The organism is Streptomyces sp. NPDC004838, from assembly GCF_053600955.1.
Genome location: NZ_JBSGAW010000008.1, coordinates 1 through 115343, shown reverse-complemented (window position 1 = coordinate 115343; position 115343 = coordinate 1). Strand labels below are relative to the sequence as shown.

Here is a 115343-nt window from a genome sequence, read left to right as displayed (position 1 = left end):
GAACTGGCGTACCACCAGAACGCGATGGGCGCGGTGGCGGGCCCGTTCGACTCGTGGCTGGTGCTGCGCGGGATCAAGACCCTGCCCGTACGGATGGACCGGCACAGCGAGAACGCGGTGCGGGTCGCCGACATGCTCTCCCGCCACCCCAAGGTGACCCGCGTGCTCTATCCGGGACTGCCGGACCACCCCGGTCATGACATCGCGGCGAAGCAGATGAAGTCCTTCGGCGGCATGGTCTCGTTCCGCGTGGCGGGCGGCGAGGAGGCGGCGGTCGAGGTCTGCAACCGGGCGAAGCTGTTCACGCTCGGAGAGTCCCTCGGCGGTGTCGAGTCGCTGATCGAGCATCCGGGGCGGATGACGCACGCGTCGGTGGCGGGGTCCGCGCTGGAGGTGCCCGCGGATCTGGTCCGGCTGTCGGTCGGCATCGAGGCGGCCGACGATCTGCTCGCCGATCTTCAGCAGGCGCTGGCGTAGCCGTACGGACCCCGGGGCGCGGCGGGATCGCGGGCGGGCTTCCGGCCGCTGCCCGGCCGGGGAAACGGGCCCCGGTACGGCCTGGCGGTTCGGGGGCGCACCCGACCCGGCAGCCCGACAGCCGATAGCCCGGCAGCCCGGCAGCACGTCGGCCCGTCCTCCCCGCAACTCCTCCGCGTCCAGCCCCGCCCGCCCGTCCCGCCCGCACCGCCCGCACCGCCTCGCTAATACCCCTCCACCGGCGGTGTCGTCGTCGACGGTTCCGCCGCCCAGGGTTCCCGTACCGCCAGCCACACCGTGAGCGCGATCACCAGCGCCAGCAGCAGCGCCCAGGCCGCCAGCCGGGCTCTCCGACGGCGGCGGAGCAGCCGGGTGCCGCGTTCCACCGCGCGGGCCGCCAGGTCCGCAGGGGCCGGGGGACGGCCGGCGGCCAGCATCCGGCGGACGTCCTGCTGCTTGCGGGTCTGGCCGCTCATCACACCGGCCCTCCGTCGAACCGTCTCCTCATCACACCGCTTCGGCCGGGGCGCCGCGTGGCGCGGGTCTCGGGGACGTGTGCTCCGGGCGGTGCACTGCGGCGACCGCGCGGCGACAGATCGCGCGGGTCCGTTCCACCGGGAGTCCCAGCAGGGCCGCCGTCTGTTCCTCGGCCACCCCTTCGTACAGCCGCAGCACCAGAACCAGCCGTTCGCGCGGGGTGAGCCGGTCGAGTGCGCCGCCGTGCGCCCGGTGATAGCGCCAAGCGCCTCGGGCGAAGCCGACGGCGAGATCCCGCCGGGTGCGGTTGTACGGGTCCTCGCCGCGCAGCCGGTCCCACTGCGCGTAGGTCCGCGCCAGTGCGGCGGTCAGCAGTGCTCGCGCGTGCGGATTGTCGTCGGGGGGCTCCGCGGTGAGCAGGGTGGCGGCGTGGAGGAGCCGGCCGCCCGCGCCCGCGACGAACGCCTCGAACTCCCGGGTGCGGCGACGCGTCCGTGCGGCCTGTCGCTCGCTCACGTCCTCATATAGAGGCAGGCGTGCGGCTCGGGTCAAGACGTCGGCACGGCATCTACGGACGGAAGTACGGGCCGGTGTGTACCCGGGGGCTACGGCTCCGGCCGAAGGAAGCCCGGCTCGGGTCCGGCGGAGGCGCGTACCCGCGTGGGGCGCGCGGCCGGGCCGGAACTCCGGTGGACCCAGGTGGTCGGCGTACCAGGGTCGTAGTACCGGTGCGAGAGGCTCGGCCCGCGCGGTCCCCGTTGTCGGGTGAACGGATGAACAGTGGCCGGGATGGTCTGTCGGCTGGGTCGGTGGTCGGTCGATGGTCAGTCGGCGGTCGGTCTGTGGTCGTTGATCAGTCGGGAACCAGCCGGTGAATCGGTCGGTGATCAGCCGGCGTCAGTCGGTGGTCGGGTGGCTGCCGGGCCTCGGCCGGATCCGGTACCGGACGGCCTCGGTTGCGGCTGCCGGGCTATGACGTGGCCGGCGGCCCCTCCGTGCCGGCCTGGCGGGCCGACAACGCTGTGTTGAAGCGTGTGAGCAAGGAGGTGAACGACTCCCGCTCGTGCTCCGTCCAGCCGTCCGTCACCCGCTCCATCAACGCTCGCCGTGAGGAGCGGACCTCCTCCAGGCGGGCCTGCCCGCGCGGGGAGAGCTGAAGGACGACGGCGCGACCGTCCTCGGGGTGCGAGGTGCGCTTGACCAAGCCGGTGTCGACCAGGGGGGCGACCTGGCGGGTGACGGTCGACGAGTCGATCCCCATCCCCGCCGCGAGCGCCTTCACGCCCATCGGTCCTTCCCGGTCGAGCCGGTTGAGCAGCAAATACGCGGCGCGGTCCATCGAATTGCGAACCTGCCCGACCCCACCGAGCCGGGTCTGTTCCGCACGGCGCGCGAACAGGGCGACCTGGTGCTGGAGAGCATCGAGGAGGCCGGGGTCTAGACGGGTCGTCATGTCCTGAGAAGTGGGCATGGCAAAGGGCTCTCTCGTGCGGGGGCGGTCGATTGGTGGGGGACAGAGTACGCGGCCCCGGGGCAGTCCGTACGGGACCTGAGGAAACCGGCAAAGAAGCGGTACGGAAGCGCGCGGAGGCGCGAAATGAGGGCGAACGCGCCCTGCTTGAGCTGCGAGACTGGGTGGCATGAGCTTCAGCCCGTCCCGCACCTTCCGTCCCGTCATTCTCGATGACATCCGGGGGGCGCAGAAGATGCTCTCCGGGATCGCGCGGACCACCGCGATGGAGAGCAGCAGGCATCTCTCCCAGCTGGTGGGGGCTCCTGTGCACCTCAAGTGCGAGAACCTCCAGCGCACCGGCTCCTTCAAGCTGCGCGGCGCGTATGTGCGCATCTCGGGGCTCCGCCCGGAGGAGCGGGCGGCGGGCGTGGTCGCCGCCTCGGCCGGAAATCACGCGCAGGGGGTAGCGCTCGCCTCGTCGCTGCTCGGAGTGCGCTCGACCGTGTTCATGCCGGTGGGAGCCCCGCTGCCGAAGGTGGCGGCGACACGGGAGTACGGCGCGGAGGTGCGGCTGCGCGGGCAGGTGATCGAAGAGACCCTTCAGGCCGCCGAGGAGTACGCGCGGGAGGCGGGCGCGGTCCTCATCCACCCGTTCGACCACCCCGACGTCATCGCCGGACAGGGCACCGTCGGTCTGGAGATCCTTGAGCAGTGCCCCGAGGTGCGCACGATCGTCGTCGGCATCGGGGGCGGCGGTCTGGCGGCGGGCATCGCGGTCGCGGTGAAGGCGGTACGGCCCGATGTGCGGGTGGTCGGGGTGCAGGCGGAGGGCGCGGCGGCGTATCCGCCCTCGCTGGTGGCGGGGCGTCCGGTCTCCATCGACGCGCCGGTCACGATGGCGGACGGCATCAAGGTGGGCCGCCCCGGAGACCTGCCCTTCAAAATCATTGGCGACTTGGTCGACGAGGTCCGTACGGTGAGCGAGGACGCGCTCTCCAGCGCGCTGCTGCTCTGTCTGGAGCGGGCCAAGCTCGTGGTCGAACCGGCCGGGGCGAGCCCGGTGGCGGCGCTGCTGAGTGAGCCGGGGGCGTTCAAGGGGCCCGTCGTCGCCGTGCTGTCGGGCGGCAATGTGGATCCGCTGCTGATGCAGCGGATTCTGAGGCACGGGATGGCCGCGGCAGGGCGCTATCTCTCGCTGCGGCTCCGGCTGACGGACCGGCCGGGGGCCCTCGCCGCACTGTTGGCGGCACTGTCAGTGCTCGACGCTAACGTGCTCGACGTGAGTCATGTGCGGACCGATCCGCGGCTCGGGCTCACCGAGGTGGAGGTGGAACTACAGCTGGAGACCAAGGGCCCGGAGCACTGCGACGAGGTCGCGGCGGCGCTGCGCGAGGCGGGGTACACGGTCCTGTCCGAGGACTGACGGCCGACGGCTGTGCGTCAGCCGCCGGGTGCGGGGATCCGGGCGGCAGCCGCCGGCTGTCAGGAGTCGGTGCGGGCTGTCAGGAGTCGGCGCGGGGTGCCGGGGGACACCGCGCCGGAGGTGCGGTGGTCGGGGGCGAGGGTCTTTCACTCCTTGGCGGTTGCGCGATGTGTGACGGCTGCACGATGTATCGCGTTGCACCAACCTCTTGAGTGACGCGATACATCGCGATACGGTGTGACTCGCCGTGCCCCTGTCAGGCGGCCCCATGACGCTCCGGGCATATGAAAAATTGCCAAGAAAAACTACAAACCTGTACATCTGATGGGTCCTGTACGGGATGCGCGACTGTGGCCGCACCGGCACAGCACCCGGCGCCGTCCGGCCGCTCAACCGATTTCGGCGCCCTGGTGGGACCGCCACCGCGGCCACTCCGCGCTCCCCCGCACGTACGACACGCACCACCCCGCACGACAAGCACGACCCCGCACGACAAGCACCACCCCGCACCACCCGCACCACAGACCGCATGCACCGCGCAGACCGCATGCGGCGAAGTCGACGTAAGTTACCTGCCACCACCCTGGGAGACCCCTATGCCAGGTGCCATTTACGCCGAAGGTCTCGTGAAGACGTTCGGCGACGTAAAGGCTCTGGACGGCGTCGATCTCGACGTCCCCGAAGGCACGGTTCTGGGGCTTCTCGGCCCGAACGGCGCCGGCAAGACCACCACCGTCCGTGTTCTGACCACCCTGCTCAAGCCCGACAGCGGCAGGGCCGTCGTCGGCGGACTCGACGTCCTCAAGCAGCCGAACGAGGTCCGCCGCTCCATCGGCCTCTCCGGCCAGTTCGCGGCGGTCGACGAGTATCTGACCGGCCGCGAGAACCTCCATATGGTCGGCCAGCTCTACCAGATGAGCTCCCGTGACGCGAAGGCCCGTGCCGTCGAGCTGCTGGAGCGCTTCAACCTCGCGGACGCCGCCGACCGGCCCGCCAAGACCTACTCCGGCGGCATGCGCCGCCGCCTCGACCTCGCCGCGGCCCTGGTCGTCTCCCCGCCCGTGATGTTCATGGACGAGCCGACCACCGGACTCGACCCGCGCAACCGGCAGCAGCTGTGGTCGGTCATCCAGGAACTGGTCCACAGCGGTACGACCCTGCTGCTGACCACCCAGTACCTCGAAGAGGCCGACCACCTCGCCGACACCATCTGCGTCGTCGACCACGGCAGGGTCATCGCCCGCGGCACCGCCGACCAGCTCAAGGACCAGACCGGCGGCGAGCGCGTCGAGGTCATCGTGCACGAGAGGGACCAGATCGCCCCCGCGCGCGAGGTGCTGCTGACCCTCGGCAAGGGCGAGGTCTCCATCGCCGAGCACACCCGCAAGCTCACCGTCCCCGTCACGGGCGGCGCCAAGCTCCTCGCCGAGGTCATCCGCGATCTGGACACCCGAGGCGTGGAGATCGACGACATCGGCCTGCGCCGCCCCACCCTCGACGACGTCTTCATCTCGCTCACCGGCCACGCCGCGGAGATCGAGCGGGAGGAGTCCGATGCCGTTCCCGAGGACGCCCAGGGCCGCAAGGGCCGCAAGTCCCGTAAGGAGACCGCGAAGTGACCACCACTACGGAAGCCGTCAAGCTCGTGGCTCCCAAGCCCCGCGGCGGCATCGTGCAGTCGGTCAACGACTCGCTCGTGGTCGCCCGGCGCAATCTGATCAGGATGACCCGCATCCCGGAGATGATCATCTTCGGGTTGATCCAGCCGATCATGTTCGTCGTGCTGTTCACCTACGTCTTCGGCGGCTCCATCCGGGTCGGCGGCTCCGACTCCGTCCAGGCGTACCGCGAGTTCCTGATGGCGGGCATCTTCGCCCAGACCGTGACCTTCGCCACCGCCGGCGCGGGCGCGGGCATCGCCGACGATATGCAGAAGGGCCTCATCGACCGCTTCAGGTCACTTCCCATGGCCCGTGGAGCGGTCCTCACCGGCCGTACGCTCGCCGACCTCGTACAGACCGCGCTCACCCTCGCCGTCCTCGCCGTCGTCGCGCTGATCGTCGGCTGGCGCGTCCACGAGAACGTGGGCAAGGTCCTCCTCGGCTTCCTCCTGCTGCTGTTCCTCGGATACGCGTTCTCCTGGATCGGCGCCCTGATCGGACTCAGCGTGCGGACCCCCGAGGCCGCCACCTCCGGCGGACTGATCTGGCTGTTCCCGTTGACGTTCATCTCGAACGCCTTCGTGGACGCCAACCAGATGCCGACCTTCCTGCGCACCATCGCGGAATGGAACCCGTTCAGCGCCACCGTCCAGGCGTGCCGGGAGCTGTTCGGCAATCTGCCGCCGGGATTCGAGACGTCGGACGCCTGGCCCATGCAGCACCCGATCCTGGCGTCGCTGCTCTGGTCCGCGCTGATTCTGCTGGTTTTCCGCACCCTGGCGGTGCGCAAGTACCGCTCGGCCGCCTCCTGACGGATCCGGACGCCTGGCTCTCCGGGACGTCCGGCTCTCCGGGGGGACGTCCGGGCACGCCGAAGGGCCGGACCGCGTCATGCGGTCCGGCCCCCTTCGTGCTACCGGCCCCTTCGTGCTACCGGCCCCTTCGTGCTACCAGCCCGTCGCTCGCCCCGGCCCTTCCTGCGGGAGGGCTCTCGGCGCGGGCGGGGCCGGGCGGTCCGGCGTCAGCCGGTGTACGGCTTGGCCGCGAGGATCTTCACGGAGGCCGTCCTGCCGTTCGGCAGCTCGTACTCGGCGATGTCGCCGACCTTCTTGCCGTTCACTCCGGTGCCGAGGGGCGACTGCGGGGAGTACGTCTCGACGGTGGCGCTCGCGTACTCACGGGACGCCATCAGGAACGTCAGCGTGTCGTCCTCGTCGCCGTCGAAGGCGATCGTCACGACCATGCCGGGCTCCACGATGCCGTCGTCCGGCGGGGCCTCACCGACCTTCGCGGTGTCCAGGAGCTGGGTCAGCTGGCGCACACGGAGCTCCTGCTTGCCCTGCTCCTCCTTGGCCGCGTGGTACCCGCCGTTCTCCCGCAGGTCGCCCTCTTCGCGAGCCGCCTCGATCTTCTTGGCGATCTCGGTGCGCGCGGGACCAGACAGATACGCCAGCTCGGCCTTGAGCTGGTTGTACGCCTCCTGGGTAAGCCAGGTGACGTTTTCACTGGTCTGGGTCACAGGTGCTCCTCGTAGGTACTGGGATACAAAGCAACGCCCTACCCAGAAGGATGTGCCTTCATGGAAGGGCGAAACCACGACCCTAACAATTTCGTGGGGAAAGGGGGAGAACAAATGCCGTGAGAATCGCGTCAGAGCAGGTCAGACAATGATCCGCTGCCGAACCGCGGTGATTTTTCCCGATGGCCCGATCGACGGCCGGTCCCTCGGCCCCCGCGGACAGCCGCTCAGACGGCTATGTGGAGGTGCACTGCACCAGCTCCGCGGTGGTGGCCCGGCCAGTCGTCCGGATTTTGACCACCTGGTCGATCCGGGACTCGCCCCGCTGATCGACGGCGACTTCCAGCCGCCCCACTTCCGCGCCGTCCTCGGCACGGGAACGCACCGTGCAGGTGCCGGTGGAATCCGCGTTCTTCCGGATCTCCAGATGCACCTGGACCTCGGAGTCCGATGCGACCGAGAATTTGATCATTTCGGCGCTGATCCGCTGCCCGGCCACATAGTCGTAACCGAACCAGCCGACCATGCCGATCAGACCCACGCCCAGGACGGCGCCCACGATCTTCAGCCGTCGGTCGGAGCGCTGGTCGGCCGAGCGGCCGTACCGGCCCTCGGGAAGCTGCTCTCGCACGCCGACCATGGTCATTCCTCTCGGACTGGATCCCCGGTGGGACCCACGGAATTTTCCGTCCCCCGATTCGGTCACTATAGAGACGCCCTCCCGGCACCACGCCACCGCCCCTCATCGATGTTTCCACCCTGTCCCTACGGGACCACACCGACATTTTGCGACGAATCACTGAGGATCCAGTCTTGACTGAGCAGCTGCGACTGATGGCCGTTCACGCCCACCCCGACGACGAGTCGAGCAAGGGCGCGGCCACGATGGCCAAGTATGTGTCCGAGGGGGTGGACGTGCTGGTCGTGACCTGCACGGGAGGCGAGCGCGGCTCCATCCTCAACCCGAAACTCCAGGGCGACGCCTATATCGAGGAGAACATCCACGAGGTCCGCAAGAAGGAGATGGACGAGGCCCGCGAGATCCTCGGCGTCGGTCAGGAGTGGCTCGGCTTCGTCGACTCCGGGCTGCCCGAGGGCGACCCGCTGCCGCCGCTGCCCGAGGGCTGCTTCGCGCTGGAGGACGTGGAGAGCGCGGCGGGCCGGCTGGTCCGGTCGATCCGCTCGTTCCGCCCGCAGGTGATCACGACGTACGACGAGAACGGCGGCTATCCGCACCCCGACCACATCATGACCCACAAGATCACGATGGCGGCCTTCGAGGGCGCCGCGGATCCGGAGCGCTTTCCCGAGTCCGTGTTCGGCCCGGTCTGGCAGCCGCGGAAGCTGTACTACAACCAGGGCTTCAACCGGCCGCGTACGGTCGCGCTCCACGAGGCGCTCCTGGAGCGCGGCCTGGACTCGCCGTACGGGGAGTGGCTGGAGCGCTGGAAGGAGTTCGAGCGCGCCGAGCGCACGCTGACCACGTACGTCCCCTGCGCCGACTTCTTCGAGATCCGTGACAAAGCCCTCATCGCGCATGCGACGCAGATCGATCCGGACGGGGGGTGGTTCCATGTGCCGATGGAGATCCAGAAGGAGATCTGGCCGACGGAGGAGTACGAGCTGGTGACGTCTCTGGTCGATACCTCCCTCCCCGAGGACGACCTCTTCGCGGGCATCCGCGACAATGCCTGATATGAGCGCAAGCGCAGATCTCGCAATGACGCACGCGGTGACCCTGGCCAAGGAGATCGACCCGAACAAGGTCACTCCGGGTGTCCTCGGCTTCCTCGTCTTCGCGGCGATGGCCGTGGGCGTGTGGCTCCTCATGAAGTCGATGTCCCGGCACATGGGCCGGGTCGACTTCGAGGAGGCCCCGGCCTCGGACCGCAGCCCGCGGACGACCCTGCCAGAGGCGAAGACGAAGGCATAGACGGCGGAGCCGGGCACAGGCCCGGCGCAGGACCCGGCGGCGGATGCCCCTGGCAGCGCGTCTCCGGGCCCCCGACGTCAGACTCAGGGCTCCGGGCCGCGGGGCAGGGCGTACGGGCGTACGTTCACGGGTCGCCGCCGCCGGTTCGGCCCCGGCACGTCCACCGCTGGCGGCCCCCGGTGCGAACCCCGGCCTTCCGGTGCTCGCGTGACACGGGGGAGTGACGTCGGCGACCCGGGGGTCCCCGTCCTGGACCGGGACGGACGTCCGGCGTACGCGGGGCCGGGCCGGAGCTCCGCCCCGGCCACCAGCCCCGCCCCGGCCTGTCGGCCCCGCACCCGCCACGGCCCAGCGACCACGCACCTGCCACGGCCCAGCGACCACGCACCTGCCCCGGCTCACCCGCCCCGGCTTACGTCGGCGTCGCCACCGGAACGCCCATCACCTCCCGCGCGTGCCGGTTCGGCACGAGGCCCAGCGTCCACGCCTGCCAGCCGTCCTCCAGCCGCACACCTCGGGCCAGCATCACGGAGAACGCCTCCGCGCAGTCCTCCAGCTTGCCGTCGCGAGTGGCGTGACGGTCGCCGATCAGCCGGGACAGCTCCTCCTGGGCGACGATCGTGCCCACCTCCGTACCGCCGGGAGAGGCGTACGGAAGCAGGGTGCAGCGCAGAAAGCGGGCCCAGTCGGCCCCGCGGTCGTCGTGGTACGAAGTGAACAGTTCCAGCGCCTCGTCGCACAGCGTCAGCGCCTGTGCCGGACGGCTGTTGCCCGCGTCGATCAGGGCGAGTTCCAGACACGTCCACGCCTCGCCGTGCTCCACCCCGATGCGGCGGAAGTCGGCGCGGGCGTCCACCAGGAGCTGACGGGCGAAGCCGGAGTTGCGGAGGTTGCCCGTCTGGGCCGCGCGCTGGTCGCGGGTGACGCGCCCCGAGTGATGGCGGGCGCAGGCCAGCCCGTACACGTCCCGCATCCGCGAGAACATCGTCCGGGCCCGCTCCAGCTCCCGTACCGCCTGGTCGCGGTCGCCGGACTCCTCCAGCGCCTGTCCCAGGTAGTACAGCGTCCACGCCTCACCGCGCGCGTCCTCGTTGTCCCGGTGCCGGGAGAGCGCCTCCCGCAGCCGGTCCACCGCCGAGTTCGGCTCGCCGTCCACCAGCCGGGCGCGCGCCAGCTGCGTCAGCGCCCACGCCTCACCGCGCTCGTCCCGCGTACGCCCGTACTGCTCCAGCGCCGTCCGCAGCTCCGACTCCGCGCGCGGCACATCGCCCATCCGCAGACAGACCTGCCCCAGCTGGAAGTGCGTCCACGCCTCGCCGTGGAGCGACTCGCCCTCCCGGTGCAGCTCCAGCGCCGTCGCCAGCAGCGTCAGCGCCTCCGCGAGATTGGCCTGATCCCGTCGTACGGCGGCGAGCGCGTGCAGCGACCACGCCCGGTCCTCCGCCTGCTCCGGCGACGACTGCGCCTCGATCGCCTCGTTCAGCTTCGCCGCCGCCTCGGTGAGATTGCCCTGATGGTGCAGGGTGATCCCGAGCGAGCAGAGCGCGAGCGCGGCCCCGGCCTCGTTCTGCGCCTCCCGGTAGAGGCCGACGACCGACGAGAGGGTCGTGCGCGCCTTGTCCAGCTCACCGAGCTGACGGGCGGCGATGCCCGTACGCAGCTGTACGGCACGCTCCAGCAGCCCCTTGTCGACCGCCTGGGACAGCTCGCTGATCTCCCCGAGCCGGTAGAGGTCGCCCCGCAGCAGGCAGTAGTCGGCGAGCGCGCCGAGGAGTCCCAGTACGGTCTGCTGATCGACCCCCTCCGCGTACCGCAGCGCGGAGGTGATGAAGCTGGACTCGTCGTCGAGCCAGCGCAGCGCGGATTCCAGCGAGGAGAAGCCGTGTGCCCCGAACTTCCCGGCCCGCGTGGAGAGTTTGCCGTCGACCATCCGGATCACGGCCCCCGCGAGGTCCGCGTAGTTCTGTATCAGCCGCTCCTGCGCGGCCGTACGCTCCGACGCCTCCTCCTCGTCGAGGAGCCGGGCCCTGGCGAAGGCCCGTACGACATCGTGGAGCCGGTAGCGGCTGGACCGCACCCTGTCGATCAGCCCCGCGTCCGCCAGCTCCCGCAGCAGCCGCTCCGACTCCTGCTCGTCCGTCCCCAGCAGCGCTGCCGCCGCCGCCGCGCCCAGCGACGCCCGCCCGGCCAGCGCGAGCCGGCGCAGCAGCCGCCGCGCCTGGTCGGGCTGGTCGGTGTAGCGCAGCCACAGCGCCCGCTCGGCCGGTTCGACCGGCCCGTACGCGTCGAGATCGGCGATCAGCCGCTCCGCCGTACGCGACCCGAGCGAGGAGCCCGCGATCCGCAGCGCGAGAGGCAGCCCGCCGCACAACTCCCGTATCCGGTCGGCTGCCTGGGCGTCGTACGGCCCCTCGGCCGGAGCCGCCGCGACCGCCCGCAGCAACTCCTCCGCGCCCGCCTCGTCCAGCGCGTCCACGGGCAGCCGGTGCACCCAGGCCGGAATGTCGTCCGGCAGTTCGAGGGGAGTGCGGGCGGTCACCAGCACCAGGCTGTCCGAACGCTCCGGCACCAGCGTGCGCACCTGCGCCGGATCGCTCGCGTCGTCGAGGACGACGGTGACCGGCAGCCCGGTCAGATGCTGGTGGTACAACTCGCCCAGCCGGCGCACCTGCTGCTCCGCCGAAGCCCGCTCGCGGAACAGCAGCTGCTCACGCGGCGCGCCCAGCCGGTTCAGCAGATGCAGCAGCGCGTCCCGCGTCGACAGGGGGTGCTCGCTGTCGCCGCGCAGATCGACGACGCACGCCCCCCTGAACTGGTCCTTCAGATGGTGCGCCGCACGGACGGCGAGGGTGGTGCGGCCCGCGCCCCGAGGCCCGTGCAGCACGACGATCGTCGGCTTCGTCTCCGTCGACGCGCGGGCCGCGTGCACCCACTGCGCGATCTGATTCATGGCGTCCCGGCGGCCCGCGAACGCGCCCTCCGGCAGCGGCAGATGCCCGAACGACTGCTCGAGCACCGTCCGTCTGCGGGCCGCCGCGCTCCGGTCGCCGCCCCTGAGCCGCGGTGCGGCGGCCTTCTGCGCCGGCCGGACCGGCCGTTTGGCCGCCGTCAGCATCCGCTGCTGATCGAGGAACGGCCGGATACCCCGTACGTCCAGAGCGGTCAGCCACTGCAGCCTCAACTGCTCGGCCCCGCCCGGCTGCCCGAGTGCCCCGGCCGTGCGGTGCGCCGCCGGCCAGTGGGACGCGGTCACCTTCAGCACGGTCGCCGCCGCTCCGGCCACCGCGACGATCGCCCCCGCGCCGAGCGCCGTGCCGGGCCCGGTGCCAAGCGCGAAGTCCGCCCCCGTCGCGGCGACGGCCGCGACGGCCGTCACCAGCAGGGGAGCCGACAGATTCGCCCGCCCGAACTGCGCCGCCAGCGGCTGCCGGGACGCCTCCGCCTCGGCCTCCGCCCTTTCGTACACCGCGTACTCCTCGGCCGCGTTCGCGGCCATAGCGTCGAGAGCGGCCCTCCCTCGGGCGAGCAGTGTGCTCGCGTCCGCCTGTCCGCCCGTACGCCGAGTCTCTTCCTCCACGGCGCGTACCAACAGCCGCTCGGCTTCGGCCCGATGGCTGTCCCGCATAGGAGCCCCCTCCATGGTCCGGTTCCGTTTCCGGACACAAGTGTCCTGCGTGTCGGCCGTGAGCGCGAGGGAGTCTCGGGATCAACCACCGTGAACCGCCAGAGGAATCCATCCAGCTGAGGCGGGGTCACGACCCGTCGGCGTGACGGGGAGTGGCCGCCGACAGGGCGCGTACGGCCGGTCGGGTGTACCGCCCCCGTGGCTCGTTACCCCCCTCGCCCCACGCCGTACGCGAGAACGCGCGCATGCCGAACCGCCTCGGAGCCGAGCACCAGGGATCGGGCGGGCCGCTCCTTCACACGGCGCCCCGCCCGGCGCCCTGAGAGTTCCCCTCCCCGAACAGCGCGCGGCGCGCGGCTTCGACCTCCCGCTCTGCGAGCGCGCCGTGTTCCTCTTCATGTGAGGCGACGATCTCTGTGTGGCCGTCCATGGCGAGCTGGTGTCGGACCGCCTCGGTGGTGCAGCCGGACACCCCGCGCCGTCCGGCTCGTGCGCGCAGCTCACTGACCAGGTCGGCGGGCATGGACACGGAAATGCTCTCGGTGATCCCGGCGCGGGTCGGTTTCATGCCGGCAGTGTGCGACAAGATTCATTACAGTGTCGGCGGCTTGTGGGCGCTGCATTACCGGATCGCCGACCGGATCAGTCAGCCGCTGTACCTCCACAGTGACGCGATCAGGCACGGCACTGTCAGATGACTCTCAGATCGGCGACGACCGGGAAGGGCACGGCAGCCCTGATCACGCCGGTGATCATCTCGCCGTCCCTGTAGGTCTTGGTGGCGGGGTCGAGGACGTAGGCGTAGATGATCGGCACCCCGGGGGCGGCCTGTTCGACCCGCCAGTAGAAGGGGATGCCGGCCTTGGCGTACTGGTCCGCCTTCACGATCCGGTCGGTGGTCTCCGAGCCGGGCGACACCACCTCGGCGACCAGGAGCACGTGTTCGGGGCGCGTGGGCGTGAGATCGATGGTCTCCGCCCGGTAGACCACGACGTCCGGACGGCGGTTGGTGAGGGGAACGTCTTGCAGGCGGACGTCAAAGTCCGTGTCGGCGTTCCAGTCCGAGCCCGCTGCCGCGTTCAGGGCGTTGGCCAGGATGCGGGCGAGCCGGTTGTGCCGTTTGGACGCGCTCGGGCTTACAACGACCATTCCGTCCACGATCTCGATGCCGGCACACTGCTCCTCGGACCAGGAGTCGTACTGCTCCGCGCTGATCGGAGTATGCATCCACTCGGGCACCACCATCTCGGCGGTCATGGTGTACCTCCTTCGAGGAGCCCTGACAGGTCCGGCGCTGCCGAGCTCAACCTACTGTCCTGTGATGTCGAGGCGCTCGAATCGTAAGAGCGCCAGGACGTGTTCGACGCCGACCCGTCCTGCTTGCCACGGCTACCGCCAGAGGAGGCCGCGTCTCCGAACCAGATGTCCGCAGTCCCGTACGCAAGCTCCCTCAGCGATGCGAAAGGCGAGCGCAGGCAAGCCTGTGCGGGCATCACTGGCCGGGCCGGGCGTTGTGAGAGGCTGGGCCCTATGAACCGGTTGGCTGGTGTGACCTCGCCTTATCTGCTTCAGCACGCTGACAATCCGGTCGACTGGTGGCCCTGGACGCCGGAGGCTTTCGAGGAAGCGCGACGGCGCGATGTACCCGTTCTGCTTTCCGTCGGGTACTCGGCGTGCCACTGGTGCCAGTGCATTCAGAGACCCCGTAGTCGGTGGTGCTCACACCTCTCTGATGATCACGCGGCTCCCGCAGAGCTTCGACCAGTCGTCGCGGTCGGAGGTGAGGACGATCACGGGGGCCGGAACGCGGAGCGCGAGCGCGGCGACGAGGGCGTCGATCGCGTATCTGTGCCCATGTAGTCCGCTGGCCTCCCGGAGCAGCGTCACTGCAGTGAGGGAGTCCTCCTGGCTGACCGGTTCCACCCGCAATCTGGAGAGCACCCACGTCAAGCGCGGCAGATCGGTCTTCTCCTGCACAGCTTCGACGATGGTTGGCGCGGACACCAGGACGGGGACCCCGACCTGTCGGGATGCCTCGTACGCGCCGCCATCCTGCGGTCGTTACGCAGGAGCAGGGAGAGCGCCTCGGAGTCGAGCACCAGGGAGCGGGCCGGCTGCTCCTTCATGGAGCGCCCTGTTCCACGGCACCGGCATTCTCTTCTCCGAACAGCTCACGACGAGCGGATCAGCAAGCGCGGAAGGTATGTTCGCGATTCGGGTCGGGCTGCACCCGGCCTGCAGTTTCGGGATGCCGAGCGGTCCGACCGAGCGGGAGGCCGTTCGACTCGTGCCGTTCTCGCAGGTCGCATCTGCCGCTGTGAGAGGCTGGGCCGACTGCCCATGCGGAGGCGGTCTGGGTGGTTGGAAGAGCGATAGAGGGTGGCAGTGAGCGCGGTCGAGCAGGTGTTTCTGGAGTGCGAGCGCGCTCGGGCGAACGGTGACTTGATCAAGCGGGTCTCCGCTAGTGACAAGGAGTACCACTTCCAGAACTGGGTACAGGCGCGTATCGAGGCATGCGATCTGTCGTACGACGAGCCTGGCCGGAACACCTATCCGGACTTCAGGCTGGTTCATCACCCGGAGGGGTACGAGGTTAAGGGGTTGGAGTTCCCGGGGCGTGAAGCCGATTACGACTCCAACTCCCAGGTCCCCACCGGCAACCACGGCGGGCGCGAGGTTTTCTATGCGTTTGGTCGCTACCCTAAGTCAGAGCGTGGTATCGATGAGTACCCGGTCGTGGATCTAGTGGTGTGCCACGGGAGCTTCCTCAACGCCGATAGTGAGTATGTCCACAAAAACAAGTCATTCCGTGGCTTCGGCTCATATGGCGACATCCTGGTTCGAGATCGCAAGATGTACGTCGTACCAACACCGTTCGCACTGGTTTCTGGCACTGCCGGGCTCGCGACTTTGATCGTTCCTGCCAGCTTCCAGCCACAGTCGGGCGCCCTTGTCCAGGTGGGCGAGCTCGACCGGATCGAGGTTGACGAGGTCGTCGTGTCATACGAGTTCAACCTTCAGACCAATGAGATGGTGACGCACAAGGCACCCAACCCCAATGCCGGCAAGGTTCACAGTTTTCGTGCATATCGCTCGCGCGGCGCTGGCGACGCCAAGACGGTCTCTCTCGCAGGGGCGCGATCGTGGTGACATCTGCAGTGCCAGTGCGCACCAGCCTGGAGTCCACATTTCCGGCTGCGATGCTTAGCAGGGTTGGCACACAGGAGTCGTGGCGCAAGGAGGTGCACCGCCCTGCCACCAGTACCCACAAATGGTGGGCTAAGCGCCTGGGCACCGTCTTTCGGGGCATTCTCACATCGGCGACGACGCCTGATGGAGGCGATGCCGCGGCGGCTTACGGATCGTCGCTCGACCTAGCGGGTGCCGTTGTCCTCGACCCGTTCTCTGGCTCCGGCGTGACTGGTGTGGAAGCCCTCAAACTCGGAGCTAAAGCTGTTTGTTTTGACATCAACCCTGTGGCAACGCTAGTCCAGCGCCAAGCTGTTCAGCCTTGGGACCGGAGGGCGCTGGAAGCGGCCTACAAGGCGGTTGAGTTGGCCTGTCGATCAGAGGTCGATCGGCTCCATCGAACAGAGGACGGAAGGACCGTTCTCTACTACTTTTGGGTTGCGACCGCCGAATGTCCCGACTGCTCCGACGTTGTGCGCTTGTTTGATTCGCCAGTTTTCTCCAAGAACGCGTACCCGAAGCGAGTGCCCAAGGCGCAGATTGTCTGTCCCGAGTGCCTTGCTGTTCAGGAGAGTCGGTACGATTTCGATACTGAAATGTGTCCGAATGGTCACGTGATTAGTCGGCGCGGCGCGGTGCAGCGTCAGTCAGCGACGTGTCGTCAGGGCCACAGCTTTAGAATCCTCAGCGCCCTCAGCGGTGCACGACCGGGATACGAGATGTACGCCAAAATGGTGGCCAACTCGGATAAGTCAAAGAGTTATGAATCCATCACTGAGTGGGATCGGAAGCTCTATGACGAGTGCATTGAGAAGCTCGCTGGCCTGCCGGAGTCTGCCGTGCTTCCACGTGGAGAGCTCGCCCCTGGTAACAACACTGGCCAGGCCCTGAAGTGGAATTTTCGCGAATGGCGCGACTTCTTCAATGCCCGTCAGTTGGTTTCGCTGTCACTCATCGCGACGGCGATTCGCGACTTGGGTGGGCCAATGGCAGAACGCGAAGCTCTTTGCACTCTTTTTTCCGGAACGCTGGAGTTTAATAACCTATTCACGTCGTTCAAGGGTGAGGGTACAGGTGCCGTCAGGCATATGTTCAGCCATCACATCCTGAAGCCGGAACGGACTCCGTTGGAAGCGCACCCCTGGGGCACATCACAGTCCTCGGGTGCGTTCTCTACGCTTTACAAGAGTCGCTTGCATCGCGCCCACGAGTACAAGATGAAACCCGTTGACCTGGTTGACCACGGAACAGGTATCGAGCGCGTCACCGGAGTGTCCAAGTCGCTGGGTGCGAGTATCTGCGACTCGTGGGAGTCCTTTGTTTCGGCAAAGAGTCAATCGGTATATGTTGCCACCAGAAACTCGGCGGATACGGACATCCCGAATGGATCGGTCGACCTCATCGTTACTGATCCGCCCTATATGGACAACGTCCACTACGCCGAGCTCGCGGACTTCTTCCACGCTTGGCTCCAGCGTATGCAGCCGTATGCTGAGTATTCCGACGAGGTGACAACCCGTCGATCCGGCGAGGTGCAGCATGCCGACCCGGTGGAGTTCGGGAAGGCAATCGAGGCTGTGTGGAATGAGTGTGCGCGGGTCTTGAAGCCGGGTGGCCTATTGGCCTTCACTTTCCACCAAGCCCGGATCAGCGGATGGATTCAGGTAGTGGAGTCGCTACGTCGCGCCGGTTGGGTCATGACAGCTGTCCAGCCGGTGAAGGGGGAGATGGCTACCAGTATCGTCAAATCCGGAGCTCGGGAGCCCTCTAACCTCGATAGCGTGGTGGTGTGTCGCCGGGCTGCGGATGGGGCGAGAAATCCGAATCTTTCGGTGGAGGAAGCTCTAGCTACCGCCGCGAAGGGGCTGATGAGCCTTCGAGATGCCGGAATTGACGTCGGAGCGGGCGACATCAGGTCAGTTGTTCGGGGGTCACTCCTGGCGTACCTTGCTTCTACAGGAGTAGACCTCGACGAGTCAGTGGCTATGCGAGTGGACTCACTTGCGACAGAGAGCATCGCGACGCTTCTCGGTTAGAGCCTGTAAATCGGCCAAGCGAACGAGGGTGCGTGAGTTTCGCCGTCGGGGGTGAGGCGCTGTGAGAGGCTGGCTCGTATGAACCGGTTGGCTGGTGTGACCTCGCCTTATCTGCTTCAGCACGCTGACAATCCGGTCGACTGGTGGCCCTGGACGCCGGAGGCTTTCGAGGAAGCGCGACGGCGCGATGTACCCGTTCTGCTGTCCGTCGGCTACTCGGCGTGCCACTGGTGCCATGTGATGGCGCACGAGTCGTTCGAGGACGACGAGACCGCCGCGTATCTCAACGAGCACTTCGTCCCGGTCAAGGTCGACCGCGAGGAGCGGCCGGACGTCGACGCCGTCTACATGGAGGCCGTACAGGCGGCGACGGGGCAGGGCGGCTGGCCGATGACCGTGTTCCTGACCGGGGACGGGGAGCCGTTCTACTTCGGCACGTACTTTCCGCCGGAGCCCCGGCACGGCATGGCGTCCTTCCGGCAGGTGCTGGAAGGGGTCGCGCGGGCATGGGCCGAACGCCGCGACGAGGTCGCCGAGGTGGCGACGAGGATCACGCGGGAGCTGGCCGGCCGCTCCCTCGCGCACGGCGGCGAGGGCACGCCCGGTGAAGCGGAACTCGCGCAGGCGCTCCTCGGGCTCACCCGGACGTACGACCAACAGCACGGCGGATTCGGGGGCGCTCCCAAGTTCCCGCCGTCGATGATGGTGGAGTTCCTGCTGCGGCACCACGCGCGGACGGGGGCCGAGGGGGCGCTGCAGATGGCCGCCGAGACCTGTGAGGCGATGGCGCGGGGCGGGATCTACGACCAGCTCGGCGGCGGCTTCGCGCGGTACTCGGTCGACCGCGAGTGGGTGGTGCCGCACTTCGAGAAGATGCTCTATGACAACGCGCTGCTCTGCCGCGTGTATGCGCACCTCTGGCGGGCCACGGGATCCGCTCTGGCCCGTCGCGTCGCCCTGGAGACCGCGGACTTCCTGGTACGGGAGCTGCGGACCGTCGAAGGCGGCTTCGCCTCCGCGCTGGACGCCGACAGCCATGACCCGGCGGGCGTACAGGCCGAGGGAGCCTTCTACGTATGGACGCCCGACCAGCTGCGCGAGGTGCTCGGGGACGAGGACGGCCGACGGGCGGCCGAGGTGTACGGGGTGACCGAGGGCGGGACGTTCGAGCACGGGACCTCGGTCCTCCGGCTGCCCGGCGCGGACGCCGACCCCTCCGTGCGGGAGAGGCTCTTCGCCGCCCGTGAGCTGCGGCCGCGCCCCGAGCGGGACGACAAGATCGTCGCCGCGTGGAACGGGCTCGCCATCGCCGCGCTCGCCGAGACCGGCGCGTACTTCGACCGGCCCGATCTCGTCGAGCGGGCCGCCGAGGCCGCCGATCTGCTGGTGCGGCTGCACATGGAGAGCGGCGCGCGGCTCGCCCGTACCTCCCGCGACGGCGCCGTCGGTGCGAACGCCGGCGTCCTGGAGGACTACGCCGATGTCGCGGAGGGCTTCATCGCGCTCGCGGGCGTCACGGGCGAAGGGGTGTGGCTGGATTTCGCCGGTCTCCTGCTGGGCGTCGTCCTCGAACAGTTCACCGGCGAGAACGGGACGTTCTTCGACACCGCGCACGACGCGGAGCCCCTGATCCGCCGACCGCAGGACCCGACCGACAACGCCACCCCCTCCGGCTGGACCGCCGCGGCCGGAGCACTGTTGTCCTATGCCGCGCACACCGGGTCCGAGGCCCATCGCACCGCCGCCGAGAAGGCGTTGGGCGTGGTGAAGGCGCTCGGCCCGCGTGAGCCGAGGTTCATCGGATGGGGACTCGCCGTCGCCGAAGCGCTGCTCGACGGGCCGCGCGAGGTGGCCGTCGTGGGGCTCGAAGACGACCCGGCGGTACGGGAGTTGCACCGTACGGCACTGCTGGGCACGGCGCCCGGCGCGGTCGTCGCCGCCGGAGCGCCCGACGGCGACGAGTTCCCGCTGCTGCGGGACAGGCCGCTCGTGGACGGTCGGGCCGCCGCGTACGTCTGCCGGGGGTTCACCTGCCGGACGCCGGTGACCCGGCCGGCCGAACTGGAGGAGCAGCTGGGCGGTTAGGGCCTCACCAGGGCGCGGGCCCGCTTTCCTACAGCCTCAGCCCGCCCCTCAGCACCCCCAGCGCCTCGTCCGCCATCCCCGGCAGATCTCCCTCGTGGTCCTGCTCGGCCCAGCAGACCATCGCCTCCCGCAGCGCGGCCAGGACCGCCGCCGCCGCGACCCGCACCTGGAGGTCGTCGCGCTCCCGGCCGGTGCGGTCGGCCAGCGCGTGTACGAGGACCTGGGACGTCGTGGACATGGACTCGGTCACGCGCGCCCGGACCGCGGGGACCTCCACCAGCAGCTTCGTCCGCTGGACGACCTCGTCGCGCTCCGCCTCGATGAACGTCGACAGGCTCTCCCGGATCACGTGCGCGATCGAGTCGAGTGGGTCCTCGTCCAGCGGCCGGGCGCGTAGCCGCGCCTCCAGGACGGTGTCGTACTCATCGGAGAGGACGATGTCCTCTTTCGTGGGGAAGTAGCGGAAGACCGTGGAGGGGGAGACGTCCGCCGCGTCCGCGATCTGCTCGATCGTGGTCGCCTCGTACCCCTGCGCCGCGATCAGCCGGTACATGGCCCGCCGGATGGCGATCCGGGTCTTGATCTTCTTGCGCTCACGCAGTCCCGGCCGCGGCAGCGCCTCGGTGCCGTCGTCGCGCGCCGGACCATACGGCGAGAGGTGCGACGGGTTGCCGGTGGGGGGACGTGAGGTGGCGGCCATGGGGTCATTGTCGGGCATGGGCGCGGACGGTAACCATGCCCGCCGTATCGCGCCCGCCCGCAGGAGGCGTACGGCACCGGCCCACCCGGCGGCGCGCCCATCGGCACCGGCCCACCGGCGCTACGGCCACCGGCGGGGCGCGAAGTGGTCAGCTCTCGTACGCCACCAGCGAGATGCCGACGTAGTGGACGACGAACGCCGCCAGCGTCAGCGAGTGGAAGACCTCGTGGAAGCCGAACCACCTCGGCGACGGGTTCGGCCGCTTGATTCCGTACACGACGCCGCCCGCGCTGTAGAGCAGCCCGCCGACGATCACACAGACGAGCACCGCGATTCCGCCGGTCCGCATGAAGTCGGGGAGGAAGAAGACGGCGGCCCAGCCCATGGCGATGTAGCAGGGTGTGTAGAGCCAGCGGGGCGCGCCGACCCAGAGTACGCGGAACGCGATCCCCGCCGCGGCTGCCGCCCAGACCGCCCACAGGAGGGTCCGGGCGGTGGAATCGGGGAGGAGGAGCACGGTCAGCGGGGTATAGGTGCCCGCGATGATCAGGAAGATGTTCGCGTGATCGAGCCGCCGCAGGATGGCCTCACCGCGCGGGCCCCAGTTGCCGCGGTGGTAGATCGCGCTGACGCCGAAGAGCAGGCACGCGGTCAGGACGTAGATTCCACAGGCCACCCGTGCCCGCGTCGAACCGGCGAACGCGGTGAGGACCAGACCGGCGATCAGGACGGCCGGGAACATCCCGGCGTGCAGCCAGCCGCGCAACCTCGGCTTCGCCGGGGGTGGCTCTGTCTCGGTCACTTCGGGCACGGCGGAGGTCATACGGGGATGGTACCTACGCAACCGTAGGTAGCGGGACGTCGGCACCGGAATCCGGCCGGGGCGGGCCCCCGCGCACCGCCCCGAGCGAGTCCGTCCCAGCGGGCCTCAAACGGGCTGCGGACGGCCCCGAGCGGACCCGAGCAGACCCCGTACGGGCCGGACGCAGACCCCGAGCAGGCCGGACGCCGACCCCATACGGGTCCTTTTCCGGCCACGTCACATGCCGCATCCGCGGCATAGCGGCCCGTACCACCCTCGCATCGGACGCGATTCACCTCGGCAGACCGCCCTGACCAGCGGCGATCCACTCTCCCCTGCCGCCCGGCATGATCGCTGCGCGAGTGGGGATGCTCACGTGAGGCTCCCTCTGGACATATGGGCGATCCCCACGGATGATCAGATGAGTGCGGTCGGCACCGGATGAGCGGCTACGAAGCATCCGGGTCGCGGCCCCCACGGGGCAGACAACAACTGGGCAACCAGAGCAACAACCCTCAAACCCTCATTTAGGAGCAATCGTGGCGCGCGACAACGCGGCTCCCAGCACCGTCCCCACCAAACACCAGGAGCTGATCTCCTGGGTCGACGAGATCGCAGCGATCACGCAGCCGGACAGCGTCGTCTGGTGTGATGGATCCGAGGCCGAGTACGAGCGCCTGTGCGAGGAGCTCGTCGCGAAGGGAACGTTCAAGAAGCTGGACCCGGTCAAGCGCCCGAACTCGTACTACGCCGCCTCCGACCCGACCGACGTCGCGCGCGTCGAGGACCGTACCTTCATCTGCTCCGAGAAGGAGGAGGACGCGGGCCCGACGAACCACTGGATGGCGCCGGCGGAGATGAGGGAGATCTTCGCGGGGGAGAAGGGCATCCTCCGCGGCTCGATGCGCGGCCGGACGATGTACGTCGTTCCCTTCTGCATGGGCCCCGTCGGCTCACCGCTCTCCGCCATCGGCGTCGAGATCACCGACTCGGCTTATGTCGCCGTCTCCATGCGCACCATGACCCGGATGGGACAGTCCGTCCTCGACGAACTGGGCTCCGACGGCTTCTTCGTGAAGGCCGTTCACACGCTGGGCGCGCCCCTCGCCGAGGGCGAGCAGGACGTTCCGTGGCCGTGCAACGCCACCAAGTACATCTCGCACTTCCCCGAGACCCGTGAGATCTGGTCGTACGGATCGGGATACGGCGGCAACGCGCTGCTCGGCAAGAAGTGCTACGCCCTGCGTATCGCGTCCGTGATGGCCCGCGACGAGGGCTGGCTCGCCGAGCACATGCTCATCCTCAAGCTCACCCCGCCGCCTTCCACCTCCGGCCGGGTCGAGCCGAAGTACGTCGCGGCGGCCTTCCCGTCCGCGTGCGGGAAGACGAACCTCGCCATGCTGGAGCCCACCGTCGCCGGCTGGACCGTGGAGACCATCGGCGACGACATCGCGTGGATGCGGTTCGGCGAGGACGGCCGTCTGTACGCGATCAACCCCGAGGCCGGATTCTTCGGCGTCGCGCCCGGCACCGGCGAGCACACGAACGCCAACGCCATGAAGACGATGTGGGGCAACTCCGTCTTCACCAACGTCGCGCTCACCGACGACGGCGACGTGTGGTGGGAGGGGATGACCGAGACCGCCCCGGCCCACCTCACGGACTGGAAGGGCAACGACTGGACGCCCGCGTCCGACACCCCGGCCGCCCACCCCAACGCCCGCTTCACCGTGCCCGCAGGGCAGTGCCCGATCATCGCGTCGGAGTGGGAGGACCCGAAGGGCGTGCCGATCTCGGCGATCCTCTTCGGCGGCCGGCGCGCCACCGCCGTCCCCCTGGTCACCGAGTCCTTCGACTGGAACCACGGTGTCTTCCTCGGTGCGAACGTCGCCTCCGAGAAGACCGCCGCCGCCGAGGGCAAGGTCGGCGAACTGCGCCGCGACCCGTTCGCGATGCTGCCGTTCTGCGGCTACAACATGGGCGACTACATGGCCCACTGGATCAAGCTCGGCAAGGACGCCGACCAGTCCAAGCTGCCGAAGATCTACTACGTGAACTGGTTCCGCAAGAACGACGCGGGCAAGTTCGTCTGGCCCGGCTTCGGCGAGAACAGCCGCGTCCTGAAGTGGATCGTGGGACGTCTGGAGGGCGAGGCCGAGGGCGTCGAGACCCCGATCGGCATCCTGCCGACGGCCGAGGCGATCGACACGAACGGCCTGGACCTGCCCGCGGAGGACCTCGAATTCCTGCTCAAGGTCGACAAGGAGATCTGGCGCGAGGAGGCCGCCCTGGTCCCCGACCACCTCAACACCTTCGGCGACCACACCCCGAAGGAACTGTGGGACGAGTACCGCGCGCTGGTCGCCCGACTCGGCTGAGGCCCCCGAGTGTGGCGCCCGGTCCACGTGCCTCGGGGCCCGTGGACCGGGGCCGTCAGGGGGCGCCGACCAGACGGAAGGCGTCGAGGGCGGCGGTGTGGGCGTCCATCCGCTCGGCGGCGAGGATCGCCACCGCGGTGTCCGCGCGCGAGGCGGCGACCACGAGGACCCGGCCGGCCAGCGCGTGGGCACGGCGGTGCAGGGCCTCGGGCTCAGCATCGCTCGGACCCGCGTGCCGGGCGGGCGGCGCGCCCCGGAGCCGGGTGATCTGGGACGCGATGTGCTCGGCGGGCTCGCCGAGCGCCAGTTCATCGGTGACGGCCAGCAGCGCGGAGAGATGACCGGCCAGCTGAATGTCCAGTTCCTCTTCCCTCGAGCGGTGGGGGTACTGGGCGTCGTCAGCCATCGAGTGGACAGACCTGGTGCGGATCGGCTCGTACATGGGGGATGGCCTCCTGCTCACTGTCAGGAGGCCATCTTACCTTGGAATCAGTCTAAAGTTTTCTGAAGTCGGAAATCACCTGGCGCGGTCGCGGCCCCGTCGCATCGCCCCCGGCCGGTGTCGTCCGGGGGCGAGAAGCCGTCCGCTGTCACGGGTGCGCGGTCGTCTGTCACGGGTGCGGGGCCGTCCGCGGCGGTGCGCTCAGTGCTGCCCGTAACCGTCCAGGAACGAGCCGATCCGCGTCACCGCGTCCGCCAGGTCCTTGGCCGCGGGCAGGGTCACGATCCGGAAGTGATCGGGTTCCGGCCAGTTGAACCCCGTACCGTGCACCACCATGATCTTCTCGGCCCGGAGCAGATCGAGCACCATCTGCCGGTCGTCCTTGATCTTGAAGACCTTGGGATCGAGCCGGGGGAAGAGATAGAGCGCCCCCTTGGGCTTCACACAGGTGACTCCGGGAATCTGCGTCAGCAGGTCGTACGCGATGTCCCGCTGCTCCACGATCCGTCCGCCCGGCAGTACGAGCTCCTCGATCGACTGCCGTCCGCCGAGCGCGGTGGCCACCGCGTGCTGCGAGGGCATGTTCGCGCAGAGTCGCATATTGGCCAGGATGGTCAGGCCCTCGATATAGGAGGAGGCATGGGCCTTGGGCCCGCAGACCGCCATCCATCCGGAGCGGTATCCGGCCACTCGGTAGTTCTTGGAGAGCCCGTTGAAGGTGAGGACCATCAGATCCGGGGCGAGGGTGGCGGTAGGGGTGTGGGTGGCGCCGTCGTAGAGGATCCGGTCGTAGATCTCGTCGGAGCAGACGATCAGCCTGTGGCGGCGGGCGATCTCGGTGAGCCCCCGCAGCATCTCGTCGTCGTAGACCGCGCCGGTCGGGTTGTTCGGATTGATGATCACGATCGCCTTGGTGCGGTCGGTGATCTTCCGCTCCACATCGGCGAGGTCCGGCATCCAGTCGGACTGCTCGTCGCAGCGGTAGTGCACGGCCGTACCGCCGGCGAGCGATACCGAGGCGGTCCACAGTGGGTAGTCCGGAGCCGGTACGAGGACCTCGTCCCCGTCGTCGAGCAGGGCCTGCATCGACATCTGGATCAGCTCGGAGACCCCGTTGCCGAGGTAGACGTCCTCGACGTCCAGCTCGATGCCCTTGGTCTGGTAGTGCTGCATCACCGCGCGCCGTGCGGAGAGCAGCCCCTTCGCGTCGCCGTAGCCGTGCGCGTCGCCGAGATTGCGGAGAATGTCCTCCAGAATCTCGGGCGGGCACTCGAACCCGAAGGCCGCCGGGTTGCCGGTGTTGAGCTTGAGGATGCGGTGACCGGCTGCCTCCAGCCGCATCGCCTCCTCAAGCACCGGACCACGGATCTCGTAACAGACATTCGCGAGCTTCGTCGACTGGATCACCTGCATGACCGCGAGCTTACGGGCGCGCAACTCGGGCCGCCGCGTGTTTTCGCCAACGGAAGCGCTTACGGGAATGTCCCCTTTAGCGCTTCAATCGGTGAAAAGGGTGAGCCTCCTTCGAATGCGATGCCGTTGGGCACCCGTGGCCTGCGGAATCCGCAACAGAAGGGGGAAAGCGATGAACGGGTGTTGCCCTCGTCACCTACTCCGTAAGGCGTGACGTGAGGTGGCGTGAGGTGACACCGGGGCGCGTGTGACGCCGCGAGGAACGGAACGCCATGGGGAACGGAACGCCGTGAGGAACGGAAGCCCGTGAGGAACGGAACGCCGTCCCCGCCGCCGAGGGGGCGGCGGGGACGGCGCGATCAGTCATACCCGCTCAGAGAGCTGCTGTCAGGGGCACTGCCTCCAGGCCAGGTGGTAGATGGTGTTGATGGCTCCGTCGGTGGAGTCCATCGTCATGAAGCTGGTCGTCTTCTTCGGGTCCGAGGTGCCGGCGTTCACCCGAAGCTCGGTGTTGATGTTGAAGTTGCGGCGCGCCCCACAGGGAGACCAGACCAGCTGACCCCACTCGTTCCGGTTGGTGACCTGCCAGTTGTCGGCGAGCGGCCCATTGAAGTTGTGGGTCCTCGACGCGGTGTCCGGCGAGCCCTGGAAGTAGTAGGACGCCTTCTGGGTGCCGACCGCGCCGTTCTCCAGGCTGGCGAAGCCCCGGTAGTCGGTGCTGGTGACGGCGTACGTGAAGCCCTGGGGCACATGCACGATCAGGCTGAGCTGGCAGTTCTTGCGGAAGTCGGTCGGCGTGGTGCCGACGCCCACCTTGGCGAGGTACTCGCTGTAGGTGACGGTGAACGCCGTGTTGTCCTCGGCCACCGCCACGGCGGCCGACCCCGGCCGACAGCCCGACCCGTTGATCGTCGCGACCTCGATCGTGATCTTCGTGGGCGCGGGAACCGTGTTGGGCGTGGCCGCTGAGGCGGTCTGGGCGCTGAGCAACGATCCGAGCATCGCCGCGGCCGCGCCGCCTACGAGAAGTGCGCGAGACATTTTTCTCCTCATCGGGGAAAGAGGGGGCCTATCCGGAAAGACATGCCGAATGATCATGGGCATGTCACCTCTTCAACCATTTCGCTGCGCTTATCAAAGGCCCGGACTGCTCGAATGGTAGGGACCAATGAAGAGGGTGGCTAGTGCAGCTACCAACCCGTTCCCGCGCGTGGCGTGAACACATGCAAAGGTGGCCCCGTTACGTACTATTCGCACGCATCGGGGCCACCGAACACTGACTAGATGTCAGTTGTTCTCATTTTCTCATACTGACTTAATGCCAGTCGGATCCTGACTGACTAATGGTCAGTGGTGTGCGCAGTAGTTGCCGAAGGTCGGGTTCAGCAGACCGATGAGGGCGACCGTGTTGCCGCAGGCGTTGACGGGAATGTAAATGGGGGCCTGGACCACATTGCCGGACAGTACGCCGGGCGATCCGACGGCGGCACCGTGGGCACCCGCGTCGGCCATGGCCGGGGCGGCGGAGCCCAGCGCCATGAAAATACCCGCAGCGACGGCGGCAGCCTTCTTGTGCTTCATTTCATTGATCCTTTCAGCGGCGGTGCTGTACGCAGGAGCGACCTTCGCGTGCTGCGCCGACAGTTTCCTGTTCATGTGCACCCCCGCAGATCTAGTAACGACTCGGTTCCCGTCAGGAAACTTGCATAAAGCGCCGGTTCAAAAAGTCACTCGTATGCACCTTTCCCCATTCGCGGAGAAATAAGGTGAGGGTGAATATGTCGCGAAAGGGGTGTACCCCCGGACGCATCGCGCCCGGGGGTATTCATCGCTCGCTCGGTGCTCAGCTGTTGCCGGCGCCGTTGCCCGAGAGGACCGGGATGTTGCTGAGGATGTGGGACAGCGGCTCGTCGCCCTTGGCCTGGGTCGAGTTCTCGGTGCACTGCTGGTTCTGCGGCGCCGAGAGGATCGGGACGTCCTGGACGCCGACCGGGACGACGCCGGCGAGGGCACCGGCGTTGACCTTGGCGGGCAGGCCGACGCAGGGCTTGTTCAGGGAGCCCTGGATGAGTCCCATCTGCGGGCTCATGTCGCCGTGGGTGGCGGAGTTGCCGTACGTCTGGGTGGCGCCGTTGCCGCTGAAGGAGGTGGTGCCTTGGTCGTTGCCGATGGCCATGGCCGGAGCGGCCACCGCGGCGCCGGCGCCCACCATCGAAGCGGTGACCGCGGCGGTGGCCAGAATCTTCTTGATCACTTGATTGTTCCCTTTTCCCTATGAACGATCGACCGTCGAGCAGACTGATCAACTGCTCTCGTACGGTTTGGTTCCGCCCGTTCACTCGAAAGTTGCAAGGCGTCGGAGTGACGGCGGACAGATTATCGGTGGAGAGCCTGCGAATAGGCCCTCCACCGAATGAGCAGATCGCCGCGCGTACCCGGCGCGCCATGCCAACAGGAAGCACGACTGCCCCACGACGCAATGCGCCGCCGGCTGGAGGCATACGCCGGGAACAGATCCCGTGGACGATCTGCCCGGTCATTGAAACATCACTGTGCGGCCGAATGGCGTCAGAATTCACCCGTCTGCGGAATGAATTTCAAAGGAGTGAATGAATTCGAATGGATGGGTCAAGTGAACGGTTATTTTTCGATTCTCCTTCAGGTCTGCGGCCCTGCGACGACGGAGCGGCCGGAGCGCGCGAGGACCCCGGCACCAGACGGGGTGCCGGGGTCCTCGCGCGGTACGGGCGGGCAGTCGGTGACGATCAGCCGCCGGGGGTGGCGGTTCAGCTGTTGCCGAGGCCGTTGCCCGAGAGAACCGGGATGTTGCTGAGGATGTGCGACAGCGGCTCGTCACCCTTGGCCTGCGTGGAGTTCTCGGTGCACTGCTGGTTCTGCGGGGCGGACAGGATCGGGACGTCATGGACCGAGACCGGGACGGCGCCGAGGAGGGCGCCGCCGTTGCCCTTGACCGGCAGGCTGATGCAGGGCTTGTTCAGGGAGCCCTGGATGAGTCCCATCTGCGGGCTCATGTTGCCGTAGGTCTCGGAGTTGCCGTACGACTGGGTGGCGCCGTTGCCGCTGAACGACGTCGTGCCCTCGTGGTCCCCGATGGCCATAGCCTGCGGTGCCATCGTCGCGCCCGCGCCCACCACGGAGAGGGTGACCGCCGCAGTCGCCATAACCTTCTTGAACATGTTTCGTCCTTCTGTCTCGAGGATGCCCACTACTGGAGCGCTCTGACAACAACGGCCCCGCCGGTTTGGTTCTCCCGGTTCACCCCAATGGCTCCGCGCGGCGAACTCGTAGCCCCATTTGGGCCGAATTTGAGCCGAGCAGGCGTGAAATCGCTGGGCCGCCCGTGTGCGCTTCAGGGGTATTCCGTTTCGGTCGGTGTGAGCCCGCACGCAGGGCGGAACTTCGAACAGCAGGTGCTTCTTTCACAAGAACACTGTCAAATGGGCTGTCATAAGAGTCCGGGCATACGGGGAGTCCGGGCATACGGGAAGGGGTGCGGCCGCCGACCTCCGCACCCCTGTCCGGGATCGGCCCCGCCGGGCGGCGGGCGGCCGGTTCAGCCGCCCAGCTGGACACCGCCCAGCATGGGGGTCAGCGCGGCGGCCGTCTTGAGGGCCTGCTGAGGGGCGTCGCCCCTGACGCTGTTGACTTCGGTCGCGGTGGTGGCGACGTCGTTCACCACGTTCCCGCTGCCGCCGTTGAGCAGCGGCGTCGAACTGAGGGCGTGGTCAAGGCCGCCGTTCAGGCTCATGGGGGGCATGGCCGGCGGCGTCGCCGCCATCGCGGGCGACGCCGCGCCGATCGCGGCCACCGAGCCGGCGATGATCGCGGCAACCCTCAAGTGCTTCATCTCGTCGAATCCTCTCCTCCGGCGCCGATCGTCGCCGCCGTCGCCTTGGGTAACGAGTGCCGACCCCGGTGGGAAACCCCTACTGAGATTCTCGTATGAACCGCTCGTGGGTTCAGAAGGTCACCCGGTCGTGGGTATTTCTCGCTCGTCGAACAAGGTGAACGCGAATAACGAGCGCTCTGTGGAATAGGTGTGCCAGATCACTCGAAGGGCTATTCATCTTAAAGCTCCCCGATGTCAGACGGGGGTTACGAGCGAGTCCGGCGTGATTCCCCGCCGGGTTTCTGTCAAGGTGCACTCCTGTTTTTGTCATGCTGATCGGTTGTGGGAGAGGCGCGTCATGTCCAAGTCGGCGGGCTTCGCTGCCAGAGGTGTCCTGGGCGCGGTGTTCCTGCTCGCGTTCAGTGCCGTTCCGCCCACGGCCGCCGGCGCCCCGGAAACCGGGGAATCGCCCAGAGTTCCGTTTACCCAGCGCTATCAGGCCGTACAGCACGGCGGTATCGTCCGGGCGGCCAACTCGGCGATCACCTGCAGTGCGCCCAGCTCCCCCTCGGCCGGCTCGTGCGCCTCGGTCACCAGGGGCGGGGCGGGCGCCAACGGCGACTTCGAGATGTACTACATCGACGAGGACGACGACCCCGACACCTACAACGCGAGCCGTGCCGAACTGACGTTGCCGAAGAACTCGCGGGTGACCTACGCACGGCTGTACTGGGGCGGGAACCTGCGGGTCGGCGAGCAGAAGCCGCCCGAGGACAACGGCCGGGTCCTGATCGCCGAGCCCGGCGGCGCGTACAAGGAGGTCCTCGCCGACACCCGTATCGCCCACCGGGACACCGACGACAGCGACGCCTTCCAGGCGTCCGCGGATGTCACACCGCTGGTGCGCGAGAGCGGCTCCGGCCTCTACACGGTGGCCCAGATCAATGTGGCGATGGGGCATTCCGAGGTCGGCGCCTGGGGCGGCTGGACGCTCGTCGTGGCCTACGAGAACAGCGCCGAACCACTGCGCCGGCTCTCTGTCTGGGACGGGTTCGAGACGCTGGACGCGGAACGGAAGAGCGAGGAGATCACGCTCACCGGACTGAGAATTCCCGAACACGCGGGCGGTCGCGCCGGAATGGTCGCGTACGACGGGGACCGAGGCCGGCGAGGCGATGCGGTGAGCGTCCGCATGGGAAGCGGGAAATCGTTCCGGCTCACCGACTCCGGTAACCCGGTCACGGATGTCATGAACTCCACCATCAGCGGCCCCGGCAGCACGGTCAAGCGGAAACCCGCCCATATGAACACCCTTGGCTATGACTCCGACGTTTTCGATATCGGTCCCGCACTGATGTCCGGGGGCGACAGTTTGAGTTTCCGCTTCGATGCCGAAAACCTCGGATACTTCCTCGGCGTTCTCTTCGTGCAGGCAGACACCCGCCGCTGAAACCTTCTATCCGCGGCACCGCCGGCCCCGAGCCTGATCCATCCACGTAACAAGAGAGCCGCCCGTGCCGCACAGAAGCCGGACCGAGCCGAGTCAACTGACGATCTTCCATCTGGTGCAGCCGGTGGAGGGGGGAGTCGCACGCGTCGTCACCGACCTGGTCCGGGCGCAGGTCGCCGAGGGGCTGAAGGCCGTGGTGGCCTGCCCGCCCGGCGGGGAACTGGCCGACCGCGCGGCGGACGCCGGCGCGGTCGTACACACCTGGCGCGCGGGGCGCGCTCCCGGACCCCGGCTCGTACGGGAGGTGGTCACCGCCTCCCGGCTGATCCGCCGCAGTAGCCCCCACCTGGTGCACGCCCACAGCGCCAAGGCCGGACTCGTCGCACGGCTCGCCGTGCGCGGCCGGGTGCCGACCGTGTTCCAGCCGCACGCCTGGTCCTTCGACGCCGTGGACGGGCGCGCGGCGGTCCTGGCGCTCAAGTGGGAGCGGTACGGCGCCCGTTGGTCGGCGCGGACGCTGTGCGTCAGCGAGAGTGAGCGGCAGGCGGGCGAGCGGGCCGGAATCGCCGCCCGCTGGGCCGTGATCCGCAACGGCGTCGACATCGGCCACTACGCGCCCGTCGCCGCACCCGGCGACGGCTCCGTACAGCAGCAGGGGCAAGAGCGGGAGCGGGCACGTGCCGAACTGCCGAGGCTGCGGGACGTACCGGCCGACGCGCCCCTCGTCCTGTGCGTGGGACGGCTGTGCCGGCAGAAGGGACAGGACCTCCTCCTGGACGCCTGGCCCCGCGTGTCGGCCGCCGTACCCGAGGCCCGGCTGGCACTCGTCGGCGACGGCCCCGACCGGGAACGGCTGACCCGGTCGGCGCCCCCCGCGGTGCTGTTCGCCGGGGCGACTCCCGACATCCGGCCCTGGCTCCGCGCCGCGGACCTGGTCGTCCTCCCGTCCCGCTGGGAGGGCATGGCCCTCGCGCCCCTGGAGGCCATGGCCTGCGGCCGGCCCGTGGTGGTGACCGATGTCAGCGGGGCACGGGAGAGTCTGCCGCCCGGCCACGCGGACCACGGCCTCGTACCACCGGACGATCCGGACGCGCTCGCCGGCGCGCTCACCGCACTGCTGGCGGACCCCGGACTCCGCGCCCGGCTGGGCCGCGAGGCGCGGACCCATATGCGGGCGGCCTGCGATGTACGGGAGACGGCCGCCGCCGTCTCCGGGCTCTACCAGGACCTGATCGGCTCCCCCCACACCATGACGAGAAAGCGCACCGAGCGATGACGACGGAGAGTGTCCCCGCGCCTCACCACCCCCACCACGCCCCCGCCCACCCCCACCGCCGCGCACACCCCGGCCCGCACGCCCTCCGTACGCTGTCCGCCCGCACCGGCGTGAAGACGTTCCCCCGCCCGGTGCGGCGGACCGCCCGCGGGGGGCCGACGGCCGTCGTCGGCCGCGACACCGCCCGTCTCCGGTACGTCGCCGGGCTGTGCGCAGCCGATCTGTGCGCCCCGGCGGTCGCGGCGGCCCTGCTGCCGCCGCTGCCGTGGCCCGCCGCCGTGCTCGTCCTGCTCGCCGTCGCACAGCCCTTCGTCCACGCGGGCCGGGGGCTGTACCGGCCGAGCCTGTCACCGTCGGCGCTCGCCGAAGTGCCCGCCCTGTTCGCTCTCGCGCTGGTGCAGTGGCTCGCAGTCGCCGCGATCCTCTCCGCGTACGACCCCCGGTACGGCGTCGGCTGGACCGAACAGGCCCTCGCGGTCGGCGCGCAGACCGTGTTCTGCTGCGGGGCCCGCGCGCTCGTCCACGCCGTCCACCGCTGGTCGGCCGCCCGTAGCCCGCAGTCGGCGCTCGTCGTCGGCCGTGGGCCCATCGCCGGGCAGGTGACGGCCGCGCTGGCCGACCACGCGGAGTACGGGATGCGGCCGGTCGGCCAAGTCGACGACGGCCGCCCCGACCCGTCGGGGCAGGGGGCCACCGGGAAGCTGCCGGTGCTCGCCACCCCGCAGGACACCACCCGCGCCATCATCCAGAACACGGTCCGGCACGCCGTCTTCACCCAGCCGCCCGGCTCCGACGCCGAATCGGCCGCGCTCATCAGCCTGTTCACCGAGCACGGCTGCCGCCTGTGGCTGATCGACGGCGGCCCGGCCGACGGGAACAGCTGGCGGCGGGCCGTGGGCCACGACCATCTGTGGGGATTCTCCGTGACTCCCCTTCACGGTGGACTGCACCGGCCCGTCGCCCGTGCCGTCAAACGCGCCATCGACACGGTCCTCGCCACGGTCGTCCTGCTCGCCGTCGCTCCCGTGATGGCGGTGTGCGCACTCGCCGTACGCCTCGCGGACGGGCCCGGCGTCATCTTCCGGCAGGAGCGCGTCGGGCTGGACGGACGGCCGTTCACGCTGCTGAAGTTCCGCACACTCGCCCCGGCCGACGAGCACGAGTCCGCCACCCTCTGGAACGTCGCCCTCGACCGCCGCCTGAGCCCGACCGGCAGCGTGCTGCGCCGCACCTCCCTCGACGAACTGCCGCAGCTGTGGAACGTACTGCGCGGGGACATGAGCCTGGTGGGGCCGCGGCCCGAACGTCCCTACTACGTCGCCAAGTTCAGCCACGCGCACCCCGGATACCAGGCCCGCCACCGGATGCCCGTCGGCATCACCGGGCTCGCGCAGGTCAACGGATTGCGCGGCGACACCTCCATCGAGGAGCGCGCCCGCTTCGACAACCACTACATCGCGACCTGGTCGCCCTGGCGGGACTTGTGCATCATGGCCCGCACCGCCGCCTCCCTGCTCCGGCTCGGAGGCAGCTGAGCATGGCCGTACTCGTGGCGGCGCGCTCACAGGACGCCGCCTCCCGGCCCGCCGGGACACCTCCGGCGGGCGGCGCCCTCCGAGCGGTCGGGCGGCTGTCGCCGCTGCTGCCGCTGATCGGGACCGTACTGCTGCTCGCGGCACCCCTGCCGGCCGGGAGCGAGGCGGGCTCGGGCGGGATCACCCCCGCCGATCTCGCCTCCGGCGTCCTGGTGCTGTTCTGCCTCGCGCGGGTGCTCAGAACGCGGGCCAGGCCGCTGACGGCGGTCGCCGTCGTCGTGCTCGCCCTGCCCGCCGCCGGAGCGGCCGTCGCGACCGTCACCGCCGCCGATCCGGCGGCCGGACTGCCCGGATTCATCCGCTATCTCCAGGTCTTCGTCCTCGTACCGGCCGCCGTACTGCTCCTCGTCCGGGACGCGCGCGACTTCCGGATCGTCGCCGGGTCGCTCGCGGTCCTCGCCGCCGTTCAGGGCACGATCGGGATCCATCAGTACGTCACCGGGACCGGCGCCTCGTACATGGGCGCGGACATCCGGGCCGTCGGCACCTTCGGCCCCACCGACGTCATGGGCATGGCCACGGTCGTCGCGTACGGACTCCTCGCCGCCGCCGCACTCGCGCTCCGTACGCCGCCGGGCTCACCCCGCTGGCTGCGGCCCGCCGCGATCGGCACGGCCGGCTTCCTCGTCGTACCGCTCGCGCTGTCCTTCAGCCGGGGCGCGTGGATCGCCACCGCGATCGCAGCGCTCGCGACGCTCATGCTCGCCGGGCTCCGCCGCGCCGCACAGGCGCTGGCCGTGCTGACGGCCGTGACGGTGATCCTCGTCGGCGGCTTCGGCGTCGGCTCCGAGATGATCGCGCAGCGGCTCGACAGCATCACACGGGTGACGGACGCCCCCGACCGTTCCGTCACCGACCGGTACTCGATGTGGGCCGCCGCCGCGAGCATGTGGCGCGAGGAACCCCTCACCGGAGTCGGCCTCAAGGGATTCCCCACACACCGCGACGGACACGCCTCCATCGGACTGTCCTCCGGCAGCGACACGGCGGGCGCGGGACAGACCTTCCGGAAACAGCCACTGCTCTCACCGCACAACATGTATCTGCTGATCCTGAGCGAGCAGGGGCTGATCGGCGTCACCGCGTTCGTCGGCAGCTGGGCCGCCCTGCTCGTCGGCGGGGTCCGACGGCTGTTGCGTCGCCGTGGCGCCGCCGACTGCGGGCTCGCGGCGGTCGGGCTGATGGTCTGGCAGACCGTGGACTTCCTGTACGCCGACATCGGCGGGCCGTCGACCGTGCTGACCGGGGTGGTGCTCGGGCTCGCCGCCTGGTGGGCACTGGCTCCGGCGGGCGGTGGTGAGCGGGGCGGCGGTGAGGCGGCCGGTGGTGAGCCGGTTCCCGGTGAGCCGGTCCTCGGCGGGGCGGTACGCGGTGGGGCGGTGGCGCGCCGTGACGAGGTCCGTGCGGACGAGGTCCGTGCCGATGGGGTCGGCGGTGACGTGGTCCGCCATGACGTGGTCTGCGGTGACGCGGTACGCGGTGAGGCGGTACGCGGTGGGGCCGGCCCTGGTGACGCGTCGGGGCGTGGTGGGGCGACGGGCGGATGAGCGACACCAGCGTGCACACCGGCACCGAGACCGGCGCCGGGGTCTCCCGAGGGACGGACCCGCCCCGGCTCGGCAACGTCCTCGCCCGCGCCGCGGCCGTCACCGCCGTGCTCACCGTCGCCGGGGCGCTCCTCGGTCTCGTCCGCGACCAGGCCCTGGCCGAGATCTACGGAGCGAGCGTCGACAGCGACGCCTTCCTCATCGCGTGGACCGTGCCCGAGATGGCGGCCACCCTCCTCATCGAGGACGCGATGGCGCTGCTGCTGGTGCCCGCGTTCAGCCACGCGCTCGCCCGGCGCGCGGCCGAGACGTCGCGCGGCGCGGACGGGTCGTACGACGTCGATCCTTCACGTCGCGCCGACCGTTCACGCGACGCGGTACGGGTACTGGTCCGGGCCACCTTCCCCCGGCTGTTCGCCGTACTGGCCTGCGCGACCGCGCTGCTGATCGCCTTCACACCGCAGTTCGTCCGCGTCCTGGCCCCCGGATTCGACGATCCGCAGCTCGCCGTCGACTGCACCCGGCTGACCGCCCTGACCGTCCTGACCTTCGGCGTCGCCGGATACTTCAGCGCGGCACTGCGCGCGCACGGCTGCTTTCTGCCGCCCGCCGCGGTCTATGTCGCGTACAACGCAGGCATCATCGCCACCACCCTCGTGCTGCACTCCCTGTGGGGCGTACGCGCGGCGGCGGCCGGAGTCGCGGTCGGCGGGCTGCTCATGATCCTGGCCCAACTGCCCGCCTTCGTCAGCCGGGTGACGGGACTGCCGTCCACCGGGCGGATCGCGCCCGCCGAGCGGGTGCCACGACAGGGCGAACACCAGCAGAGCCCTCCGAGCACCCCGAGCACGCCGGGTACGCCGGGTACGCCGGGTACGCCGAGCATCCCCCGCCGGCCCGGCGCCCCGAGCGCCTCCGGCCCCCTCGCCCGCCCTGACTCCTCACTCCTCAAAGTGGCCGTCCTCGCCCCCATCGCCCTCTTCGCCCTCAGCCGCCAGTCCCAGGTCCTCGTCGAGCGCCATCTCGCGTCCTCCCTCCCCAGCGGCGCGATCTCCCACCTCAACTACGCGCAGAAGGTGGCGCAGATGCCGATGGTCCTGTCGCTGATGTTCTGCACGGTCACCTTCCCGGTGGTCGCCAAGCTGATCGCCGAGGGCGACCGGGAGCGGGCCAGACGGCGCGTCGAGAACGACCTCGCGCTCGCGGGCATGGTCGTCCTCCTCGGCACCGCGCTCATCCTCGGCTACGCGCCCCAGATCGTCGAAGTCCTCTTCGAGCGCGGCGCGTTCGACGCGCGGGACACCGAGGCCACGGCCACCGTGATGCGCGTGTACGCGGCCGGGCTGCTCGGCCACACCCTGGTCGGCGCGCTGGGACGGCCGTTCTTCTCCTCGGGCCGGCCCACCTGGTATCCGGCCGCGGCGATGGCCGTGGGCCTCGTCGTCACCGTCGCCGCCGGGTCCGCCGCCGTCGGCGCGTGGGGAGTGTACGGAATCGCCGCCGCCAACGCGGCCGGCATCAGCACGACCGCGCTCCTCCTCCTCTTCGGTCTCGGCTCACGGACCGTCGCCATCCGGGTGCGCTCCATCAGCGTGTCGATCGGCCGCCTCGCCGTCGCCGCCGCCGTCGCCGCCGCCGTGGGACGGCTGGCGGGCCCGCTGACCGGCGACCCGCTCCTCGGCCTCGGCCTCGGGGCTCTGCTCATTCCCGCCGTCTTCATCGTCACCGGGCTCGCCGTCAGAGCGCCCGAAGTCGTCCATCTGCTGGCCCTCACCCGACAGAGGATCACCCGTCATGTCCGCTGACACCGCCGGTACGGCGACGACCCGCGCGCCGTCCACCCCCACCGCCCGGCCGTGGATCCTGATGTACCACTCCGTGGCCGACCCCGCCGACGACCCCTACGGCATCACCGTCGCCCGCGACCGCCTCGACCTCCAACTCCGCTGGCTGCGCCGCCACGGCCTCACCGGAGTCGGGGTGGGCGCGCTGCTGCGCGCCCTCGCGGACGGCACGGCCCGCGGCCTCGTCGGCCTGACCTTCGACGACGGATACGCGGACTTCACCGCCGAGGCGCTGCCGGTGCTGCGGAGCCACGGCTGTACGGCCACCCTGTTCGTCCTGCCCGGACGGCTCGGCGGCGACAACGAGTGGGATCCCGAGGGCCCGCGCAGACCGCTCGTCGACGAGAAGGGCATCCGGACCGCCGCCGAGGCCGGGACGGAGATCGCCTCGCACGGCCTATACCACGTCGATCTGACAGCCGTCGACGACGAAGTGCTCCGCAACGAGAGCCGGCGCAGCCGGGAATGGCTGCGCGAGCTGACCGGCCAGGCCCCGGAGGGCTTCTGCTATCCGTACGGCACCGTCGACGAACGGGTCGTCGCCGCCGTCCGCGACGCCGGATACGCGTACGGCTGCGCGATCCGCCCGCCCGGCGGGCTCTCCTTCCCGTACGCCCTCCCGCGTACGCACATCAGCCAGGCCGACCGGGCCGGACGGCTCTGGGTGAAGCGACTGCGCCATCTGGTGGAGCACCGGTGAGAGCCCTGCACATCATCACCGGCCTCGGGGTGGGCGGCGCCGAGCAGCAACTGCGGCTGCTGCTACGTCACTTGCCGATGCCCTGCGATGTGGTGACGCTGACCAATCCGGGTGCCGTCGCCGACGGTCTGCGCGCGGACGACGTCCGGGTCTTCGACCTCGGGATGCGCGGCAACCGGGACCTCACGGCCGTGCCCCGGCTGGCCCGGCTGATCCGGCGCGGACGGTACGACCTCGTCCACACCCACCTCTACCGGGCCTGTGTGTACGGCCGGATCGCGTCCCGCCTCGCCGGGGTCCGTGCCACGGTCGCCACCGAACACTCCCTGGGCGACGCCGAGATCGAGGGCCGCCCGCTCACCCGTGGCGCCCGCGCGCTCTATCTCGCCACCGAACGGCTCGGCGCGGCGACGGTCGCCGTGTCGGAGACGGTGGCCGAGCGGCTCCGCCGCTGGGGAGTGCCGGGCGACCGGGTCCATGTCGTCCCCAACGGGATCGACGCGGCCCGGTTCCGCTTCGATCCGGTCGGCCGTTCGGCCGTCCGCGCCCGGCTGGGGATCGCCCCGGACGGCTTCGTGGTCGGCGGCGTCGGCCGCCTCGTGCCGGGCAAACGCTTCGACGTCCTGGTGCGGGCGGTCGCCGCGCTGCCGCGGGCCGTGCTCGTGGTGGCCGGTGACGGCCCGGAACGCGCCGCGCTGGAGCGGCTCGCCGCGGACATGGGGATCACGGCCAGGGTGCGGTTCCTGGGCGAGTGCGGCCCGGACCGTTCCCCAGGCCGCTCCCCGGACCGCTCCCCGGGCCTCGCACCAGACCCCGGACCGGACCTCGCCCGGGTCTCCGGTACGGACGCGACGTACGGCAACGGGCCCGCGCCGCGCGGTGGAACCGGGGTTCCGGCGGGCGGTGGCAGCGCGGACGCCGGGCCGGGCGCGCCGCCCGGCATCCCCTCCCTCCTCTCCGCCCTCGACGTCTTCGTGTCCGCGTCCCGCGACGAAGCCTTCGGGCTCGCCGCCGTCGAAGCCCTCGCGGCCGGGCTCCCCGTACTGCACACCGCCTGTCCCGCCATCGACGATCTGCCACCGGATCAATCGCCGGGCGCGGAGCGCTTCGGCGGTACGGCCCCGGAGTTGACGGCCGCTCTGCGCGGGCGGTCCGCGGCCGGGGCGCCACGGCTCCCGCCCGCGCCGGCCGTCCGGCACTACGACATCGCCCGCGCCGGCCTCCGCCTGATGGACGTCTACGCCCAGGCCCTCGCCGGGCCTTCCGCCTCCAACACCTCCACCCAAACGACCGAGAGAGCACGCCGATGACCGAGTCGCCCCAGCTGGAGCCCGCCGCGCGTCGGCGCAAAAGCCGCTCGTCCACAAGGCCCCGACCGCGGGCCCGCTGGTGGCCGCTGCCCGTCTTCTGTCTGTTGGGAGCGGGGTGCGGCGCGGCGTACGGGGTGCTGGCGACGCCCCAGTACGCGGCCACCAGCTATGTCGTCGCCGTCCCCGCGAAGGACGCCCAGCCGGGCGCGGCCCTCGGGTTCGCCCAGGCGTACGGCCGGATCGCGACCAGCGACTCCACGATCGCGTACGCGCGGGTGGCGGCCGGAATGTCCGCGGAACGGCTGCGCGGACAGGTGCGTACGGAGACGTCGCCCGACTCGCCGATGATCGCGATCACGGGGACTTCGAACCGGCCGAGCGAGGCCGCCGACATCGCCAACGCGGTGGCCGACGCGGTCTTCGTGAGCAGTAATCAGGTCGCCAAGAGCACGGGCGTACGACTGCTGAGCTTCTCCCAGGCCATCACGCCGCGCAGGCCCGTATCGCCGTCGGCTCCCATCAGCGCGGCGGTCGGCGCGTCCGCGGGCGGGCTGATCGGCGGGCTGGTCCTGATGGTGCGGCCACGGCGGGCCCGTGGGACGGGTGAGGCCGCCGTGCCGTCGCCGACCGTGTCGACCGACGTGGTGACCACCGCTGAACGGGAGCGCGTGTGATGACGTCCACGGAAGCGACCGCACACGCTGAACGCCCCGAACACGCCGCGCACGTCGAACGGGCTGGGCATGTCGTGCAGCCCGCGCGGCGGACCGGGCGCTCCGACCGGCACGCGGGCATCGTCGTCACGCTCTGCCGGGACCAGCGCGAGTTCTCCCGGCTGCGGCCGGAATGGGACGACCTCCAGCGCCGCTGCTCCACCGCGACCCCCTTCCAGAGCCACGCCTGGCTGGACTCCTGGTGGCTGTCGTACGGGGTCGGCGGACGGCTGCGGATCGTTCTCGTACGCCGTGACGGACGGCTGATCGCCGCCGCGCCGCTGATGCTCGTCCACCGGCCGATGCCGCTGCTCGTCTCACTCGGCGGCGGAATCTCCGACTACAGCGACATCCTCGTCGACGACGAGAACGCCGCCACCACGACCGCCGCCGTCATCGCGCTGGAACGGGGGCTTCAGCGGGCCGCACGGCACGCGGTGATCGATCTGCGTGAGGTCCGGCCCGGGGCCGCCGCCGAGCGGCTGTACGAGCGGTGGACCGGTGGACGGCAGCGGCTGCCCGACTCGGTCTGTCTGGAGCTGCCGGCCGCCCCGATGGAAGAGCTGGTCAAGCGGCTGCCGACCCATCCTGCCCAGCGTGTACGTGCCAAGCTGCGCAAGATCGACGCGCTGAAGATCGAGGGCGTCCCGGTGACGGACCACGGGGTCCCCGACGCCATGGGGCATCTGCTGCGGCTGCACGAACTCCAGTGGCGCGGCCGAGGGGTCACCGTCGAGCATCTGCGTCCGAGGTTCGCGGAGCACCTGGTGCGGGCGACCCGGCGGATGGTGCGCGACGGCAGTGCGACGCTCACCGAGTACCGGATGGACGGCCGGGTCGTCGCGGCCGGGGTCGCGCTGCTGTCGGGGCTGCTGACCGGCGGCTATCTCTACGGCGCCCACCCGGAGCTGCGGGAGAGGAAGGTGGACGTCGCGACCATGCTGCTGCGCCATGACGCCGACCACGCGGCCGGCACGGGCCGCCGGGTGGTGAGCCTGCTGAGGGGCAGGGAGCCGTACAAGACCCACTGGCGTCCCGAAGCGGTCGCCAACCAACGGCTGTTGATGGCTCCGTACGCGCTCGAACCGGTGCTGCGGCTGCACGCGGCGCGGGCCGACTGGCGTGACCGCACGGCGGGCGCCGTCGACGAGCGGTTCCCCGTCGTGCGCGAGTGGCGGGGCCGCCTGAACGACTGGCGGGCGCTGGCCCGGAGGCGCTAGGCCGCTTCTGATGGATCTTGCTGGGCTCGCGTGCCCTGGCACCGCACTCCCCCTGGGCCTGGCGGCCCGGGAGGTACCCCCACGCTGCGTTGTCGTCGGTCACCTATGGCCCCCTGGGCCTTGCGGCCCGGGAGGTACCCCCACCGCATGGACTTCCTCCTCCGCCTTGCGATGCACGGCACCAGACCCCGCTCCCTGATCCAGCCTGATCCATCAGAAACGACCTAGTCGGCTGCCGGTTCGGGCCGGGCCGCCCGGCGACGGGCGGCCCGACTCGGCGGACTACAGGGACGGCCAGCCGGCCGGCCACGGGACCTTCACGCAGAACGCCTCTTTCGGCACCCACCGGCTGACCCAATCGCCCAGGTCCATCGGAGGACACCACTTTGTGGAGTTCAGCTGCACCCCGCCCACCGGTCCGACGGTCGTGGGCGTGGGCGTCGGGGTCGCGGTCGGAGTGGGCGTCGGAGTGGGCTCGGGAGTCGGTGTCGGCTCCATGGGCGTGGTGGTCGGTGTCGGTGTGGGCGTCGGCTCGACCGGCGGGTTCGTGGGAGTGGGTGTCGGTGTCGGAGTCGGTGTCGGTGTCGGTTCTTCCGGAGTCGGCGTCGGAACGGGCGTCGTCTCGGTCGGAGTGGGTGTCGGTGTCGGGGTCGGCGTAGGAGCCGGAGTCAGAGTGGGAGTCGGAGATGGCGGCTGTGTCGGCGTCGGTGTCGGCGTGGGCGTCACAGGAGGAGTCGGAGGCGAAGTGGGAGTCGGCGGAGTCGGAGTCGGAGGGAGCGTGGGGACCGGCGGAGTCGGTACGACAGGCGGTGTGGGCGGCACCGGAGGCGTGGGCTCGACCGGCACGGTCGGCTTCGCGAAGAGCATCGACCGGAACACCTTCGACGATCGGGGGTTGTCATCGCACTGCCAGACACCGTGCGGACAGTAGTCCGTGATGGTCTGATACAGCGGCCTGTGCCGTTCGATCCACTCCAGCATGCCCCGCATGTACGCGGGATTGTCGCCGTTCCGGAAAAGCCCCCACTCCGGATAGGAGATCGCCTTGTTGTGCTCGCGTGCGAATTCGACCTGCTTCTGAAGCCCGTACGGAGCCGCCGCCTGCTCTTCGAAGGTGCGGCCGGGAGCCTGGTCGTACGAGTCCATTCCGATGATGTCGACGACGTCGTCGCCGGGGTAGCACTCGGTCCAGGGGATCGCGTCCGTACCCCGGTTCGGGGCGAAATCGAAGCGGAAATTCTGCCCCTCCACGGAACGCATCGCCGTGACGATGCGATTCCAGTACGTCTTCCAGGAATCGGGATCCGGGCCACAGCGATGGGTGTAGGTGGTGCCGTTCATTTCCCAGCCGAGCACGATCACCGTGTCCGGGACACCCAGCCCGACCAGACGCGAGGCGAGATTCCGGAAATGCTGATCGAACTCTCCCGAGGCCCCCGCCCGCAGCAGGCGGCGGACCTCGTGGTCGGGCACGCGGTCCTCGTTCCGCTCCAGCATGGGCACATTGAGCACGAACATTCGGTCGTCCGCACCGCGCCGCCACCGCGCCCAGTCCTCCAGGAAACCGACGCCGCCTTCGATATTGCTCCACTGGTCACCCGGGAGATAGGTGTGACCGACTCTCAGTTCCGCGCCGCCGAGCCAGCGCGACAGTTCGGCCATACGCTCAACGCCGGCCGGACCGTAATCGAGATACGCGCCGATGGCGACCTCGGCGGACTTCTTCTCTGCCGACCTGACTTCCGCTCCGGATCCCGCTGGGGCTTCCGCCCGGCCGAATCCTGTCGCTTGCTCTCCGAATACCGCTACGGAGACAAGGAGACTGGCGACAACCGTCCCCATACAGGTGCCGGTTCGACGGTGCCGTCGGGTCATGGAACCTCCTCATGCTGTTCACGCTGTCAGTACGGCCGATATGACGGCCTGTTCGACCGTAGACAGAATTTCTTATCAACGGACTGTCTGAAGGCCCGTCAGTAGCCCATTCGCGACACGAGACGCGATTTTCAGGACCATCCAGGGGAAAGTTGTGACGTTGACTCCACCGTTCGGTGCCCTCGGTGCGGGGTTCCCCGCCCTGGTGCTACGCCTCGACCGGAACCCCTTTCACCACGGCACCCTCGGGGCCGTGAGATCACTGGGGCGCGCGGGCGTCGAGGTGCATGTCGTGGTCGAGGCCGCGCGCAGCCCGGTGACCCGCTCCCGCTATCTGCGCCGAACGCACCCGAGACCGCGGGGGGACCTCACGCCGGACGCCTTCGTGGAGACGCTGCTCCGGGTCTCGGACCGGATCGGGCGACGCGCGGTGCTCATCGCGGTGGACGACCTCAGCGCGATCCGCGTCGCCGCGCACGCTTCCCGTCTCACCGACCGCTTCCTCTTTCCCGAGCAGCCCGCCGGACTGCCCGCCCGCCTTGCCGACAAGGCCGAACTCGCCGGGCTGTGCGCGGACGCGGGCATCGCGTACCCGGAGACCGTCGTCCCGGACAGCCCGGCCGAAGCCGCCGACGCGGTACGGAGACTGGGGCTGCCGCTGGTGGCGAAGTGGAGCCATCCCTGGCTGCTGACCTCGTCGGCCGCTTCGGCCGGGCTGCGCAGTACGACCCTGGTGAGATCGCCGGGGGCCGCCCGCGCGCTCTTCGAACGCGCGGAGGTCGCCGGAAGCCGACTGCTGCTCCAGCGCTATCTGCCGGACGCGCCCGACACCGACTGGTTCTTCCACGGCTACTTCGGCGACGGCGCGCGCGACAGCAGGGGCGAAGGCGCGGGCGCGGGCGACGGCGATATCTGTCTGGCCGGCGGGAGCGGGCGCAAGGAACTGTCCTGGCCGACGCGTACCGGTCTCACCGCCAAGGGCCGCTGGCTGCCCAACCCGGAGGTGGAGGAGGCCGCTCTGCGGCTGGTCTCCCATGTCGGGTACCGGGGCATCCTCGACCTCGACTTCCGGCGTGACAGGTCCACCGGGACGTATCAGCTGCTGGACGCCAATCCCCGGCCGGGCGCGCAGTTCCGGCTCTTCACCGATCCGGGCGGCCTCGATGTCGTACGGGCCCTCTACCTCGATCTCACGGGGCAGCCGGTGCCGCGTCGGGTCGTCAGGCCGGGGCGGGTGTTCGTCGCGGAGAACTACGCCCTGCTGTCGGCGCTCGCCTCCGTACGGGACAGGGACCGACGGCCCGCACCGGACCGGCGCACACCGGGCCGGGACGCGTCGGGCGCGGGAGTGGAGACCGCCTGGTTCGCGGGGGACGACCCGCTGCCGTTCCTCGCCATGGCGGTGGCCTGGCTCGGCAGGGGCCTGGCCAAAGGCATGCGCCGGATCGCCACCGCCGTCCGATCGCGTCGCCCGCCCGCTCCCGTACCGCCCCCTCGGCAGCGCGCCCCCGAGAGCGCCACCGACAGCCCCGACAGCCCCGACAGCCCTGACAGCTCTGACAACACCGACACCACCATCCCCGACGGTCACGGCGGCACTCCGGGCGCGGCCGACCGGGCCGCCCACCCCTGATCCCATCCCCGACCCGACGCCTGAACCCCCCACCCCTGTGAACCCTCCGACCAGCCTGACGAAGGAACGCGACATGTACGACGTGGCAGTCATCGGCGCCGGACCCTACGGACTGTCCGTAGCCGCACACGCGGCGGCGGCCGGAATGAGCCTGAAGGTCTTCGGCCGGACGATGGCGTCCTGGCGGGACCATATGCCGGAGGGCATGTTCCTCAAGTCGGAGCCCTGGTCGTCCAACCTCTCCGACCCGGCCGGCGCGCATACGCTCGGCAGGTACGGCTCCGAACACGGCTTCGCGACGGTCCACGGCAGCCCGCTCCCGATCGGCGCGTTCACCGAGTACGGCCTCTGGTTCGCGCGGCACTCGGTCCCGGAGGTCGACGAACGGACCGTCACCCTCCTCACCCCGGCCGGGGACGGTTTCCGGGTGGAGACCGCCGACGGCGAGAGCCACGCCTTCCGTACGGTCGTACTCGCCGTCGGCGTGCTGCCGTTCGTCCGCGTCCCGGAGCAGCTGACCGGACTCCCGTCCGCCTACGTGTCCCACAGCACCGGACACCGCGACCTCGAACGCTTCCGGGGCCTGGACGTCACCGTCGTCGGCGCGGGTCAGGCGGCGCTGGAGACCGCGACCCTGCTCGGCGAGGCGGGCGCGCGCCCGAGGCTGGTCGCCCGTACGGGACGGCTGAACTGGAACACCCTCCCCGAGCCCCTCGAACGCGGCCCGTGGCGCTCACTGCGGACCCCGCACAGCGGCCTCGGCACGGGCTGGACCAGCTGGGTCTGGTCGGAAATCCCCTGGGCCGTACGGAAGCTCCCCGCCGCCACCCGTGAGCACATCGCCCGCACCGCGCTCGGCCCGGCGGGCGCGTGGTGGCTCAGGGAGCGGTACGAGCGTGAGGTGCCCGCTCTCCTCGGGCACAGCCTGCGCGGCGCCGAGACCAGGGGCGGGCGCGTACGGCTGACGCTGAACGCCCCCGACGGGACCGTCGTGGACGTCGACACCGACCATGTCGTCGCCGCGACCGGCTTCACCCCGGACCTCGGCCGGCTCAGCCTCCTCGACGCCCCGCTGCGGTCGGCGATCGACGCGGTCGGCGGCAGCCGGGCCCCGGAGCTGAGCGCCGGGTTCGAGTCGTCGTGCGCGGGGCTGTTCTTCGCCGGGCTGCTGACCGCGCCGACCTTCGGGCCGTCCATGCGCTTCGTGCACGGCGCGACCTACACCGCCCACCGGCTGGTCGCCGGGGTACGCCGACGGCTGCGCGGCAGGGCCGTCGCACGGCTTCCGCGCCCGGCCCCCTCGGCCGACGCGACACAGCCGGTACGGGAGGGCTGACGCCCGAACCGGGCACCCGCCGTGGTGCCGTCCGCGTGCGCACATCCCGGTTGCCGCGTCCCGGTTCCCGCGTCCCGCGTCCCGTGTTCCGCGTCCCGTGTCCCGTGCCACGGCTCACGGGCCGTCAGGCCGGATGGCGGTTGATGTGGAGCCACCCCCGGTGCGAGTGCAACGAGCCGGTGAGGTGATCGGGCGGCCCCGCCTGGGGCGGTGGGAACCGGACCAGCCGGGACCACTCCAGATCGGTCGCGCCCGGCAGGGTCCGGCCCGCGGTGGACCACTCCCGTACGAGCTGTTCGTAGATGGGGACACCGCCGGCGGGCGGACCCACCGGGCGGGGCGTCTGGTCCGGGTGCGCGCTCGGGGCCGGGTTCGGAGCCGAGGGCGTCGGGACGCGCTGCCAACGGGCAGGCGCGGATGTCCTTGTCATACGACAGCCAACGTGAGCCCGGAAGGCGAAGTCACTGCCGGGAGGGGAGCACGGGGTATCGCAGGAACGATTTTTCGAGCCCGGCGGCGTGTGTTCCGGCCGCATGCGCTGGATTCCCCGCCCGCACGGCGACTTGAAGCAGGCACGGATCGAAGTGATGGCGTGCGTGCCCGTGTTCCGCGCGCTCCGCGTACGCCGATGACTCTTTGGGGTGCACGTTCCACGACACGGGCACCGATCGTCGCCCACATCGGCCGGTTCGGCGGAGAAGGCCGTGATGATTCGGAAAAACGGCATGCCCGAGGGGACCGACCGATGCGACACATGGCTTCCGCGCTGCTGCTGTCGGCGCTCGCGCTGGGAACCACCGCCTGTCAGAGTGCCGCCGACGCTTTCGGCGGACGGTCCGCGCCCCGTGCGGCGGAGGCGTCGCGGGCGGTCCTCGACCACAAGGGAAGCGCCGAAGAGCCGGCCTGGGTCGGCGATACGGTCGAACTCGACGGACGCACGTTCGGCGAGCATCTGCGCGTCTCCGTGCGATCGTCCGTCGACCCCGCGGTGGCCCTGCGCCCCGCGAAGGGCACCGCCCCGCGGCCCCGCGCCGGAACGCGATGGTTCGGCGTCGACGTCACCGTGGTCAATGTGGGCGGCCGGACCTTCGACGCCGGCGGTACGAGGACATGGGTCGCCGACGAGAAGGGGAAACGCTATCCGGCCGTGAAATCAGGGGAGATCACCACCGGGCTCGCCCTGGAATGGAACAGTCTTGCGGTCGGTGACCCCGTGCAGGGCTGGCTGGTCTTCGAAGTACCGGAGAACACGCGGATCGTGCGTTTCCACAGCTCACTCGGAAAGGCAACCGCGACCTGGCAACTCCAGGGTCATCCATCCAGGTGAACGCATGAGGTGGCGAAGGCCGGCCGGGCATTAGGGTGCCGAGCCATGACCACTGCTCACTCCACCAAGAACACCGTTCAGCGCAGCCATTTGGGCACGCTTTCCGTACTCGCCTGGACCGGCGATCCCGAAGCCGGTCACGATATGCCGTATCTCCTCCTCTACTCGCTCGGGGACGGTAACGGCGGTACGGAGGCGGGTGAAGCGGCGCTTCTGGGACTCATCGACGCATGCGGCCTGAAGAGGGGCGACCTCTCCGACGCGACTCCCGCCTCCGTGAACTCTCCGATCCGGCTGCTCGTCGAGGGCGGCCAGGCCGTTCTCAACATGCCGTATGTGAGCGCGCAGTGTCCCGCCCCCCAGGAGTGGCTGGCCGCGACGGAGGGGCGCGGGCACGCGCATCTCATCGTGGCGAGCCGCCCGTGGCCCGAGGCGGTGCCGGGGAAGCCCGTGTCCGAGGAGACCCTGCAGGCGTTCCTGGGCGACGAGGAGACGCTGATGGGGGCGGCGCATGTGCTGCTGAGGGTGAGCCGGCTCAGGAGCTGAGGCGTACGCCGGGCTCGGCGCACGCGCCGCCCGCCCGCCCCGGCGACGGACCGTCGACCACCGCCCCGGCGTTCCCCTGCGCTGCCGACCACCGCCCCGGCGTTCCACCGCGCCGCCGATCCGCTGAACGTGTGCCTCAGTCGAAGGTGAAGGACAGGGCGCGCACCCTGTTGTCGAAGTTCGAGTCGACCAGGGTCGCCGGGGCGATCGCGCGCAGGCCCTGGGGGCGGGTGAGGAGTTCGTGGAAGAGCGCCTTCATCTCCTGGCGGGCCAGATGCGCGCCCAGGCAGTAGTGCGGGCCGCCGCCCCCGTATCCCAGATGGGGGTTGGGGGACCGGGTGATGTCGAAGGTGTCGGGCCGCTCGAAGACCGCTTCGTCGCGGTTGGCCGAGGCGTAGAAGAGGACCACCTTCTCGCCGGGGAGGAAGGTCCGGCCGCCCAGCTCGCACGGGACGGCGACGGTGCGGCGGAACTGGATGATCGGGGTCGAGTGGCGGACGATCTCGTCCACCGCGCCGTCCGCGTACCGCTCGAAGTCGTCGATCAGCAGGGCGCGCTGATCGGGATGTCCGGAGAGCAGCGCCAGCCCGTGCGCGATGGCGTTGCGCGTGGTCTCCACGCCCGCGACCAGCAGCAGGGAGAAGAAGGCGCCGAGTTGGCGTGCGGAAAGGGCCTGACCGTCGATGTCGGCGCACACCAGTGCCGAAATCAGATCGTCTTCGGGATTGCGCCGGCGCTCGCGTGCGAGTTTCGCCATCACCAGCTGCATATGGGCCAGTCCGCGCAGTCCACGCCCCGGAATCCGCAGTTTCCGGCGCTCCACCCCCACATTCTCCGATGCCTCGTCGATTCTGCGGGCGATCTCGTCGCGGTGGCGCCGCGGAATTCCCATCAGATCGCAGATGATCTCAAAGGGCATCCGGGAGGCGACGGACGTCACGAAATCCGTGGGTCGGTCGCGGATCATCTCGTCGACGATGCGCGCGGCGACCGCCCGGACATTGTCCTCGGCGGCGGAGAGCAGACGTGGCGTGAAGGCGCGGGAGACGATTCCGCGGAGCGCGGCGTGCTCGGCTCCGTCCATGTTGACCATGGAGTTGCCGAAGAGGACCTTGGCCCAGCCGGCCGGTTCCGGGGTGGTGACCCCCGGCGCGCTGGTGAACTCCGTCGGTCTGCGGCTCGCCTCCTGGACGTCGGCGTGCTTCACCAGCGCGTAGAAGCCGGGCCCCGTGCCGAAGCGGGCCGGGGTGTCGAGTGTGCGGAGCCGCGCGAAGGACTCCAGCCGCCGAGAGCGCGGCAGCCGCCAGAACGACGGGTCGTCGAGATCGACAGCCCTCCCGCCCGCCGCACGGTGCGGGGACGCCTGTACGGGAAACTCCATGGCCACAAACCTCCTGAATGCTCGGGCGGCCATGCTGGCCCAGCGAGGGGCCACCCGATGACCAGAACGGCCCGGAAGACGGCGAATTACCCCCTTCGCGGGATCCGCATGGGTCCGGGCGGGGCCGGCCGGGGCGGCCGCTGCTGCGAACAGGGGATCACTCCGCCGGTCCGGCCGTCCGGATCGTTCTCCCGCAGCGGTTGACGCTCGGCGCGGTCACAGGCGGCGGACGGGGCACCCGGCGGAACGCGAAGTGACAGTCGTACATCCGGGCCACCCGTAAGAGGAACCCTTTCGCGGTCCTCTCGTTGACAGGGTCGATGCACGGCTACGTCGAAGGGCGACCTCATGCCGATCCCCGACCGTCCCGGCTCCCGCTGGGTGACCCGCCGCATCGCGCTGCGCGCGCTGTTCTCGCTCGGTGTGGTCGCGGGGACGGCCGGGGCGCTCGCCCCTCTGCTCGGCATCGGGACACCGGCCCCGGCGGCCGAGGACGGGGAACGGAAGGCCGGCGGGCAGCCGGAGCCCGAGCGGTTCACGGAGATGTACCGCGGCCGGCGTATCGAGGGCCGCGCGACCGTGCCGATCCCCGCGGGCGGCACCCAGGACACCCGGAACGCGTGGAGTGCCCGGACCACCTGGAGTACCTGGTCGGGACGGAGCGCACGGCGTGCACGGGACGCGCGGGACGTCCGGGACGTCGCCGCGCCGAGCGTCGAGGTCCGTATCGACGGCAGACCGTTGCCGATCATGCGCCGGGCCGACGGCGGCTATCTCAGCCTCGTCAACCACTACGAGTCGTTCCCGACGCTGCGCGAGGCGGCCCGTGCCGCCGTCGACGAACTGGGGGCCGCCCACCTCTCGATGTCGCCGTCGCACGGTCACTGAAGCGGCCCACGAGGAGGGACGGCACAGGTGTACACGCGTAAGAACCAGCGGAATCTCACCCGTACGGAGAAACGGCGGCTCGTCGACGCGCTGCTGGCGCTCAAACGTTCGGGAGAGTACGACGAGTTCGTCAGGATGCACGGAGACTTCTACGTCCCCGACGGCGACGACCGCCCCAGGGCGGCCCATATGGCGCCCTCGTTCTTCCCCTGGCACCGCAGATACCTGCTGGAGTTCGAGCGTGCGCTCCAGAAGGTCGACTCCGGGGTGACGATCCCGTACTGGGACTGGACGACGGACGACTCGCCCGCGTCGTCGCTGTGGGCGGAGGACTTCCTCGGCGGTACGGGGAGGGCGGGAGACCGCCAGGTGATGACCGGGCCGTTCGCGTACACGAACGGGAACTGGCGCATCGACTCCGGGATCACCGACGGCCGGTACCTCACCCGCGACCTCGGTCGCCCGTCGAACCCGGTGTCCCTGCCCACCAAGGACGATGTGGCCAGGGCGCTCAAGGAGACCCGGTACGACACGGCTCCCTGGGACTCCACCGTGCGGACCGGATTCCGCAACGTCATCGAGGGGTGGAACACCGGCGACGGCCAGCGGTGGCGCAACCACAACCGGGTGCACCGGTGGGTGGGCGGTCTGATGCTGGGCGCGACCTCGCCCAACGACCCGGTCTTCTGGCTCCACCACGCCTATATGGATCTGCTCTGGGTCCGCTGGCAGCGGGAGCACCCGCGCTCCGGCTATGAGCCCCGTACCCGGCTGCCTCAGGGCGATCCGCAGCACGGTCGGGTCTTCGCGCTGGACGAGCCGATACCGCCGTGGGATGTGAAGCCGTCGGCGCTCCTGGATCACACGCGTCACTACCGTTACGAGTAGGCGGGCCGTGAGTCCCACCGGTCCACCGGCCCGCGGGCTGTGCGTGGACCGGGTCCGGCGACGACCGAGGGCCTCACCTTCCCTCCGGAAGGTGAGGCCCTCGGCGCTGATGGGTCAGTGGCCGTAGGCGCTGAACCCCGAGCCGTTGACGCAGGTGTTGCCGAACGCCGGGTTCAGCAGACCGATCACGTTCACCGTGTTGCCGCAGACGTTGACCGGGACGTGCACGGGCACCTGGACGACGTTGCCCGAGAGCACACCGGGGGAGCCGGCGGCGGCACCGTGCGCTCCGGCGTCGGCGGCGGCCAGACCGGCTCCGCCGGCCAGGATGGCGCCCGAGCCGACGACGACGGCAGCGGCCTTCGCGATACGCGACATCAATTCTCCTTGCAGATCAGAACATCGGGGCCACAGAGGACCTGCGGCCTTCACGTTGTCAACGCCATGACCCGAGGGGGGTAACGGAAGAGGACCAAAGTCGTCACTCGCGAGGGTGGTTTCGCGCAGGGGTCGGGGAGGGGGCTTGACCGGCGACGCCGGGTGGGGGGTATTTCCGGGCCGCGGGGGCAAGGGATCTGCCGCGCGGGGCCGGTGAGCGCGTACGGCCACAGCTCTTGGGGCGGGCTCGGGACGGGCTCGGGGCGGACGCGGGCGGGTCCGGGCCCGCCCGCATGCGCTCAGCCGTTCCGTCGCGGTACGCGGCGGACGGAGCGGCCCGCCAGGATGTCTGTCCTCCTGCCGTCCTCGATCACGAATCTGCCGTCGATCAGCACATACGGGATCCCGGTGGGGAGCGTGCGCGGGGCCTCGAAGGTGGAGCCCGCCGCGACCGTCGCCGGGTCGAAGAGGACCAGATCCGCGCGATAGCCCTGGCGGACCAGGCCCCGGTCCGTGAGCCGCAGCCGGGCGGCCGGGCGGGAGGTGAGATGGGCGACCGCCTCTTCCAGGGAGAGGACGCCCAGTTCACGCGCGTACCGGCCGAGATAGTGCGGGAAGGTGCCGTACGCGCGGGGGTGGGGCTTCTCGCCCTGGAGGATGCCGTCGCTGCCGCCCGTGTGGACCCGGTGGCGCATGATCGCCCGGACGTTCTCCTCATGGCCGACGTGCTGGAGGATCGTCGTACCGAGCCGGTCCTCGACGAGGAGCCGGCGGGCGGTGGCCCAGGGGGTTTCGGACCGTTCCTCGGACGACCGCCGGATCGTCTTCCCCACATAGGGGGCGAGGGCGGGGTCCGTCACCCCGGAGATCTCGATGGTGTCCCAGTCGACGGGCACGCCGTGGCAGCCGTCGGAGCCGGTCACCTCCAGATCGTGGCGGACGCGCTCGGAAACCTTCTCGTCCCGCAGCCGCGCGAGTGCCGCGTCCGGGCCGCCCTCGCTCGCCCAGCTCGGCAGCACCGCGACGAGCGTCGTCGAGCCGGGGGTGTACGGATAGGTGTCGAGGGAGATGTCCGCGCCGTCGTCGAGCGCCCGGTCGAGGAGGGCGAGCAGTTCGTGGGCGCGGCCCTTGTTGACGCCGAAGTTCATGGTGGCGTGGGCCAGATGGAGGGCGCAGCCCGCCTCGCGGGTGAGCCGCACCATCTCGTTGTACGCGGTGAGCGCGCCCGCTCCGTACGAACGGTGGTGCGGGCAGTAGTAGCCGCCGTAGGAGGCCACCACCCGGCACAGCTCGGTGAGTTCGGCGTCGGGCGCGTACATGCCGGGGGTGTAGGTCAGCCCGGACGACATGCCGACCGCGCCCTGCTCCATGCCGTCGGCGACCAGCTGCTTCATCCGCGCCAGTTCGGCGGGGGTCGCGGGGCGGTCCTCCCAGCCGACCGCGTACATGCGGACCGTGCCCTGCGGGATCAGATAGGCGGCGTTGACGGCGATGCCCCGGTCGAGGCGGTCCAGATACTCGCCGACCGTACGCCAGTCGAAGTCGACGGAGGTGTCGCCGGGGCCGCCGCCGTTCCAGCCGTTGATCGCCCGGCGGACGCCGTCGAGGGTGCGGTCGTCCACGGGGGCGTACGACAGTCCGTCCTGGCCGAGGACTTCGAGGGTCACGCCCTGCGCGGCCTTCGCCTCGTGCGCGGGGTCGCGCAGCAGGGCGAGATCGCTGTGGGCGTGCATGTCGATGAAGCCGGGGGCCAGGGCGAGACCGGCGGCGTCCAGGGTGCGGACGGCGGTCAGCCGTGGGTCGCCCTCGCGGCGGATCGCGGCGATCCTGCCGTCCCGGAGGCCGACGTCCGCGCGGTAGGAGTCCCGGCCGGTGCCGTCGACGACGCGGGTGTCCCGGATGAGCAGATCCATCAGAAGAACGTCCGGATGTAGTCGGTGACCGTGCCGTCCGCCTCGACCAGCGGGATCAGCTGCCACTTGTCGAAGGAGGTGCAGGGGTGGGAGAGGCCCATGCCGATCCAGTCGCCGACTTCGAGGTCCGCGTCTGGGGCCGTGCGCACCCAGCCGTGCTGGTCCGACAGACCGCTGATCTCGATACCGGCGGCCGGGCGGATCTCGCCGGTCCGGGCGTCGCGTACGACCTGGGCCTCGGGCAGGTCCAGGTCGTACGCCGCGTCCCGCTTGCCCGCGTTGACGAACGCCTGCCCGGCGCTGGGGCGGGAGACGACCTGCGCCCAGAGGCGGAACGCCGGCTGGAGAGCGCCTTCGCCGGGGACCCGGTTGAAGGGGGTGAGGCGGCGGTAGTGGCCGTCGTCGTGGGAGACGTACGCGCCCGATCGCAGCAGCTTGACCACGGGACGGGAGAGGCCGGGGATGTCGGCGAAGACCTCGGCGACCGCGTCGAACCAGGCGCTGCCGCCCGCGCTGACGACGATGTCGGGGCTGTCGGCGAACCGGTCCGCCCGGTCGAAGGCGACCGCCAGGGCGACGAGCCGGCGCAGCCACGCGCGTACCCGCTCGGGGGCGGCGTCCGGCACCTCGCCCTCGTAGCCGGCCACGCCGACGAGGCGCAGGGCCGGTGCGGCGGCGATCGCGTCGGCGACGGCGGCGCACTCCGCCTCCGTACGGGCGCCGGTACGGGCCCCGTCGCCCGCGCCCAGCTCGACCACGACGTCGAGGGGGCGGGACGGCCCCGCCTCGGTGAGGGCGGCGTTCATCAGCTCGACACCGCGTACGGAGTCGGCGTAGCAGACGAACCGGACGTCCGGGTCCCGACTCAGCTCTCCGGCGATCCAGCGCAGGGCGGCGGCGTCGACGACCTCGTTGGCGAGGAAGATCCGCTGGATTCCGTGGGCGCGGTAGACGCGAGCCTGGTGGGGCACGGCGGCGGTGATGCCCCACGCTCCGTGCTCCAGCTGGCGGGCGAAGAGCTGCGGCGACATGGAGGTCTTGCCGTGCGGGGCGAACGCGAGGCCGTGGCTTTCGGAGTACGTCTGGAGGAGCGCGAGGTTGTGCTCGACGGACTCGGCGGAGAGCGCGAGCACGGGTGTGGTGAAGCCGCCGGTGAACAGGGAGCGCCGCTCGGCCGCCAGCTCGGCGACGGTCAGGCCGTCGGCATCCGGCGGGAGCGCCTTGAACCGGTGATCGACACGCTCGTGCCGGAGCGGGCCGAGCTGATCGGCGGGCATGAATGTCTCCCTCTGGTGTGGCCGTGGCAACACTGGTCTCGCCATTGCAAGATGCGCAACGCTCATTGCGTATATCGCGCAATGCTGTCTAACATCCGGCGCAGTGCCGGGTCAATGGACCCGACGGCCCCAGACCCCGCGAGGAGCCCCAGGGTGAGCAGCGTGACCGGAACCGCGAGCGCGGACGTCGCGGATGCCGCGGAGGTGATCTGCCTCGGTGAGTCCATGGTCACGTTCGTTCCCTCACGCCCCGGACGCCTCGCCGACGTTCCCTCCTTCGCGCGCGCGATCGGTGGCGCGGAGTCCAATGTCGCGTGCGCGCTGGCGGCGGCCGGGCACCGGGCGAAGTGGGTCAGCCGGGTCGGCGCGGACGGCTTCGGCGATCATCTGATCCGCGCGATCTCGGCGTACGGAGTCGACACCTCCGCCGTCGGCCGCGATCCGCGCAGGCCCACCGGCATCTATTTCCGTACCGCGGCCGACCGCTCCACCGACGAGCACGAGGTCGTCTACTACCGGGCCGGATCGGCGGCCTCCGCGATGTCCCCGGACACGGTCGCGACCGCGGACGTCACCGGCGCGCGGATCCTCCATCTCTCCGGCATCACCGCCGCCCTCTCCGCGGACTGCCTCGCCCTGATGCGCCGGCTCACCCGGCCGCGCGCGGGCCGGCCGCTGGTCTCCTTCGACGTCAACCACCGGCCCCGGCTGTGGCCCGAGCCCGCCGCCGCGAACGTCCTCCTCGAACTCGCGCGCGGCGCCGACCTCGTCTTCGTCGGCGAGGACGAGGCGGAGGCGGCGTGGGGCGTCCGCGGCGCGGCGGCGATCCGGGAGGCGATTCCGGAGCCGGAGGCGGTGGTGGTGAAGCACGGGGGGCGAGGAGCGACGGTGTTCGCGCGGGGGCGAGGCGGCTCGTTGGCGCACGAGGCGGAGGACGGGGCGGGGTACGAGTCGGGGGACGCGGCGGGGTACGAGTCGGGGCGGATCGGCGGGCCTCGGGCTTCCGGGGGGAGCGCCGGCGCGGGGCGCGGGTCCTCGCCGGGCGGGGCGAACGGTCACGGTCGGGCGGGGAACGCGGGGAGCGCAGGGGGTGGCGGGGGCGCTGGGTCTGGTGGGGCCGAGTACGCGGACGGCGTCGTACACGCGGGCGGGGCGGGGAACGCAGAGGGCGTCGGCGGGGCCTACAGCGACCGGGGGGTCACGGGCCACCCTGAGCCCGGCGGCGACGGCGGCGACGTCGTTGTTTTCGTGAGCGCCCCCCGCGTCGAGGTGGTCGCCCCCATCGGGGCCGGAGACGCCTTCGCCGCCGGATATCTCTCCGCCACGCTCCGAGGGCTGCCCCTCCGGGACCGGCTGCGCCACGGTCATCTCATGGCGGCCGCGACCCTCACCGTTCGCGAAGATCTCGGCACACCGCCCGCGACCGCGCACGCGGACCGCCTCGCGGCGCTCGACGACGCCGCCTGGGGCACACTTCGACTGGGTCCCGGCTGGACCTCAGCCGTGGATGAGGAGGTACGTACGTCATGAGTCAGACCGTCGATCGCGCGCTCAGCATCCTTCCCCTGCTCGCCCAGGGGCCGGCCGACCTCGGCCGGGTCGCCCAGAGCCTGGGGGTGCACAAGTCCACCGCGCTGCGGCTGCTGCGTACGCTCCACGACCATGGACTGGTCTACCGCCAGCAGGACCAGCGTTACCGCCTCGGGGCCAGGCTGTTCGCGCTGGCGCAGGAAGCCGTCGAGAATCTGGACGTCCGCGAGATCGCGCACCCCCATCTCGTCACCCTCAACGGACAGATCGGGCACACCGTCCATCTCGCCGTGTACGAGGAGAGCGAGGTCCTCTACATCGACAAGGTCGAGAGCCGGTACCCCGTACGGATGTACTCGCGGGTCGGCAAGCCCGTCGCGATCACGGTCGCCGCCGTCGCCAAACTCCTCATCGCCGATCTGCCCGAGTCCGAGCGGCGGCTGGTCGCCGAGAAGCTCGACTACCCGATGTACACGTCCCGTTCGACGCCGAACGCCGCCGCGTTCCTGAAGGAACTCGCGGCCGTACGCGACCAGGGATGGGCCGCCGACCTCGGCGGCCACGAGGCGTCCATCAACTGCATCGGCGCGCCCATCCGCGGCGCGGCGGGCCGGGTCGTCGCCGCGATGTCGGTCTCGGCCCCGAACGTCGTCGTCACGGCGGAGGAACTCCTCACTCTGCTTCCGCTGGTCCGCCGGACCGCCGACACCATCAGCCGGGAGTACTCGGGATCCGTGACCCCGCACTGAACCCGCCGCCGGATGGGGGATCCACCGCGAAAGGCGCTTCGGCCGCGACGTCGTGGTCGTCATGTCGCCCACGTCGTCGCGTCGCGTCGCGTCGCACAAGCCGTCCCGGCGTTCCAGCCGTCAAACCGCTCCAGCCGTTCCAGCCGTCAAACCATTCCAGCCGTTCCAGCCGTTCCAGCCGTCAATCCGTACAGCCACAGAAGCCGAGGTAGCCCGATGACCGAGAAGATCGCGATCACCCCCGCCACCCACACCGTCCCGCCCGCCAAGTTCTCCCACGGCGTCAGGAAGGGCAACATCCTCCAGGTCGCCGGTCAGGTCGGCTTCCTCCCGGCGGTGGAGGGCCAGGCTCCGACGCCCGCCGGACCGAATCTGCGCGAACAGACCCTTCAGACGTTCGCCAACGTCAAGGCGATCCTGGAGGAGGGCGGCGCGAGCTGGGACGATGTGATGATGGTGCGCGTCTACCTCACGGACGTCGACCACTTCGCCGAGATGAACGAGATCTACAACGCCTACTTCGAGGAGCAGGGTCTCAAGGCGCCCGCCGCCGCGCGTACGACGGTGTACGTCGGTCTGCCCCCCGGTCTGCTGGTCGAGATCGACGCGCTGGCGGTCCTGGACTGATACGGCGGTTCCGGGCCGGTACGGCGGATCGGTACGGCGCTCCGGGCCGGTACGGTCACGCCTTCGGCTCACGCGGTCAGCGAAGTTCTACGCAGACGACCGTCCGCACACCGGCGATGGAGTGGATCGCCTGGTCCCGCTGCACTCCCGTAGGACAGGGCGCGGTCGAGGGATCTCCGTCCGGCTGCCGCACGACATCGGTGACACGGTAGGGGGCCAGACCCTGGTCGTCGCCGCAGGGCAGCGGGTCCAGCGACCTCGGCGAACCCAGACACTGACCTGCCCGGACCGGCGAAGTCACCTTGGGGCCGCTGTCGTCGCCGCCGTTGCCGCCACTGCCGTTGCTTCCGAGGGCCCGTGGGGCATAGATGGCGGCGAGGATCAGCCCGGCGATGATCAGCGCCCCGAGGAGCTGACCCGGTCCGGAGGTCAGGAACCGCTTGCGGGCCGCGGCGGACGTGGCGGCGGGCCGGCGCTCGGCATCCGGTGGGGGTGTGGGCGCGTCGGCCCCGCGCGCATGAGGAGAGCCGTCGACCGTGAGCGCCTCGGCGACCGGAACGGCGACGGGCGGGCCGAAGGCCCCCGCACCGCCGGGACGCGGACCCGCCGGCGGGGGCGTGACCGCCGGTACCGGTGCCGGTGCCGGCGGCGAGGGCACCGGCGGTGAGGGCACCGGCGTGGTCTCCCGTGCCGGGGGCGCCTGCGGACTACCGACTCGGTGTGCTCCCCGCAGCGGCACCGTCGCCACCCTGGGCGTCGCGCCCGCCAGTTCCTCGCCCTCGCTCGCGTACTCCTCGATCAGCCGCGCCCAGCTCGCCGGGAGCCACTGCTGCTGGACCGAGGAGGCCGAGGGAGCGGCCTGTTCCGTGGCGAACCGGGCCAGCAGATCGCCCGGTTGCGGGCGGTCGCCGGGTTCGACGGCCAGGCAGTGGTGGACGATGTCGGCCAGAGCGGCGGGCAGCCCGGTGAGGTCGAGGTCGCCGCGCGAGACCCTGGCCAGCAGCCGCAGGGTGTCCTCGCCCTCCGGGTACGGAGGTCTGCCGACCGCGAGATGGAACAGGGTCGCGCCGAGCGAGTAGACGTCCGACGCGGCGGTGGACTCCTCCCCCCTGGCCTGCTCGGGGGAGGTGAAGGCGATCGTGCCCAGGGTCAGCGTCGTCCGGGTGATGTCGGTGGAATGCGAGATGCCGAAGTCGATGACCTTCGCGCCCGACATCGGCAGCAGGATGTTCTGCGGCTTCACGTCCCGGTGGACGATTCCCTCCCGGTGGAGCGTGAAGAGCGCGGCCGTCGTCCCGGCCGCGATCCAGCGGACGGCGGGCGCGGGCAGCACCCCGGCGACCCGCACGAGTTCGGCCAGCGAGGGGGCCGCGATGTAGTCGATGGCCATCCAGGGGCGCTCGGCCTCCGGGTCGGCGTCGCGGACCTTCGCCGTGTACACACTGTCGATACGTCCGGCGAGCGCGACCTCACGGGCGAACCGCCGCCGGTCGGTGTCGCCGACCGCGCCCTCGGCGAGCAGCGTCTTGACGGCGGCGAGCCGGCCGTCCGCCGTGGACCGGGCCAGATAGACCCGGCCCATGCCGCCGGAACCGAGCCGGCCGAGGAGTTCGTACGGACCCAGTCCGGCCGGGTCGTCCCCGCCGAGCGGCAGCAGACGCTGTCCGGTCCCCGTCATGTCGCCGATTCCCCCCGCCGTGGCATCCGGTCAGCGTACCGGTTCAACAGGCCGCCACACAGGGCCGGTTGTGCCACAGGCGGAGGGGTTCGGGGATCACTCGACCGGGGACGGATCCCGGCTCAGGAGGCGCAGTACTGCTGCTGCTTGCCGATGGACCGGTACATGCAGTCGGAGTTCTCCAGCAGTTGGAGAACGGCGTCCCGGTTCCGGCTCGTCTCGCGCTCGATCACCTCGTCGGGCGGGTAGAAGCCGCCTCCGGCGAAGCCCTTGGGATACAGCTCGAAGGTGTACCCGAAGATCTTCTGATTGCCCCAGAGCCAGTCGTCGATCGAGCCGTCCGTGATGTACAGATCGCTGGACTGCTCGGCGGTGTAGCCGTTGCTGGCCGCCATCTTCCCGCCGACGGCCGCGAAGGCGTTCCGGTCGTCCTGGGTCATGCCGGGCGCGGTGTCGGCGGTGGTGTAGCCGAAGGGCCAGAGCACCAGTTCGCTGTAGGTGTGGAAGTCGATGCCGGTCTTGATCTGCTGCTTGCCGCCGACGATCCGGCTGCGGACGAAGTCGGCGACGACCTTCACCTCGGGCGCGGACTCGGCCGCGCGGCCCCGGTAGGTGTCGGAACCGGCGGATCCGGACGAGCCGCCGCAGCAGCCCCACCGGTAGTTCCAGTTGCGGTTGAGGTCGGTGCCGACGGCCGACGAACCGGTGTTGGGCTGACGGTTCTTGCGCCAGCTCCGGTAGGAGCCGGTGGCGATGTCGTACTCGCCGCCGTCCGGGTTGACGTCCGGGATGATCCAGATCTCGCGGCCGTTCACGGCGTTGGTGATCCGTGGGTCGGTGCCGTAGTCCTCGCCCAGCTCGCGGAGCAGATAGAGCGCCATTTCGACGGTCAGATGCTCACGGGCGTGCTGGTGGGCGGTGAAGAGGACCTCGGGCTCGTTCTCGTCGGCGGCGACGTTGTCGCTGACCTTGATGGCGACGATGTCCCGGCCCTGGTACGTCTTGCCGATGACCCGCTTGTTCATGATGTTCGGGTAGGCGGCGATCCGCTGATTGATCTCCGCGTTCATCTCGGCGTAGTTGTGATACCGGGAGTCGGCCGACGGGAAGTCGAAGGGCTTGACGGCGGCGGTGGACGACCTGGCCGGCGGGCCGGGCAGGGCGGCCAGCCGATGGCCGAGCGCACGCAGCCGCTTGGCCTCGGTCGCGGTGGCGCTGACGACCACCGAGCGGCCGTCCACCTCGTCGATCGAGACACCGGTCGCCGCGATCGCCGTACGGGCGGCGACACCGGACACCTGATCGATCTCGTACTGCCGGATCCGCTCCTCCGCGGCGGCCGCCGGGGCGGTGGCCGGGGCGACGGCCGGGGTCTTCGGGTTCTCGGGCGCGGCGTTGGCGGTGACCGTCGTCGCCAGGGCGAGCGCCAGCAGGGCGGTGAGCGTGATGCCCTTCCGGCCGCCGCGCCTGGCCTTGGTTCTGCCGCCGGTCGTGTCGGCGGTCCCGTCGGCAGTTCTGTCGGTGGCTCTGACGTCAGTGGTTCTGTCGGCGCCTGTGCTCCGGTCTCTGTCGCGGTCTCTGCCACGTATGCGAAGTCGCATGCAGGTCTCCTGGCTCTGAAGTGTGGGGGGTAGCTCACTTGCGACGTGTGTGGTGCCGGTGTGTGGCACATGGTGAGGCCATGACATGGACCGGTCAAGAGTGCCTGCTCCGCGGCGCGAGGACGGCCGGGGGTGGGGGCGTGAGGCGTGGGGGCGGGCGGGAAACACACAGCAGCGCCACCGGGACAGGTCGGTGGCGCTGCTGTTTTCGTCGTACGACCATGGGCGTGGGGGTGACGGTACGTACGACAGGTTGTGATCGCCGCCGGCGTACTCCGGGTGGAGGCCGCCGGCGGCTAACGGTCAGCCGTTAGGGCAGGTTGTGCACATGCGGTCCGACCGCGTTCGACCAGGCGTTGCCGGCCGTCGCGTCCCAGTTCGTGGACCAGGTCATCGCACCGCGCAGGTTCGGGTAGGTCTTGGCCGGCTTGAAGTTGCCGCAGTTCGTGCCGCGGGTCAGGCAGTCCAGCGCGTTGTTCACGATGGACGGGGAGACATAGCCGCTCCCCGCGCCGCGGGTGGAGGCGGGGACTCCGAGGCCGACCTGCGAGGCGTCCAGGCCGCCCTCCAGCTGGATGCAGGCGAGCGCGGTGAGGAAGTCCACCGAGCCCTGCGAGTAGACCTTGCCGTCGCAGCCGAGCATGGCGCCGCTGTTGTAGTACTGCGTGTTGACGACGGTGAGGATGTCCTTCACCGCGAGCGCCAGCTGGAAGTACTGCGTACCGGTCGACTGCATGTCGAGGGTCTGCGGGGCCATCGTGAGCACCATGCCCGGACCCGCCTTGGCGGAGAGCTGCCTCAGCGCCTTCGTCAGGTAGGTGGCGTTGATGCCGTGCTCCAGATCGATGTCGATCCCGTTGAAGCCGTACTCCTGCATCAGGGCGTACGCGCTGTTGGCGAAGGCCGTCGCGGAGGCGTCGCTGTTGATCGTGACGTTGCCGACCTCGCCGCCGACCGAGATGATGACCGACTTGCCCGCGGCCCGCTTCGCTGCCACGTCCGACTTGAACTCGGCGACGTTGGCGTAGCCGAGCGCCGGGCTGAGGTTGAAGGTCAGCTCACCGGGCGTGGTGGTGGCGTCGGCGAAGGCGACCGCGATGATGTCGTACTGCGCCTGCACATCGCGGAGCTTCTGGACGGTCGCGCCGTTGTTGAAGTTCTGCCAGTAGCCCGTCACCATGTGCTTCGTGGGCGGCGGCGGGGGGCCCTCGCGCAGGGTGCGCGCCGTGACGGTGGCCGACTTGGCCGACTCGCCCGCGCTGTTGGTCGCGGAGACCGCGAACTGGTAAGCGGTGTCGGGGGTCAGGCCGGTCACGGTCGCCGACGCCGTGGTGACGGTGGCGACCGGTGTGGCAGCGCCGTCGCGGTAGACCTTGTACCCCGTCGCCCCGGTGGACGGGCTCCAGCTCAGCGGGATGGCCGAGGAGGTGGCGGCGCCCGCGCTCAGCCCGGTGGGCACCGGCGGCACGACGGGGTCGGGGTCCTGGCCGCCGCCTCCGTCGGGTCCGAAGACGCTCACGTCGTCGACGTGGTACGCGGGCTGGCCGTACCAGCCGTGGGTGTAGACGGTGACCGACTTGGTGGTCGCGCCGGTGCGGAAGGTCGTGGTGAGCTGGCTCCAGCCGGTGCTGCCGGGCGACCAGGTGGAGACGTCGGTGGTGCCGGTTCCGCTGGCGCCCAGGTAGACGTAGCTGCCCTGCACCCAGGCGCTCAGCGTGTACGTCGAGTTGGGCTGTACGGCGACGACCTGGCTGCACTTGGCGTGGTCCGCTCCGGCGGGGGTGGCCTTCAGCGCGGACGCGCCCGTGCGGACGGGGGTCGAGGTGTTCGCGCCGGTGCCCGCCGAGCAGCTCCAGTTGGAGAGCCCGGCTTCGAATCCGGCGTTCTTGGCGACATTGACATCGGCGGCCTGGGCGCTTCCGGAGAAGGCCACGAGGGAGAGGCCGGCGCTGACGGCAAGCGCCAGTGCTCCGCCGAGCCATCTCCGCGAGCGTGTGGTGGGGTCCACGTGCTGCCTCCAGTGGGGGAGTTGGGGGGGAGGAGGTGGGGATTGGGAACGGTGGCCACCGCTGGTCGTAAAACTGGTCCAGACCAATCCAGTTGTCAAGCCCTCTGACGCCGATTACCCCGGTGGGTTGTCCATCGGCCCCGAAGGGGAGGGATCATCGGTTTTCGGCCAAACCGGGGCGGAGGAGGGGCCTGATTTCCGCGTTTCCATCCGGCCAATGGCGTATCTCTGTCATAAGCGTGAGGGAACATCACCTTTTCCACCGCTTTGGCCTGTGCGGAGCGTGCACAGGTTGGGGCTCTGTGTTCCGGAAGGGTGTTCTCTGGCTCTTAAGTCGTGGATAAAGTGCTGATGCAGAAGCAGCGCAGTACGTATCTGCGGTCACGGGCCCCCCGGAGACCGGAGTCGAACGGGGAACCAGCGTGCCGACCGCAATAGCTGTCACCAGCGCAGATCTGGTGCTGCCGCCGATGGACCAGCACACACCGACGGCGGCTCTGCTTCCGTCCCCCGACGCTCAGCCGCTGGACGCCGCGCTCGCCGCCACGACCGTTCTCCTGGAGCAGTACGGCTATGCGGTCGTGCTCTATCCGGCGTCGATTCCCGTGGCCCATGAACGCAGGCTGCACACCATCAGATCGGTGCTGGAGAGCAATCGGCTCGCGCTGCTGAAACTGGATCTTCCGCCGCTGGGCGTGGCCGTGCTCGTACGGCAGTTGCGGCAGCTGTCGATCTGTGACTTCGGCGCGGGAATTATCGCCTCCGCGGCGCGGTTGCTCTCGCACTATGTCTATGCGGGCGCACTGCTCAATTCCGTGACCCGGCTCGACCGGGTGCCGGTGAGTCTCAAGTCCCATGCGAAATCATGGGTTCCCGGCGCTCAGTTCGGCGTACTGGCCAATCCGAACCCCGAATTGATCAAGATCGGTGCGGGGGCAACGATCGGCGGGCCCGAATTCGCCACTCGGATGGTGGTCGCGAAGGGCCAGGCGCAGTCCGACTGGGTCACCGGGACACTGGCCCCCGAGTGGCAGACGCAGGGGGTGGAGGAGGCTCCGCTCCCGGCCGACTCGCCGGCCTGGTGGGGTACGGCCAAACTGATCGAGTTCGCCGCCTTCATGCCCGACATCTCCGTGCTCTACCAGTTGGTTTCGTCCGTGCGCAGGGAGGTGTGCTCCTGGTGCGGCATCGAACTCATCGGTGACCGGTGCGGTTTCTGTTCGGCTCCGATCGCTCCGGTGGTGGGCCACCAGGCGCAGGGGACGCAGGGAGAGCAGAGAACGCTGGACCGGAATCAGAGGCAGATTCAGGGGCAGGGCCGGATTCAGGGGCAGCATCGCGGCCACGGCCCGAACCCCAACCAGGATCCGAGTCAGAGCCGGAACCCGAGCCGGCACCAGAACTCGAGCCGGCACCAGAATCCGATTCAGAGTCAGAACCAGGATCCGAGTCAGAGTCAGAACCCGAGTCAGAACCAGAACCAGAACCAGAATTCCGGTGTCCGGGGCCATGGAACACCCGCGTACTACGGACCGTGAAGCCACCGGCGCCGGACAGTCCGCACCGACCGCCGCCGACCGCCGAATGCGCGCGCCCCGGCTCCGCTCCCGTCCCGTACTCCTCCGCCTCTTCCGCCTCCTCCGCCTTCTTCTGTGGCCCCCGGGCCCCCTCAGCCGGTGCCTCCCGAGTTCATCCCACCCCAGTCCGCTCGGCCTAGTCCCTGTCTGCGAACGAGGTTGTCCTGCCCATGAATTCACGCCAACGCCGAGGCGTCATCCTGCTGCTCATCTCGGTTCTCTGCGCACTCGCCGCGTTCGCCGGTGTGATTTCCGTGATCAGCGACGTGAATTCGAAGGTCGGGCCAGAGGTCACCGCGTACCGTCTCAAGGCCGATGTGCCGCCCTATACGGAGCTGCGGCCGAACCAGTTCGAAGAGGTGTCGATTCCCCGGCGCTGGCTCTCGGACAGTGCCGTGACCGATGTGTCCGCGGTCAGCGGGAAGATAGCCGTCACCCAGCTCAGGAAGGGTTCCCTGCTCCAGGAGGACATGATCGTCAAGAGGCCCGCGCTGGCCGCCGGTGAGCAGGAGATCGCGATCATGATCGACGCCGCCACCGGGGTCGCGGGAAAGATCGCGCCGGGCGATCTCGTCAATATCTACGCCACTTTCTCCGGCCGGGACAAGAGTGAAGACGACCAGTCCCGGATCATCGTCCCCAACGCGCGGGTCATCGACGTCGGCCGCCTCACCCCGCTCGAACCCAAGAAGGACGACCGCGGCAGCGCCCTCCGCGAGGCGGTGCCGATCACCTTCGCCCTTGGCACCGCCGACGCGCAGCGCGTGGCGTACGCGGAGTCCTTCGCCGAGACGGTACGGCTGGCCCTTCTCGCCAAGGGGAGCCCCGCCACATTGCGTCCTGGCGACAGCACCTACACCCTCGATGAAGACAAGAACAGGTGAGTGCTGTATGACCACACGCATCGTCCCGGCCGTCGGCGACTTCGACGCGGCCCGGTCCATCACCACCCTTCTCAGCCAGCTCCCCGATGTGGAACCGGCCGCTCCGGTGGGTGATTCGACCGCCCTGCTCGACATGCTGGCCCGGCTGGCGGCCGAGTCCCTCGAAGAACTGCCCGAGGTCGTGCTGGTCCATGAACGCATCGGGCCGGTCCCCGCGCTCGAACTGATCCGGGAAGTGGCACTCCGCTTCCCGGCGGTCGGCGTCGTCCTGGTGACGGTCGACGCCGCGCCGGGCCTCTACTCGGCCGCCATGGACTCCGGTGCGCGCGGTCTGATCGGACTCCCGTTGTCGTACGAGGAACTCGCGCAACGGGTGCAGGCCGCGGCGGCCTGGTCCACGGGGGTCCGCCGCCATCTCGGCCACGGCGCGGACGTCTCCACCGGCCCCGGAGGCACGGTCGTCACCGTCAGCGGCGCCAAGGGCGGGGTCGGCACCACCGTCACGGCGGTGCAACTCGCCCTGGCCGCACAGGCGTCCGGGCGTACGGTGGCGCTCGCGGACCTCGATCTCCAGGCCGGGGACGTCGCCTCGTATCTCGATGTGCAGTACCGGCGCTCCATCGTGGACCTCGCCGGGATCCAGGACATATCGCCCCGTGTGCTTCAGGACGCCCTCTTCGCGCACCAGACCGGGATCGGGCTGCTCCTCGCGCCGGGGGAGGGCGAGCGCGGTGAGGAGGTCGGCGACCGTGCCGTACGCCAGATCATCAGCGGCCTGCGGAACCGGTACGAGGTCGTGATCGTCGACTGCGGCACGCAGATGACGGGCGGCAACGCCGCCGCGATCGAGATGGCCGATACGACGCTGCTGGTGACCACACCGGATGTGGTCGCCGTACGGGCGGCGAAACGCATGGTCCGGATGTGGGACCGGCTCCAGATCCGCAAAGCGGAGGAGACCGTCGTCGTCGTCAACCGGCACACCCGCGCCACCGAGATCCAGCCGCCGCTGATCGAGAAGATCACCGGCACCAAGGTCGCCAGAACGGCCGTCCCCGCAGGCTTCAAGGAGCTGCAGCCGGTCGTCGACGCCGGGCGGATGCAGGATCTGGAGGCCAAGTCCGCGGTGAAGCAGGCCCTGTGGGGGCTCGCGGCCGAACTGGGGCTCGTACGCGCCGGGGAAGGCGAGCCGAAGCAGGGCAGGTTCCGAGGCGACCGGGGGTCGATCGGTGTGCGACGGACGCGGTCGAAGTGAACGCGACGAGGGCGCTGAGAGCGCCGGTCACTCCGGACGCGCTGGTCACCCCGGCCACGCCGATCACGGTGAGGGCGCCGGTGGTGCTGACGGTGCTGAGGGGGCGCATGGAGCCATGAGGACGCATGGATGCCCGCGTGACACGGGGCTGTGGGGGATGCGGCCGCGGGTCGGCCGGAGGCGCGTGCCAGGCGGCCGGCCGGAGCGAGGTCCGGGTGGTCGGCCGGGCCGCCTGCCGCGCCGCCTGCCGCGCCGGCGGTCCGGCCGCGACGGGACGGGCTCGGGGCCTTGGCTCCGGGAGGATCGAGGGCAGGCCGCCATCGAGTTCACCGGTACGGTTCCGCTGATCCTGGTGACCCTCGCGCTGCTGTGGCAGGCGGCCCTGACCGGTTACACCCTCTCGTTGGCAGGCAACGCGGCCGACGCGGGCGCGCGGGCGGGCGCGGTCGGCGGTGCGGCCGCCTGCGCGGCGGCGGCGCGCGAGGACCTTCCGTCCGCCTGGAGAGGGGCTGAAACCTCCTGCCGTGCGGTGGGCGACATGTATCTGGCCACCATCGGACTGCGCGTCCCCGTCCTCTTCCCGGGCAGCGTCTCGTTCCCCCTCACCGTGCGCGGCGAGGCCGGCGCGCCCGACGAGGACCCGGACCGATGAGGCGGCCCCGGAACGCCCGTCCCACGAACGCGCCGCCGGTGAACGCCCGGCCGCCGAAGCCCTCGCCGTGGAGCCTTACGTCGTCGAGCGTCCGGCTGTTGAGGGCTCGCCTGTCGAGGGCTCGGCCGTCGAGTGCCCGGCCGGGGGAGCGCCGGCTCCGGAACGAGCGGCTGCCGGCCCGTCGGCTCCGGAACGCTCAGGGGCGGGCACCCGACGACCGGGGACAGGCCGCCGTGGAGTACGCGGGCGTCATCACGCTGCTGCTCCTCGTCGCCCTCGCCGCGATCCAGCTCGGCCTCGTCGCCTACACCGCTCAGCAGGCCGGCACCGCCGCCCGCGCCGGTGCCCGGATGGCGGCGACCAAGGACGGCGACGGCCGCGCCCAGGAGGCGGGCAGGGCCGCCATGAGCGGCTGGCTCGCCGACGGCGCGGACTTCGACCACGGCGGATGCGGAGACGGAGACGACGAGATCTCGGTGACGGTCCGGGTAGAAGTACCCAGGATCCTGCCCGTATTCGACTTCGATCCGGCGGTGAGGACCGTCACCATGCCCTGCGACTGACCCCGCCCCCGTGACCACACCGACTGACGACCGACCCCGACTGACCCGACCGACCCCGACCGACCCCGACTGACGCCCGGCCCACGGCTCAAGGCCCACGGCTCAAGGCTCAAGGCCCACGGCTCAAGGCCCACGGCCCACGGCCCACGGCCCCACACCACACGTACCACGCACGCATCACGTAAGTACCACGGACGACCACCGCACCAGCAGCGACATCTGTGACACCTGGGAGATGAGGACATGAGCCTGAGGGCGCGCATCAGCAGCCCCGAACCGGCCAACGGCCGGGGCGAGGTCAACCGTCTCGTCGGCGTCTACCGCGCCAAACTCCTGGAGGAGATCGACCTCGCGGAGATGTCCTCGCTCGCCGCCTCCGACCGCCGGGCCCGGCTGGAGCGCGTACTCGGCCACATCATCAGCCGCGAGGGCCCGGTGCTCTCCACCGCCGAGCGCTCCCAGCTGATCCGGCGCGTCGTCGACGAAGCCCTCGGCCTCGGCATACTGGAACCGCTCCTCGAAGACGCGTCCATCAGCGAAATCATGGTGAACGGCCCCGAACAGGTCTACGTCGAGCGCGGCGGACGGCTGGAACTGCTGCCCCTGCGCTTCTCCTCCACCGACCAGCTGATGCAGACGATCGAACGCATCGTCTCCACCGTCAACCGCCGTGTGGACGAGGCCAATCCGATGGTCGACGCCCGGCTCCCCTCCGGAGAGCGCGTCAACGTCGTCATCCCGCCGCTCTCCCTCAGCGGCCCCATCCTCACCATCCGCCGCTTCCCCCGCGCCTTCACCCTCCCCGAGATGATCGGCATGGGCTCGCTCGACGAGCAGATGACCCTGCTGCTCGCGAGCCTGGTACGGGCCAAGTTCAATGTGATCGTCTCCGGAGCCACCGGCACCGGGAAGACCACCCTCCTCAACACCCTCTCCGGGCTCATCCCGGAGACCGAGCGCATCGTCACCATCGAGGACTCGGCCGAACTCCAGCTCCAGCAGACCCATGTGATCACCCTGGAGAGCCGTCCGCCGAACGTCGAGGGCAAGGGCCGTGTCACCATCCGAGACCTCGTCCGCAACTCCCTGCGCATGCGCCCCGACCGCATCATCGTCGGCGAGGTCCGCGGCGGTGAGACGCTCGACATGCTCCAGGCGATGTCCACCGGCCACGACGGCTCACTCGCGACCGTCCACGCCAACAGCGCAGAGGACGCGCTGATGCGCCTCCAGACCCTGGCGTCCATGTCCGAGGTCGAGATCCCCTTCGTGGCGATCAAGGACCAGATCAACAGCGCCGTCGACGTCATCGTCCAGCTCACCCGGCACGCCGACGGCTCCCGCAGGGTCACGGAGATCGCCGTCCTCGACTCGTCCGGACGCGAGGAGTACCGCATCGTCTCCGTCTGCCGCTTCAACGCCCAGCCCATGTCGGCCGACGGCCGGATACACGGGAAGTTCGCCTACCACCCGGTGCCGCGCCGGGTCGCCGAACGGCTCTATCTGAAGAACGAGGTCCTGCCCCTGGTCTTCGGCATCGCCGAGTCGGACGATCAGCTCGTGGTCCGCAGAACGATCGCCTGAACCCCGCCCCCACCACCCCGGAGAAGGTCGCGCCCGACATGAACAACCTTCCGCTCCTGACGGTCGGAGTCACACTGCTCGCCTGTGTGCTCTCCGTCATCGGCGTACACGTCTACGCGTCGGGCCGCGCACAGCGACAGGCGCTGGTCGACCGCATGTCCCAGGCCGGACAGCTGCCGGCCGTCCACGGCCGACGGCGGCGCTTCGCCGGCATCGACCGGAAGATCCGCGGCACCCGGCCCGGCCGACGCGTCGAACGGAAGATCGCGGCGACCGGCCTCGATCTGACCGTCGGCGAGTACGTCGTCTACGCGGCCGCGGCCCTGCTCGCCGTGTACCTCGTCATCAGCGCGATCTTCACGCCCTTCTTCGGGGTGCTCGCCGCCTTCGCCGGCGTCTGGGGCGCGCGGGCCTTCCTCAACTGGCAGCAGGCCAAGCGCACCGAGGCTTTCGTCAACCAGCTCCCCGAGTTCACCCGCGTCCTCGCCAACGCCACCCAGGCCGGTCTCGCGCTGCGCACCGCGCTCACCATGGCGGCCGAGGAACTCGACGACCCGGCCGGCCACGAACTGGGCATCGTCGCCGACCAGCTCGCCGTCGGCCAGAGCCTCGACGAAGCACTCGGCGAACTCGGCGACCGGCTGCCGTCCCGTGAACTCATCGTCCTCGTCACCACCCTCATCCTCGCCAACCGGGCGGGCGGCCAGGTCGTCACCTCACTGCGGAACCTCACCGAGACCCTGGAGGAGCGGAAGGAGACCCGCCGCGAGGTCACCACCATGCTCTCCCAGATCAAGGTCACCGCCCTCGCCGTGCCGCTCCTCGGATTCGGCTTCCTGCTGATGATCAACACGATGTCGCCCGGCGCACTGGACAAGATGACCGGCTCGGTGACGGGACAGCTCGCCACGCTCATCGCCATCGCGCTCTACGCACTGGGCGGACTCCTGATCCGCCGTATGTCCCGGATCCAGGTCTGAGGGAGAGGAGCCGATGATGGGACTGCTGCTGGCCGCGCTCCTCGCGGTGTCGGTGTACGGGATCTTCCATGGCGTCCGCATGTACCGCGCCGACGCCAGACTCCCCGGCGACCTGGCGCTCGCGCTGGAGGTCGGCTCCACCCGTACGACCGCGGTGGGCTCGGGCATCGACCGGCTCGGGATGCGGTACGCGCCCGCTGTGCTGAACGCCATGGGGCCCAAGCGGGTCGACGCGTTGCGGCGGCGGCTCGACAAGGCGGGCAACCCCGGCGGAATGACGGTGGACCGCTATGCCGCCCGCCGCGCGGTGTACGGAGCCCTGGGGGTGCTGGCGGCCTTCTCGATGCTGCTGCGTGGCCAGTTCGTGATCGCGCTCTGCGCGCTGGTCTTCGGGCTCACCTGGACCGATGTCATCATCAGGGCCGCCATCCGCCGACGCCGCGCCGACATCGAGCGCACGCTGCCCGACTTCCTCGATGTCCTCGCCGTCGTCGTCTCCGCCGGGCTCGGCTTCCGGCAGGCCCTCGAACGCGTCGCGGAGAAGTACGAGGGCCCCTGGGCGGACGAACTCCACATCACCCTGCGGCAGATGGACATGGGCGTCAGCCGCCGTGACGCCTTCGACCAACTACGCAAGCGCAATGACTCCGACCAGGTGTCGATGTTCGTCACCGCCCTCCAGCAGGGCGAGGAGCTGGGCGCGCCGATCGTCGAGACCCTCATACAGATCGCCACCGACATGCGCCGCACGGACGCTCAGAACGCCCGGCGCGCGGCGGCCAAGGCGGTGCCCAAGTCCACGCTCGTGGTCACTCTGATCATGCTCCCCGCGACCATGATCCTGATCGTCATGAGCTTCTACTACGGCTCCGGGGTGGACCTCGGGGACGTCCTGGGAGGCTGAACCGGCCGCTCACCGAAGCCCGGATCCGGAAGCCGGCACCGCCCCCAATCCCGTAGCCCGATGCCCGATGCCCGATCCCGACGTTCGTGCCCCAAGCCCGTCCCCGAAACCTGTTCCCGAAACCCGTTCTTGAAGGCCGGACCCGAAGCCAGTCCCCGCATCACGTCGCGTCTCCCACGGAATCCAGCGAACCGGAGGTGAAAGAGAGACCATGGCCCCGATCCCGGAAAGCGCACCCGGAGAGCCCGTACCGCGCGGCGACGACCCCGGCGCGCCGCCGTCCACCGCCGCCTCCACGGGATCCGACCGACTCCCCCCGCTCCCCATCCAGGTCAACGCCCTCCAGGCGCTGTGCCGCCAGGTCTTCGGCTTCCGGCTCGCGATGATCGTGCTGGCAGCCCCCTTCGCCCTCGCCGGTTCACGACCGGGCCCGGCGAGCTGGCTCGTCGGCGCTGCGGTCCTGATCACCTTCATGACCTCGTACGTCCTGCTCCGCGACTGGGAGCGGTTCGGCCCCGTTCTGCTGCGTCACCCCTGGCTCCTCGGGGCCGATATGACCTTCGGCGCGCTGCTGCTGATCACGGCGTCGCCCGACTCGACACTCGCGTACGTCACCATCTGCACCCCGCTGCTCGCCGGACTGATCTACGGCTGGCGGGGCGCGGCGGTCTTCGCGATACTCCAGTCGCTCATCATCGCCGCCGCGTACGCGGTCAACGCCAACGCCGACGCGCACTTCGCCGCCCTGCTGCTGCCGGGGGTCTGCGTCCTGAGCGGGGCTATCGGCAGCACCCTGCGGAATCTGATGCTGGGCTTCGGGGCGGCGAGCCAGGCGCTGACGGAGGCGCGGGCCAGGCTCGCGGTCAGCGGGGCGATCGAGGAGGAACGGGCCAGGCTCGCCCGCGAGATGCACGACTCGGTGGCCAAGACCCTGCACGGACTGGCGCTCGCGGCCGACGGGCTGGCGGGCGACGCCGACCGGATGGACCCCCTCACGGTCAGGCGCCAGGCCGAACTCGTGGCTCGCGCGGCGCGCAGGGCAGCCGCCGAGTCACGGGAACTCCTCTCCGATCTGCGCCGGGAGTCCGGCCTCGACGGCGGCGGCCCGGTCGACCTGGCAGCCGAACTCGCCGCCCGTACCGACGATTTCACCCGGAACGGTGGTGTACGGGCCGGATTCCGCCGGATCGGAGCGGTGCCCGCCGTACCGGTGCCGATGGCCCGGCAGGTGCTGACCGTCGTGTCGGAGGCGATGGAGAACGCCCAACGCCACGGCAGCCCGACTCGGCTCGACGTATCGGCGGGCGTCGTCGGCGATCTGCTGACGATCCGCGTGTACGACGACGGCACGGGCCTGCCGCCCGGCACCACCCTCGAAGGGCTCCGGCGGGCGGGCCACTTCGGTCTGGTCGGCATGGTCGAACGGGCCGCCTCCATCGGCGCGCGGATCCGGATCGGCCGGGGGCGGGCGGCGAAGGGCACGGAGGTACTGCTGGAACTGCCGGTCGCCGCGCTGCTGTCCCCGCAGGGCTCTGGGCACGGACCCGCGCCGGGCTCTGGGCACGGACCCGCGCCGGGCTCTGGGCACGGACCCGTGCCTGGGTCCGCCCAAGGTCCCCCGGCGGGATCGGCACCCGGACCCGCGCCCGGACCGGCCCAAGCGCCCGCGCCCGGACCCGCCCAAGCACCCGCGCCCGACGTCTCCGGCCAGCCCGCTCCCCGTACCGGAATCGCCCGGACCACCGGACCGCCGTCGCACCCACCGCCCCACCCAACGCCTCTCCACCACTGACCGTCCCCCTACTGAGAGGAGGCCGCAGCCATGCCGGACGACTACTCGAACCATTCGCAACAGCATCGGATTCATCAGTCGCATATCTCGCAGCACACGTCCTCACATGCCCCCCAGCGCGGTTCCGACCGCACCGGGGGAGCCCCCCTGGGCCCGGCGTCCTCGGTGGCCACCGACCGATTCCCGCCATCGCCGGACCCGGTGCCGACACCCCGGCGGCTGCGGATTGTCGTCGCCGACGACAACCCCGTCGTACGGGCGGGCCTGACCGCGCTGTTGCAGGGCCGCGCCGATCTCGATGTCGTCGCGGAGGCCGCCGACGGCCGCCAGGCGTACGAGGCGGTGGTCCGGCACCGACCCGACGTGGTGCTCCTGGACGTCCGTATGCCCGTGGTCGACGGCATATCGGCCCTGCCGCATCTGGTGCGGCTGGCCCCGGTTCTGATGATGACGTACAGCAGCGAGAGTGAGATCATCCACGAGGCGCTGAGGCTCGGTGCGGGCGGCTATCTCGTGCACGGAGAGTTCACCGCCGAGCAACTGGTCACCGCCGTCCGGGACATCAGGGCGGGCCGGGCCGCCTTCAGCTACTCGGCAGGCGGAGCACTGGTGGCCGGAGTGCGCGCTGCCGGGGCACGCGGTTCCGGGCGGACCGGTCGTGGTTCCGGTGCGCTGCCGGACGGTCTGGGCGCGGCCTTCGAATCTGCTCAACAGTCTTCGCATACGCAACCGGATGTGGGACATTCGAACCCGGTGCCCGGTGTGGCCGAGAGGCTGCGGGGAGTGATCACCGAGCTGAGCAGGCGGGAGTTGGAGGTGATGGAGCTGATCGCGTCAGGGTTGACCAATCAGCAGATCGCCGCGTCCTGCTTCATCAGCCAGAAGACGGTCAAGAACCACATCAACCGCATCTTCGCCAAGTTGAACGCGGGCAGCCGGGGCGAGGCCATCGCCATCTGGCACGGGTACGCACGGAGGGGGACGGGACCGGCATGACCGAACGCGCCGCCCCGCGGAACTTCCCTTCCTCTCCAGCGCCTTGGGCCCGCCATTGGGCCCAAGGGCCCAATCGTCGCCGTACGGGCCCGGCGTACAGTCCTGGCGCAGCCGTCTGCACAGGCCAGGAGGAAGACGATGCCGAACATGACGCTGAGGGCCGTGGTCAGGACCCGGATACTGGTCGGCACCTGGTTGGCGGCGACGGCGCGCACCACGCGGGAGCGCCGCGACCGGGGGCAGGGCGCGGTGGAGTACGTGGGTGTGATCGTGCTGGTGGCCCTGATCATCGCGGCCATCGTCGGCTCGGGCGTGGCCAACGACATCGCCACCGGACTGAAGTCCAAGGTCGCGGGAATCCTGGGCAGCGGTGGTGGCGGCAAGTAGCCGCTCGATCGGTCACCGACTCCGAGCGTGACGTGGGGCAGGCCGCTCCCGTCTATATCGCCATGGTGGCCGGTCTGCTCTTCCTCGCGCTCGCGTTCTTCGCCGTCGGGCAGGCGGGCGCGACCCGTAACGGCGCCCAGTCGGGCGCGGACGCCGCCGCCCTCGCCGCTGCCCAGGAGTCCCGCGACGAGCTGGGCAGCACCCTGTGGCAGGAGCCCGTCGACCTCGACTTCCTGCGCCGCCTACTCGCAGGCGAGCCCCTCGGCACCACCGGCGCCGGATGTGCCGCCGCCGACCGGCTCGCCGCCGAGAACGGGACCCTCGTGACTCCGGGCGGCTGTACGGCGCTGGGCGACGGACGCTGGGGGTTCACCGTACGGGTCCGATCCCAGAAGCCCGTCGGTGACACCATCCTGCCGGGCACCGAGAATCAGCACGCCGAGGCCACGGCCACCGCCGTCGTGGAACCCCTGTGCGCCTTCGACCCCGACGAGCCCGTACCCACGTCGAGCCAGTCCGAGCCGACGACCGAGTCCTCGCCCGGCGATGACGGGGGCGAACCGGCCGAGGAGCCGCCCTTGGGCAGACTCCTCTGCGATGACGGCGACTTCGACCTCGACCCGCAGAACCCGGACACCCTCCCCGACATGTCCGACCTCCTCACCGTCCGGCTGGCTGAGGACTGACCGACCGCGACCGAACGCAAAGGAACAGCACTGATGAGTACTCGGCACGGAGCGAAGACCCGTAGGGCGGCGGCGTCCGCCCTGGTGGCCGCCGCGCTGTCGCTCTCGCTGACGGCCTGTGGCGGCGGCGGTGAAGACCGCTCGGACGAGAAGGGACCGGCCGCGTCGACCTCCGCGGACGACCCGGGGAAGCCGGACCAGTCGAAGGACCGCGACGGCACGACCGTGCCGGACACCAGCAGGACACTCGCCACCATCAATGGCAGCAACGGGTTCCAGATCGTCATCCACAGCGCCGCACGGGACACGGGCGGGTTTCTGACGGTCTCGGGCTCGGTCAAGAACACCAGCGGCAAGCAGCAGTTCCCGCCGCTTCAGTGGAACGGCGAGGAGACCAAGGTCAAGCAGACCGGCCCGTCCTTCGCCGGTATGACCCTCATCGACAAGAAGGGCAAGAAGCGCTACTACGTCCTCCGCGACACCGATGGCTTCCCGTTGACCACGACCGGTCTCAGCACGCTCGAAGCGGGTCAGGCCGTCGACTTCTTCGCCCAGTTCCCGTCGCCGCCGGAGGGGACCAACGAGGTCGATCTCCAGATCCCGCTGATGCCCACCGCCACAATCGAGCTCTCCTGATGGGCGGCGGGATCGCGGTACGCGACGGCAGCCCGGCGGAAGACGGACCCGTGCCGAGGGCCCTGGGACGCCGGCACCCCGGACACAGGCAACGGGGAAACCGGTATCCGGCGCTCCGACATCCGGCGGCCGTGTCTCTCGCCGTGTTGCTCCTGTTCAGTGGGTTCCAGCTCACCGCCGCGACCGGCGTCGCGGCCGACGAGACCCCCAGCCCCCCATCAGGCGTCGACCCCACCGCACCGCCCCGGATCGACCCCACCGATCCTGGCCTGAAGATGCGCGACGGGGCCACCCTCGCCGAGCCGCGCGTACTCGACGTCGTCTCCATCGTCGAGTCCGAGGGCGGGGAGGAGCGCCGCCAGGAGACCCCCACCTCGCTGACGCTGGCGCTCCAGGCCGAGGTCCTCTTCGGCAAGAACAGCGCCAAGCTGACCCCCGAGGCCAGCGGCCGGGTCTCGGCGATCGTCACGGAGATCAAGAAGCACAACGCGAAGAAGATCAGGGTCTTCGGGTTCACGGACAACCTCGGTGCGTACGAACACGGCAAGGTGCTCTCCAAACAGCGTGCCGACGCCGTCCACGGGGTGCTCAGCCAGCAGTTGAACGACGCCGGGATCACCTATGAGGTCCGTGGCTACAGCGAGGACTACCCGATCGCCGACAACGCGACCGAGGAGGGCCGCAGGAAGAACCGGCGGGTCGAGGTCACCTTCCCGACGGGCGGTGGTGGTGGGACCTCCGTCTGAGTGCGTGCTGAACGCGGGGCAGTCTCATTTGTTGTATCGGTCATATGTATGACGGCCGGACCGCAGTACGCTGCGGCCGGTCGTCGGCCGCACCGGAAGATCGACGCGCCGGTTCGACGTGCCGATCGACGCGCCGGTCGTAGGCGGGTTGTTCGCCGGTCGGTGCGGCGCCGGTCGGTGCGCCGGTCGATGTGGCAATCGATGTGGCGGCAGACGGAACGGTCGGATGGAGCGTTCGGCCGAGTGGGCTGAGGAGCGCGCGGATGAGGCGGGGGAGGGCGGCGGCCGCCGTGACGGCGTTCGGGAGAGCGGTCGTCGGACGACTGGCGGCCACAGGACCGGCCGTCAGAGGGCTGGCGGCGACAGGACTGGCTGCCGGTGGGACAGCGGCCAGAAGGCTTGCCGTCGGCGGGACAGCGGAAAGCTGGCTTGCCGTCGGCCGGACGGCGGTCGGGAAACCAGCCGTAGGCGGGACGGCGGTGAGGCGGCTGACGGTAGGTGGCACGGCGGCCAGGGCGCTGACCGTCGGAGGGATGACCGTCCTCGCACTCGCCCAGGTGTTCGTCCAACTCGCGCCGCCCGCCCGCGCCGTCACGCCCGACTGGTCGGTGGAGCCGTACAGAATCGCCCCGGACGCGAGCCCGGTGAAGGGCGCGTCCTCCAGCGCCGACGGGCCGTTGCTGCGGCCGGGGACCTACGCCGACACCATCTCCGCGGGCGAGCGGAAGTTCTACAGAATCGGCCTCGACGGTTCGAGCCATGCCTATGTCTCGGCCGTACTGGCCCCGCCGCCCGGCAGCGAGGTCGCCGGTACGGACGGCGTCCGGGTCAACCTGGAGTCCGCCGACGGCGCGCAGTGCAGCGACGGCACCGACATCACCTTCGGCGGGGCGACGGCCCGGCCGGTCGCCGACTACTCCACCCGCCGCATCGGCGCGGGCCGGGAGTGCCAGGAGGCCGGCGAGTACCTCTACAGCGTCGAGTGGGTCGGCTCGTCGGGCGGTTCCAGGGCCCGCGACTGGCCCTTGGAGCTGAAGTTCATGACCGAACCCGGCCTGAAGGACGGTGAGTCGACGCCACCGGCACCGTCATCGTGGAACTCCAGGGCACCCGAGGAGGAGTTGGGGCAGCCGAAGGACGTCAGCGGCGGATCGGGGTTCAACGATGCCTTCGCCGTCGGCACAGGGGAGTGGCGGGACCGGCTCGACCCCGGTGAGAGCCGGTTCTACAAGGTGCCCGTCGACTGGGGGCAGCAGCTCTTCCTCAAGGCGAAGTTCGCCGACGGCGGCGGAGGCGGCGGAAGTTCGGAGTCGGCGCGGACGGTGACCGACGGTCTGCGGCTCACCCTCTTCAACACCGCGCGCGGCTTCGTCGACAGCGCCGACGCCGACCGCGCGGGCGAGGCCGTGGACGCCTCGCTGGGCACCGCCCCGGTCGCCTTCGCCAACCGCACCTCGGACGAGCCGGCCGCCGGTGCCATGCGCTTCGCCGGCTGGTACTACATCCGTGTCACCGTCGACCGGCGCGTGGAGCGGTCGCTGCCCGTCAGCCTGCGGGTCGCCGTCGAAGGCGACGCCCAGCCGCGACCCGCCTATGACGGCGACGAGTTCGCGGCCGGTTTCGGCGTCGTCGGCAAGGACCTGAATGCGGTGCGCGCTGGCCTGACCGGCGGTGACAGCGACCGGAAGCAGACGATGAGGCTGATCGGGTACACGGGCATCGGCCTGGGCACGGCGCTGGTTCTCTCCCTGGTGCTCTGGACCCTCCTGATGCGCCGTCGCCCCATTCCACCGCCCGCGCCGGGGGAGCCCCACGCCCGCTGACTCCCGGCCGGTCCCGGGTACTCGCGGCCGGTCCCGGGTACTCCCCGGCCGGTCCCGGGTACTTCCCGGACGGAGCCGCGGGGAGGCGGTGCCGGTGTACGGAGCAGGGCCGCGCCCGAGCCTCCAACCCGCCGACGCTCCGTAAGCCCGAGTCACCCGATCGTCAGCCGCACACCGCTCCGCACACCCCACCCCGCCATCGCCCCGGCCTCCGCCTCCAGCACATGGTGTGCCCGCAAGCGTGGCCGGCCGAGTCGGCCCGGTCTCAGGACGTGGACGTCGAGGACCCGCAACTCGCGGTCGAGATAGGCGACGTCGATGGGGAAGCGCATCCGGAAACTGTGAACGCTGTTGCACGGAGTGAGGAGTATCGCGCCCTCGATGCCGTCCCGGCCCAACAGTCCGCGCCGCCGCCTCCCGTACGTCGCCGCGATCTCCACCGGCACCGGCGGCCCCTGTCCGTCGACCAGCAAAGTGCCCGTGCCGTCCCGCCATTGACGCCGTCGCCCCATGGCGCAGACCGTAGCGCCCCGACGCGACCGGCGGAGTGGGTCCCAGGGCCCATGACCCGGCGGGTGGTGGCCCCTACCCTCACTGCCGTGTACGCCACGCTGATCGCCGTCGCCGCCCTCTGGGGCGCCGCCGCGGGGCTCCTCGTTCCCCGCGCCGCGTACCGGCTCTCCGTCGAGCCGGAGGAAGCCTGGCGTGACGCCTGCCCGGCCGGACACCCCTTCACCCGGTCCGCGCGTGGCTGGCTCGGTGGCGTACGGTGCCCGCGCTGCGCTACGAAGACCGCCACGCAGAGCACCACGACGCCCACCACCCGGACGACCACGACGCCCGCCACGAAGACGGCCGCGGAACCGGCGACGGGAACCCCCGACGCGACCGCCGAGACTGCGACCCCGGAGACCGAGACCGCGACCGTCGAGCCCCGCGCCGGAACCCCGGACCTCGGAGCCGCCCCACCCCTCCCGGCGATGAACCGCCCCGCCGCCGACACGCCCGCAGCCGACGCCCCGGCCGCCGACGCCCCCGCCGCCAACGCCCCCACGGTCACCATCCCCCTGGTCACCGCCCTCGCCTGCGCCGCCCTCGCCGCCGCGAGCGGCCCGCGCCCCGAACTGGCGGTGTGGCTGGCGCTCGCACCCGTCGCCGTACTGCTCGCCCTCGTCGACCTGCGGGTCCACCGCCTGCCCGACCAGCTCACGCTCACGCTCGCGGCCGCCTCGGCCGTGCTGCTGGGAGCGGTGTCCCCGCTGCCCGGAACGGCGGGTTCCTGGCCAACCGCCCTCCTGGGCGGTCTCGCCCTGGGGGGCGCGTACCTCGTACTGTTCCTGATCCATCCGAACGGCCTCGGCTTCGGCGATGTCAAACTCGCCCTCTCCCTCGGCGTGGTCCTCGGTTGGTACGGCTGGACCGTCCTCCTCGCGGGCGCGTTCGCCGGATTTCTGCTCGGATCGCTGTACGGGGCCTGGCTGATGGCCATCGGCCGCGCCGGGCGCAAGACCGCGATCCCGTTCGGACCTTTTATGATCATCGGTGCGCTGGTGGGCCTGCTGCTCGGCGCGTCGGCCGCGTTCCCCGCGGACGCGTGACAGCGGGGCTCCGCGAACACCGCACACCCGTGCACACCCCCGCACGCACCCTCGCACCCCTGCACACCCCCGCACCGCGAACTCTGCGCCCCACACCCCCGAGCGCACACGCGCCCTGCGAACACGCCCCGCGAACCAGCACCCCCGCGCACGCGCCCCCGCCGCGAACGCCCGAGCCGAACCCCTGGTTTCCGGGGCCGCCCGAGCCCCTGTGACACGCGCTCTCCTGAGAGAACAGCACGGTCGGCCCCGTCTAGCATCCGGATGTATGCGGACATTTTCTGACAACCCGGTGGTGCGGCGCGGTGTGCTGCGCGTTCTCATTCCCCCACCCGCAGCCGTACCCGCACGCGCGCCCTCGCCGGAGCCCGGATCACGCCCCGCTGCCCGATTCCCCGCGGCCCTGCTCCCCTGGAGCTGGGCCGCGGCGCTCTTCGTGCTGTACGCCACCGTCTCCGTACGCCGTCATCTCCTCATGCGCACGACCGGCTACGACCTCGGCATCTTCGAGCAGGCCGTACGCGCCTACTCCCAACTGCGCGCCCCGGTCGTCCCCTTGCGCGGCGAGGACTTCAACCTCCTCGGTGACCACTTCCACCCCGCGATCGCCGTGCTCGCGCCCCTCTACCGGATCTGGCCCTCCCCGCTCGCGCTCCTCGTCGCGCAGTCCGCGCTGATCGCCCTGGGCGTCGTCCCCCTCGCCGGCTGGGCCCTGCGGACCCTCGGCCGCCGCCCGGCGCACATCGTCGCCGCCGGATACGGGTTGAGCTGGGGCATCTCGTCGGCCGTCGCGTTCGACTTCCACGAGGTCGCCCTCGCCGTACCCCTGATCTCGTTCGCCGTCGTCGCGCTCGGACAGCGGCGCTGGGGCGCGGCCGTGGCCTGGGCCGCGCCTCTGGTTCTGATCAAGGAGGACCTGGGCCTCACCGTCGCCGCGTTCGGCTGCTACATCGCCTGGAAGGGGACCCGGCGGCTCGGGCTGATCACCGCCGTGGCCGGACTGGCGGCGTCGGCGATCGAGATCAAGTTGCTGCTGCCCGCGTTCCACCCGGCGGGCGGATACGCGCACGGCGAGAACCTCGGCGAGGGCGCCCACACCTCCCTGCTCACCACCCTCGCCTTCGCCCCGCTCGACGCGCTGCGACCGGACATCAAGGCCATGACCCTGATCCTCGTCTTCGCCCCGTCCGCGCTGCTCGCCCTGCGCTCGCCGATCGCGCTGCTCGCCCTGCCCACCCTGACCTGGCGGATGCTCTCCCAGAACGGATTCCACTGGGGCACGTCCTTCCACTACAGCGCCGTCCTGATGCCCATCGTCTTCGCCGGGCTCGTCGACGCGCTGCGCCGCTGGCGCGCCACGGACCATCCGCTCGCCTCCCGCCATGTGCGGGCCTCGCTCGCGACCGTGCTCGCCGTGACCGTCGTCATGCTGCCGTCGTTCCCGCTCGCGCAACTCGCGCAGCGCGCCACCTGGCGGACCACGGCCCATGTCGAGGCCGCCCGCGGACTGCTGGCGCGGATCCCCGACGGGGCTACCGTCGCCGCCTCCAACGCACTCGTGCCCCAGCTCACTTCGCGCTGTGAGGTCGTCCTCTTCCCGACCTTCCCCGTCGACGCCCGGCTGTACGAGTACGACGCGACCAGACTGCCGCGCCCCACCGCCGAGTGGATCATCCACGACAGCAGGCCGCCGGTGGCATGGCCGTACCGCGCGGGCCACTGGCCCTATCCGCCCGAGCAGCAGGCCGCGGAACTCGACGCCGCGCAGCGGACGTACGGCTACCGGCGCGTCGCCGAACGCGACGGCATCACCCTGCTCCGGCTCGGGAAGCCCCTCGGGCACGCGGACCGACCGTGAGCTTCCGCGGGTCGCATCGGCCCGCCCCGAGGACGCCGGTCAGCCCGTCCCACACCCCCGAGGACGCCGACGATGCCCGCCCTGCCCTTTTGAGAGACGCCCGCCCCGCCCGCTCCCGGCTCCTGCCGGTCCAGCCGCCGCCCGGCATCGCGGCCCCCGCCCGACATCGCCCCGCCCGACACGCTGTCAACGCGGCGCCCTGGCGGGGTTCCCTCTTGAGGGTTACGGCCCCGATCGGCGCTCCGGCCCGGATTCCTTGGCTCCGCTGGCCGGGATTCCCGTGGAATCGGGGCCCGCGCCCCCTTGTGCGCCCCGCCGTCTGCCGCATCGGGCGCGGCGATCCGGGGCGCTTCCCCACCTCGTGGCCCCTATCACCTGCGGCGAAGGGTTATGGTGGAAACCCCCCCTCGGGCCGGTCCGTATCCCCCCCCACGGACCGGCCCGGTTCTTCTTCCGGCCCGGGATCCCGCCCGATTTCCAGCCCGCCTGCGGGGCGCGCCGCCTCAGTCGCGCCGGGCCCAGATGTTCGCGCCCTCCGTGTCCACGGCGAACGCGTCGATCTCCGTCAACTCCTGCACCGTGAGCGGCGAACCGGTCAGCGCCGCCACGTTCTCCTCCAGCTGGGCCACGCTCGACGCGCCGATCAGCGCCGAGGTCATCCGCGGATCCCGCAGCACCCAGCAGAGGGCCAGCTGCGCCAGCGACTGACCACGCCGGGCGGCGATGTCGTTGAGCCCGTGCAGCCGCCGTACGACCTCGTCCGACAGCAGATCCGGGTCGAGCGACTTGCCCTGGGTGGCCCGCGAGCCCTCCGGAATGCCCTTGAGGTACTTGCCGGTGAGCAGCCCCTGCGCCAGCGGCACGAAGGAGATGCAGCCCATGCCCGCCGTCTCCAGCGTGTCGAGAAGCCCGTCGTCCTCGATCCAGCGGTTGATCATCGAGTACGAGGGCTGGTGGATGAGCGCGGGCACCCCCATCTCCTTGAGCAGCCGCGCCGCCTCGGCGGTCTGCTCCGCGTTGTACGACGACACACCGGCGTACAGCGCTTTGCCCTGCCGCACGGCCGAGGCGAGCGCGCCCATCGTCTCCTCCAGCGGAGTGTCCGGGTCGAAGCGGTGGGAGTAGAAGATGTCGACGTACTCCAGTCCCATCCGTCGCAGGGAGGCGTCGAGCGACGAGAGCAGGTACTTCCGCGATCCCCACTCGCCGTAGGGGCCGGGATGCATGAGATAGCCCGCTTTGGTTGAGATAATCAGTTCATCCCGGTACGGCGCGAAGTCCTGCGCGAAGATCTTGCCGAAGTTCAGCTCGGCCGAACCGGGGGGCGGTCCGTAGTTGTTCGCCAGATCGAAGTGGGTGACCCCCAAATCGAAGGCACGGCGCAGGATCGCCCGTTGTGAATCAAGGGTGCGGTCGTCGCCGAAGTTGTGCCAGAGGCCGAGGGAGACGGCGGGGAGTCTCAGTCCGGAGCGACCGCTGCGGCGGTACTCCATCGACTCGTAGCGGTCCGGGTCGGGAAAACCCGAAGAACCCGAAGAACCCGAAGAACCCGAAGAACCCGAAGAACCCGAAGAACCCGAAGAAATCGAAGAACTCGAAGAAGCGGCAGTGCCTGCGGCAGAGGAATCGGTCACGCTTCCCTCCTTATCACGGACTTGTGACAGACCGGGTTGGGTCGCCGTGCCCGGTCCGCAGTACTGTGGCGGCTTCAGGGGATTGCCGCACGGCCCGGACGATGTGCCCCGCACGGGGCGGGGACCGGGGCCGGTGCCGCGTCACCCGCTCGGCTCCGGGGTGGACCCCGGATCCCCGAGCCCCGCGTCCGATGAGCCCCGGACCGGGGCGGGTGAGCCCCTTAGAACCGAGAGGTGGACTCTGTGAACTTGCGTGACCTGGTGTACAGGCTCTACGCACGCCGGGTGGAAGGCCGACTCGACCACTCCCAGGTGCCCAAGCACATCGGGGTCATCCTCGACGGGAACCGGCGCTGGGCGAAGGCGGCGGGCGGCACGACCGAACAGGGTCACAAGGCCGGCGCCAGCAAGATCCAGGAACTGCTCGGCTGGTGCGCCGAGACCGATGTCGAGGTCGTCACCCTCTGGATGCTCTCCACCGACAACCTGGACCGCCCCGAGCGGGAACTGGGCCCGCTCCTCGGCATCATCGAGCAGGCGGTGCGCGACCTCGCCGCCGACGGCCGCTGGCGCGTCCACCACGTCGGCACGCTCGATCTGCTGCCCGCCCGCACGCAGTCCGTACTGAAGGAGGCCGAGCAGGCGACCGTCGGCGTCCGCGGCGGCATACTCGTGAACGTCGCCGTGGGCTACGGCGGCCGACAGGAGATCGCCGACGCCGTCCGCTCCCTCCTGCTGGAGCACGCGGAGAAGGGGACCAGCTTCGAGGAGCTGGCCGAGATCGTCGATGTCGAACATATCTCCGAACACCTCTATACGCGCGGCCAGCCCGATCCCGACCTCGTCATCCGCACCAGCGGCGAGCAGCGGCTGTCCGGGTTCATGCTCTGGCAGAGCGCTCACTCGGAGTACTACTTCTGCGAAGTCTTCTGGCCCGCGTTCCGCAAAGTCGACTTCCTCCGCGCGCTGCGCGACTACGCGGCCCGCCACCGCCGCTACGGCGGCTGACCGGCACCCCGCCGAAGCGGCCGGAACCCCGGAGAATCAAGGCCCCGCGCCCTTCGCGCCCTGGCCCACGGGCCCGCAGCCGAAGATCGTCCAAGGGCTCCCGGTACGCCCGACCACACGACATCACCCGCTGTTCATCCATCCGTCGTCCTCTGCCATGGCATGGTCACGGGTCTTCGAGGGAATATCCCTTCCAGGTCGACGTCCGATCCACGAACGTCGTATCTCAGTGGGCGGCCATGACCGCCCACCCGGGAGGCCCTTTGCACACGAAGGAACGCACCTGCCGTGCGGACCTCGGGGAGGGCCGGTGCTCGGCCCGCGCACTGCGGTCTGAAGCCCGGCTCATCTCCCGCCCCAGGCGGGGAGATCACGCCCGCTCCGGGCGGGTGAGCCCTCCCGCCGTGGGCGGGCGACTCCGACCCGCGACGGCATCGCACCGTCGGCCTCTTCCGAGGGGGTACGTCCTTCCGTGGTGAACAGCAGCATCAAGCGCCGGATGACCGACAGGCGCACATACGTTCTCGACACCAGCGTCCTGCTGGCCGACCCGAACGCCCCGACCCGCTTCGACGAGCACGAGGTCGTGCTCCCGATAGTGGTCATCACGGAGCTGGAGGCCAAGAGGCACCATCCGGAACTGGGGTACTTCGCCCGCCAGGCCCTGCGCCTGCTGGACGACTACCGCGTCCGGCACGGCCGCCTCGACGCACCCCTGCCCCTGGGCGATCTGGGCGGCACACTCAGGGTCGAGCTCAACCACTCGGATCCGGGAGTCCTCCCGGCCGGCTTCCGGTTGGGAGACAACGACTCACGGATCCTGGCGGTGGCGAGAAACCTCCAGGCCGAGGGGTACGACGTCACGGTCGTCTCCAAGGACCTGCCCCTGCGCATCAAGGCGTCCTCCGTCGGGCTGCTGGCCGAGGAGTACCGCGCGGAACTGGCCGTCACCGACTCCGGCTGGACCGGGATGTCCGAGCTGGCACTCGCCGCCGAACAGGTGGACCTCCTCTACAGCGAGGAGTCGCTGTACGTCCCCGAGGCGGCCGAGCTGCCGGTCCACACCGGACTCGTCCTCCAGTCCGAGCGCGGCAAGGCCCTCGGCCGGGTCACGGCCGAGGGCAACGTCCGGCTGGTGCGCGGCGACCGCGAGGCGTTCGGCATCCACGGCCGCAGCGCCGAGCAGCGCATCGCCCTCGATCTGCTGCTGGACCAGGAGATCGGGATCCTCTCCCTCGGCGGCCGGGCCGGCACCGGGAAGTCGGCGCTCGCGCTCTGCGCCGGACTGGAAGCCGTGCTGGAGCGCCGGCAGCACCAGAAGGTGATGGTCTTCCGCCCGCTGTACGCGGTCGGCGGCCAGGAACTGGGCTATCTGCCCGGCACCGAGGCCGAGAAGATGAGCCCCTGGGCCCAGGCGGTCTTCGACACGCTCTCGGCGGTCGCGGGCCGTGAGGTCATCGAGGAGGTTCTCGGGCGCGGCATGCTCGAAGTCCTGCCGCTCACCCATATCCGGGGCCGCTCGCTCCACGACGCGTTCGTCATCGTCGACGAGGCCCAGTCCCTGGAGCGCAATGTCCTGCTGACGGTGCTGTCCCGGATCGGGGCCAACTCACGCGTCGTCCTGACCCACGATGTGGCGCAGCGGGACAACCTCCGCGTCGGCCGGTACGACGGAGTCGTCGCCGTCGTCGAGAAACTGAAGGGGCATCCGCTCTTCGCCCATGTCACGCTCACCCGCTCCGAGCGTTCGCAGATCGCCGCGCTCGTGACCGAAATGCTGGAGGACGGCCAGAACTGACACGGCCTGAACCGATCGGTACGACCTGAACCGATCACGGCCCTTTGTGCCGGAATTTCTTGGCGCCGCCCCGGCGAAGCGGATGAGCATAGCGGGGCGGCGTCCTGCTGCGCCCCTGATTCCGGCAAACACTCGGAGTGAAAAACGTGTGAGCTTTCACACCCAGTGATTAATTGCCTTGCGGTGGGCCGCTCCGGCAGAGTCTTGGTTCCGTCAGGCCCCGCACACGACACACACGCACCACCAAGGGTGCAACGCACCACATAATTCCAAACCTGCCGTCGTGTTGCCGCCCGCGAGTTGTACGGCCGCTTCCGCGAGGGAGTCGGCCACGGGCCCGTGCCTCCTGTGACCCAAGCAGTGGGAGGCCAGCGCCAGGGGCACGATTCGCCCGCGGGGTCACCTGTGCGGGTGATGCTGGAAGGAAACCGTGTGAGCCGGATCTCGGTCCGGGGATTCGCCGTGGCGTCTGCCACCGCGGTCACCACCGTCGGAGCAGTCGTGGGCGTCGCCTCGGGCAACGCCCAGCCCTCGGGCGACAATCTCGAGTCGGCCGCCTCCGACGCGACCCTCCTCGCGGACATACCCGTGGGCCAGCAGGCGCAGGTCCAGGCCCTGTCCGTGGCTCAGCAGGCCGACGCACAGGCCGCGGCGGCCGAGGCGACGGCCAAGAAGTCGGTCGAGGAATCGGCCCGCATCCAGGCCGCGAAGTCCGCCCAGCAGAAGAAGGCGGCCGCCGAGGCGAAGGTGAAGGCGGAGAAGGAGCGCGAGGCGAAGGAGCGCGCCAGCCGCGCCGCCTCCGCCTCCGGACGCGACGCCTCCAGCTTCCCGGCCAAGGCGTCGTACAGCATCGCCGAGGTCAAGGCCATGGCCAGGCAGATGATCCCGGACGCGGGTCAGTTCCAGTGCTTCAGCAACATCGTGGAGCGGGAGTCCGGCTGGCGTTACACCGCGCAGAACCCCTCCTCCGGTGCCTACGGTCTGGTCCAGGCGCTGCCGGCCTCGAAGCTGGCGTCGGCGGGTGCCGACTGGCGGACCAATCCGGCGACGCAGATCAAGTGGGGCCTGAACTACATGAACAACCGCTACGAGAGCCCCTGTGGCGCGTGGTCGTTCTGGCAGGCCAACCGCTGGTACTGATGCCGTGACCGGTTGCGCTCCGCGCCGCTCAACTTCATGGAGCCCCTCACCGTCCATACGGTGAGGGGCTCCGTCATGTTGTTGTACCGTCATCGGTTCGGGAGTCCCGGAGACTTGGGGGCCGGTGATTCACGGGCGAAAGAGGAAGTGTCATGTCAAGACTGCCGCAGTGGCTCGCCGGGCTGGGCGCGGGACTCACCCGGATAGCCGAGCGGCTCGACGAGCGTCGCGCGGAAGCCGCAGACGATGACATGGGCACCGGGGGCGGCAAGGGGGACGGAGGCGCCGACGGCACCCCCACGAGCACCGGCGACACGAGCGGCGACACGAGCGGTGACACGAACGGCGACACGAGCGGCGGCACCGACGGCACGAAAGGCGGGCCCGGTGGCCGGGACTCCGTCGAGGCCGCCCCCGACGCGGCCTCGACCCCTGCCTCAGCACCGGCACCGGCCTCAACCCCTGTCCCAGCTGCAACTTCAGCCCCGGAGTCGGCCTCAACCCCTGCCCCGGCCTCAACACCAGCCTCAACCTCGGCCCCGGCTGCCACGGCGAAGGTCCCGCCGCCTCCCTCGTACGCCCCGGCCGCCCGGCCCGCGCCGGAGCCCGTCTCCGCGATCCCCTGGGGCATGCGGGTCGCCGCCGAAGCAGGGTGGCGGCTGCTCGTACTGGCGGGCACGCTCTGGGTCTTGATGCGGGTCATCAGCGAAGTGCGACTGGTGGCCCTCGCCTTCACCGCCGCACTGCTGATCACCGCGCTGCTCCAGCCCACCGTGGCCCGCCTCCGGCGTCTCGGCATGCCGCGCGGCCTCGCCACCGCGGTCACGGCGTTCGCGGGATTCGCCCTGATGGGCCTCGTCGGCTGGTTCGTCGTCTGGCAGGTCATGGAGAACCTCGACAATCTCTCCGCCCGGGTCACGGACGGCATCGACGAGCTGAAGATCTGGCTGCTGGACAGCCCGTTCCACGTCACCGAGAGCCAGATCAACGACATCGCCGAGAACCTCAGCCGGACCATCGGCACGAACACCGAGGAGATCACCTCCGCCGGCCTCCAGGGCGTGACCGTGATGGTGGAGATCCTCACCGGAATACTGCTCGCCATGTTCTCCACGCTCTTCCTGCTGTACGACGGGAAGCGCATCTGGCACTGGCTCCTCAAACTCGTCCCCGCGCAGGCGCGGGACCAGGTCGCCGGCGCGGGTCCGCGAGCCTGGCGCACCCTGACCGCCTATGTGCGCGGCACGGTGATAGTGGCCCTGATCGACGCGATCTTCATCGGCCTCGGCATCTACTTCCTCGATGTCCCGATGGCCGTGCCGCTCGCCGTCTTCATCTTCCTGTTCGCCTTCATCCCGCTGGTCGGCGCGGTCATCTCGGGCGCGCTGGCGGTCGTCGTCGCCCTGGTCACCCACGGCGTGTTCACCGCGCTGATGGTGCTGGTCGTGGTGCTCGCGGTGCAGCAGATCGAAGGCCATGTCCTCCAGCCCTTCATCCTCGGGCGCGCGGTCCGCGTCCACCCGCTCGCCGTCGTCCTCGCGGTCGCGGTGGGCGGTCTGACCGCGGGCATCGGCGGGGCGGTGGTGGCGGTTCCGCTGGTGGCGGTGACCAATACGGTGGTCGGCTATCTGCGGGCGTACGGTAAGGAGCGCGCCCTGCGCGACACGCCCGCGCCGCACGGCGCGACGGCGATCGGGTCGTCCCCGGCGGTGTCGCCGGTTCCCGTCGGCACACCCGACCCGGCCATGGAGGAGGGGTAGTGATATCCGAACCCGAACTGATCGACGACGGCGACGACCGGTCGAGCCGGGGCGGGTTCGAGCCGTTCCGGGCGTCCGGCGGAGCAGGTACGTCCGCCGTGGGCGGAGCGCCCCGGACGCACGGGGTGTTCCGGCCGAAGGACCCCGGACGGCGCGCGTCCGAGGAGCCCGGCTCCTCGGAGCCCGAGCCTCTCTTTCCCGACCACGACGAGCCGCCGCCGCGTGAACGCCCGCCGCTCAGGGCATGGCTGTGGGGCCTGAGCGGAGCGGTGGCCGCTTCGGCGCTCTGGGCGGGAGGACTGTACGCGTACGACGTCTACGGCGACCACGACCCCGACGTCGGGAAGTACCGGACGAGCCGCAGCCTCTGTGTGGACGCGGACTTGAAGGCCCTGAGCGCCGTCCACGGCATGCCGGAGTCGCGGTCGCCGACCGGACGCGCGGACGAGGCCCTCGACAAGGCGAACTGCCGACTCAGCTTCGCGGGGACCCCGGACACGCCGAGGAACATGGGCGTCGGCGCCGAGATCGACTACGAACTGCACCGGAAGACGGACCCCGGCCCGCAGTTCGACGCCTCGGTCGCCGCACAGCACGCGGCCATGGGCGCGGACACGGACGAGACGTCCTCGCTGACGCGGATCGAAGGTCTCGGCGAGCGGGCGTATGTGGCCGTGCACGGGGGCTACCCGGTCCTCCATGTGCTGGACGGGCAGGCCGTGCTGAGCCTCTCCGTCAACGCGTACCTGGTGGGCGAGGGCGGCCGTGAGACCATGGCCCCCGATCTGAGCACCAGCAGACCCCTGCTCATCGAGGACATGAGGGCGCTGATGAAGGAGCTCCAGAGCTGAGTAGGCGCACGGCCGCGAGGCCGCCGGGAGCCGTGCGGAACACTCGGGCGGGGCCGCTTGGTTGAAGGACGCGGCCGCCGGGACCGGTACGGAGACATACGTACGCGGTGACGCGGGGGAGAACGGCGCGAACGGTCCCCGAGTGACATCCAAGCGTCCGGATTGAATACTTCCGGTCCAGCCGGTGAAGTTCGATTCGATCTTGGCCGGAATCCTGTGACGCGTGGCTAGCGTCCGGTCGTATGAAACGGATAAGTACGGCGGCCGGACTCTGTCTCGGCCTGCTGCTCCTCATGCTGGGCATCGGCGCCCAGCCTGCGGCGGCGCATGTCACGCGCGAACACGCCGAACTGATCGTCGCCACCGGCGACCAGGTCACCAGTGGCCGCCTCGTCGTCCACCAGGACGTCGTGTCCCCGGCCCAGGCCGGAGCCTGGGCCGCCGGACTGCTCTCCGCGAGCTGCCCCGCCACCGGCTCGGGCGTCCCCGGCGACAACGGCGGCATACCCGGCGGTGTCGTCGTCGAGCTGGCCTGGAGCTGCGCGATCGACTCCCTCGACCTGTCCGCCCTCCTCGCCGAGGGCGAACTGACGCAGGTCGTCACCGAGTTCGACGGCACCACCGTCGACGCCACGGCCGCCACCCCGGTCGTCGACGTCCGCGGTGTGCACGCCCTGCCCACCTTCCCCTGGCTGACGGTCGTCCTCGTCGCCGTGGGCGGCGTCGTCCTGATGCTCGCCGCCTGGCGGCTGCCCGCCCTCGTCCGGGGCATGCGCACCGGCAGCCCCTCCGCGCGCCGCTTCAAGCTCGCGACCGCCGGCGCCGTCGCCGTCGCCTCCCTCGCGCCCCAGGCGGCCTTCGCCGCCGAGACCGCCGCGGAGCCCGCCACCGTCAAGGTCACGGGCACCGTCTTCAAGGACTCCAACGGCAACGGCAAGCGCGACAAGGGCGAACGCCCCCTGCCCGGCGTCGACGTGACCGACGGAGCCGTCTGGGCCACCAGCCGCTCCGACGGCTCGTACTCCCTGGACATCGACCCCAAGCGGCGTGAGACCGACCTCGTCCACATCGTCTCCCCGGACGGGTACACCCCCGCCCTGCGCAAGGACTACATCCCCACCTTCTTCCAGAAGGTCCCCGAGAACGGCGCGACGGGCGTCGACTTCGCCCTCGTCCCCGACCGCAACGCCAAGAACCCCACCGAGAAGTGGGTCATGAACTCCGACCCCGAGGTCGGAAACCGCAACGACGACGAGGCCCGCCGGGTCCTCCCGCAGTGGACCGGACAGGTCCAGGCCATGTCCGAGGTCGACGGCGCGACCATGCAGATCGCGACCGGCGACCTCACCGTCACCGACTACGCGGAGGAACCGCGCCGCCAGGCCGGGTACGACCTCTTCAGCAAGGGCCTGGAGGACGGGAAGCTCGGCCACCCCTTCTACCCCGTCATCGGCAACCACGACTTCGGCGGCACCGCCGTCTCCAAGGGCTACGCCGGAAGCATGGAGTACTACCGGCGCAACCTCGGCCCCGAGTGGTACAGCTTCGACCGCAACGGTCGTCACATCGTCGTCCTGGAGGACAACTACGACTCCAGCGGCCTCAAGCCGCAGCTGGAGTGGCTCAAGCGCGACCTGGCCCGCAACGCCGTCGGCAAACAGGTCTTCGTCTTCGCCCACCGCTCCCTGTTCACCCAGTGGGGCCCCGGCGCGGGCATGCAGCCCACGGTCGACGAACTCGCCAAGTACGACGTCCGGATGGTGGCCGCCGGCCACAACCAGCAGGCCGAGTTCCGTCGGGGCGCGTTCAAGCGCTCCGTCGAGATCAACAACCAGGGCACCTACGGCATCGACGGAGCCCGCCCCGACTACAAGGTCCTCGACTTCACCGGCATCACCGACGACCCCAAGACCCGTAAGAACGAGGACACCGGTCATGTGACCGGCATCCACCGGCAGTTCGAGATCGACGACGACTCCGCGCTCGTCAGCCCCTCCACGGGCAGCGTCCACGGCACCAAGGCGAGGATCCCCGTGGAGATCTACGCCGAGGACGACGGCCGTACGCCCGAGAAGGCGACCGTCACCGTCAGGGACTGGCGCGACAAGGTCGTCAAGACCCAGAAGCTCCGCTTCGGCAGGAACGCCGCCGACACCGGCCGCGAGAACTGCTACACCGCACCCGGCGGCCAGGCCGAGCCCTGCCCCGAGGTGCGCGGCGCGTGGACCCGCGCCGGCGGCGAACTGAAGGGCCTGCGCCCCGGCACGTACACCGCCGAGGTGCGCGTCTTCGACACCCGCGGCAAGGAGTTCCCGCGCCGCGAGAGCGACTTCAGGGTCGTCCCCGACAAGGACCTCGGCAAGGTGCGCACCGGGCAGGACTGGCTGCGCCAGGGCGGCGACGAGGCCGGCCGCTCCGCGTCCGCCGACGATCCGGGGGCCGAGCTGGACCTGGAGTGGACCCGGCACACCGGTGAGCAGTTCAACCTGAACGGCTCCGTCGTCGACGACGGCAGGCTCATCGTCGCCTCCCGCGCCTTCGACTCCCCGTACAGCATGATGCTCGCCTACGACATCAAGAGCGGCCGCGAGCTGTGGCGCACCTACCTCGACGGCGACGCCGAATCCGTGCCCACCGTGAACGCCGGCAAGGTCTATCTGACGACCGGCGTCGGCCGGGTGTACGCGCTCGACGTCAAGACCGGCGCGGTCGCCTGGGAGTCCATCGACCGGGAGACGAAGGCCGGCGACACCGTACGCCGCTACGGCCGCGCGGGCGGACCGGTCAGCGTCTTCGACCTGGCCGGCTCCGAGAAGCGCCCGGTCGCCGTCTACCAGGACTGGAACACGATCCGCTGCCGTGACGCCCGTACGGGAGCACTCCTGCCCGGCGGCTTCGGCGCGGCGGCCTCCTGGGGCCAGACCCACAGCACGGCCATCCGCGAGCCCGGCTCCAACACCGCCTATCTGCACTCCTCGTCGAGCAACACCGTCCTCGCCATGGACCTCGCCACCTGCAAGCAGCTCTGGGTGAAGGACACGGCCGGCGACATCGACAGCCACTCCTCGCCCGTGCTCACCGACCCGGCCTCGGGCCCGGCGCAGCTCGTCACCCACACCACGTGGGGCACGCGCGGCCACGACCCCAAGACCGGCGCGGTCACCTGGGAGTCCAAGGTCGGCGGCGGCAGCGTCTGCGAGCCGGGGCGCGCCCCGCTCACCAGCCCGGCCGTCTGGGGCTCGGTCGCCTATGTCGCCGGCCGTGACGGCGTCGTGCGCGCGTACGACACCGCCGCGTCCGACCCGTCGAAGCCGGTGTGGCAGACCAAGGCGGGCTATCTGCCCGGTGAGAGCCCGCTGGACGACAAGTGGCGCAAGGCCATGGGCTGCACGGTCGGCGACGGCTCGCCCACCATGCATCCGCTGGTCACCAAGACCCATGTCTATGTGGGCACCTGGGACGGACGGCTCCTCGTCCTGAACCGCGCCACCGGCACGCAGGTCGCCTCGTACGACCTCGGCGCGGGCGTCGCCTCGGCGCTCTCCCTCAGCGGCGACCGTGTCTTCGCCCTCACGGACGACGGCACGGTCCACTCGCTGGCCGCCCGCCGGTACTGAGAAGGGGCGGCACCACCGTGCGATCACTGCGCACCGGGGTGCTGCTCCTGCTGACCGCCGTCTCCGCGCTGCTGTTCGGCAGCGCGGAGACGGCGCAGGCGCAGCAGCCCTCACACCCCTTCGGCACCCCGCCCGTGGTACGGATCGAGGCGCACGGCACCACCGTCGACGCGGCCTGGTCCGCGCAGGCGGACGACGTCGCCGTACTGAAGCGGCAGCCGGACGGCTATCTCCGCTCCCATCTCGTCGTACGCCAGGACGGGCAGACCTGCCGGGTGGAGCGGGCGGACGGCCTGGAGCTTCGCTTCGTCTGCCCCCGGCCGGTCGAAGAGATCGAACTGACGGTCACCGCGCTCACGGACGTCAACCCCGCCTACCGGACGCTGTCGGTGACCGACGACGGAGGCGGCGGCCTGCACACGGCCCAGGAGCCCACGCGCACCCTGGCACTCGACGCGACCGCGGCGGACTCCGCTTCCGGGGCGGGCGGTTCGGGCTGGGCCTGGACCACGGATCTGACCTCGCTGCTCGACCATGGGGCGGCCCTTCCCGTGGCGCTGCTGATCTCGGCGGCCGTCGGGGCGCTGCACGCGTGCGCACCGGGGCACGGCAAGTCCCTGGCGGCGGGCTATCTGGTGGGAGGCCGGGGGCGTCCGCGTGACGCGGTCTGGCTCGGCGGGATCGTGGCGGTCATGCACACGCTCTCCGTGGCCGTCCTGGCGGTGGGCTGGTGGCTGGCGGCGAGCAGCGCGCCGGACATCGAGGAGCTGACCGGCTGGCTGCAACTGCTGGCGGCGCTGGTGGTGGCGGGGGTGGGGGTGAGCCTGCTGCGGAGGCATCTGAGGCAGCGGAACCACCCTCACGGGCATGCTCCCGCCCAGGCTCCCGCTCCGGTCGAGGCCCATGCCCACGCAGGGGGCCACGGCCACGCGCCCGACCCAGCGCACGGTCAGGGCCACGCGCACGGTCAGGGCCACGCGCACGGTCAGGGCCACGCGCACGGTCAGGGCCACGCGCACGGTCAGGGCCATGCCCATACCCATGCCCACACTCATACGCATGACCACGGCCACGGCCACCACGGTCACAGCCACCACATTCCCGACGCCCAGTCGCTGCTGACCTGGCGCGGGCTGCTGGTACTCGGCATGTCGGGCGGTCTGCTGCCCTCGCCTTCGGCCTTCCTCGTCCTGCTGACGGGTCTGCTGACCGGCAAGGTCGCGATCGCGCTCGCCATGGTGGCGGCCTTCGGCGCCGGGATGGCGCTGACGCTGACGGGAGTCGGTCTGGTCGTCCTGCGCGGCCGGGACGCCCTGCTCGACCGCTTCTCCCGCTCGACCGCGCTGCGCACCTGGGCGCTCCGGGTGCCGCTGATCGCGGCCACGGGCGTCGTGGTGGGCGGGACGGTGGCGTCGCTGCTCGCGGCGGGCAGGCTGCTGGCGTCCTGAGACCGGACCCGAGGCCGGACCCGAGGCCGGACCCGAGGCCGGACCCGAGACCGGACCCGAAGACCCGCCGTACCGGCGGACACACGGCCGAGGGCCCCGTACGGCGAGCACATGCCGTACGGGGCCCTCGGGCTGGTACGCGTTCTGGCGGGTACGCGTGGTGACCGGCTCAGCCGTTCAGCACGGCCTCGGCGTCGAGCGTGGTGCCGACCGCCTGGACGACGGAGGCGACCTTGAACGCCTCCTGGACCGTCTCACGGTCCACCCCGGCCTTGCGGAGCACCTGCTCGTGAGAGTCGAGGCACTGCCCGCAGCCGTTGACCGCGGAGACCGCGAGCGACCAGAGCTCGAAGTCGACCTTCTCCACACCCGGATTGCCGATGACGTTCATCCGCAGACCGGCGCGGATCGTCCCGTACTCCGGGTCGGAGAGCAGATGCCGGGTCCGGTAGAAGACGTTGTTCATCGCCATGACGGCCGCGGCCGACTTGGCGGCGTTGTACGCCTCCGGGGAGAGGTTCGCCTTCGCCTCGGGCTCCAGCTCACGGAGCACGATGGCGCTCCGCGAGGCGATCGCGGTGGCGAGGACCGTGCCCCACAGCTGCTGCTGCGTGAGCTTGTCGTTGTTGCCGATGACGGAGCCGAGGTTGAGCTTCAGGTCCTTGGCGTAGTCCGGTACGGCGGACTTCAGCGAGTCGAGCGACACAGGTCACTCACCGGCCAGCAGCGCGACCGGGTCCAGGGTGTTCTCGCCCTTGTTCCAGTTGCAAGGGCACAGCTCGTCGGTCTGCAGGGCGTCCAGAACCCGCAGGACCTCCTTGGGGTTACGGCCCACGGAGCCGGCGGTCACCATGGTGAACTGGATCTCGTTGTTCGGGTCCACGATGAAGACGGCGCGCTGCGCGAAGCCGTCCTCGCCCTCGATGCCGAGGTCGCGCATCAGCTCGTGCTTCGAGTCGGCCATCATCGGGAAGGGCAGGTCACGCAGGTCGTCGTGGTCCTTGCGCCAGGCGTGGTGCACGAACTCCGAGTCACCGGAGAAGCCGAGGATCTGCGCGTCACGGTCGGCGAACTCGTCGTTCAGCTTGCCGAAGGCGGCGATCTCGGTGGGGCAGACGAAGGTGAAGTCCTTCGGCCACGCGAAGACGACCCTCCACTTGCCCTCGTAGGACTTGTGGTCGATGACCTCGAACTCCTTGCCGCTCTCCAGGGAGACGCAGGCAGTCAGCTCGTAGGTGGGGAACTGGTCGCCGACAGTGAGCACGGTGTTACTCCAAGGTGCAATGAGGGATTGGACAAATGCACCATGTCATGTCGTTGATCGCGGGTGAAATTGATCAATGTGGTCAATGTGATCCGGTGAATCGATCAATCGCCGGGTCGCGGTGGCCGCGGCCGTGTGCGGTGGTCGGCCGCACCGGAGCGGCGGCCCGGACCCGTGCCGATCATCGCCGATGATCCCGGCCGCGGGGAAGGCCGGAACGCGCCCCGCCCGCCGTGGCCTTGGGTGCGGGCCGTGCCCGCACGGCGCGATGGGGCGGTGTCCCGGTGTCCCGGTGTCCCGGTGTCCCGGTGTCCCGGTGTCCCGGTGTCCCGGTGTCCCGGTGTCCCGGTGTCCCGGTGTCCCGGAGTCGGGGTCGTCCGCTGTGCGGAGTCCGGCCCGAGCGTCCCATGTGCCCTCCTGTCCTCCCCCCGGTCCGAAGCGACCGAGGCCGTCGATTAAAGTCGGCCGTATTGATCGGAGGAAGGCATCAATGGCCGCGATGAACAGGGCCAAACAGCCCAGCCTCACCCAGCTGCGCGCCTTCGCCGCCGTGGCCGAGCATCTGCACTTCCGGGATGCCGCCGCCGCGATCGGGATGAGTCAGCCCGCGCTCTCCGGGGCCGTCTCCGCGCTGGAGGACGTGCTCGGCGTACAGCTGCTGGAGCGTACGACCCGCAAGGTGCTGCTCTCCCCGGCCGGTGAGCGGCTCGCGCAGCGCGCCCGGACCGTGCTGGAGGCCGTGGGGGAACTGATGGAGGAGGCCGAGACGGTGCGCGCGCCCTTCACCGGGGTGCTCAGGCTCGGGGTGATCCCCACCGTCGCGCCCTATCTGCTGCCGACCGTGTTGCGGCTGGTGCACCGCGCCTATCCGGAGCTGAACCTTCAGGTGTACGAGGAGCAGACGGCGTCCCTGCTGGACGGCCTTGCGGCCGGGCGGCTGGATCTGCTGCTGCTGGCCGTGCCGCTCGGTGTGCACGGCGTCACCGAACTTCCGCTGTTCGAAGAGGACTTCGTTCTGGTCACCCCGGAGGACCACCGGCTCGGCGGGTGCGAGGGGATTCCCCGCGAGGCGCTGCGGGAGCTGCCGCTGCTCCTGCTGAACGAGGGGCACTGCCTGCGTGACCAGGCGCTCGACGTCTGCCGGGAGGCCGGGCGACGGGACGCGCCCGTGACCACGACCGCCGCCGGGCTCTCCACGCTGATCCAGCTCGTCGCCGGCGGGCTCGGAGTGACCCTGCTGCCCCGGACCGCCATGGCGGTGGAGACCCCGCGCGGTGGCGGACTGCTGACCGGGTACTTCGCGGAGCCCGCGCCCACCCGGCGGGTCGCCCTGGCCATGCGGACCGGTGCGGCGCGCGGTCCGGAGTACGAGGAGCTGGCCGACGCCCTGCGCGGCGAACTGGCCGCGCTCCCGGTGCGTGTGACGCCCCGGCACCGGGGCGGCCTGGGGGAGGGCCCGCCTCGGGTACCGGGGAGCGACCGGTCACCGGCCTGACCCGCCGGCGGACCGCGGTAGTCCGCCGACGGACCGATCTGTCCCTGCCGACGGGCCGCCGCAATCCGCCGAGCGGCCCGGCCCGGCCGGCCCGACCTCCCGAGCGGGGCCGCCCGCCCGTCCCCGCCGAAACCGGCCGGCCCCGCGGGCCCGACGCGTACCTCGCCCGGCGGCTACTCCGTACGCAGACCGTCCGGCCGCATCAGTCTCAGCAGCGCCGGCAGGGCGATCGCCGTCACCAGGAGCACGACCCCCGTGCCGATACCCGTCATCGTCAGCACGCCCATCCAGTCCACCCGCACACCCGTCTGCACCATGGTCAGCAGCACCGCTCCCATGCCCAGGCCCACGAGCACGGAGAGTGCCAGGCCCAGACCGATCGGGAGGACCGCCTGCCACAGCACGGACAGGCACAGGGTGCGGCGGCGGGTACCGAAGGCGATCAGGGCCGACAGCAGTTTCCTCCGCTCACGCAACTGCTCCAGCTGGGAGACCAGCAGACTCGCCCCGATCAGCAGCAGCACACAGGTCGCGCCGACGAACAGCGCCGTACGAACGGCGTCGAAGCGCGTGGCGACCTCCGTCCTCACCAGGACCTGGGGGTCGGCGAGCACATCGGACCGCGCCGCGGCGTTCCGCACCAGCTCGTGCACCTCCGGTACCGACGAGTCGACCTTCACGTACACCCTGCCCATGAGTGCGGACCTCGCTCCCTCCGGCAGGGCGCCCGGCGTGGCGAGCAGGCCGCCGCGCTCATTTCCGGACGGGTCCCTGGCCCCCTTGGCCTCCTTGAGGCCCCGCGGCAGCCGCCAGGCGAGATCCGAGCCCCCGGCCCCGGCCGAGTCCGGTTCGATGTACAGCGTCCGCCCGGGTTTCGCCTGGTCGCGGCTGTACGTCCCCATCTGGCCGTCGCCGATGAAGAAGACGTCTCCGTCCCGGCAGGAGGGCAGCTTCGCCACCTCCCGCAGGGCCGCGCAGGTGCCGACGGCGAGTTCCAGCGGGCCCGAGTCCTCGGGCTCCGACTTCCCCGGACCCACGTTGCCCAGGGAGAGCGCGGTGGTCCCGGTCACCCCCTTGACGGCGGCCAGATCGCGGTCCAGGTCCTGGAGCGACACGGTCCGGTCGGTCCGCACCGCGAACTGCGCCCGCGACGGGTCCTGGCCCGTGAACTTGGTGTAGTCGTTCTCGACCCCCGCGAAGAGCATCTGGATGGCGATGGCCCCGGCGACCGCGACCGCGATGCCGTTGACCGTCCGGGCCGCCGTACCGCTGCTCATCTGGAGCCTTCGCACGGCGAGCTGCCAGGACACCGGGCCCCCGCTGAGCCGCATCACCACGGCTTCCACCACCCAGGGCAGCAGCGCCGTGACCCCCACGAGCAGCATGACCGTGCCGCCGACGACCATCCAGACGCTGAAGTACCCGTCGTCCCGGCCCTGACCGATCATCGGAGTGAGCAGCCCGAGACCGAGCAGCGGCACCAGCAGCCGCCACCACAGCCTGCGGCGCCGGGGCTTCGCCGTACGGACCACGCCGAGCGGCTCGATGACGACCCCGCGCAGGGCGAAAAGCGTCACCCCGACGGCGGCGGCCGGGACCAGGACGGCCACCAGGAGGACCAGCAGGGGGGCCGGGTTCAGGTCGCCGGGGAAGACGCTGATGTCGAAGAACTCCAGGCGTGCCGAGAGAGCGCGCGCCGGGACGAAGATCCCGGCTCCGACGAGCAGACCGAGCAGCGCTCCGGCCAGTGACTCGCCCGCCGCGATCCGGCGGGTCATCCGGCTGTCCGCGCCGACCAGCCGCAGGGCGGCCAGCCTGCGGTCCCGCCGTTCGCCTCCGAACCGCACCGCCGTGCCGATGAACACCGCCACCGGCGTCAACAGCACGACGAAGGTCGTCAGGACGAGCAGCGTCAGCACGGGGTCCAGCGGTTCCCGCTCGACGGTCGTGCCGAAGGAGGCGATCCGCTCGACCTCGCCGGACGAGAGGTTCGCCTCGCTCAGGGCGGCGTGCCCCGCGTAGTAGGCCAGTTCGCCCGGACCCAGCAACCCCTCGTCGGCGATGACGCCGGTGATCCTGAAGGGCAGCCGCTCACGGAGCAGCGCCCCCTCACCGGAAGCGAGCAGCTTCTTCAGGGCGGGCGAGACGACCATCTCGCCGTCACCGGGGTACGCCTTCAGACCCGGCGGAACCTCCGCGCGCGGCCCGTCCGGCTTGAGCAGGCGCCCGCGTATGTCGTGGTCATGGAAGGAGGTGTCCGCCTTGGCGACGATGACGGTGTCGTCCGCTTTGGGGGTGACGATGGACGTGAACGTGAGGTCCTTGCGGTCGTTCTCACGGTCATCGCGCGCCGCGAGGGCGCTCGGCAGCGCCGTCGTCAGCAGCAGCAGCGACACGCCGAGCCCGACGCCGACGGCGGTGAGCAGCGTGCGGATCCAGTTCTCCCGGCCGCCCATGACGGCGAACCGGAACCCCATGGCCAGATCTTTGACCAGGCGTCCCCCGCCCCTGGGCGGAGGTGTCCGCACGGGGGAGTTCACCGGGTCCGTCGGCGGAACTCGGGTGCCGGTGTTCATACGGCCCGCTCCGTATCCCGTGACCTGCCGTCGCGTACGACGATCTCGCGGTCGGAGTAGGCGGCGACCCGGGGCTCGTGCGTGACCAGGACGACGGCCGCGTTCGTGGAGCGGGCCGCCTCCGTCAGCAGTTCCATCACGCGCTCGCCGTTGAGGGAGTCCAGCGCTCCGGTCGGCTCGTCCGCGAACAGCACGCGCGGGCTCGTGACCAGGGAACGGGCTACCGCGACCCGCTGGCCCTGGCCGCCGGAGACCTCGCCGGGGCGCTTGGCCCACACATCGTCGACCTCGAGGCGTTCCATCCAGCTCAGCGCGGCCCGCTCGGCGTCCTTGCGGCGCGTGCCGCTGAGCCGCAGCGGCAGTGCCACGTTCTCGACGCAGCTCAGTTCGGGCACCAGTTGGCCGAACTGGAAGACGAAGCCGAACTCGCCGCGGCGCAGCGCGCTGCGCTCGGAGTCGTTCATCCCGCTCATCTCGCGGCCCTGGTAGGTGATCGAGCCCGAGTCGGGCGTCACGATCCCGGCGAGGCAGTGCAGCAGCGTGGACTTGCCGGAGCCCGAGGGACCCATCACGGCGACGACCTCGCCGGGGTGGATCGAGAACTCCGCGCCGTCGAGCGCGGCGGTGGGACCGTACGACTTGCGCAGCTCCGTGGCGACCAGCAGAGAACCGGCGGGGGTCATGGGCGCACCTCCTGGGCGAGCTTGTCGAGGCGTGCCGCCGTCAGTTCCAGCCATCGGAGGTCGGCTTCGAGATGGAACAGCGCGTGGTCGCAGATGAGGTGGTCGGCGAGGTCGCCCTGCCGTTTGCGCTCGGTGAGCGTCCGCATCAGCCGCAGATGCTCCGCCCGCTGGGCGTCCAGCAGCTCCTCGGCGCTGCGGCCGGTCAGCAGGGCGAGGACGACCTTGGTGTAGAGGACCGACTGGAGGTACGGCTCCGGCTTCTCCGGCTGTGCGAGCCACCGTGCGACATCGGTGATCCCGGCGTCGGTGATGGCGTACCGCTTGCGCTCGGGACCGCCGCCGGCCTCGATGCCGTCGACCGCGACGAGACCGTTCTTCAGGAGCCGGGACATCGTCGAGTAGACCTGGCCGTAGTGCAGGGGCCGGTCATGACCGAATTTCTCGTCGAAGGCCCGCTTGAGGTCGTAGCCATGACGGGGGCCGGATTCGAGGAGCCCCAGGAGTGTGTGACCGATGGACATGAGCCCACTATACATAGTGCGTATACATCGTGTGTATAGCTCGACGGCGGAACCCGCTGAAGGTCCTGACAAGGGAGAACGCGCTGGTCAGAAGAGCCGGAAGGGTGGTGTACCGGGCAGAGCCGCCCAGGCGCCCGAAGTCCCCGCGGCGGGGAGCCGTGGAGCGCCGCGGGGTCCGCGCCCCGAAAGGACCGCGGACCCCAGGGCCCTGCGCGGCCGCCTATCGCGCCGACCCGCCGCCTACCGCGCCGACCCGCTGCCCGGAGGCGGCTCGTCGGAGGGCGGTTTCGGCCGCGGCGGCCGACCCCGCTTGGCGATCGGCCGCACGCCTCCCGGCAGCCGCCCCGACTCCGCCAGAGCGCGCCGGAGCAGGAACTCGATCTGCGCGTTCGCGCTGCGCAGCTCGTCCGACGCCCACCGGGCCAGCGCCTCGTACACCGCCGGGTCCAGCCTCAGCAGCACCTGTTTGCGCTCGGGCTGGGGCGTCACTGGTAGAGCGTGCCCGTGTTGAGAACCGGCTGCGCGGCGCGGTCCCCGCAGAGCACCACCATCAGATTGGAGACCATCGCGGCCTTGCGCTCGGAGTCCAGTTCCACGATGCCCTCCTCGGTGATACGGGAGATCGCGGCCTCGACCATGCCGACCGCGCCCTCCACGATCAGCTTGCGGGCCGCCACGACCGCGCCGGCCTGCTGGCGCTGGAGCATCGCCGAGGCGATCTCGGGGGCGTACGCGAGATGGGTGAAGCGGGATTCGACGATATGGACGCCGGCCGCGTCGACACGGGCCCGCAGCTCGATCGCCAGCTTCTCGGTGATCTCCTCGGCGTCGCCCCGCAGGGACAGCCCGTCCTCGTCGTGGGCGTCGTACGGGTACTCGATCGCGATATGGCGTACGGCCGCCTCGGTCTGGGTGGAGACGAACTCCAGGAAGTCGTCCACCTCGAACAGCGCCCTCGCGGTGTCCTCGACCTTCCAGACGACGACCGCCGCCAGCTCGATCGGATTGCCGTAGGCGTCGTTGACCTTCAGCACCGCGGTCTCGTGGTTCCGCACCCGCGTCGAGATCTTCTCCCGTGAGGTGAGCGGGTTGACCCAGCGCAGCCCGTCGGTGCGGATCGTGCCCCGGTAGCGGCCGAAGAGCTGTACGACCCGCGCTTCGCCGGGCGCGACCATGTTCAGTCCGCACATGGCGAAGAACGCGCAGACCGCCAGCAGGATGCCGCCTGTGATCAAGATCGCTTTCGCGCCGCCCGACTCCGCTGTCGTCGCGGCCACGATCAGTACGGTGCCGACCCCGCAGCCCAGCAGCCCCAGCAGCAGCGCGAGACCGCCGCCAATGCTGTGAGCTGGGAATTCGCGTACGCCAGGCGTCGGCATCACCGGTATGTCGTCCGTGGTGGCTGGGGTTGTGGTGGTGTCTGTTCCGGGCACGATCGCCCCCCGTCCTCGTGGAGAAATCCGGTCGGCGCACCCCGTCGGGGCCACGTCGACCTGCTAGCAATGTGATTACACATTACAGCGGATGGCAACCCTCCGGGCTTCTCGTGAGTCGGTTCCAGGGAGCGGGGTGCTGATTGTCACGTCCGGAACGGCCGGATGAGTGAACCTTTGTCACAGCAAGTGGTGTTAGTTTTCTGAGCTGCTCGTGGTCGGCTTCCCCGGTCGGAGCCGACCGCGGACGGAACCTTGAAGAAGCGATGAGCGGAGCGGGACGAGCGATGGGCCGAGCCGAGGAGCGACGAGCACGGCAGCGCGGGGCGCGCCGGGCGAACAAGACCAAGCCCACGGGCATACGGCGCTTCTTCACCTGGAAGAAGATGCTGGGTACCTTCCTCGGCCTCTGCCTGCTCGTCCTGGGCGCGTTCTTCGTGATCTATCTGATCGTGCCCGTGCCGTCGGCCAACGCCCAGGCCGAGATGCAGAGCAACGTCTACAAGTACAGCGACGGCAAGATCCTGGCGCGCACCGGCAAGATCAACCGCGAGATCGTCGGACTGGAGAAGATCCCCCGGGACGTCCAGTACGCCTTCGTCGCCGCGGAGAACAAGAGCTTCTTCAAGGACGGCGGGATCGACTTCAAGGGCACCACGCGCGGGTTGATCAACACCGTGTCCGGCAAGGGCAAGCAGGGCGGCTCGACCATCACCCAGCAGTACGTCAAGAACTACTACCTGGACCAGGACCAGACGATCACCCGCAAGCTCAAGGAACTGGTGATCTCCCTCAAGGTCGACCAGAAGAAGAGCAAGCAGGACATCCTCGCCGGGTACATGAACACCAGTTACTACGGGCGCGGCGCGTACGGCATCCAGGCGGCGGCCCAGGCGTACTACCGCGTGGACGCGGACCAGCTCACCCTCGCCCAGGGCGCGTATCTCGCGGCACTGCTCCAGGCCCCGAACCAGTACGACTGGGCGATCGCCACGGAGACCGGCAAGAAGCTGGCGACCGACCGCTGGGGCTACACGCTGAACAACATGGTCGAGGAGGGCTGGCTGGAGGACTCCGTCCGCGACGGACTCACGTTCCCCGAGCCCAAGCCGCCCAAGCCGGCCCCCGGCATGGAGGGCCAGACCGGCTATCTCGTCGAGGCGGCCAACGCCGAACTCGCACGCCAGGGCGTCGGCGAGGAGGACATCAAGGCCGGCGGCTGGACCATCACCCTCACCGTCGACTCCAAGCGCCAGCAGGCTCTTCAGAAGGCCGTCGAGCAGCAGCTGGAGGCGAAGCTCGACCGCAAGGACGACAAGCAGGACGCCACCGTGCAGGCCGGTGCCACCTCCGTCGACCCCGAGACCGGTGAGGTCGTCGCCCTCTACGGCGGTGTCGGCGCCACCGAGCACTGGCTGTCCAACGCCACCCGCCGCGACTACCAGCCCGCCTCCACCTTCAAGCCGATCGTGCTCGCCTCCGCGCTGGAGAACGAGGCCAAGACGCAGGACGGCCGGCCGATCAACCTCAACACCGACTACGACGGCACCAGCAAGCGACCGGTCCAGGGCAGCGACACCCCGTTCGCGCCCGAGAACGAGGACGATCAGGACTACGGCAAGTCGATCACCGTCCAGAAGGCGACCAACAGCTCGGTCAACTCCGTCTACGCTCAGATGATCGTGGACGTCGGCTCCTCCGAGACGAAGAAGACCGCGCTCGACCTCGGAATGAAGGACGGCGACGGCTGGCCCGAGCGGCCCGCCATGTCGCTCGGCACGATGGGCGCCTCCACCTGGGACATGGCCGGGGTGTACGCGACGCTGGACAACCACGGCAAGAAGGTCACCCCGACCATCGTGAAGTCCGCGGAGCACCGGTCCCGCAAGGCCGAGCTGGCGGACCCCATCGGCGGTCAGGCGATCAGCCGCGGCACGGCCGACACCGTGACCGCCGCGCTGCAGGGCGTCGTACAGGCGGGCTCCGGCCGGAACGCGGCCGGCGACTACCAGGCGGCCGGCAAGACCGGCACCTCGGAGAACAACCGGTCGGCGTGGTACGTGGGATACACGCCCCAGCTCGTCACCGCGGTCGCCCTCTTCGGCGAGGAGCCCGACGGCACCGGACAGGTCACCCTCACCGACACCGTCAATCCGGGCCGTATCAACGGCGGCGGCGTTCCCGCGAGGATCTGGAAGGCGTACACCTCCGGCGCGCTCGGCGCTGACGCCGAGGCGACCTTCGACCTGGAGGTCAAGGAGCCCGCGAGGGACGAGCCGGACCCGACGCCCTCCACCTCGACCAGCCCGTCGCCGAGCCCGAGCCGGTCGAAGGAGCCGGAAGACCGGCCGTCGTCCCCGAAGCCGAGCGACAAGCCCTCGACGCCGAGCAGGCCGACTCCGTCGCAGAGCAGCTCCGAACCGAGTCAGTCGACGAGCAGCAGCGGATCGTCCGATCCGGCCGCGCCGAATCTCCCCAACGAGCAGCAGTGACCGGGCGAGAGCCGGTCCGCTGACAGCGGCGCCCGCGGCCCCGAAGGGCGCCGCGGGCACCGCCTGACCGCTCGCTCCGGACCCTCACCGCCGCGGCGGGCCCGGAGCGAGCGGTCAGGCGCGAGCGGTCAGGTGCGAGCGGTCAGGTGCCAACGGAGGCCGACGGCGGAACGGGCGCGCTCAGGCGCCGTTCATCTTGTTGGCGATCCGGTCGCCGATCTTCTTGTCGATGTTGCGCCAGTACTGGATCGCCCGGTCGACGATCGGCCGGGACACGCCCTGGCTCAGATGCCCGGAGACATTGGAGACCAGCCGGTCACGGGCCGCGTCGTCGAGCACCTCGCGTACCTGGGTGCCCGCCTGACCCCAGTCGTCGTCCTCGCGGTGCAGCTTGTACGCCTCGCGCACCATCTCGCCCGCGCTCGCCCAGCCCGCGATCTCACCGAACCGCGACACATCGGCCGCCGGGCCGCCGAACGAGTTCGGCGCGTACGGCATCGCCGTATTGGAGGGCTCGTACCGCATCGGGCCGTCCTTGGCGTACGAGTTCACACCCGAGTGCGGCCGGTTGGGCGGCAGCTGCGCGTAGTTCGGGCCGATCCGGTAGCGGTGCGTGTCCGGGTACGAGAACAGCCTGCCCAGCAGCATCTTGTCCGGAGAGGGGCCGATGCCCGGAACCAGGTTCGACGGCTCGAAGGCGGCCTGCTCGATGTGGACGAAGTAGTTGTCCGGGTTCCTGTTCAGCGTCATCCGGCCGACGTCGATCAGGGGATAGTCGCCGTGCGGCCACACCTTGGTCAGGTCGAACGGGTTGAAGCGGTAGTCCGGCGCGTCCTCGAACGGCATGATCTGGACCTTGAGGCTCCAGCTCGGCGCGTCCCCCGACTCGATGGACTCGTACAGATCCCGGCGGTGCAGGTCACCGTCGGTCCCGGCCAGCTCATCGGCCTGCGCCTGGGTCAGGAAGTCGACGCCCTGGTCCGTCTTGAAGTGGTACTTCACCCAGAACCGCTCACCGCCGCCGTTCACCCACATATAGGTGTGCGAGCTGTAGCCGTTCATGAAGCGGTACGACTTCGGGATCCCGCGGTCGCCCATCAGCCAGGTGACCTGGTGGGCGGTCTCGGGGGAGAGGGTCCAGAAATCCCACTGCATCTCGTTGTTCCGCAGCCCCGTCGCCGGGTGCCGCTTCTGCGAGCGGATGAAGTCCTGGAACTTCTGGGGGTCACGGACGAAGAAGATCGGCGTGTTGTTGCCGACCATGTCGTAGTTGCCGTAGTCCGTGTAGAACTTCAGCGCGAAGCCGCGGGGGTCGCGCCAGGTGTCGGGGGAGCCCTGCTCGCCCGCGACCGTCGAGAAGCGGGCCAGCATCTCGGTGCGCCTGCCCGGCTGGAAGAGGTCGGCCTTGGTGAACTGGCTGACGTCATGGGTGACTTCGAAGAAGCCGTACGCGCCCGCTCCCTTCGCGTGCACCACCCGTTCGGGGACCCGTTCACGGTTGAACTGGGCCATCTTCTCGATCAGGTAGTGATCGTGGAGCAGGATCGGGCCGTCGGGACTCACGGTGAGCGAGTGTTCGTCGCTCTCCACCGGAACACCGGCGTTGTTCGTCGTATAAGGAGTCTTCGGGGCTACGGGAGCCCGATGCGCTGACTCGGTCACGAGCGTCCTCCCGTCCAAATGAATGTGGGGGATCCAACCGGGACGAGATCGTTCCGGTTGGATGGGTCGCTTCGGCCGCCGTGTGGCCCAGTCAACTCCGCCGACGTCGTGTCGGCAACACGTGAACGGTCTTCCGGTCTCCAGCCCCTGGTTACCCGACGGTAGGAGACGGGTCACGGACGGGTGGACAGCTCGAACCAGACGACCTTTCCGCTGGAGAGCCGCGTGGCCCCCCACCGCCTGGCCAGCCGGTTCACCAGGAAGAGCCCGCGTCCGCCCTCGTCGGTGTCCCGCGCCTTCCGCTGCCGGGGCAGCTGCGGAGAGTCATCGCCCACCTCGCACCGCAGTACGTCCGTACGGAGCAGCCGCAGCGTCACCGGGCGCTCCGCGTACCGCACCGCATTGGTCACCACCTCGCTGACCAGCAGCTCCACCGAGTCGCTCAGCTCCTCCAGACCCCAGCGGGCCAGCGCGCGCCGGGCGAGCCGGCGGGCCCGGCCCGGAGCCGCGTCCTCCGGGTCCAGGAACCAGTAGGCGACGTCACTCGGCGCGATCCCGTCGAAACGGGCCGCGAGAAGCGCGATGTCGTCGTCCCGGTCGCCGGGGCCGAGCATGTCCAGCACGTCGTCGCAGAGCGCCTCCAGCGGAGGCGAGTGGTCCGGTCCGGTGAGCTGGGCCGTCGCCGCGAGCCGCTCCCGAAGCTGCTCTATCCCGGTCCAGACGTCCCGCAGCCGGGACTCCACCAGACCGTCCGTGTAGAGCAGCAGGGTCGCACCGGCCGGCGCGTCCAGCTCCACGGCCTCGAAGTCCACCCCGCCCACGCCGATGGGCGCGCCCGGCGGCACGCGCAGCACCTCGGCCCGCCCGCCCAGATGGAGCAGGATCGGCGGCGGGTGGCCCGCGTTGGCGATGGTGATCCGGTGCGACACCGGGTCGTACACCGCGTACATGCAGGTCGCCATGCGGTCGGTGCCGAGCCGCTGGGCCTGCTCGTCCAGATGGTGGAGCACCTCCTGCGGAGGCAGATCCAGCCCGGCCAGGGTCTGCGCGGTGGTGCGGAGCTGGCCCATGATCGCGGCGGACGTCATCGAGTGGCCCATGACATCGCCGACCACCAGCGCGACCCGGCTGCCGGGCAGCGGGATGGCGTCGTACCAGTCGCCGCCGACCCGCGCGGTCTCGGCCGCGGGCAGATAGCGCGAGGCCAGCCGCACCCCGGTCGGCTGCGGCAGCGAGTCCGGCAGCATGGTGCGCTGTAGCTCGTCCGCGATATACGCCTCACGGCCGTACAGCACCGCTTTGTCGATGCCCAGCGCGGTGTGCGTCGCGAGCTGGGCCGCGACCAGCAGATCGTTCGGCTCGAAGGCGGTCCGGTCGGGCCGCCGCAGGAAGACGGCGGCGCCGATCACCCGCCGCCGTCCGCGCAGCGGAGCGAGGATGGCGCGGTGCCCGTTCGGTACGGTACGGTCCGCGCCCAGCAGCTCGGGCAGGGCGGCACGGGCCGCCGCCGAGTCACCGAAGACCGGCCGCACCCCGCGCAGCACCTCCGAGAGCGCACCGCTCGGGCGCACCTCGCACGTCTCGGCAGCCGGAGTCAGCTCGTTGTGCTGGTCGATGACCGGAAGCACACCCATCCCGCCGAACTCCGTGCCGTCCTCTGCTAAACGCAGCCTGTCCGTGCGGCGCAGCCGCAACAGGAACGGCGAGACGGGGCGCTCGTCGCCCACCGGCAGGGGATCGCGCAGATAGACGAGGATCGCGTCGGAGAACGTCGGCACAGTCGCCCGGCAGAGCCCGAGCACGATCTCGTCGAGGTCGATGCCACGCGCGATCCTGCGGGTCGCGGCGCCCACGAAACGCAGCCGGTCGCCCTCGCGCCTCGCCGTGCCGGCGAGATCCTGCGCCCCGCCGCCCGGACCGCCCGGACCGTTGGGCGTCGCCACGGTGGATGGCCCGGCCGACTCCGCCCGCGGCCGGGTGCGTTCCTGCGACCGGGCAGCCAAGGGCTGCCGGCCTTCGTGGGAGGTGGGCTGCTCCGTCACGCGTGGGCTTCCGTCCGTCTGGGCCGGGTGTGCGATGCGTACGCCTCGTAAGGCGGTGTACCCGCTCTGCTGGTGGCGTCGTCAGGGTGGCAGGCATCCGGCACGGCTCCACCCCCTAGTAGTGACTCGTGATGACTTACGGTCAGGTCCTGCGCTGCGCTCAATAGTTACCGAAGAGTTGTCGAACGGCGAGCCTTGCGGACGACGATCCTACGTTTGCCCCCAGGGGGCGCATCAAGAGTCTCACGACGTCCTGTGCGCCGGAGTGCGTTCTTGGACCGGAGTCAGACATTCTGCGGAAGTGAACGCCTTCACATATGGGCTCCCACCCGCACATCTGCGTGCTCAGACGGGTATTCGTGCCTCCTTCGGCACGCGGGACCACGCTCGCCCCTTGTTGACCGGAGGGCCGGACGGTCCCTCCGAGGCCCAGGGCGCCGCTCCGGCGCATCCGGACGGTCTCGGACGTCTTCTGAGCGCGCAGACACCCCTCCAGCGCTCTCAGGACGCCATTCGCGCGGGCGTGCGCCCCCAGTCGACGGGCAGTTCGGGCACCTGCCAGCCAGGATCGGGCCGCCAGCTCTCCCAGCCGTCCGAAAAAGGGGAGCCCCACGCCCGGATGACCTCCACGGCGGCCCGGCCCGCCTCCCGTACCCGCTCGGCCTTCCGGGCGTCCATCAGGCCCACCCGCTGGGCCTGGTCGAACTCGTCCTCGTCCAGCAGCTGCCAACTCCGGTCGGGGTGCACGGAGATGTCCAGAAAGTGATCCTCGGAGTCGATGCCGCCGGCCCACCGGGTGCGCGGCTCCTCCAGATTCACGTACCAGCTCCTGAACTGCCAGCCGGCGTTCCAGAACAGCCAGACCGACCACGGCTCGCCCGGCCGCGCGAGCTTGAGCACCCCCGAACCGAACCAGCGGTCGCGGACGACCGTGCGCGGGGCCGTGTAGCGGGTCGCGAGGGGCTGTTCGTGGACGGGGGTGCCGTCCACGAGTACCGGCTTCACACATTCCGTGCCCGGAGCCATCCACACCGCGAGCAGATCGGCCGTGTCCTGGACGACGGTCACGGGACGGCAGATCTGGAGGCCGTGCCCCACCGGGTCCGGGACATGATCACGGTAGCGCCAGAGGATATGGTCGCCGGGCTGCCAGGGTTCACCGCGTTCCGTGCCTGTCATGAGCGGATTTTAGTAGGACAGCCCTCTTGCCGCTCAGTCATATCGGCCACGGCCGTGTCGCCCGGCGCGGGTCCGCGCCGGGCGAGTGGGAGTCAGGGGCGGGTCATCCGCAGGACGTCCAGCGCCTCGTCCAGCTGCTCCAGCGTCAGATCGCCGCGCTCCACATAGCCGGACTCCACCACCACCTCGCGGATCGTCTTCCGCTCGGCCAGCGACTTCTTGGCGACCTTCGCGGCCTCCTCGTACCCGATGTACTTGTTCAGCGGGGTGACGACGGACGGAGAGGACTCGGCGTACTCCCTGGCGCGCTCGACATGCGCCGTGACGCCGTCGACCGTACGGTCCGCGAGCAGCCGGGAGGCCGACGCCAGCAGCCGGATCGACTCCAGCAGATTCCGGGCGATCACCGGGAGCATCACGTTCAGCTCGAAGTTCCCGGCCGCGCCGGCCACCGCGACCGTGGTGTCGTTGCCCGTCACCTGCGCGGCCACCATCAGCACGGCCTCCGGGATCACCGGGTTGACCTTGCCCGGCATGATCGAGGAACCGGGCTGGAGGTCGGGAAGGCTGATCTCGGCGAGGCCCGTGCGGGGACCGCTCGACATCCAGCGCAGATCGTTGGCGATCTTGGTGAGCGATACGGCGATGGTCCGCAGCTGGCCGGAGGTCTCCACCAGGCCGTCCCGCGCGCCCTGCGCCTCGAAGTGGTCGCGCGCCTCCGTCAACGGCAGCCCGGTCGCACGGGCGACCTCCGCGATCACGGCGGCCGAGAAGCCGCGCGGCGTGTTGATCCCGGTGCCCACCGCCGTACCGCCGAGCGGGAGTTCGGCCAGCCGGGGAAGGGACGCCTCCAGCCGCTCCACGCCGTACCGGACCTGGGCGGCGTATCCGCCGAACTCCTGGCCCAGCGTCACCGGCGTGGCGTCCATCAGATGCGTACGGCCGGACTTGACGACCTCCGCGAACTCGGCGGACTTGCGCTCCAGCGCGGCGGCGAGATGGCCCAGGGCCGGGATCAGATCGGCCGTGACCGCCGCGGTCGCCGCGATGTGGATCGAGGACGGGAAGACGTCGTTGGACGACTGCGAGGCGTTCACATGGTCATTGGGGTGGACCGGGCGGCCCAGCCGCTCGGTGGCGAGCGTCGCCAGCACCTCGTTGACGTTCATGTTCGACGAGGTGCCCGAGCCGGTCTGGAAGACGTCCACCGGAAAGTGCTCGTCCCAGCGCCCCTCGGCGACCTCCGCGGCGGCGGCGGCGATCGCGTCCGCGATGTCCTCGTCGAGCACTCCCAGCTCGGCGTTGACCCGCGCGGCGGCGCCCTTGACCCGGGCCAGGGCCTCGATATGCGCCCGTTCGAGCCGCTGCCCCGACACCGGGAAGTTCTCCACGGCCCGCTGCGTCTGCGCCCGCCACTTGGCGTGCGCGGGCACCCGCACCTCCCCCATGGAGTCGTGCTCGATCCGGTAGCCGTCGGGGGTGCTCATCGGTGTCGTGCCTCCTGCGCTGAGCCGATCCGTGCCTGTCCGGTGGGGCCGGGACCACAGGGCCGAGACCCCGCTTTCCAGCTGTGACCCCACCGTCCAGATGAGCACAAATCCGGCCGCGCCTATTCCCGACCGGGCCTGTTGCCGACCGGGCCTGTTCCCGGCCGGGACGAACGGGAGGACCGGGACGGCCGGGAGGAACTCCCCTCCGGGCGGGAATCAGCCGCGGGCTACCCGAGCCCCGGCCCCCTGACCGGGATCGATGTGAACGTCGGAGCCGGAGCCGGCTCGGTGAAGAAGTCGTTCCCCTTGTCGTCCACGACGATGAACGCGGGGAAGTCCTCGACCTCGATCCGCCACACCGCCTCCATCCCCAGCTCCTCGTACTCCACGACCTCGACCTTCTTGATGCAGTCCTGCGCCAGCCGCGCCGCGGGACCGCCGATCGAGCCGAGGTAGAAGCCGCCGTGCGTGCCGCACGCCTCGGTCACCTGCCGGGACCGGTTGCCCTTCGCCAGCATCACCTTGGAGCCGCCCGCGGCCTGGAACTGCTCGACGTAGGAGTCCATCCGCCCGGCCGTCGTGGGGCCGAACGAACCGGACGCGTACCCCTCTGGGGTCTTCGCGGGACCCGCGTAGTACACCGGGTGGTCCTTCAGGTACTGCGGCATCTCCTCGCCCGCGTCCAGCCGCTCCTTGATCTTCGCGTGCGCGATGTCACGCGCCACGACCAGCGGACCGGTCAACGAGAGCCGCGTCTTGACCGGGTACTTGGTCAACTCGGCGAGTACGTCGTCCATCGGACGGTTGAGATCGATCCGCACGACGCCATCGGCAACGCCGACGCCCTCGACCCCGTCCTCGGAGAGGTCCTTGTCCGTCGTCTCCGGCAGGAACCGCGCCGGGTCGGTCTCCAGCTGCTCAAGGAAGACCCCCTCCGCCGTGATCTTCGCGACCGCCTGGCGGTCCGCCGAACACGACACCGCGATGGCGACCGGCAGGGACGCGCCGTGCCGCGGCAGCCGCACCACCCGTACGTCGTGGCAGAAGTACTTGCCGCCGAACTGCGCGCCGATGCCGATCCGCTGCGTCAGCTCGAAGACCTTCTCCTCCAGCTCCTTGTCCCGGAAGCCGTGACCGGTGGGGGAGCCCTCGGTGGGCAGCTCGTCGAGATAGTGCGCGGAGGCGTACTTCGCGGTCTTCAGCGCGAACTCCGCCGAGGTGCCGCCGACGACGATCGCCAGGTGATACGGCGGACACGCGGCCGTGCCGAGCGAGCGGATCTTCTCCTCCAGGAACGTCATCATCGACGTCTCGTTCAGGACCGCCTTGGTCTCCTGGTAGAGGAAGGACTTGTTGGCCGAGCCGCCGCCCTTGGCCATGAAGAGGAACTTGTACGCGCCGCCGTCGGTCGCGTACAGCTCGATCTGCGCCGGAAGGTTGGAGCCCGTGTTCTTCTCCTCCCACATGGTCAGCGGAGCCATCTGGGAGTAGCGGAGATTGAGCTTGGTGTACGCGTCGAAGACGCCCCGCGACAGGGCCTCCTCGTCGCCGCCCTCGGTGAGGACGTTCTGCCCCCGCTTGCCCATCACGATCGCCGTGCCGGTGTCCTGGCACATCGGGAGGACGCCGGCGGCCGCGATGTTCGCGTTCTTCAGCAGATCGAGCGCGACGAACTTGTCGTTCGGCGACGCCTGCGGGTCGTCCACGATGCGCCGCAGCTGAGCGAGGTGCGCGGGCCGCAGATAGTGCGAGATGTCGTGCATGGCCTCGGCGGCGAGCTTGCGCAGCGCTTCCGGCTCGACCCTGAGGAACGTACGGCCGTCGGCCTCGAAGGTGGAGACGCCTTCGGCGGTCACCAGCCGGTAGGGCGTGGTGTCCTCTCCCAGGGGGAGCAGATCGGTGTACGTAAACGCAGGGCTGGATTGGCGGGACACAGGGGGCATTGCGGCCATTCCTCACTCGGCAGACTTCGCGGACCCGGCGGACAGCGGCGCGGCCTCCAGCGTAGAACGCGCCCGGTCGGCGGAGTCTGTGAGGTAAGGCTCAGTAGAGCGGGGGGCTGGTGGGCGGGGTGGGGGCCAGGCAGGGCTGGGGTGATGTACGGGCGGGGTGTGTCGGCGAGGGGCCGGGGCCGCGGGGCGCGTAGCGGGGTGGGTCCGGGCCGGAGTGGAGCGTGTGGGGCGCGGGGTGAGGGCGCGTGCGGTGGCCCTGACCGGAGTGTTGCCCCTAGTCGCGATCTATCGCGTTTAGCTACCCTGGCTCCGTGGACCTCGAAAAGCAGCCCCAGAAGCCTGCCGTTCCCGCGGAGCGCGACACCGTATCCCGGCCCTCCGACGCCATCCGCGCGTCGGACGCCGACCGCGACCGGATCGCCGACATTCTCCGGGACGCCCTGGCGGAGGGCCGACTGGACGCCGAGGAGCACTCCGAGCGGATCGACGCCGTCTACCGGGCCAAGACCCTGGGCGAACTCCAGCCCATCGTCCAGGACCTGCCGGCCGCGTCCGCCAAAAGCGCCGAGCCCGACTCCTACGCCTACGGGCCCGAAGCGCAGGCCGGCCCCGCCGAGAACGTCGTGGCCGTCTTCTCCAGCTCCGTCCGCAAGGGGCGCTGGAGCATCGGCCGCCGCACCAACGCCTTCGCGCTCTTCGGATCCGTCGAGATCGATCTCACCGAAGCGCTCTTCCAGCAGCGGGTGACAGTGATCAACGCGACTTCCGTCTTCGGCAACGTCGAAGTCCGCGTCCCCGAGAACATCACCCTCCGCGGCAGCGGGAACGGCTTTTTCGGCAACTTCGAGATTCGCGCTCTGGAAGCCGGCAACCCCGAAGCCCCGGTCGTCGTCATCAACGGATCCTCGTTTTTCGGCAATGTCGAGGCCCGGCCCAAGCGCGGACGGCGGGTCTCGGACCTCCACAACCGCCTGCGCAAACACCTGGGCTGACGACTCGGGCGCGGGTCGACTTTCGGCCACGAGCCACGGTGGGCGGTTTCGCTACGCCTGAGTTCGGTGCCACTCAGTGAATAGGAGTGCGCACAGCGGGTAGGGAGTGCTGCATCGTCTCTCGCTCGCGAAGCCGTCGTCAGGAGTAGACCCGTGCTGCAACTGCCGTACCAGTCCTTGCAGGTGGCCGCCGTACCGACCCAGCGAACACCCGCTCGGGAAGACCAGGACGGACCCTGGCATGCGGAGGCGGTGTGCCGTCGGGACGAGGCCGGGCTGTTCTTCGCCCCGTCGAAGGAGCCCACGGCGGCGCGGCTGTCGCGCGAGGAGGCGGCGAAGCGGGTCTGCGCCCGCTGCCCCGTGATGGTCGAATGCCGCGAACACGCCCTGCTCCAGCCCGAGCCCTACGGCGTCTGGGGCGGCCTCACCGCCGCCGAACGCCGCGTGGTCCTCGCGAGGCGCAGGCGGCGCGAGGTGGAGGCCAAACAGTCGGCGGCGTAGTTTTTGTGGCTCGGTTCTGCCCCGGACGCCGTCCGGGGCGAGCGGCTCGCCGAACTCGGTGTGACCGTACTCCAAGGCCCCGGTGCGGAGGTGACGGAGGTGACGCGCGATGCCGTCCGGCTCGGCGACGG

93 protein-coding genes and 5 pseudogenes (1 of these 98 running past the window's edge) are annotated in these 115343 nt (G+C 70.3%); 57 read left to right on the top strand and 41 right to left on the bottom strand.

Going from position 1 to position 115343, the window contains the following annotated elements; translation table 11 throughout:
- A protein-coding gene (locus ACWEFL_RS11805) for a cystathionine gamma-synthase (protein WP_451710612.1) crosses the window boundary here: on the top strand, nucleotides 1–477 show its 3' end. 678 nt of this gene lie to the left of the window's left edge; 477 of the gene's 1155 nt are visible here — the last part of the coding sequence; its start codon lies off the left edge, out of view; the stop codon is at nucleotides 475–477.
- A 224-nt stretch (nucleotides 478–701) separates the two neighbouring features.
- Here ACWEFL_RS11805 and ACWEFL_RS11800 read toward each other — a convergent pair whose 3' ends face one another.
- The 3 genes from ACWEFL_RS11800 to ACWEFL_RS11790 all read right to left on the bottom strand — a co-directional run bounded on the left by ACWEFL_RS11800 (nucleotide 702) and on the right by ACWEFL_RS11790 (nucleotide 2425).
- Complete coding sequence (locus ACWEFL_RS11800; protein ID WP_451710610.1) at nucleotides 702–953, bottom strand: hypothetical protein; 252 nt, start codon at nucleotides 951–953, stop codon at nucleotides 702–704.
- 31 nt (nucleotides 954–984) lie between these two features.
- Nucleotides 985–1470 (bottom strand): sigma factor-like helix-turn-helix DNA-binding protein, encoded by a 486-nt coding sequence (locus ACWEFL_RS11795; RefSeq protein WP_451710608.1) that lies wholly within the window; start codon nucleotides 1468–1470, stop codon nucleotides 985–987.
- A gap of 454 nt (nucleotides 1471–1924) precedes the next feature.
- On the bottom strand, nucleotides 1925–2425 hold the full coding sequence (locus ACWEFL_RS11790) for a MarR family winged helix-turn-helix transcriptional regulator (protein WP_451710607.1): 501 nt from the start codon (nucleotides 2423–2425) through the stop codon (nucleotides 1925–1927).
- 169 nt (nucleotides 2426–2594) lie between these two features.
- Between ACWEFL_RS11790 and ilvA the strand changes: the two genes are divergently transcribed.
- The 3 genes from ilvA to ACWEFL_RS11775 all read left to right on the top strand — a co-directional run bounded on the left by ilvA (nucleotide 2595) and on the right by ACWEFL_RS11775 (nucleotide 6303).
- Nucleotides 2595–3830 (top strand): threonine ammonia-lyase, encoded by a 1236-nt coding sequence (gene ilvA, locus ACWEFL_RS11785; protein ID WP_451710605.1) that lies wholly within the window; start codon nucleotides 2595–2597, stop codon nucleotides 3828–3830.
- Between the two features lie 596 nt (nucleotides 3831–4426).
- Complete coding sequence (locus ACWEFL_RS11780; protein ID WP_451710603.1) at nucleotides 4427–5449, top strand: ATP-binding cassette domain-containing protein; 1023 nt, start codon at nucleotides 4427–4429, stop codon at nucleotides 5447–5449.
- Nucleotides 5446–6303, top strand: coding sequence for an ABC transporter permease (locus tag ACWEFL_RS11775; RefSeq protein ID WP_451710601.1), 858 nt, complete (start codon nucleotides 5446–5448; stop codon nucleotides 6301–6303). The genes ACWEFL_RS11780 and ACWEFL_RS11775 overlap by 4 nt, the downstream gene beginning before the upstream one ends.
- Before the next feature lie 209 nt (nucleotides 6304–6512).
- Here the strand turns inward: ACWEFL_RS11775 and greA are convergent, their stop codons facing one another.
- Both greA and ACWEFL_RS11765 read right to left on the bottom strand, forming a co-directional pair.
- Nucleotides 6513–7010: a transcription elongation factor GreA gene (gene greA, locus ACWEFL_RS11770; RefSeq protein ID WP_451710599.1), complete on the bottom strand. Its 498-nt coding sequence runs from the start codon at nucleotides 7008–7010 to the stop codon at nucleotides 6513–6515.
- Between the two features lie 235 nt (nucleotides 7011–7245).
- On the bottom strand, nucleotides 7246–7650 hold the full coding sequence (locus ACWEFL_RS11765) for a DUF4307 domain-containing protein (protein WP_451710597.1): 405 nt from the start codon (nucleotides 7648–7650) through the stop codon (nucleotides 7246–7248).
- 173 nt (nucleotides 7651–7823) lie between these two features.
- Between ACWEFL_RS11765 and mca the strand changes: the two genes are divergently transcribed.
- The gene (gene mca, locus ACWEFL_RS11760) at nucleotides 7824–8705 is read left to right on the top strand and encodes a mycothiol conjugate amidase Mca (RefSeq protein WP_451710595.1); all 882 of its coding nucleotides are present in this window, start codon (nucleotides 7824–7826) and stop codon (nucleotides 8703–8705) included.
- Nucleotides 8698–8943: a hypothetical protein gene (locus ACWEFL_RS11755; protein WP_451710594.1), complete on the top strand. Its 246-nt coding sequence runs from the start codon at nucleotides 8698–8700 to the stop codon at nucleotides 8941–8943. Before mca ends, ACWEFL_RS11755 begins: the two co-directional genes overlap by 8 nt.
- Before the next feature lie 412 nt (nucleotides 8944–9355).
- On the opposite strand, the gene ACWEFL_RS11750 is transcribed toward ACWEFL_RS11755, so the two are convergent.
- The 3 genes from ACWEFL_RS11750 to ACWEFL_RS11740 form a co-directional block, all read right to left on the bottom strand.
- Nucleotides 9356–12568, bottom strand: coding sequence for a tetratricopeptide repeat protein (locus ACWEFL_RS11750; RefSeq protein ID WP_451710592.1), 3213 nt, complete (start codon nucleotides 12566–12568; stop codon nucleotides 9356–9358).
- Nucleotides 12569–12863: 295 nt separating this feature from the next.
- Nucleotides 12864–13136 carry a hypothetical protein gene (locus ACWEFL_RS11745; protein ID WP_451710591.1) on the bottom strand — a complete coding sequence of 91 codons (273 nt, stop codon included), beginning with the start codon at nucleotides 13134–13136 and terminating at the stop codon, nucleotides 12864–12866.
- Between the two features lie 122 nt (nucleotides 13137–13258).
- Nucleotides 13259–13825 carry a Uma2 family endonuclease gene (locus ACWEFL_RS11740; RefSeq protein WP_451710589.1) on the bottom strand — a complete coding sequence of 189 codons (567 nt, stop codon included), beginning with the start codon at nucleotides 13823–13825 and terminating at the stop codon, nucleotides 13259–13261.
- Nucleotides 13826–14098: 273 nt separating this feature from the next.
- Between ACWEFL_RS11740 and ACWEFL_RS11735 the strand changes: the two are divergent.
- Nucleotides 14099–14269 (top strand): annotated as a pseudogene (locus ACWEFL_RS11735) (DUF255 domain-containing protein); the annotation flags it as partial.
- Nucleotides 14270–14287: 18 nt separating this feature from the next.
- On the opposite strand, the pseudogene ACWEFL_RS11730 reads toward ACWEFL_RS11735, so the two are convergent.
- Nucleotides 14288–14694 (bottom strand): annotated as a pseudogene (locus tag ACWEFL_RS11730) (type II toxin-antitoxin system VapC family toxin).
- A 259-nt stretch (nucleotides 14695–14953) separates the two neighbouring features.
- Here ACWEFL_RS11730 and ACWEFL_RS11725 point away from each other — a divergent pair.
- The 3 genes from ACWEFL_RS11725 (at nucleotide 14954) to ACWEFL_RS11715 (ending at nucleotide 19878) form a co-directional block, all read left to right on the top strand.
- Nucleotides 14954–15718, top strand: a complete 765-nt coding sequence (locus ACWEFL_RS11725; protein ID WP_451710587.1) for a hypothetical protein — start codon at nucleotides 14954–14956, stop codon at nucleotides 15716–15718.
- Nucleotides 15719–15732: 14 nt separating this feature from the next.
- The gene (locus ACWEFL_RS11720) at nucleotides 15733–17793 is read left to right on the top strand and encodes a DNA methyltransferase (RefSeq protein ID WP_451710586.1); all 2061 of its coding nucleotides are present in this window, start codon (nucleotides 15733–15735) and stop codon (nucleotides 17791–17793) included.
- Nucleotides 17794–17871: 78 nt separating this feature from the next.
- Nucleotides 17872–19878 (top strand): thioredoxin domain-containing protein, encoded by a 2007-nt coding sequence (locus ACWEFL_RS11715; protein ID WP_451710585.1) that lies wholly within the window; start codon nucleotides 17872–17874, stop codon nucleotides 19876–19878.
- A 28-nt stretch (nucleotides 19879–19906) separates the two neighbouring features.
- Here ACWEFL_RS11715 and ACWEFL_RS11710 read toward each other — a convergent pair whose 3' ends face one another.
- Nucleotides 19907–20596, bottom strand: a complete 690-nt coding sequence (locus tag ACWEFL_RS11710) for a TetR/AcrR family transcriptional regulator (RefSeq protein WP_451710583.1) — start codon at nucleotides 20594–20596, stop codon at nucleotides 19907–19909.
- 130 nt (nucleotides 20597–20726) lie between these two features.
- Nucleotides 20727–21401 (bottom strand): PAQR family membrane homeostasis protein TrhA, encoded by a 675-nt coding sequence (trhA, locus tag ACWEFL_RS11705; RefSeq protein ID WP_451710581.1) that lies wholly within the window; start codon nucleotides 21399–21401, stop codon nucleotides 20727–20729.
- Between the two features lie 518 nt (nucleotides 21402–21919).
- On the opposite strand from trhA, the gene ACWEFL_RS11700 reads away from it, so the two are divergent.
- Nucleotides 21920–23758, top strand: a complete 1839-nt coding sequence (locus ACWEFL_RS11700; protein ID WP_451710580.1) for a phosphoenolpyruvate carboxykinase (GTP) — start codon at nucleotides 21920–21922, stop codon at nucleotides 23756–23758.
- Nucleotides 23759–23813: 55 nt separating this feature from the next.
- Here ACWEFL_RS11700 and ACWEFL_RS11695 read toward each other — a convergent pair whose 3' ends face one another.
- The 7 genes from ACWEFL_RS11695 to ACWEFL_RS11665 form a co-directional block, all read right to left on the bottom strand.
- The gene (locus ACWEFL_RS11695; RefSeq protein ID WP_451710578.1) at nucleotides 23814–24200 is read right to left on the bottom strand and encodes an SCO4983 family protein; all 387 of its coding nucleotides are present in this window, start codon (nucleotides 24198–24200) and stop codon (nucleotides 23814–23816) included.
- A gap of 201 nt (nucleotides 24201–24401) precedes the next feature.
- A complete protein-coding gene (locus ACWEFL_RS11690; RefSeq protein WP_451710576.1) occupies nucleotides 24402–25613 on the bottom strand; it encodes a pyridoxal phosphate-dependent aminotransferase in 1212 nt (403 codons plus the stop codon).
- A 387-nt stretch (nucleotides 25614–26000) separates the two neighbouring features.
- Nucleotides 26001–26654, bottom strand: a complete 654-nt coding sequence (locus ACWEFL_RS11685) for a DUF4360 domain-containing protein (protein WP_451710574.1) — start codon at nucleotides 26652–26654, stop codon at nucleotides 26001–26003.
- 306 nt (nucleotides 26655–26960) lie between these two features.
- The gene (locus tag ACWEFL_RS11680; protein WP_451710572.1) at nucleotides 26961–27194 is read right to left on the bottom strand and encodes a chaplin; all 234 of its coding nucleotides are present in this window, start codon (nucleotides 27192–27194) and stop codon (nucleotides 26961–26963) included.
- A 262-nt stretch (nucleotides 27195–27456) separates the two neighbouring features.
- Nucleotides 27457–27867 (bottom strand): rodlin, encoded by a 411-nt coding sequence (locus ACWEFL_RS11675; RefSeq protein ID WP_451710570.1) that lies wholly within the window; start codon nucleotides 27865–27867, stop codon nucleotides 27457–27459.
- A gap of 532 nt (nucleotides 27868–28399) precedes the next feature.
- Nucleotides 28400–28810: a rodlin gene (locus tag ACWEFL_RS11670; protein WP_451710568.1), complete on the bottom strand. Its 411-nt coding sequence runs from the start codon at nucleotides 28808–28810 to the stop codon at nucleotides 28400–28402.
- A 377-nt stretch (nucleotides 28811–29187) separates the two neighbouring features.
- Nucleotides 29188–29481, bottom strand: a complete 294-nt coding sequence (locus ACWEFL_RS11665) for a hypothetical protein (RefSeq protein WP_451710566.1) — start codon at nucleotides 29479–29481, stop codon at nucleotides 29188–29190.
- 340 nt (nucleotides 29482–29821) lie between these two features.
- Here ACWEFL_RS11665 and ACWEFL_RS11660 point away from each other — a divergent pair, with 340 nt between their 5' ends.
- The 9 genes and pseudogenes from ACWEFL_RS11660 (at nucleotide 29822) to ACWEFL_RS11620 (ending at nucleotide 41118) form a co-directional block, all read left to right on the top strand.
- On the top strand, nucleotides 29822–30913 hold the full coding sequence (locus ACWEFL_RS11660; RefSeq protein ID WP_451710564.1) for a DUF3344 domain-containing protein: 1092 nt from the start codon (nucleotides 29822–29824) through the stop codon (nucleotides 30911–30913).
- 64 nt (nucleotides 30914–30977) lie between these two features.
- Complete coding sequence (locus tag ACWEFL_RS11655) at nucleotides 30978–32189, top strand: glycosyltransferase (protein WP_451710562.1); 1212 nt, start codon at nucleotides 30978–30980, stop codon at nucleotides 32187–32189.
- Nucleotides 32186–33724 carry a sugar transferase gene (locus ACWEFL_RS11650; RefSeq protein ID WP_451710560.1) on the top strand — a complete coding sequence of 513 codons (1539 nt, stop codon included), beginning with the start codon at nucleotides 32186–32188 and terminating at the stop codon, nucleotides 33722–33724. Before ACWEFL_RS11655 ends, ACWEFL_RS11650 begins: the two co-directional genes overlap by 4 nt.
- A gap of 2 nt (nucleotides 33725–33726) precedes the next feature.
- Nucleotides 33727–35088 (top strand): annotated as a pseudogene (locus ACWEFL_RS11645) (O-antigen ligase family protein); the annotation flags it as partial.
- A gap of 239 nt (nucleotides 35089–35327) precedes the next feature.
- Nucleotides 35328–37136, top strand: coding sequence for a murein biosynthesis integral membrane protein MurJ (gene murJ, locus ACWEFL_RS11640; RefSeq protein ID WP_451710558.1), 1809 nt, complete (start codon nucleotides 35328–35330; stop codon nucleotides 37134–37136).
- Nucleotides 37126–37875, top strand: a complete 750-nt coding sequence (locus ACWEFL_RS11635) for a polysaccharide deacetylase family protein (RefSeq protein WP_451710556.1) — start codon at nucleotides 37126–37128, stop codon at nucleotides 37873–37875. Before murJ ends, ACWEFL_RS11635 begins: the two co-directional genes overlap by 11 nt.
- A complete protein-coding gene (locus ACWEFL_RS11630; RefSeq protein ID WP_451710554.1) occupies nucleotides 37872–39185 on the top strand; it encodes a glycosyltransferase in 1314 nt (437 codons plus the stop codon). The genes ACWEFL_RS11635 and ACWEFL_RS11630 overlap by 4 nt, the downstream gene beginning before the upstream one ends.
- A complete protein-coding gene (locus tag ACWEFL_RS11625) occupies nucleotides 39182–39859 on the top strand; it encodes a YveK family protein (RefSeq protein ID WP_451710552.1) in 678 nt (225 codons plus the stop codon). Before ACWEFL_RS11630 ends, ACWEFL_RS11625 begins: the two co-directional genes overlap by 4 nt.
- Nucleotides 39859–41118, top strand: a complete 1260-nt coding sequence (locus tag ACWEFL_RS11620; protein WP_451710550.1) for a GNAT family N-acetyltransferase — start codon at nucleotides 39859–39861, stop codon at nucleotides 41116–41118. Before ACWEFL_RS11625 ends, ACWEFL_RS11620 begins: the two co-directional genes overlap by 1 nt.
- Before the next feature lie 282 nt (nucleotides 41119–41400).
- On the opposite strand, the gene ACWEFL_RS11615 is transcribed toward ACWEFL_RS11620, so the two are convergent.
- Nucleotides 41401–42780, bottom strand: coding sequence for a glycoside hydrolase family 26 protein (locus ACWEFL_RS11615; protein WP_451710548.1), 1380 nt, complete (start codon nucleotides 42778–42780; stop codon nucleotides 41401–41403).
- 466 nt (nucleotides 42781–43246) lie between these two features.
- Between ACWEFL_RS11615 and ACWEFL_RS11610 the strand changes: the two genes are divergently transcribed.
- Nucleotides 43247–44626: a carboxylate--amine ligase gene (locus ACWEFL_RS11610; protein WP_451710546.1), complete on the top strand. Its 1380-nt coding sequence runs from the start codon at nucleotides 43247–43249 to the stop codon at nucleotides 44624–44626.
- Nucleotides 44627–44699: 73 nt separating this feature from the next.
- Complete coding sequence (locus ACWEFL_RS11605; RefSeq protein WP_451710544.1) at nucleotides 44700–45962, top strand: NAD(P)-binding domain-containing protein; 1263 nt, start codon at nucleotides 44700–44702, stop codon at nucleotides 45960–45962.
- Between the two features lie 124 nt (nucleotides 45963–46086).
- Here ACWEFL_RS11605 and ACWEFL_RS11600 read toward each other — a convergent pair whose 3' ends face one another.
- On the bottom strand, nucleotides 46087–46293 hold the full coding sequence (locus ACWEFL_RS11600; RefSeq protein ID WP_451710542.1) for a hypothetical protein: 207 nt from the start codon (nucleotides 46291–46293) through the stop codon (nucleotides 46087–46089).
- 414 nt (nucleotides 46294–46707) lie between these two features.
- Here ACWEFL_RS11600 and ACWEFL_RS11595 point away from each other — a divergent pair, with 414 nt between their 5' ends.
- Both ACWEFL_RS11595 and ACWEFL_RS11590 read left to right on the top strand, forming a co-directional pair.
- Nucleotides 46708–47289, top strand: a complete 582-nt coding sequence (locus ACWEFL_RS11595; protein WP_451710540.1) for a DUF4352 domain-containing protein — start codon at nucleotides 46708–46710, stop codon at nucleotides 47287–47289.
- Nucleotides 47290–47334: 45 nt separating this feature from the next.
- On the top strand, nucleotides 47335–47835 hold the full coding sequence (locus ACWEFL_RS11590; RefSeq protein WP_451710538.1) for a DUF5949 family protein: 501 nt from the start codon (nucleotides 47335–47337) through the stop codon (nucleotides 47833–47835).
- Nucleotides 47836–47971: 136 nt separating this feature from the next.
- Here ACWEFL_RS11590 and ACWEFL_RS11585 read toward each other — a convergent pair whose 3' ends face one another.
- Nucleotides 47972–49216, bottom strand: a complete 1245-nt coding sequence (locus ACWEFL_RS11585) for a cytochrome P450 (RefSeq protein ID WP_451710536.1) — start codon at nucleotides 49214–49216, stop codon at nucleotides 47972–47974.
- Between the two features lie 348 nt (nucleotides 49217–49564).
- Here ACWEFL_RS11585 and ACWEFL_RS11580 point away from each other — a divergent pair, with 348 nt between their 5' ends.
- A complete protein-coding gene (locus tag ACWEFL_RS11580) occupies nucleotides 49565–50104 on the top strand; it encodes a tyrosinase family oxidase copper chaperone (RefSeq protein ID WP_451710534.1) in 540 nt (179 codons plus the stop codon).
- A 27-nt stretch (nucleotides 50105–50131) separates the two neighbouring features.
- Nucleotides 50132–50992 (top strand): tyrosinase family protein, encoded by an 861-nt coding sequence (locus tag ACWEFL_RS11575; RefSeq protein ID WP_451710532.1) that lies wholly within the window; start codon nucleotides 50132–50134, stop codon nucleotides 50990–50992.
- 114 nt (nucleotides 50993–51106) lie between these two features.
- Here the strand turns inward: ACWEFL_RS11575 and ACWEFL_RS11570 are convergent, their stop codons facing one another.
- The 3 genes from ACWEFL_RS11570 to ACWEFL_RS11560 form a co-directional block, all read right to left on the bottom strand.
- Nucleotides 51107–51370 carry a chaplin family protein gene (locus ACWEFL_RS11570; RefSeq protein WP_451710530.1) on the bottom strand — a complete coding sequence of 88 codons (264 nt, stop codon included), beginning with the start codon at nucleotides 51368–51370 and terminating at the stop codon, nucleotides 51107–51109.
- A gap of 299 nt (nucleotides 51371–51669) precedes the next feature.
- Nucleotides 51670–53283 carry an N-acyl-D-amino-acid deacylase family protein gene (locus tag ACWEFL_RS11565; protein WP_451710528.1) on the bottom strand — a complete coding sequence of 538 codons (1614 nt, stop codon included), beginning with the start codon at nucleotides 53281–53283 and terminating at the stop codon, nucleotides 51670–51672.
- On the bottom strand, nucleotides 53283–54560 hold the full coding sequence (locus ACWEFL_RS11560) for an amino acid deaminase (RefSeq protein ID WP_451710526.1): 1278 nt from the start codon (nucleotides 54558–54560) through the stop codon (nucleotides 53283–53285). Before ACWEFL_RS11560 ends, ACWEFL_RS11565 begins: the two co-directional genes overlap by 1 nt.
- A 162-nt stretch (nucleotides 54561–54722) precedes the next feature.
- Here ACWEFL_RS11560 and ACWEFL_RS11555 point away from each other — a divergent pair, with 162 nt between their 5' ends.
- The 3 genes from ACWEFL_RS11555 to ACWEFL_RS11545 all read left to right on the top strand — a co-directional run bounded on the left by ACWEFL_RS11555 (nucleotide 54723) and on the right by ACWEFL_RS11545 (nucleotide 57466).
- A complete protein-coding gene (locus tag ACWEFL_RS11555; protein WP_451710830.1) occupies nucleotides 54723–56090 on the top strand; it encodes a sugar kinase in 1368 nt (455 codons plus the stop codon).
- A complete protein-coding gene (locus ACWEFL_RS11550) occupies nucleotides 56087–56839 on the top strand; it encodes an IclR family transcriptional regulator (protein ID WP_451710524.1) in 753 nt (250 codons plus the stop codon). Before ACWEFL_RS11555 ends, ACWEFL_RS11550 begins: the two co-directional genes overlap by 4 nt.
- Before the next feature lie 216 nt (nucleotides 56840–57055).
- Nucleotides 57056–57466 carry a RidA family protein gene (locus ACWEFL_RS11545; RefSeq protein ID WP_451710522.1) on the top strand — a complete coding sequence of 137 codons (411 nt, stop codon included), beginning with the start codon at nucleotides 57056–57058 and terminating at the stop codon, nucleotides 57464–57466.
- A 76-nt stretch (nucleotides 57467–57542) separates the two neighbouring features.
- Here the strand turns inward: ACWEFL_RS11545 and ACWEFL_RS11540 are convergent, their stop codons facing one another.
- The 3 genes from ACWEFL_RS11540 to ACWEFL_RS11530 form a co-directional block, all read right to left on the bottom strand.
- Nucleotides 57543–59144, bottom strand: a complete 1602-nt coding sequence (locus tag ACWEFL_RS11540; protein WP_451710520.1) for a serine/threonine-protein kinase — start codon at nucleotides 59142–59144, stop codon at nucleotides 57543–57545.
- A 122-nt stretch (nucleotides 59145–59266) separates the two neighbouring features.
- Nucleotides 59267–60745 carry a M14 family metallopeptidase gene (locus ACWEFL_RS11535; RefSeq protein WP_451710518.1) on the bottom strand — a complete coding sequence of 493 codons (1479 nt, stop codon included), beginning with the start codon at nucleotides 60743–60745 and terminating at the stop codon, nucleotides 59267–59269.
- A gap of 310 nt (nucleotides 60746–61055) precedes the next feature.
- On the bottom strand, nucleotides 61056–62753 hold the full coding sequence (locus ACWEFL_RS11530) for a chitinase (RefSeq protein WP_451710516.1): 1698 nt from the start codon (nucleotides 62751–62753) through the stop codon (nucleotides 61056–61058).
- Between the two features lie 470 nt (nucleotides 62754–63223).
- Between ACWEFL_RS11530 and ACWEFL_RS11525 the strand changes: the two are divergent.
- The 15 genes and pseudogenes from ACWEFL_RS11525 to ACWEFL_RS11455 all read left to right on the top strand — a co-directional run.
- A pseudogene (locus ACWEFL_RS11525) lies at nucleotides 63224–63991 on the top strand (hypothetical protein); the annotation flags it as partial.
- Between the two features lie 509 nt (nucleotides 63992–64500).
- Nucleotides 64501–65214, top strand: a complete 714-nt coding sequence (cpaB, locus tag ACWEFL_RS11520) for a Flp pilus assembly protein CpaB (RefSeq protein ID WP_451710514.1) — start codon at nucleotides 64501–64503, stop codon at nucleotides 65212–65214.
- A gap of 7 nt (nucleotides 65215–65221) precedes the next feature.
- Complete coding sequence (locus ACWEFL_RS11515) at nucleotides 65222–66469, top strand: AAA family ATPase (protein ID WP_451710512.1); 1248 nt, start codon at nucleotides 65222–65224, stop codon at nucleotides 66467–66469.
- A gap of 352 nt (nucleotides 66470–66821) precedes the next feature.
- Complete coding sequence (locus ACWEFL_RS11510; RefSeq protein WP_451710510.1) at nucleotides 66822–67121, top strand: pilus assembly protein; 300 nt, start codon at nucleotides 66822–66824, stop codon at nucleotides 67119–67121.
- A gap of 233 nt (nucleotides 67122–67354) precedes the next feature.
- A complete protein-coding gene (locus ACWEFL_RS11505) occupies nucleotides 67355–67684 on the top strand; it encodes a TadE/TadG family type IV pilus assembly protein (RefSeq protein WP_451710508.1) in 330 nt (109 codons plus the stop codon).
- Between the two features lie 243 nt (nucleotides 67685–67927).
- On the top strand, nucleotides 67928–69268 hold the full coding sequence (locus tag ACWEFL_RS11500) for a CpaF family protein (RefSeq protein ID WP_451710506.1): 1341 nt from the start codon (nucleotides 67928–67930) through the stop codon (nucleotides 69266–69268).
- A gap of 38 nt (nucleotides 69269–69306) precedes the next feature.
- A complete protein-coding gene (locus tag ACWEFL_RS11495; RefSeq protein WP_451710504.1) occupies nucleotides 69307–70248 on the top strand; it encodes a type II secretion system F family protein in 942 nt (313 codons plus the stop codon).
- 16 nt (nucleotides 70249–70264) lie between these two features.
- On the top strand, nucleotides 70265–71152 hold the full coding sequence (locus tag ACWEFL_RS11490; protein ID WP_451710829.1) for a DUF5936 domain-containing protein: 888 nt from the start codon (nucleotides 70265–70267) through the stop codon (nucleotides 71150–71152).
- A gap of 211 nt (nucleotides 71153–71363) precedes the next feature.
- Complete coding sequence (locus tag ACWEFL_RS11485) at nucleotides 71364–72944, top strand: sensor histidine kinase (protein WP_451710502.1); 1581 nt, start codon at nucleotides 71364–71366, stop codon at nucleotides 72942–72944.
- Between the two features lie 30 nt (nucleotides 72945–72974).
- Nucleotides 72975–73940 (top strand): response regulator, encoded by a 966-nt coding sequence (locus ACWEFL_RS11480; RefSeq protein ID WP_451710500.1) that lies wholly within the window; start codon nucleotides 72975–72977, stop codon nucleotides 73938–73940.
- Between the two features lie 138 nt (nucleotides 73941–74078).
- On the top strand, nucleotides 74079–74327 hold the full coding sequence (locus ACWEFL_RS11475; protein WP_451710498.1) for a hypothetical protein: 249 nt from the start codon (nucleotides 74079–74081) through the stop codon (nucleotides 74325–74327).
- A gap of 32 nt (nucleotides 74328–74359) precedes the next feature.
- The gene (locus ACWEFL_RS11470) at nucleotides 74360–75013 is read left to right on the top strand and encodes a pilus assembly protein TadG-related protein (protein WP_451710496.1); all 654 of its coding nucleotides are present in this window, start codon (nucleotides 74360–74362) and stop codon (nucleotides 75011–75013) included.
- 33 nt (nucleotides 75014–75046) lie between these two features.
- Nucleotides 75047–75649, top strand: a complete 603-nt coding sequence (locus tag ACWEFL_RS11465; protein WP_451710494.1) for a hypothetical protein — start codon at nucleotides 75047–75049, stop codon at nucleotides 75647–75649.
- A gap of 131 nt (nucleotides 75650–75780) precedes the next feature.
- The gene (locus tag ACWEFL_RS11460) at nucleotides 75781–76395 is read left to right on the top strand and encodes an OmpA family protein (RefSeq protein ID WP_451710492.1); all 615 of its coding nucleotides are present in this window, start codon (nucleotides 75781–75783) and stop codon (nucleotides 76393–76395) included.
- A gap of 533 nt (nucleotides 76396–76928) precedes the next feature.
- Nucleotides 76929–78218 carry a hypothetical protein gene (locus tag ACWEFL_RS11455; protein WP_451710490.1) on the top strand — a complete coding sequence of 430 codons (1290 nt, stop codon included), beginning with the start codon at nucleotides 76929–76931 and terminating at the stop codon, nucleotides 78216–78218.
- Between the two features lie 152 nt (nucleotides 78219–78370).
- On the opposite strand, the gene ACWEFL_RS11450 is transcribed toward ACWEFL_RS11455, so the two are convergent.
- Nucleotides 78371–78730: a DUF192 domain-containing protein gene (locus ACWEFL_RS11450; protein WP_451710488.1), complete on the bottom strand. Its 360-nt coding sequence runs from the start codon at nucleotides 78728–78730 to the stop codon at nucleotides 78371–78373.
- An 87-nt stretch (nucleotides 78731–78817) separates the two neighbouring features.
- On the opposite strand from ACWEFL_RS11450, the gene ACWEFL_RS11445 reads away from it, so the two are divergent.
- Nucleotides 78818–79816: a prepilin peptidase gene (locus ACWEFL_RS11445; protein ID WP_451710486.1), complete on the top strand. Its 999-nt coding sequence runs from the start codon at nucleotides 78818–78820 to the stop codon at nucleotides 79814–79816.
- 268 nt (nucleotides 79817–80084) lie between these two features.
- Nucleotides 80085–81674, top strand: a complete 1590-nt coding sequence (locus ACWEFL_RS11440; RefSeq protein ID WP_451710484.1) for a DUF2079 domain-containing protein — start codon at nucleotides 80085–80087, stop codon at nucleotides 81672–81674.
- A gap of 503 nt (nucleotides 81675–82177) precedes the next feature.
- Here the strand turns inward: ACWEFL_RS11440 and mgrA are convergent.
- Nucleotides 82178–83179: pseudogene (mgrA, locus tag ACWEFL_RS11435) on the bottom strand (L-glyceraldehyde 3-phosphate reductase); the annotation flags it as partial.
- 372 nt (nucleotides 83180–83551) lie between these two features.
- Here mgrA and ACWEFL_RS11430 point away from each other — a divergent pair.
- From ACWEFL_RS11430 to ACWEFL_RS11400, 7 genes are all read left to right on the top strand, one after another.
- Nucleotides 83552–84316, top strand: a complete 765-nt coding sequence (locus ACWEFL_RS11430; RefSeq protein ID WP_451710482.1) for an isoprenyl transferase — start codon at nucleotides 83552–83554, stop codon at nucleotides 84314–84316.
- 499 nt (nucleotides 84317–84815) lie between these two features.
- Entirely contained in the window at nucleotides 84816–86114 is a 1299-nt protein-coding gene (locus tag ACWEFL_RS11425) for a PhoH family protein (RefSeq protein ID WP_451710827.1), read from the top strand.
- A gap of 432 nt (nucleotides 86115–86546) precedes the next feature.
- Entirely contained in the window at nucleotides 86547–87254 is a 708-nt protein-coding gene (locus tag ACWEFL_RS11420) for an aggregation-promoting factor C-terminal-like domain-containing protein (RefSeq protein ID WP_451710480.1), read from the top strand.
- 152 nt (nucleotides 87255–87406) lie between these two features.
- Complete coding sequence (locus tag ACWEFL_RS11415) at nucleotides 87407–89014, top strand: AI-2E family transporter (RefSeq protein ID WP_451710479.1); 1608 nt, start codon at nucleotides 87407–87409, stop codon at nucleotides 89012–89014.
- The gene (locus ACWEFL_RS11410; RefSeq protein WP_451710477.1) at nucleotides 89014–89865 is read left to right on the top strand and encodes a hypothetical protein; all 852 of its coding nucleotides are present in this window, start codon (nucleotides 89014–89016) and stop codon (nucleotides 89863–89865) included. Before ACWEFL_RS11415 ends, ACWEFL_RS11410 begins: the two co-directional genes overlap by 1 nt.
- Before the next feature lie 242 nt (nucleotides 89866–90107).
- On the top strand, nucleotides 90108–93482 hold the full coding sequence (locus ACWEFL_RS11405; RefSeq protein ID WP_451710475.1) for an outer membrane protein assembly factor BamB family protein: 3375 nt from the start codon (nucleotides 90108–90110) through the stop codon (nucleotides 93480–93482).
- Nucleotides 93483–93499: 17 nt separating this feature from the next.
- Complete coding sequence (locus tag ACWEFL_RS11400; protein ID WP_451710473.1) at nucleotides 93500–94930, top strand: nickel/cobalt transporter; 1431 nt, start codon at nucleotides 93500–93502, stop codon at nucleotides 94928–94930.
- A 169-nt stretch (nucleotides 94931–95099) separates the two neighbouring features.
- On the opposite strand, the gene ACWEFL_RS11395 is transcribed toward ACWEFL_RS11400, so the two are convergent.
- Both ACWEFL_RS11395 and ACWEFL_RS11390 read right to left on the bottom strand, forming a co-directional pair.
- On the bottom strand, nucleotides 95100–95636 hold the full coding sequence (locus tag ACWEFL_RS11395) for an alkyl hydroperoxide reductase (protein WP_451710471.1): 537 nt from the start codon (nucleotides 95634–95636) through the stop codon (nucleotides 95100–95102).
- A gap of 3 nt (nucleotides 95637–95639) precedes the next feature.
- Nucleotides 95640–96194, bottom strand: coding sequence for a peroxiredoxin (locus ACWEFL_RS11390; protein ID WP_451710469.1), 555 nt, complete (start codon nucleotides 96192–96194; stop codon nucleotides 95640–95642).
- Nucleotides 96195–96684: 490 nt separating this feature from the next.
- Between ACWEFL_RS11390 and ACWEFL_RS11385 the strand changes: the two genes are divergently transcribed.
- Nucleotides 96685–97689: a LysR substrate-binding domain-containing protein gene (locus ACWEFL_RS11385; protein ID WP_451710467.1), complete on the top strand. Its 1005-nt coding sequence runs from the start codon at nucleotides 96685–96687 to the stop codon at nucleotides 97687–97689.
- Nucleotides 97690–97862: 173 nt separating this feature from the next.
- On the opposite strand, the gene ACWEFL_RS11380 is transcribed toward ACWEFL_RS11385, so the two are convergent.
- From ACWEFL_RS11380 to ACWEFL_RS11360, 5 genes are all read right to left on the bottom strand, one after another.
- Entirely contained in the window at nucleotides 97863–100166 is a 2304-nt protein-coding gene (locus ACWEFL_RS11380) for an ABC transporter permease (RefSeq protein WP_451710825.1), read from the bottom strand.
- Between the two features lie 95 nt (nucleotides 100167–100261).
- Nucleotides 100262–100948 (bottom strand): ABC transporter ATP-binding protein, encoded by a 687-nt coding sequence (locus ACWEFL_RS11375; protein ID WP_451710465.1) that lies wholly within the window; start codon nucleotides 100946–100948, stop codon nucleotides 100262–100264.
- On the bottom strand, nucleotides 100945–101469 hold the full coding sequence (locus ACWEFL_RS11370) for a PadR family transcriptional regulator (protein WP_451710463.1): 525 nt from the start codon (nucleotides 101467–101469) through the stop codon (nucleotides 100945–100947). Before ACWEFL_RS11370 ends, ACWEFL_RS11375 begins: the two co-directional genes overlap by 4 nt.
- A 240-nt stretch (nucleotides 101470–101709) precedes the next feature.
- Nucleotides 101710–102009: a hypothetical protein gene (locus ACWEFL_RS11365; RefSeq protein ID WP_451710824.1), complete on the bottom strand. Its 300-nt coding sequence runs from the start codon at nucleotides 102007–102009 to the stop codon at nucleotides 101710–101712.
- On the bottom strand, nucleotides 101955–102848 hold the full coding sequence (locus ACWEFL_RS11360) for an SPFH domain-containing protein (protein WP_451710822.1): 894 nt from the start codon (nucleotides 102846–102848) through the stop codon (nucleotides 101955–101957). Before ACWEFL_RS11360 ends, ACWEFL_RS11365 begins: the two co-directional genes overlap by 55 nt.
- A 341-nt stretch (nucleotides 102849–103189) precedes the next feature.
- On the opposite strand from ACWEFL_RS11360, the gene ACWEFL_RS11355 reads away from it, so the two are divergent.
- A complete protein-coding gene (locus ACWEFL_RS11355) occupies nucleotides 103190–105394 on the top strand; it encodes a transglycosylase domain-containing protein (protein ID WP_451710820.1) in 2205 nt (734 codons plus the stop codon).
- Nucleotides 105395–105574: 180 nt separating this feature from the next.
- On the opposite strand, the gene ACWEFL_RS11350 is transcribed toward ACWEFL_RS11355, so the two are convergent.
- The 5 genes from ACWEFL_RS11350 to ACWEFL_RS11330 form a co-directional block, all read right to left on the bottom strand.
- Nucleotides 105575–107056 carry a catalase gene (locus ACWEFL_RS11350; RefSeq protein WP_451710461.1) on the bottom strand — a complete coding sequence of 494 codons (1482 nt, stop codon included), beginning with the start codon at nucleotides 107054–107056 and terminating at the stop codon, nucleotides 105575–105577.
- Nucleotides 107057–107229: 173 nt separating this feature from the next.
- Nucleotides 107230–109098 carry a SpoIIE family protein phosphatase gene (locus tag ACWEFL_RS11345; protein ID WP_451710459.1) on the bottom strand — a complete coding sequence of 623 codons (1869 nt, stop codon included), beginning with the start codon at nucleotides 109096–109098 and terminating at the stop codon, nucleotides 107230–107232.
- Between the two features lie 501 nt (nucleotides 109099–109599).
- The gene (fomD, locus tag ACWEFL_RS11340; RefSeq protein WP_451710457.1) at nucleotides 109600–110277 is read right to left on the bottom strand and encodes a cytidylyl-2-hydroxypropylphosphonate hydrolase; all 678 of its coding nucleotides are present in this window, start codon (nucleotides 110275–110277) and stop codon (nucleotides 109600–109602) included.
- A gap of 92 nt (nucleotides 110278–110369) precedes the next feature.
- Nucleotides 110370–111764, bottom strand: coding sequence for a class II fumarate hydratase (locus tag ACWEFL_RS11335; RefSeq protein WP_451710455.1), 1395 nt, complete (start codon nucleotides 111762–111764; stop codon nucleotides 110370–110372).
- Between the two features lie 230 nt (nucleotides 111765–111994).
- Nucleotides 111995–113710 carry a fumarate hydratase gene (locus ACWEFL_RS11330; protein WP_451710453.1) on the bottom strand — a complete coding sequence of 572 codons (1716 nt, stop codon included), beginning with the start codon at nucleotides 113708–113710 and terminating at the stop codon, nucleotides 111995–111997.
- Nucleotides 113711–114030: 320 nt separating this feature from the next.
- On the opposite strand from ACWEFL_RS11330, the gene ACWEFL_RS11325 reads away from it, so the two are divergent.
- Nucleotides 114031–114711 carry a DUF1707 SHOCT-like domain-containing protein gene (locus tag ACWEFL_RS11325; protein ID WP_451710451.1) on the top strand — a complete coding sequence of 227 codons (681 nt, stop codon included), beginning with the start codon at nucleotides 114031–114033 and terminating at the stop codon, nucleotides 114709–114711.
- 153 nt (nucleotides 114712–114864) lie between these two features.
- Nucleotides 114865–115212, top strand: coding sequence for a WhiB family transcriptional regulator (locus tag ACWEFL_RS11320; RefSeq protein WP_451710449.1), 348 nt, complete (start codon nucleotides 114865–114867; stop codon nucleotides 115210–115212).
- Nucleotides 115213–115343: the final 131 nt, after the last annotated feature.

Bases quoted from the DNA above. Each gene is read 5' to 3' on its own strand.
- ACWEFL_RS11800 (WP_451710610.1), bottom strand. From the start codon at position 953: ATGAGCGGCCAGACCCGCAAGCAGCAGGACGTCCGCCGGATGCTGGCC.
- ACWEFL_RS11790 (WP_451710607.1), bottom strand. From the start codon at position 2,425: ATGCCCACTTCTCAGGACATGACGACCCGTCTAGACCCCGGCCTCCTC.
- ilvA (WP_451710605.1), top strand. From the start codon at position 2,595: ATGAGCTTCAGCCCGTCCCGCACCTTCCGTCCCGTCATTCTCGATGAC.
- ACWEFL_RS11780 (WP_451710603.1), top strand. From the start codon at position 4,427: ATGCCAGGTGCCATTTACGCCGAAGGTCTCGTGAAGACGTTCGGCGAC.
- ACWEFL_RS11765 (WP_451710597.1), bottom strand. From the start codon at position 7,650: ATGGTCGGCGTGCGAGAGCAGCTTCCCGAGGGCCGGTACGGCCGCTCG.
- ACWEFL_RS11755 (WP_451710594.1), top strand. From the start codon at position 8,698: ATGCCTGATATGAGCGCAAGCGCAGATCTCGCAATGACGCACGCGGTG.
- ACWEFL_RS11750 (WP_451710592.1), bottom strand. From the start codon at position 12,568: ATGCGGGACAGCCATCGGGCCGAAGCCGAGCGGCTGTTGGTACGCGCC.
- ACWEFL_RS11745 (WP_451710591.1), bottom strand. From the start codon at position 13,136: ATGAAACCGACCCGCGCCGGGATCACCGAGAGCATTTCCGTGTCCATG.
- ACWEFL_RS11740 (WP_451710589.1), bottom strand. From the start codon at position 13,825: ATGACCGCCGAGATGGTGGTGCCCGAGTGGATGCATACTCCGATCAGC.
- ACWEFL_RS11715 (WP_451710585.1), top strand. From the start codon at position 17,872: ATGAACCGGTTGGCTGGTGTGACCTCGCCTTATCTGCTTCAGCACGCT.
- ACWEFL_RS11710 (WP_451710583.1), bottom strand. From the start codon at position 20,596: ATGCCCGACAATGACCCCATGGCCGCCACCTCACGTCCCCCCACCGGC.
- trhA (WP_451710581.1), bottom strand. From the start codon at position 21,401: ATGACCTCCGCCGTGCCCGAAGTGACCGAGACAGAGCCACCCCCGGCG.
- ACWEFL_RS11695 (WP_451710578.1), bottom strand. From the start codon at position 24,200: ATGTACGAGCCGATCCGCACCAGGTCTGTCCACTCGATGGCTGACGAC.
- ACWEFL_RS11690 (WP_451710576.1), bottom strand. From the start codon at position 25,613: ATGCAGGTGATCCAGTCGACGAAGCTCGCGAATGTCTGTTACGAGATC.
- ACWEFL_RS11685 (WP_451710574.1), bottom strand. From the start codon at position 26,654: ATGTCTCGCGCACTTCTCGTAGGCGGCGCGGCCGCGGCGATGCTCGGA.
- ACWEFL_RS11680 (WP_451710572.1), bottom strand. From the start codon at position 27,194: ATGAAGCACAAGAAGGCTGCCGCCGTCGCTGCGGGTATTTTCATGGCG.
- ACWEFL_RS11670 (WP_451710568.1), bottom strand. From the start codon at position 28,810: ATGTTCAAGAAGGTTATGGCGACTGCGGCGGTCACCCTCTCCGTGGTG.
- ACWEFL_RS11665 (WP_451710566.1), bottom strand. From the start codon at position 29,481: ATGAAGCACTTGAGGGTTGCCGCGATCATCGCCGGCTCGGTGGCCGCG.
- ACWEFL_RS11660 (WP_451710564.1), top strand. From the start codon at position 29,822: ATGTCCAAGTCGGCGGGCTTCGCTGCCAGAGGTGTCCTGGGCGCGGTG.
- ACWEFL_RS11650 (WP_451710560.1), top strand. From the start codon at position 32,186: ATGACGACGGAGAGTGTCCCCGCGCCTCACCACCCCCACCACGCCCCC.
- murJ (WP_451710558.1), top strand. From the start codon at position 35,328: ATGAGCGACACCAGCGTGCACACCGGCACCGAGACCGGCGCCGGGGTC.
- ACWEFL_RS11635 (WP_451710556.1), top strand. From the start codon at position 37,126: ATGTCCGCTGACACCGCCGGTACGGCGACGACCCGCGCGCCGTCCACC.
- ACWEFL_RS11625 (WP_451710552.1), top strand. From the start codon at position 39,182: ATGACCGAGTCGCCCCAGCTGGAGCCCGCCGCGCGTCGGCGCAAAAGC.
- ACWEFL_RS11620 (WP_451710550.1), top strand. From the start codon at position 39,859: ATGACGTCCACGGAAGCGACCGCACACGCTGAACGCCCCGAACACGCC.
- ACWEFL_RS11615 (WP_451710548.1), bottom strand. From the start codon at position 42,780: ATGGCCGAACTGTCGCGCTGGCTCGGCGGCGCGGAACTGAGAGTCGGT.
- ACWEFL_RS11605 (WP_451710544.1), top strand. From the start codon at position 44,700: ATGTACGACGTGGCAGTCATCGGCGCCGGACCCTACGGACTGTCCGTA.
- ACWEFL_RS11595 (WP_451710540.1), top strand. From the start codon at position 46,708: ATGCGACACATGGCTTCCGCGCTGCTGCTGTCGGCGCTCGCGCTGGGA.
- ACWEFL_RS11590 (WP_451710538.1), top strand. From the start codon at position 47,335: ATGACCACTGCTCACTCCACCAAGAACACCGTTCAGCGCAGCCATTTG.
- ACWEFL_RS11585 (WP_451710536.1), bottom strand. From the start codon at position 49,216: ATGGAGTTTCCCGTACAGGCGTCCCCGCACCGTGCGGCGGGCGGGAGG.
- ACWEFL_RS11580 (WP_451710534.1), top strand. From the start codon at position 49,565: ATGCCGATCCCCGACCGTCCCGGCTCCCGCTGGGTGACCCGCCGCATC.
- ACWEFL_RS11570 (WP_451710530.1), bottom strand. From the start codon at position 51,370: ATGTCGCGTATCGCGAAGGCCGCTGCCGTCGTCGTCGGCTCGGGCGCC.
- ACWEFL_RS11565 (WP_451710528.1), bottom strand. From the start codon at position 53,283: ATGGATCTGCTCATCCGGGACACCCGCGTCGTCGACGGCACCGGCCGG.
- ACWEFL_RS11560 (WP_451710526.1), bottom strand. From the start codon at position 54,560: ATGCCCGCCGATCAGCTCGGCCCGCTCCGGCACGAGCGTGTCGATCAC.
- ACWEFL_RS11550 (WP_451710524.1), top strand. From the start codon at position 56,087: ATGAGTCAGACCGTCGATCGCGCGCTCAGCATCCTTCCCCTGCTCGCC.
- ACWEFL_RS11545 (WP_451710522.1), top strand. From the start codon at position 57,056: ATGACCGAGAAGATCGCGATCACCCCCGCCACCCACACCGTCCCGCCC.
- ACWEFL_RS11540 (WP_451710520.1), bottom strand. From the start codon at position 59,144: ATGACGGGGACCGGACAGCGTCTGCTGCCGCTCGGCGGGGACGACCCG.
- ACWEFL_RS11535 (WP_451710518.1), bottom strand. From the start codon at position 60,745: ATGCGACTTCGCATACGTGGCAGAGACCGCGACAGAGACCGGAGCACA.
- cpaB (WP_451710514.1), top strand. From the start codon at position 64,501: ATGAATTCACGCCAACGCCGAGGCGTCATCCTGCTGCTCATCTCGGTT.
- ACWEFL_RS11515 (WP_451710512.1), top strand. From the start codon at position 65,222: ATGACCACACGCATCGTCCCGGCCGTCGGCGACTTCGACGCGGCCCGG.
- ACWEFL_RS11500 (WP_451710506.1), top strand. From the start codon at position 67,928: ATGAGCCTGAGGGCGCGCATCAGCAGCCCCGAACCGGCCAACGGCCGG.
- ACWEFL_RS11495 (WP_451710504.1), top strand. From the start codon at position 69,307: ATGAACAACCTTCCGCTCCTGACGGTCGGAGTCACACTGCTCGCCTGT.
- ACWEFL_RS11490 (WP_451710829.1), top strand. From the start codon at position 70,265: ATGGGACTGCTGCTGGCCGCGCTCCTCGCGGTGTCGGTGTACGGGATC.
- ACWEFL_RS11485 (WP_451710502.1), top strand. From the start codon at position 71,364: ATGGCCCCGATCCCGGAAAGCGCACCCGGAGAGCCCGTACCGCGCGGC.
- ACWEFL_RS11480 (WP_451710500.1), top strand. From the start codon at position 72,975: ATGCCGGACGACTACTCGAACCATTCGCAACAGCATCGGATTCATCAG.
- ACWEFL_RS11475 (WP_451710498.1), top strand. From the start codon at position 74,079: ATGCCGAACATGACGCTGAGGGCCGTGGTCAGGACCCGGATACTGGTC.
- ACWEFL_RS11465 (WP_451710494.1), top strand. From the start codon at position 75,047: ATGAGTACTCGGCACGGAGCGAAGACCCGTAGGGCGGCGGCGTCCGCC.
- ACWEFL_RS11455 (WP_451710490.1), top strand. From the start codon at position 76,929: ATGACCGTCCTCGCACTCGCCCAGGTGTTCGTCCAACTCGCGCCGCCC.
- ACWEFL_RS11450 (WP_451710488.1), bottom strand. From the start codon at position 78,730: ATGGGGCGACGGCGTCAATGGCGGGACGGCACGGGCACTTTGCTGGTC.
- ACWEFL_RS11440 (WP_451710484.1), top strand. From the start codon at position 80,085: ATGCGGACATTTTCTGACAACCCGGTGGTGCGGCGCGGTGTGCTGCGC.
- ACWEFL_RS11425 (WP_451710827.1), top strand. From the start codon at position 84,816: ATGACCGACAGGCGCACATACGTTCTCGACACCAGCGTCCTGCTGGCC.
- ACWEFL_RS11415 (WP_451710479.1), top strand. From the start codon at position 87,407: ATGTCAAGACTGCCGCAGTGGCTCGCCGGGCTGGGCGCGGGACTCACC.
- ACWEFL_RS11405 (WP_451710475.1), top strand. From the start codon at position 90,108: ATGAAACGGATAAGTACGGCGGCCGGACTCTGTCTCGGCCTGCTGCTC.
- ACWEFL_RS11385 (WP_451710467.1), top strand. From the start codon at position 96,685: ATGGCCGCGATGAACAGGGCCAAACAGCCCAGCCTCACCCAGCTGCGC.
- ACWEFL_RS11380 (WP_451710825.1), bottom strand. From the start codon at position 100,166: ATGGGGTTCCGGTTCGCCGTCATGGGCGGCCGGGAGAACTGGATCCGC.
- ACWEFL_RS11375 (WP_451710465.1), bottom strand. From the start codon at position 100,948: ATGACCCCCGCCGGTTCTCTGCTGGTCGCCACGGAGCTGCGCAAGTCG.
- ACWEFL_RS11370 (WP_451710463.1), bottom strand. From the start codon at position 101,469: ATGTCCATCGGTCACACACTCCTGGGGCTCCTCGAATCCGGCCCCCGT.
- ACWEFL_RS11360 (WP_451710822.1), bottom strand. From the start codon at position 102,848: ATGCCGACGCCTGGCGTACGCGAATTCCCAGCTCACAGCATTGGCGGC.
- ACWEFL_RS11355 (WP_451710820.1), top strand. From the start codon at position 103,190: ATGGGCCGAGCCGAGGAGCGACGAGCACGGCAGCGCGGGGCGCGCCGG.
- fomD (WP_451710457.1), bottom strand. From the start codon at position 110,277: ATGACAGGCACGGAACGCGGTGAACCCTGGCAGCCCGGCGACCATATC.
- ACWEFL_RS11335 (WP_451710455.1), bottom strand. From the start codon at position 111,764: ATGAGCACCCCCGACGGCTACCGGATCGAGCACGACTCCATGGGGGAG.
- ACWEFL_RS11330 (WP_451710453.1), bottom strand. From the start codon at position 113,710: ATGCCCCCTGTGTCCCGCCAATCCAGCCCTGCGTTTACGTACACCGAT.